Origin of the sequence: Rhodobacter capsulatus SB 1003 (assembly GCF_000021865.1) — a bacterium.
In the GTDB taxonomy this organism is placed as follows: Bacteria; Pseudomonadota; Alphaproteobacteria; order Rhodobacterales; family Rhodobacteraceae; genus Rhodobacter; species Rhodobacter capsulatus_B.
Map to the genome: position 1 here is coordinate 3,196,248 of NC_014034.1, position 111,443 is coordinate 3,307,690.

The window sequence follows — 111,443 nt, forward strand, 5'->3', positions numbered from 1 at the left end:
TCAACCCAGACATGTCCCGCCACGCGTCAGACGGCCCCCGGCACCGGGGTGCGGCGGTCGGCCGCGGTCAGGCAGATCAGCTCGGCGCCAAGGCGCGCCGCCAGCGCCCGGCCCCGGCTTTCGCCCAGCACCATGCAGGCGCTGGCCAGGGCATCGGCGCGGATGCAGCTTTCGGCCAGCACCGTGGCCGAGGCCGGACCGCCGATCAGCGGCGCCCCGCGCGCGGGGTCCATCGTATGCGCCAGATGGCGGTCGCCGACCCGGACCCAATGCCGGTAATCGCCCGAGGTGGCGATGGCGAGATCGGTCAGTTCGAACATCGCATGGATGGCGCGATGGCCGAAATCGGGGCGTTCAAGCGCCACCGCCCAGCCGCGGTCGTTTCCGTCCCGGTCTTTCGGAGGTTTTCCAATGGCGCGCAGCTCGCCATCAATCGCGGCCAGCGCGCAGGTGATCCCCGCCGCGCGGGCCGCCGCGATCAGCCGGTCAACCCCGTAACCCTTGGCGATGCCGCACAGATCGAGGCTCATTTCGGCGTGCTTGCGGGCGCGGCCCCGCGCGGGGTCCAGCTCCAGCACCTCGAAACTGGGGCGGCGCGGCTTTGCCATCGCGGCGCGGATCGCGGCTTCGTCGGCGGGCACCGGGCCGAAGCCCCAGGCGCGGACGGCATCGCCCATCGCGATCTCGAAGGCGCCGCCGCTTTCCCGACCGATGACCAGCGCTTCGACCAGCACCTCCATCAGCTCGGGCGGCAGATCCCGCCATTCCCCCAGCGGCGCCGCGTTGAAGCGCATCAAGTCGCTGTCGGGCTTCCAGGTCGACATCTGCGCGTCGATCCGGTCCACCTCGGCCTGACAGGCGGCGCGCAGCGGGGCCGGGTCGAAGCCCGGCTCCGGATGCAGCGTCAGCGCCCAGCGCGTGCCCATCGTCGCCCCGTTCAGCACCAGACGGGCGTTCTTAATAGACATCTTCGGCATAGCGTCCCTCGGCTTTCAAGCTGGCGGGCGTCTGCCCGATGGGAACCAGGATCTCGGCCAGCGCGTCGCGGACCGCGGCGGCCATGTCGCGCCCGCCGCAGACCATGATCTGCGCCCCCGCCCCGATCAGCCGCGCCAGTTCGGGCGCGTCGGCGCGCAGCGCGTCCTGCACATAGGTCTTCGGCCCGTGGCGGGAAAAGGCGGTGGTCAGGCGCGACAGCTGTCCCGCGGCCTGCCAGTCGCGCAGTTCGGCCTCGTAAAGCAGGTCGCTTTGAGGCGCGCGGGCGCCGAAATACAGGTGCATCGGCCGGTGGCGACGGTTGGCGCGCAGGAAGCCCGCCAGCGGCCCGACGCCGGTGCCCGCGCCGATCAGGATCACCGGCTTGCGGCCCTTTTGCGGCCGGAACGCGGGGTTGCGGCGGACAAAGCCCGCGACCGTCGCGCCGGGGGTCAGATCGGTCAGCTGCCCCGAACAGAGCCCGCCCGGATGACGGCGCACGCAGATTTCCAAAAACCCGTCCCGCGCCGAGGAGGCGAGCGAATAAAACCGCGGCAGGTCCGAGCCCTTGGGGAGGATGCCGATCAGATCGCCCGCTTCGAAACGCGCAAACCCCTGCCCGGTCAGCCGTTGCCAGAGCGTCGCTTGCGGCACCTCAAAGCGCAGGATCGAGGTCGGCGCCTGCACCTCGGCGCCATGATCGCGCCGCGAGATCAGGGTCAGCGCGGTGGTCTTCGGCCGTTCGGGCAGATGCGTCAGATCAAGCGGCAGACCAAGGACGGCGCCCAGATCGCGGCTCCAGCGGGCGAAATCCTGCGCCGATTGCCGGTCGACGGTGGCCATCGGCATCAGGCTTTCCCAGCCGATCGCGGCAGCCGCGGCGCGCAGGCTTTCGGCAAAGCCGCAGAACTGCGGAAAGGTGCGATCGCCAAAGCCGAGGATTGCCAAGGGCGCGGCGGGGGCGGATGTCAGCGCGGCGATGCGGTCCAGGACAGCTTTGGCGGCGGTCGGGGCCTCGCCTTCGCCATAGGTGGCGGCCAGGATCAGGAACCGGCGGGCCCGGGCGTAACGGGCGGGGTCGAAGGAGGCGAGCGGCGCGGTGTGCACCTTTTGCCCGGCGGCAGTCAGGCCATCGTGAAGCGTGCGGGCAAAGCCCCAGGTCGTGCCGCCCTCGGACGCGACAAGCACCACGGTTTCGGCCAGTTGGGCCCGGGCATTGCGGCGGATGCGCCGGTTGGACCGCAGACCGGCCCACCAGTGCTGCGCCCCGGTCAAGGCCAGCGCCGGCACCGACAGGGACATCAGCCCGAGCAGCAGACCCAGCGCCGAGGCCCCCTGCCCCGTGTGCAGCATCACCATGATTTCCGTGGCTTTTTCGAAAAAGCCGGGGGTGGCCGAGGACAGCATCGCCCCGGTGCCCGGATCGATCAGCGCCGCGCCGCCCTCTGTCACCAGCTTGAACGTGTCGGTCGGATCGTCGGGCGAGGGCAGCGAAAGTTCCCGCAGCGCCGCGGCGGGGGTGTTCGCCAGCGCCGGGATCTGGTCATAGGGAAGCCGCGGCAGGGTCGCCGTCGCCAGCGCAGGCGCCGGTTCCGCCGCACCATCGGGCAAAAGCGAGAACATCGAGGCGGTCATCCACAGCGCGGTGAGGGACGACAGGATCAGCCCGCCCACGGCAAAGCGGGCCAGCTCCACATGCAGCCGCCCGGCAAAGGGGCCACGCGTGCGGCCAAACCAGCGGCTCCAGCCGCCCATCCGCCGCGCCACGAGCCAGGCCCCCGAAATCGCCAGCGCCAGCATCAGCGCCGCCCCCGCCGCCGCGACCAGCCGCCCGGTGTCCCCGGCGAACAATTCGCGGTGCAGATCGGTCAGGAACCGCGATCCGGGCAGCGGATCGGGGCTGCCCAGATCGGCGCCGGTCGCGGGGTCGATCACCGCCGCGCCGGGCCTGCCGCCCTCGAACCACCAGGCCACCACGCGCCCCGAAGGCGCGCGGCGGATCTGTTCGAGACCGGGATGGGCCGAGGCCACCCGTGCCGCCAGATCGGCGACCGTCAGCGTGCTTTCCGCCTGCGGCACGGCAAGCCGTTCCAGCGCCGGGTAAAGCGACAGCGCGGATCCGGAAAGCGCCAGCACAAGAACAAGAAGCGCCGCCAGAAGGCCGGGCCAACGGTGCAGGAATCGCAGCACGGGAATGCCTCCTTTTTTCAGGGGTTTACTTGGAAACGGTCAGGCTCTGGACGAAGTATTTCCCCGCCACCGGTTTGCCCAGATTGTCCGAGGTGAGCGGGATCGTGACGTCATCGGGCACGTCCGACATCTTCTCGACCGAACTGTCGACATGCAGGACATAGCCCTGATCGAACAGCGTATCGGCCAGATCGAGGGTGATCGTCAGCTCACGCCCCGCGCCGACCGAGGCCCCGGTGATGCCATCGACCTGCGCGGTATTGCCGCCGGTCGCCGCATACCAGCCGCCGAGGTGGCTGTAATATTTCGCCTTGCCGCCCGCCATCCAGAGGCTGCCGACATAGCCGCCCGTCGCATCGGTGACGTAATAGGCCAGATAGGCGCCGTCGCCGCCGTAAGCGCTCATCTGCGTGGTGAAGGTGACCGGGGTGGCGAGCGCCATCCCCGGAACAAGCGCGGTCGTGACCGCAAGCGCGGTGTGAAGCGGTTTCATCGCGGTCTCCTCAGTTCGTTTGCACTTGCGGTTTCGAGCCCGGCGCGAAAAGCCCGTTCGAGGGCGGGGCAACGGTGCCCGCCGCCGCCGGGGCCGCGCCGCAGCCGGTCGCACCGGGCGGGCAGTTGCGGCGGCCGTGATCGTCGTCGTCGTCATCATCGTCGTGATGGCCGTGGTGGCCGTGATGGCCGAACCAGCCGAAGAAGCCGTCGTCATCATCGTCATCATCGTGGTCATTGTCGGCCAGCTGCACCGGCTGCGCGGGGCTGCCTTGCGCCGAGGCCGCGACCTTGGAGGTGGCCAGCGCCGCGGCGGTATTGCCCGCAAAGACCGGCGCGTCGATCGGCGCGGCCGAAAGCGCGCCGACCACGGTCGAGGACAAAAGCACCGCAAGCGCGATCAGGGGAAGAGAGGATTTCATCTGTGATTTCCTTTGGTTGCATCAGACATGAAGGCACCCGGCCCGGACCGGAGGTCCGGGGAAAAGGCGCTTTGGGAAGGGTGGGCGGCGGCTCCGACCAAGGAAAAACCGCCGCCCTGTCCGGGCGGACCCGGATCAGTCGTCGTGATGGGGGGAACGATCCTTGTCGTCGTGGTCATCGCCGCGACGGCGGTGATGGTCGTCGTCATCGTCGTCGTCGCCGCGGCGCAGGATCTGCAACGAGCCGGGGTCGAGCCGCATCCGCACCCGCAGCCCGGTCGCATCCCGCGCATCGACTTCGTAACAGCCGTCGTCGATCTTGATGCGCCGCACCGTCAGGCCCTGCTGTTCCACCAGCGCCTGCACCGCCTCGCGCGGTTGCCAGTCGGCCATCGGCACGATGCAGTCATTGTCATGCGCGGCGGCGGCGGGGGCCTGTGCCAGCACCACCAAAGCGGCGAAAGCGGGCAGGAAGCGGGAAGCGGTCATCGGGTCCTCCATCAGGATGAGGCCCTTTTGCCCCGCGTTTCTGACGACAAGCTGAAGCGTTCGAAAAACCTGCTTCAGCTTCCCGTCAGCTTGGCACAGGATAGGACAAGGGGGAACAAGGAGCCCGCCATGCGCATCCTCATCGTGGAAGACGACGCCATTCTGGGGGCCGCGGTGCGCGATCAGGTGGCCGCCGACGGCCATTCGGTCGATTGGGCGATGCGGCTGGATCAGGCCGCGGATGCGCTGGCGGTGGCGGCCTATGATCTGATCCTGCTCGATCTGATGCTGCCCGACGGCCGCGGCATTCCGTTTCTGAAAACCCTGCGCACACAGGGGGTTGCGACGCCGGTGATCATTCTGACCGCGCTTGATCAGGTCTCGGACCGGATCGAGGGGCTGAATGCCGGGGCCGATGATTATCTGGTCAAGCCCTTCGATCTGGCGGAGCTGACGGCGCGGATCGGCTCGGTGGCGCGGCGCTATGCGGGCAATCCCAATCCGGTCATCCGTCTGGGCGAGCTGACGATCGACCTTGCCGCGCGCGAGCTGCGCCGGGCGGGCAAGGCGGTCGCGCTGACGGCGCGGGAATGGGCGCTTTTCGAGCTGCTTCTGTCCCGCCCCGGGCAGATCTTTCCGAAACGCGACCTCGAGGACCGGCTTTATTCTTTCGACGACGAGATCGGCTCGAATACTTTGGAAGTGCATGTCTCAAGGCTGCGCAAGAAACTGGGCGCGCAAGTGATCGAGACCGAACGCGGCCTTGGCTACCGGCTGGCGCGGCCATGAGACCGGCGTCGCTGCAAGCGCGGCTGGCCATTGCGGTGGGGCTTCTGGTCACCGTCCTTTGGATCGCGGCGGCCAGTTTTACCGCCTGGCGGCAGCGGCTGCAGATGGATGCGATGTTCGATGCCTCGTTGCAGGAAACCGCGCATCGGGTCCTGCCGCTGGTCGTTTCCGACATCCTGAGCCGCGGCGATCTGGTGACGGGCACGCAAAGGGTGCCCGCGGTGCGGCCGCATGACGACAGCTTCAGCTATATCGTGCGCGACGACAAGGGCTCGATCCTGATGATCTCGCATGGGGCCGATCCGGGGCTGTTTCCGGCCTGGGACGGGATCGGCTTTCGTTCCACCCAGGCCTTGCGGCTTTACAATGACGCGGCGTTGCAGGGCACGGTGCGGATCTCGGTGGCCGAGCCGATGGTGCATCGCAAGCGCATGGCTTTCGAGGTGCGGATGGGGCTTCTGGCGCCGATCGCGCTGGTCTTGCCCCTGACGCTTGCCGGGATTGCCGGGCTGATCCGCTACGGTTTCGCGCCGCTGCGGCAGTTCCGGCTGCGGCTGGCCCGGCGCGGAGCCGCCGATCTGACGCCGGTGGACGCAAGTGCCCTGCCCGCCGAGGTGCAGCCGCTGGCCGAGACGCTGAACGCGCTGCTGACCCGGCTGGACGACGCCTTTCAGGCCGAGCGCAGCTTTGCCGCCAATGCCGCGCATGAGCTGCGCACGCCCTTGGCAGGGGCGATCGCGCAGGCGCAGCGGCTGCGCGCCGAGACGACCGACCCCGCGGTGATCGCCCGGGCAAGCGACATCGAAACCGTGCTGAAGCGGCTGACCCGGCTCTCGGAGGGGCTGATGAGCCTTGCCCGGGCCGAGGGCGGACGGCTGCGGCGGGATACGGTGCAGGATCTGCGCCCGGTGGTGCGGATCGTCACCGAGGATGCGATGCGGCTCGCGGGCGGGGCCGGGGTCACGATGGATCTGCCCGAGGGGCCGGTGCTCTCCGATCTTGACCCGGATCTGTTCGGGATTCTGGTGCGCAATCTGGTGTCGAACGCGCTGCGCTATGGCACGGAGGTGCGGCTCCGGCTGGAACCGGGGCTTGTGCGGGTCGAGAACGATTGCGAGCCGCTGCCGCCCGAGGTTCTGGCGCGGATCGGGGCGCGGTTCGAACGCGCGCCCAGCGCCCTGCGCGGCGGCGCGGGGCTTGGTCTGGCGATCGTGCAGACGATCCTGACCCGTGCCGGGGGGACGCTGCTTCTGAGCTCTCCCCTGCCCGGTCAAAGCCGCGGCTTTGCCGCCGAAGCCCGGTTCGCCGCCCGTCAGCAGGCCTGAAAAGCCCCGGTCCGCAACCGGGGCTTTCTGGATTTTCCGCGTGACGTCAGCCCTTGAGATCCAGGAAAAGCTGATAGGCCTCCTTGGCGGTGAAGTTTTCATGCACGACCTTGGCCACCGCCTGGATCATCGCCACCGGAGCCTCCGACTGGAAGATGTTGCGGCCCATGTCGACGCCCGCCGCGCCCTGATCGATGGCTTTATACGCCATGTCGAGCGCCTCGAGTTCCGGCAGTTTCTTGCCGCCCGCGATCACCAGCGGCACCGGGCAACCGGCGGCGACCTTCTCGAAGCCCTCTTCGACGAAATAGGTCTTGACGTATTGCGCACCCAGTTCCGCCGCGATCCGCGTCGCCAGACCGAAGTAGCGCGCGTCGCGGGCCATGTCCTTGCCGACCCCGGTCACGGCCAGCGTCGGAATGCCGTAGCGGGTGCCGGTGTCGATCAGTTTCAGGACGTTGGTGATCGATTTGTGCTCGTATTCCGAGCCGATATAGACCTGCGCCGCCATCGCGCAAACGCCCAGCCGGATCGCATCCTCGATCTCCACCGCGACGGTTTCGTTCGAAAGCTCGGTCAGGATCGAGTTCCCGCCCGAGCAGCGCAGCGCCACGGGCTTGGTGTTCGTCGGCGGCACGGTCGAGCGCAAGGCGCCGCGGGTGCACATCAGCACGTCGGCGTAGTCGCACAGCGGCAGGATGTTCAGGTCCATCCGTTCGAGCCCCGTCGCCGGACCCTGGAAATAGCCGTGGTCAAAGGCGAGCATGACCGTGCGGCCGGTCTTCGGGTTGAAGATCCGCGACAGGCGGTTCTTCATCCCCCAGTCGTAATGGGCCGCGCCCTTGAGGTAGAAGCCCTGCAGGTCGGCAGGCCGGTCGAGCCCGAAATCCTTGCCTTCCTTGATGTCGTCGAGATCGGCCATGGTCGTTCCTTTCATTTCAGGCCGGAGCCGGTTCCTGGCCCCGGAACGGGCAGAGGGGGGCCGCCCCCCGCCTGCGATCGGCGGCAAGATACCCTGCCCACCGCGAATGTCCCAGCGAAGCCGAGGCCCCGCCGCCGACATATTGCCGCATCTGCAAGCGCTTGGCGGCGTTTCCCGGGGCGCTGTTTACGTAATGTTTCCGCTTCTGTCCTAGGGTCCGGGCGACTTGGAAGGGAACAGGAACCGATGAAACACCCGTTGAAATCCGTCTCGGGCAAGCTTGGTCTCGCGGCAGGCCTTGCGATTTCGCTGATCGTTCTGGGCTACACGGCCTATAGCGGCTGGAAAACCTCGGCCCGGGTCGAGGCGCAGGTGATGGAGACGGCGACCGGCAAGGCCCGATTCGCCGCCGGTGAAGTGGCCCGGCAGATGACCGAGGCCGTCGCCACCGCGGAAGCCCTCAACGGCATGGTCACCGGCTACATGCGCCACGGCCAGGCCGAGACGCCCGAGATCATCGCGATGCTGAAACAGGTTCCGATGCGCTATGACAACCTGTTTTCGTCCTGGATGTCGGCGATCCCCGGCGGGGTGACCGACAGTTTCCTGACCGGCACCGACGGGCGAAACGCCGCGGGCGACTTTTCGCCCTACTGGACCAAGGACGGCAAGGGCGGGCTGACCTTCCAGACCTTCCCGATCGACCCGAAGGAAATGTGGTTCGACGTCCCCACGAAAACCGGCAAGAGCCTGACGACAGAGCCTTATCTGACCAAACAAGGCTATGTGGTCACCTCGATCTCGGTGCCGATGCAGATCGACGGCAAGATGGTCGGGCTGATCGGCGTCGACATCACGCTGGAAGAGATGTCGCAGATGATGGGGGAGATGGAGACCTTCGAGGGCGGGCGGATGATGCTGGTCGACGCGGCCGGCAAATGGATCGCCAACCCCGACCCGGCGCTGTTCACCAAACCCTACGAGGGGATCGGCGCCGATCTGGTCAAAGCCGCGCTGGCCGATGGCAAGCCCCGGGTGATCGAGGGCTTCGAGGATGGCACGCGCAGGCTGGTTTATCCGTTCAGCGCCAAGGGGATGAATGTCACCTGGGCGACCATTCTGGACGTTCCGGGGGCGGTCTTCACCACCCCGGTTCACCACGAGGTGCTTGCCACCACGCTGGGCGGGTTGGCGATTCTGGTGATGACGCTGGGGGCGATCTATCTTGCCGCCTCGGCGCTGGTGCAGCGGCCGCTCGGGCGGATGCTGGCGGCGGTGAACGGGCTGGCGGCGGGGGTCTATGACACCCCGGTTGCGGGCACCGAACGGCGCGACGAGATCGGCGCCATGGCCGCCTCGGTCGAGACCCTGCGGCATGTGCTGGCCGACCGCAAGCAGCTTGAGGCCGAACAGACCCGGCTGCGCGCCGAAGCCGAGACGCAGCGCCTGCAGCGCGAGGCCGAAGCGGCGCGGATGCGCGACGAACGCGAGGCGAGCCGTCTGGCCGAGATCGACCGCGACCGCCGCGAGGCCGCCGCGCTCGAAGAGGCCCGCCGCGCCGAGGAGGCGCAGCGCGAAGCCCATGCCAACGAACAGTCGCAGGTGGTCGAAAGCCTGGCCTCGGGCCTGCGCGATCTGGCGCGGGGCGATCTGTCGGTGGCGATCTCGACCCGGTTCCCGCCCGCCTATGAACAGCTGCGGATCGATTTCAACGAAACCGTGGCGCGGCTGTCGGATGTGATGGGATCGATCGATGCGGCGACGCGCTCGATCACCGGCGGCGTCGCCGAGATCACCGGCGCGACCACCGATCTGTCGCGGCAGGCCGAAACCGCGGCGGCGACGCTGGAGCAAACCGCGGCGGCGCTGAACGAGCTGACCGCCTCGGTGCAATCGGCGGCGCAAAGCGCGCGGCAGGTCGACACCATCGTGCGCGGCGCCACCGAAAAGGCGCGGACCACGACCCAGGTGGTCGAGGAAACCGTGACCGCCATGGGCGCGATCCAGACCTCGTCGGAACAGATCTCGCGGATCATCACCGTGATCGACGACATCGCCTTCCAGACCAACCTGCTGGCGCTGAACGCGGGCGTCGAGGCCGCCCGGGCGGGCGAGGCGGGCCGCGGCTTCGCCGTCGTCGCCTCGGAGGTGCGGGCGCTGGCGCAACGCGCCTCGGAAGCCGCCCGCGAGATCGGCGCGCTGATTTCCAGCTCGGGCGATCAGGTGACGACCGGGGTCGCCCTTGTCGGCCGCGCCGGAGAGGCGCTGCGGGTCATCGTCGAGGCGGTCGAAACGATTTCCAGCCATGTCGGCGAGATCGCGTCTTCGGCGCATGAACAGGCCTCGGGCATCGGCGAGATCAGTTCCGCGATGAACCAGCTCGACCGGACGCAGCAGCACAATGCCGCCGCCTACGAGGAAACCGCCGCCGCCTGCATGACATTGAGCGGGCAGACCCGCGGGCTCGAGGAACTGGTCAGCCAGTTCCGCATCGGCGCCCCGGCGCGCGACGCGCAAGACAGCGCCGCCGCCTGACCCGGCGCCCGCGCCTGACCGGGGGAACGTCTCTCTGCGGCGGGTCCGTCCGGTCGGACGCTCTGCCGCAGGGTGCATGTCGCCTCTGGCGTCGGCGGCGCGGGCGTGGTTGAACATCCCATGTCCATTGCATCCGAAATCGGCCTCTACCGCGAGGCGCTCGTGTTTCTCGGCACGGCCGGGGTCATCATTCCGCTGATGACCCGGTTCCGCATCAGCCCGGTGGTCGGATTTCTGGTCGCCGGCCTGCTGCTCGGCCCGCATGCCATCGGCCGGTTCGCCGACACTTTCCCGCCCCTCGGCTGGATCACCATCCGCTCGCAGGAGGCGGTCGATCAGCTGGCCGAGCTGGGCGTGGCCTTCCTTCTGTTCACCATCGGGCTTGAGCTTTCGCTCGACCGGCTCTGGACGATGCGCCGCTCGGTCTTCGGGCTGGGCATGGCGCAGGTCGCCCTGACCACCGCGGCGATCGCGGTCACCGCCTTTGCCTTCGGCAACCCGATCGACGCCAGCCTGGTGATCGGCGCCTGTCTGGCGCTGTCCTCGACCGCGATCGTGGTGCAGCTTCTGGCCGAACAGCACCGGCTGACCTCGGTCGCGGGGCGCAACATCTTTGGCGTGCTTCTGGCGCAGGATCTGGCGGTGGTGCCGATCCTGTTTCTGATCGTCGTCTTCGGCGAGGCGGGCAAGGGCGGCTCCGAGGCGATCACGCTGCAGACGGTGCTTTCGGGCCTCGGCATCGCGGTCATTCAGGCCGTTGCCGCCATCAGCCTGATCGTCGGCATCGGCCGGGTGATCCTGCGCCGCCTGTTCCGCTCGGTCGCGCGCACGCACAACCGGGAATTGTTCATGGCGGCGATCCTCTTCGTCGTCGTCGGCACCTCGCTGATCACCCTTGCCGCCGGGCTGTCGATGGCGCTTGGCGCCTTTCTGGCCGGGCTTCTGCTGGCCGAGACCGAGTTCCGCCGTCAGGTCGAGGTCGATATCGAACCCTTCAAGGGCCTGCTGCTCGGCCTGTTCTTCATCTCGGTGGGGATGCGGATCGACCCGGCCTCGGTGGCGCAGCATCCGGTGATGCTGGCGATGTCGGTGATCGGCATGACCGGGCTCAAGGCGGCGGTGATCGCGCTGCTGGCGCGGCTGTTCGGTCTGGCCTGGCCCGTGGCGCTGGAAGCCAGCCTGCTGCTGGCGGGCGGCGGCGAATTTGCCTTTCTCGTGCTCAGCCTGGCCGGTTCCTCGGGGCTGACCACGCCCGAGGTGGAACAGTTCATGCTGCTTGTCGCCTCGGGGACGATGCTGGCGACGCCGGTTCTGGCGCGGATGGGGCGCAGCCTTGGCCAGCGCAGCACCCGCGCCACCGCGCTGACCGATCTGCCCGCCGAGACCCCCGAGGCCATCGCCAGCCGTCCGCTGGTGATCGGCGGCGGCCGGGTCGGCAAGCTTGTCTGCGACGTGCTGGCGGGCGAGGGCTACAGCTGTCTGGTCATCGACCGCGATGCCGAGCTGGTGGCGCGCGGCCGGGCCGAGGGGCGCGACATCATCTTCGGCGATGCCCAGCGCCCCGGCATCTTGCGCAAATGCGGCATCGAAACCGCGCCGATCGTGGTGGTCACGCTGCATGACGCGGCGATCACCGAACAGGTGGTGACGATGCTGCACCGGCTGCGCCCCGACCTGCCGGTGATCGCGCGGGCCCGCGATGCGGACCATGCGGTGCGGCTGTTCTCGATGGGGGCAGTGCAGGTGATTCCCGAGGCTTTCGAAACCGGGCTGGATCTGGCGGGCGTCACGCTGCGTCGCCTTGGCGCCCCGGCCGAACATACCCATGCGCTGCTGGAAACCCGGCGCGAGGCGATGCTGCGGCTGTTGCGCAGCGAGCCGGGCCCGGGCTGAGCCGGGCAGGAAACGGGCCAGCCCGGGCCTGCGCGCAAACGTACCCTTCCCAGACCGGGGGCAAGACCGCATCATCCGGGCATGGATGACACCTTTTCTCCTTCCCGGCACGGCCTTGGCCATTCCACCAATCTGGTCGGGCGGCCCTCGGCCTGGATGGCGAGCCCCGGCTTCAACGATGCGCCCGTTGCGCTGCATATCTGGGGCGTGCGGGAAATGAACCCGGCGCTGTTCACCATGCTTGATCAGGCGGAAACGCTGGCCGAGGCGGGCGAGGCCTTTCTGGCCTATATGGTGGCGATGTTCGGCATCGACCCCGAGCAGCGCGACGCCGCCCCGGGCAGCCGCAAGCGGTTCCGCTCGTCCTTCCTGCGGCTCATTCAGGGCTGGGGTTTTGACAGCAACGGCCCCGAGGGCGCGGTGCTGAAGGGCTGGGTGGAAAGCCGCTTCGGCATCCTGCCCAGCTTTCACAAGGAGATCATCCCCGACACCCAGGGCCCGGTCTGGCAGGCCTATGTGGCCGAACGGATGCAAAGCCGCTTTCACGACAATGCGATCCTCGTGCAGCTCGATCTGCTGTTCGAATTCTGCCAATGGGCGGTGGCCCGTTTCGCCTATCCGGGGCAAAGCCATCTGACGCTCTATCGCGGCATCAATGCGGTCGACCGGCATGGCATTCTGGAACAGCAAAGCCGCCGCGCGGCGGTAATCCGGCTCAACAATCTTGTGTCGTTTTCCTCCGACCGCGAGGTGGCGGACTGCTTTGGCGACCGGATCATCACGACCCGGGTGCCGCTGGCCAAGGTGCTGTTCTTTCCCGGCCTGCTGCCCTCGCCCCTGTTGCGGGGCGAGCGCGAATTTCTGGTGCTTGGCGGCGCGTTTCGGGTCAGTATCGAGGATATCTAGGGGGATGCGCGATGGGCGATGTGCAGGATCGGGCGATGGCGGCCTTTCTCGGCTTTGCCCTGGGCGATGCGCTGGGGGCGACGGTCGAATTCCTGACCCCGCGCGAGATCGCGGCGCGGCACGGCCTGCACAGGGAGATCATCGGCGGCGGCTGGCTGAAGCTGAAGCCCGGCGCGGTGACCGATGACACGCAGATGGCGCTGGTGCTGGGGCGCTCGCTGATCGCGCGGCAGGGCTTTGATGCAAGGGACATCTGCGCCGGGTTTGCCGCCTGGCTGAAATCGGGTCCGGCCGATGTCGGCAACACCTGTCGGCGCGGCATCCGGCGGTTTTTGGAACAGGGCACGGTCGAGGGCCCCTATGCCGAGGATGACGCGGGCAATGGCGCGGCGATGCGGGTGCTGCCGGTGGCGCTGGCGACGCTGGGCCATCCCGAACGCGCCGCCGCCTGGACCGTGGCGCAGGCGCATGCGACGCATAACCACCCGCTCTCCGATGCCGCCTGTGTCGCGCTGGTGCGGATGGTGCAGGGGCTGGTGCTTGGCGGGGGGGCCGCGGTCATTGCCCGCGAGGCCGAGGCGCTGATCGCGCAACATCGCGATTTCCGTTTCGTGCCCTATCGCGGCCGGTCCTCGGCCTTCGTGGTCGAGACGCTGCAGACGGTGCTGCATTACACGCTCTCATCGGAGAGTTTCGAGGAGGTGCTGACCGGCACCGTCAATCAGGGCGGCGATGCCGATACGACGGGGGCGCTGGCGGGGATGCTGGCGGGGGCGCGCGGCGGGATGGCGGCGCTGCCGGAACGCTGGCTTGCGGCGCTTGACCCCGCGGTGACGGCCGAGATCCGCGCTCAGGTGCCGAAGCTGCTGGCGCTTTCGGGCATCTGAGTGAGCTGCCGGGCCAGATCGGCCTTGCGGGCAAGAAGCGTCTCGGCCAGCGCCGCGCGGCCGCCGAACCGGGCCACGACAATGCGGATTGCGGCCTCGGGCAGGCCGATCACCACCATCAGCGCCGCACGCAGGGCATCGGGCGGCATCGGCCCGAAGAGCGCGACCGCGAAAGGGTTGTCGGGATCGGTGCGCAGCCGGTCCACCTCGGGCACGGTGGGGCCGAAGGCGCGGCCCTTGGGGTCGCCCTGCGCCCGGAAGTCCAGCGCGCCGCCGACATCGAGCGTCGTCACCACGCCGCCGATCACGCCCTGATTGTCGCCCTGAAACCCGGCGGCGTCCCAGTTCGCCAGCCAAGCATGCACGCCGAACCAGCGCCAGGCCTGCGCCCGCTCGGCCGGGTCCAGCTGCGACAGGCGGGATTTTTCCAGATCGACGAAGACCGTCGCCACCTGATCGGGCGCGGCGCAGGGCAGGTAGGACAGCACCGGCGCCCCGGCCAGACGGTAAAGCGCCGCCGCCAGATATTCGTTCCGGGCATGGGCGGGGCTTTCCAGCTCCTTGACGTAAAGCCGCCCGCCCGCCGCATCGGCCCAGATCCCGCCGGGATTCGAGCCGAGCCGCCCGCCGACGCGTGTCAGCTGCGCCGGATCGACCCGCGCGGGCTCGGCCAGCGGCAGCGTCGCGCGGACAAGGGCCAGTTGCGCAGGCGTCTCGATCGCGCCGGGCCGGGCCGTCCGCACGGCGTTCACCGCCGCTTTCGGATCGGCGCCCAGTTCCACCAGCAGCCGCGCCGCGATCATCCCCGCCCGGCCAAGCCCGCCCTTGCAATGCACGACGACATCGGCGCCCGCACGCAGGGCGGCGCGGATCACCCGCCCCTCGGCCTGCCAGCGCGCTTCAAAGGCCGGGGTCGGCACGGAATAATCGGCAATCGGCAGGGGATGCCAGTCCATCCCCCGCGCGCGGACCTGCGTGCCAAGGTCCGGCACCTTGAGCATGCCCAGTTCCTGCGGCTCGACCAGCGTCAGCACATGGGCCGCGCCCCAATCCGCAATCGCATCGAGATCAAGGCCCAGATCGCGCGCCCAGGCGCCCGACATCGCGGCGCGGTCGTGCTTGCCGGGGCAAAAGGTGATGCCGATGCGACCCAGGCCGGGCCCGGCCGGAACCTCGGCGATCTGCAGCGGATGGTAAGGCTGGTGCGGCGCTGGCCATGATCCCCTCGTGGTCCGGGGCAGGATAGGGCGGCCAGGGGGGGCCCAAGGCCCGGTAACGTCGCAGGGCCGATGCCTCGCGTTCTTCAATTGCGTTTTGTAGGCTGTCAGGGATACTGTCCCACGAATGGTCCACCTGTAAGCTCCTCATGACCATTTTTGTTGATTCTCCACAACGAGTTAGTTCTTCTTTTCGGATCCGGCACTTCTGGGGGGGAAATCCAGCGATGGCTGGATTAAGTCGTCAATTAAAAATGCGGCGAGTATATTAGCAAATATCCACGCTTTCGCGAATTCAGGTTCCTTTGCACGCAAAGCATCCAAGTGCAGCAAACTTTTGAACCGCTTAAAAGCCAGTTCAATTTACCATCACAAACGGTAACAATCAGCCACTTGCTCTGCTGAATATTCATCTTCCGGTAATGATGTTAGCAATAGCACATGGCCCGCTGCTTCCATCGTTTCCGCCTGAACTACTCGTCCTTTTCAACGATTCTCGCTGAGCAGTCGGGTTTTACTGATTAATGCTTTTTCGGGAGGAAGTGATACGGCAATGAGACGTGCCGGAAAGGGAGCTCCGGCTTTTTTATTACCTGAATTGCCTATCATTACAGTGGTTTCACCGTTCTTACCGCAATCCAGCCCGCGCAGAAAACCCATCATGTCAAAGCGCATTCCTTCTGCAGTTAACCAGCGCAATCCTCGCCAGTGAACCCGGACGATATAATCAGCTTCTCCAAAAGCAAGTGAGCGGATACATTCGGGACGCGAACCGAATCCCCGGTCAGCAATGCGTATCTCGTCTGCCGTTTGCGCAAATCGGTCCAGCCGTTCAGCGTCTCTGCTGTCGGTTAGCTCAAAATCAGTGAACTGACAGGTATGAGGATCATATCCCATATGTAGTCGCCATTCAGCGCTGCCGCCCCCGGGCGCACTGATTGCTGTTCCATCGACAAGACGCAATCTCTTTCCGCTTGTACAACCCGTAACTGCGGCGCGTACAGCAAGTGTTTGTGCGGCAAGTATGCCAAACCAGTCGGCGGCATTCCGCAGCCGCTTCAGGAGAGCCACGTCAGATAATGTTGCAACGTCATGGAGCTGAGCCCATGCAGTGACTTCACGTAATGACATCCCCCCGGGGCCGTAAGCCAGCCCCAGACGTAGCAGAGTTGCAGCATCACGAATTTCGCGGCGGCGGGTTAGAGCCCCGGCATTACGTGCCGAAGTATCAAGTTCTTCGGGCCTACCAATATGGGCCAGAATTGCTGACCAGTTATCGTGAGAGTAATCCATCGGCACGTCAAATCATATCAGGCGTTATACCACAACCCTTAAGTTAGCGCTCATGGGGATCCCCCTCGTGGTCCGGGGCAGGATAGGGGCGGCGCATGGGGGGCCCAAGGCCCGGAACGTCGCATGGCCGGGAAACCCCGGCCCTGCGCGAAAGTTACATGCCAAGCAGATTGGGCAAGGCCAGACTGATCGCCGGGACATAGGTCACCAGCACGAGGAAGGCGAGCATGGTCAGAAGCCAGGGCCAGACCGCCACCGTCAGTTCGGTGATGCCCATCTTGGTGATCCCCGAGGCGACGTAAAGGTTCAGCCCCACCGGCGGGTGGCACATGCCGACTTCCATGTTGACGACGATCATGATGCCGAAATGCACCGGGTCGATGCCCAGCCGCACCGCGACCGGAAACAGGATCGGCGCCATGATCAAGACGATCGAGGAGGGCTCCATGAAGTTGCCCGCGGCCAGCAGCAGGATGTTGACGATGATCAGGAACATCCACCAGGACAGACCCGCGTTCACCATCCATTCGCCCAAGGCCTGCGGGATGCCCTCATGCGCCATCAGGAAGCTGAACAGCACCGCATTGGTGATGATGTAAAGCAGCATCGCCGACATGTTGGCGGACGACAGCAGCACCCGGGGCACGTCGCGCAGGGTCAGGTCCTTGTAGACGAAGACCGAGATGAAAAAGGCGTAGACGGCGCTCATCGCGGCGGCTTCGGTCGGCGTGAAGATGCCCGCATAGATCCCGCCGATGACGACGACGATCAGCATCAGCCCCCAGGCGGCCTCGCGGAAGGCGGTCCAGCGCTGGCGCAGGCTGGCCTTTTCCAGACGCGGATAGCCGAATTTGCGCGCCCGGTTCCAGGTGGTGAAGGCAAGGAAGCCCGCCAGCATCAGACCGGGCACGACCCCCGCCATGAAGAGTTCGCCCACCGAGGCCGAGGAAACCGGCTGGCCATCCGGCCCCGTCACCACCATCCCCGAGGTGGCGACGGCATACATCACCATCACGATGGACGGCGGAATGAGAATGCCCAAGGCGCCCGAGGTGGTGATGACGCCCGCGCCGAATTGCTTCGGAAAGCCCTGATTGACCATCGCGGGCAGGATCACCGAGCCGATGGCTACGACGGTGGCGGGCGAGGAGCCGGACACCGCGGCGAAAAGCGCGCAGGCGATCACGCCCGCAAGGCCAAGCCCGCCGTGCCAGTGACCGACCATCGCCGTGGCGAAGTTGATCATCCGCTTCGCCACCCCGCCATGGGTCAGGAAGTTCCCCGCCAGGATGAAGAACGGGATCGCCATGATCTCGAATTTCTCGATGCCGGTGAAGAGCTTGAGCGCCACCGTGTCGATCGGCACCTGGGTCATGGTGAACAGGAAGGTCAGCACCGTCAGGCCAAGCGAGATCGAGATCGGCATGCCGGTCAGCATCAGCGCGATGAGCAGACCAAAGATGATGAGGGCGCTCATGTCAGTTGTCCTTCGGTTTTTCGACAAGGTCGCGCGGCGTCAGCGGCGAATGCAGCAGCACGTCGCCCTCGGCATCGATGCCCTCGTTTTCGGTGTCGACGCCATCGACATGGCCGTGGTCGTGATGCGGCAGCTCGCCGGTGCGGGCAAAGCCGAAGGCCACCTGCAGGAAGCGGAAGCACATCAGCGACGACCCCATCGGGATCGCCAGATAAACCAGCCACATCGGCAGTTCGAGATCGGGCGAGGTCGAGGAGGCGTGATACATGTGCAGCACGAAATTCGCGCCCAGCGTCGCGATGATGCCGGTGAAGAGCGCCCCGGCCCCCAGACCCAGCAGGATGAAGAAGCGCCGCTTCGGCGCGTCAAGCCGGTTGATCAGCACGTCGATGCCGACATGGATCCCGGTGCGCACGCCGTAAGCCGCGCCGAATTTCGCCATCCAGACGAACAGGATGATGCACAGCTCCTGCGCCCAGACGAGGTTGATGCCGCGCAGCGTCGTGTAAAGGCTTTTCGCGGCGGCGGCGGCACCGGTCATGCCGTGGCCGCGGAAGAAGCCGACGAAATCGGCGACGAAGCCAAGGGTGAAACGATGGGTGACCGACACGAAGATCAGCACCGTCGCCGTCGCGATGAGCGCGGCAATCAGCACCTCTTCGGCCCGGTCGAGGATGCGCAGCATGGCGGCCCCCGCTTAGGTCGTGGAAGGAAAGGGAAAGGGCGGCGCCGCCCGCAGGTCTTATTCCGCCGTCGCGGCCTTGACGGCGGCGATGGTTTCGGCGCCGATCCGCTCGGCCATTTCGTCATGCACCGGGGTCAGAACCTCTTCCCAGGCGGCGCGTTCTTCCGCGGTCAGCTCGTGGAATTCGGTCGTGCCGGCGTCTTTCATCGCCTGCAGGGCCTTTTCGTTCTCTTCCTTGGCGATGCCGTTCGCGTAATCGGTCGATTCCGCCATCGCCTTTTCCAGACCGGTGCGGACATCGGCGGGCAGGCCGTCCCAGAACTGCTTGTTCACGATCACCGCATAGCCCAGATAGCCATGGTTCGAGACGGTGGCGTGTTTCTGCACCTCGTTCATCTTTTGCGTGAACATGTTCGAGGGCGGGTTTTCGGTGCCGTCGACAACGCCCGTCTGCAGCGCCTGATAGACTTCCGAGAAGGCCATGACCTGCGGCACGGCGCCGAGCGCGTTCATCTCGGCTTCCAGCACTTTCGAGGACTGGATGCGCATCTTCAGGCCGAGGAAATCATCGGGCATCGTCAGCGGCGTGTTCGCCGACATGATCTTGAAGCCGTTGTCCCAGAAGGCCAGCCCGGTGATGCCCTTGGCTTCCAGTTTCGACAGCAGCATCTTGCCCGCTTCGCCCTGGGTCACCTTGTGCAGGGCCTCGTAGTCCTTGAAGATGTAGGGCAGGTCGAAGACTTCGAAATCCTGCACGCCAAGCGGGCCGAATTTCGCCAAGGACGGCGCCAGCATCTGCACCGCGCCCAGTTGCAGCGCTTCAAGCTCTTCCTTGTCCTTGTAAAGCTGGCTGTTGGGATAGACTTCCACGTCCACCGCGCCGTTGGTGTATTTCTCGGCCAGTTCCTCGAATTTCGCGGCACCCTTGCCCTTGGGCGTGTCGGGGGCGACGACATGGCTGAACTTGATCACGATGGGCTCGGCAAGCGCCGGGACCGAAAGCGCAAGGCTGAGCGCGGTGGCGCCGACAAGGGCGCCAAGGATACGACGGGTCAACATGTGATTCTCCTCCGGTTCCCGCTCTCCACGGCGGGCCGCGGCTTTCATGCGCAAGAATCTTGCGCAACGCTATTGCGGCTTTCCGCAATCGGAAGACATGTTATGACCAAACGAACGGGAGGAATGTGCCATTTCAAAGCTGCGCGACACCACGGGCGGCCCTGCGGGGGCCGAGGTCTGGACGGTTCCGGGCCTTCTTGGGGCGCGCAAGCTTGACCTTCTGGCGCTGATCCCGCTGGTGGCGATCGTCGCGCTGATGACGCTGGTCGGCGCGCTGCTCTTCGCCGTCGCGCAATCCGATGCCAACCGCGCCCGGGCGAAACTGGCCACTGCTGCGCTTTGGGTCGAACAGACGCTGCGCTTTCAGATGGCGGTGGACGAGGATGTGCTGGTGCGTCTGGCGCTGGATGCCAGCGCCGGGGCCTCGCAACAGGCGCTCTCGGCCCGGGCCCGGCTGCATCTGGCGGCGAACCCGGAAACGCTGGGGCTGCGCTGGTATGATGCGACCGGCCGTCTGATTGCCGCCGTGCCCGAGGGCCCCGGCCCGGCCGAGGCGGCGCTGGTCAGGCAGCTGCTCGCCTCGGGGGCGCTGCCGCCGCGGCCGGTCTATGGGCCGGTGCGGGACGGCCGGGTGGTGCTGGCGGAACGGGTCTCGGCCTCGGGGGGGGTGGTGGTGGCGACGGTGTCGCTGCCGATGATGCTCGAACGCCATCTGCCCTGGTGGATCGCGGAACAATACGGGGTGCGGATTTCCGACACCTCGGGGGTGCTGGCCGAACGCGCCCGCCGCCCGATCGCCGCCGCCGCGCCGCGGCACGGCATCAGCTTCGATCCGCCGCTGGCGGGGACGACGCTGGAGATCATGGCCTATGACGCCCCCGATGCCTTTGGCAATGCCGCGCTTCTGGCGGCGATCGGGGCTTTGTCGGTCTTTGCGGTGCTGGCGATGGTGGTGCTGCACCGAAACGCCCTGCGCCGCCGCATGGCCGAGGACCGGCTGCGCGCCGAAATGGCCTTTCGCCGCGCGATGGAGGAAAGCCTGACCGTGGGGATGCGGGCGAAGGATCTGTCGGGGCGCATCCTTTACGTCAACGGCGCCTTTTGCAAGCTGGTCGGGCTGGCGGCCGAGGATCTGGTCGGCCGTGCCCAGCCGATGCCCTATTGGGCGCCCGACTTCCTGGAAGAGACCCTCGCCCGGCAGCGGCAATTGATCGAGGGGCAGCCGGTGCCGCAGGCCTTTGAAACCCGGTTCCGCCGCTCGGACGGGTCGGAAATCGAGGTGCAGGTCTTTGAAGCGCCGCTGATCGACGCGGGTGGCCGGCATCGCGGCTGGATGGGCTCGGTGATCGACATCACCCAGGCGAAACAGGCGGCACGGCTGGCGCGCGCGCAGGACGAAAGCCTGGCCCGCACCGGGCGGCTGGTGACTTTGGGCGAGATGGCCTCGACCCTTGCGCATGAGCTGAACCAGCCGCTGGCCGCCATCGCCTCCTATGCGGCCGGGGGGCTGAACCTGTTCGATCAGCCCGAGCCGAACCTGACGATGCTGCGGCAAGCCTTTGAAAAGATGGGGGCGCAGGCGCGGCGTGCCGGGCTGGTGATCCGCCGGGTGCAGGATTTCGTGAAGAAGCGCACGCCGCAGCTGGCGGCCCTCGATCTGTCCGAGGTGCTGGCCGAGGCGCTCTCGATCACCGCCCCCGTCGCGCGCGAGCATCGGGTGAAGCTCGCCTCGCTGATCGAGGGGCGCATCCCCGGGGTGCAGGCGGACCGCATCCTGATCGAACAGGTGCTGGTCAATCTGATCCGCAACGGTGTCGAGGCGATGGCCGAGGGGCCGCGCACCGGCGACGACCTGACGGTGCGGCTGGCCCGCGCGGGCGCCGCCGTCACCATCGAGGTGATGGACCGCGGCCCGGGCATTTCCGATGCCGTCGCGGCAAGCCTTTTTGACCCCTTCACCTCGACCAAATCCGAGGGCATGGGGATGGGGCTGAACATCTGCCGCTCGATCGTCGAGATGCATCACGGCAGCCTGTCGCACGGCCCCCGCGCGGGCGGCGGCACCGTCTTCACCGTCACCCTGCCCGTCCCGCAGGAGGGGGCCCCGGCATGAGTTTCACCGTTCATATCGTCGATGACGAGGAAAGCCTGCGCGACAGCCTGGGGTTTCTGTTCGCCTCGCGCGGGATTGCCACGCGGACCTGGGCCGCGGGCGCGGATCTGCTGGCGGAATGGCCGCTTGCCGATTGCGGCTGTCTGATTCTCGACGTGCGGATGGAGGGGATGTCGGGGCCGCAGCTTCTGGATGCGCTGCAGGCACGGCCCGAGGGGCTGGTGCCGCCGGTGATCTTTCTGACCGGCCATGCCGATGTGCCGCTCGCCGTGCAATCGCTGAAGGCGGGGGCCTTTGATTTCGTCGAAAAACCCTTCAACGACAACCACATCGTCGATATCGCCCTGTCTGCGATCGCGGCGCATGAGGGGCGTCTGGCCGAGGCGCAGGCGCGCGAGGCGGTGGCGGCGCGGCGGGCAAGCCTGTCGGCGCGCGAGGCCGAGGTGATGGCGCTGATGCTGGAAGGGCTGATGAACAAGCAGATCGCCGAGCGGCTGGGCATCGCCATGCGCACGGTCGAGGTGCATCGCTCGCGCGTCTTGGCGAAGATGGGGGCGCGCAACATCGCGGATCTGGCCCGGATGACCTGACTTGATTTCGGGCAAGCGTGAACATAATGTGAACACATGGTTCAACGCACCCTGCCCGAGAAATTGTCGATTCTGGCCGACGCCGCGAAATATGACGCCTCCTGCGCGTCTTCGGGCGGCGAGCGGCGCGGTTCGCGCGATGGCAAGGGGATCGGCTCCACCACCGGGGCGGGGATCTGCCACGCCTGGGCGCCCGACGGCCGCTGCATCTCATTGCTGAAAGTGCTGCTGACGAATTTCTGCATCTACGACTGCGCTTACTGCATCAACCGGGTGTCCAGCCGGGTCGAACGGGCGCGGTTCAGCGTCGAAGAGGTCGTCAGCCTGACGCTGGAATTCTACCGCCGCAATTATATCGAGGGGCTGTTTCTGTCCTCGGGCATCATCCGCTCGCCCGACGAGACGATGGCCGAGATGGTCCGCGTCGCCCGCACCCTGCGCGAGCGGGAACATTTCCGCGGTTACATCCATCTGAAAACCATCCCCGATGCCGCGCCCGAACTGATCGCCGAGGCGGGGAAATGGGCGGACCGGCTTTCGATCAACGTGGAACTGCCGACGGAAGCGGCGCTGACGCGGCTGGCGCCGGAGAAATCGGTCAAGACGATCCACGGCGCGATGGCCGAGGTGAAGGCGCGCGGCGAGGCCGCCAAGGATCGCACCGCGCGCGGCACGCGGGCGCCGCGCTTTGCGCCCGCCGGGCAATCGACGCAGATGATCGTCGGCGCCGATGCCGCGACCGATGGCGAGATCCTGCGCAGATCCTCGAGCCTTTACAACAGCTTCGCGCTGCGGCGGGTCTATTACTCGGCCTTCTCGCCGATCCCCGATGCGTCGCGGATGCTGCCCCTGATCCAGCCGCCCCTGGTGCGCGAACACCGGCTCTATCAGGCCGACTGGCTGATGCGGAATTACGGCTTTGACGCCAGCGAAATCGCCCCGCCCGCCGGCATGCTCGATCTGCAGATCGACCCGAAACTGGCCTGGGCGCTGGCGCATCGCGGGCTTTTCCCGGTCGATGTGAACCGCGCCCCGCGCGAGATGCTGTTGCGCATCCCCGGCATCGGTCCGCGCAGCGTGGACCGCATCCTGAAAGCCCGGCGCCACCGCACCCTGCGCTACGAGGACCTGCTCGCCATCGGCTGCGTTTTGAAACATGCCGAGCCCTTCATCACCCTGCCCGGCTGGTCGCCCCGCGCGCTGCCCGATGATGCGAACCTGCGCGCGCGGTTTGCCCCCGCGCCGGAACAGCTGAGCCTGTTCTGATGCAGATCGCCCTGCCCCGCATCGGCACCGTGGCCGCCTGGCGGCAGGAGGTGCGCCGTCTGGCCGCCGCGGGCATCGATCCGGCGGCGGTGATCTGGTCGGTGGGCGAAACCGCGCCCGACCTTTTCGCCGCCGCGCCCCCGCGGCCCGCTGCGCCGACGCAGCTCATGCTCTCGCGCGAGGCGGTGGAGGGGATCGAGATGGCGCTGCTGCACAACGACCCCGAGCGGTTCGCCCGGGCGCATGCGCTGGTGCTGCGGCTCTCGCGGCGGGAACTGCGCTGGGGGGATCGATCCGACCCGGCCTTGCGGCGGCTGCTCGATCAGCAAAAGGCGGTCGGGCGGGACATCCACAAGATGCATGGTTTCGTGCGCTTTCGCGAGGTGACGCCGCCCGGGGCGAACCGGCGCGCCTTTGCCGCCTGGTTCGAGCCCGACCATCACATTCTGGAAGCCGCCGCGCCGTTCTTTGCCCGCCGCTTTGGCGACATGGACTGGCTGATCGCCACGCCGACCCTGACCGCGCGCTGCGAGGCGGGCGTGCTGCAGATCGCGGAAACCGCGGCCCGTCAGCCGCCGCCCGCGGACGCGACCGAAGAGCTGTGGCGGGTCTATTTCGCCGCGATCTTCAACCCGGCGCGGCTGATGGTGACGGCGATGAAATCGCATATGCCGCAGAAATACTGGAAGAACCTGCCCGAGGCCGATCTGATCCCCGGGCTGATCCGGGCGGCGGAAACCCGGGTGCGGGCGATGCACGACCCAAACACGCCCGCCCCCCGGCTGCGCCGCAGGGCGCCCGCGGGCAGGGGCTAGCGGCCCCGGATCAGATCCGAGAAGGGTTTCGTGCCGTCGAACCGCTGCCCAAGCGGGGTGATCAGCGCCGCCGCGTCGCGTTCAGCGGCCGGGGCGGCGGCGATCACCCCCAGATCGGTCAGGTAATCGGGCAGACGGCCCGACAGCACCAGACGCCGGTCGATCGGCAGATCGGGTTTCAGACTGCGGGCAAGCCGCCAGACCGCCGTGGTGCAATTCGAGGTCAAGGTGTTGTAAAACCTGGGTTCCTGTTCCAGCTCCTGCGCCAGCGCAAGATAGGAGAGGAACATCCCCCGGATCTGCGCGGGCGTCAGATCGACCGGATACAGCCGCACCTGTTCCTTGCGGTAATTGGTGCGCAGCTTGACGATGTCCTCTTCGGTGGCGGCGATCAGCACCTGTTCGAACTGCCGGAAGAAGCCGCCGATCTCGTTGAACTTTTCGCCTTTCTCACGGCGGATCTCGACCGAAAAGACCACCTGCTGGCCATCGGAAAAGCCGAAACTGACCAGCAGATGCGCGATATCGGGACGCGACCAGACCGAGGTGATCATGTCGAGACGGTCCAGTTTCGACAGGTCGTACTCCCGGGTGATCCAGCGCGGTGTCGCCTCGGTCTCCGAGGTCCAGTCGAAATCGCGGATGTCCGACAGCGTCACCCGCTCGCCCGCGATCCGCGCGGTCACGCCGCGGGCGACGTCGATCTCCCAGTCGCGGTCCTGGCGCGGCGTGATCGTCTGATACCAGCCGCCGACCGTGACCGCCGCCAGCCCGACCAGCGCCAGCCCCAGCCCGCGGTGATCGCCAAACCAGAGGCCCAGCGCGGCCAGCGCCGTCAGCCCCAGAAGCGCCAGCGCGATCAGCCGCACCGGGCCGGAGAGCTGCAGCCAGACCGCCGTGGCAGCCCAGCCGGTGCCCGCCAAAATCAACGCCACAACAAGGACATGGCCCAGAACATGCAACAGACGGATCATCACGGTTCTCCCGGGGGGATGGGGCGGGGTCTTCCCCGCCCGGGTCGGTTACAGGGGGGCCTTGCCCGAAGCTTCGGCCAGCAGACGCTCGGTCCGGGCGTCTTCCAGCTTGTTGTAGATCCGCTCGGCCTCTTCCTTGTCGCGCAGGGCTTTCGACAGCGCGGCGGTGGTGTAGACAAGCATCAGCGCAGCCATCGCATAATATCCCTTGGCGGAAAAGCTGGCTTCAAGCGACCAGATCCCCCCGGCCATCATCACCGCGGCGATGGTGAACATGACATAGGTGAAAAGGTTCCAGGCGTTCGAGACTTTCGGGGCATAGGTGGTCATGGTGTCGGTCCTTGATTGAGTTTCCATGGTCGGGGTCAGGTTTCAAAGCGCTTTTTCGCGCAGCCGGGCCAGCACCTGCGCCGCTTCGGGGCGCAGCGCCGCGCCGCAGCCCGCCGCGGCAAGCCGGGTCACCGTCGCCTCGGCCGAGGTGGCAAGGCCAAGATCGGCCAGCGCGGTCTCGACCGCTTCGGCATGGGCCTGCCGCGCCTGCAACCGCGCCAGCGTCGCCTCGGCCTCGGTCAGCGAGGCGGTCACCCCGTCGGGCAAGGTGCCGCGCAGCTTTTGCGTGCGGCTGGCGGCGTCGGCGATCTGCTTGCCCCGTTGCAACGCCCTCAGCCGCTGTTCGGCCAGCGCCACCGTCTCGCGCAGGCGCCGGGTCTCGGTGTCATACTGCGCGAGGGCGCGGGCGGTGGCTTCGGCCTCGGCCTCCAGCCCGGCAATCGCCGCAGCCGCCTCGGTCGCCAGATCCTCGCGGCCTTGCCCCAGGGCCGCCACCGCGCGGCTTTCCAGATCCGCGATCTGGCCCGCAATCCGCGCCGCCGCCGCCCTTTCGCGCGCGGCATAGGCCATCACTACGGCCACGGCGCGTTTCGCCCCCTCCAGCCCCTCGGCCGCATCGCGCAGCTGCTGGCGCAGGAGCGTCAGCGCATGCGCATCGGTGAAAGCCTCTTCCGCATCGGCGGTTCCGGCCCGGATCAGGGTGGTGATCATCTTGAACATCTTCGCGCTCCTCGCTATGAACATCGTTCATAAGGACTGTATGCCAGAGTCGTGAACGCCGTTCAAGAAAATTCTGAACGCCGTTCACACAAATGATCGGATGCCGGATGGGACATAATCGCGACGAGAAGAAAGCCGATCTGAAAGCCCGGCTGATTGCGGCGGCCGAGGCGGAGATCGCCGATCACGGCCTGGCGGGGCTGAAGGCGCGGGCGGTGACGGCGCGGGCGGGCTGTGCCCTCGGGGCGCTTTACACCGCGGTCGAGGATCTCGACATGCTGGTGGTGGAGGTCAATTCGCGCACCCTGGCGCGGCTGGGCGCCACCTTGTCCGAGGCGATGGCGGGGGCTTCGGGGCCTGTGGCGGCGCTGCAGGCACTGGCCGCGCGCTACATCGATTTCGCCATGGAAAACCGGGCCTTGTGGCTCTGCCTCTTTGAGCATCGCCTGCCCGAGGGGCGCGACTTTCCCGACTGGCACCGGCAGGAATACGCGGTTTTGCTGGCCGTGATCGCGCCGCATCTGGCGGCGCTGCGCCCCGATCTGAGCCGCGAGGCCCTGGTGCTGCGCGGCCGCACCACCTTTGCCGCGGTGCATGGTGTCGTGCATCTGGCGCTGCAGGGCCGGTTCGTCGGCCTGCCGCCAGAGAGCCTGCGCGCCGAGGTCGCGGCCCTGGTGGAAACGATGACCGCCGGGGCGGCCGCGCTGGCGCGCTGAAGGCGCCGGGGCCTAGGCGGGCACCGGGCGGATCTGCGGCGCGGCGGCGATGACCAGCGGATCCAGCCCGGGGCTTTGCGCCGCGACATGCGCCAGCAGCGCCGCCCGCATCGGCGCGGACCAGTTTTCCGAAATATGCGCGGCGACCGGCCCGGCCCTGTCGCCCGGCTGCACCGCGAAAAAGGCGGCGATCTGATTCGCCATCCGGATGATCTTGTCGTCGCTCATTCTGCCTCCGTTTCCGTGTAGAGGGTCGGCCCGTCGGGGCCGCGGGCGATCAGCGCAAGGCCCGCGGCCTGCGCCTCGGCCACGGCCAGCGCGGTGGGCGCCGAGGGCGCGATCAGCACCCGCGCCCCGATCATCGCCGCCTTCTGCACCAGATCGACCGAGAGCCGCGAGGTCAGCACCAAGGCCCCCGCCGCCGCATCGATCCCCTGCCCCGCCAGCGCCCCCGCCAGCTTGTCAAGCGCATTGTGCCGCCCGACATCCTCGCGCAGCGCCCGCATCTGCGCGCCGTCCCAGAACCCCGCCGCATGCACGGACCGGACCGCATCCTGCAGGCTCTGCCCGGCCCGCAAGGCCGCAAGCGCACCATCGGCCAGGGGGGGGGGGGCCCCGCCCCGGGGCGCCCGCGGCAGCGGGCGCAACACAGCCGCCAGGCTGTCAAGGCCGCAAAGCCCGCAGCCGACCGGACCGGCCATCGCCCGCCGCCGCGCGGCAAACCTTTGCCCGGCGGGCGCCGCCAGCCACCCCCGCAGCTCGATCCCCTGCGGTTGCCGCACGACCTCATGGCGCAACAGCTCGGCGCGATCGGCAATCATCCCCTCGGTCAGGGCAAAGCCCAGCAGGAAATCCTCAAGATCCACCGGCGAGGCCATCATCACCGCCTGCGTAACCCCGTCAAAAACCAGCGCCACCGGCACTTCCTCGGCCAGCACCGCCCGGGCCCCGCCGGGCAGCGGGACCGTGACCGCACCGGCGGGCAGGCTCATTCGGCCGCCTCGATCCGCCGCGCGGCCGCCGCCTGCGCCGCATAATCCTGCTGCCAGTCCGAGGGCCCGTTCGACGCCGCCACCTGCACCGCCGTCACCTTGTATTCCGGGCAGTTCGTCGCCCAGTCGGAAGTGTCGGTGGTGACCACATTGGCCTGCGTGTCGGGGTGGTGGAAGGTGGTGTAGACGACGCCGGGGCTGACCCGGTCCGTCACCGTCGCCCGCAAGGTGGTTTCCCCCGCGCGGGACGCCAGCCGCACCCAGTCGCCGTCACGGATGCCCCGCGTCTCGGCATCGGTCGGGTGGATCTCCAGCCGGTCCTCGCCATGCCAGACGGTGTTTTCGGTCCGCCGCGTCTGCGCGCCGACGTTGTATTGGCTCAGAATCCGCCCCGTCGTCAGCAGAAGCGGGAACCGCGGCCCGGTCTTTTCGTCGGTCGGCAGGTAGGCCGTGCGGATGAACCGGCCCTTGCCGCGCACGAAGCCCTCGACATGCATGATCGGCGAGCCTTCGGGGGCTTTTTCGTTGCAGGGCCATTGCACCGAGCCGCGGGCGTCCAGCATTTCGTAGGTGACCGCGGCGAAACCCGGCGTCGTCGCGGCGATTTCGGCCATGATTTCAGACGGGTGCGTGTAATGCCAGCCCGCCCCCAGCGCATTGGCCAGCATCTGCGTCACCTCCCAATCGGCAAAGCCCGCCTTTGGCGCCATCACCCGGCGCACCCGGTTGATGCGGCGTTCCGCATTGGTGAAGGTGCCGTCCTTTTCCAGAAAGGTCGAACCGGGCAGGAAGACATGGGCGTAATTCGCGGTCTCGTTCAGGAAAAGATCATGGACGATCACCAGATCCATTGCCGCCAGCCCGGCCGAGACATGCCGCGTATCGGGGTCCGATTGCAGGATGTCCTCGCCCTGAACGTAAAGCGCCTTGAACCGGCCCTCGACGGCGGCATCGAGCATGTTCGGGATCCGCAGCCCGGGTTCGGACGACAGGGTGACGCCCCAGGTGCGTTCGAAAAGGCCCCGCGTCGCATCGTCGGAGACATGGCGATAGCCCGGGAATTCATGCGGGAAGCTGCCCATGTCGCAGCTGCCCTGCACGTTGTTCTGCCCCCGCAGCGGGTTCACGCCGACACCGGGCCGCCCGATATTGCCGGTCATCATCGCGAGGTTGGCAATCGCGATGACCGTGGTTGACCCTTGGCTGTGCTCGGTCACGCCAAGGCCATAGTAGATCGCGGCATTCGGCGCCGCCGCATAGGCCCGGGCGGCCTGACGCAGCAATCCCGCCGGAACCCCGGTCAGGCTTTCCACCGCCTCGGGCGCATACTCCGGGTTCGCGACGAATTCGGCGTAATCCGCCCATTCGTCCCAATCGCAGCGATCCCCGATGAAGCGCTTGTCAAAGATCTGCTCGGTCACGATCACATGCGCCATCGCCGTCATCACCGCGACATTGGTGCCGGGCTTCAGCTGCAGATGCCAGGCCTCGCCCCGGTGCGGCGTGTTCAGCAGATCGATCCGGCGCGGATCGACGACAATGAGTTTCGCCCCCGCCCGCAGCCGCTTGCGCAGGCGCGAGGCGAAAACCGGGTGCCCATCGGTCGGATTCGCGCCGATGACCAGCGCCAGATCGGTCTCCTCGACGCTGTCGAAATCCTGCGTTCCGGCCGAGGTGCCGAAGGTCTGTTTCAGCCCGTAGCCGGTGGGCGAATGGCAGACCCGCGCGCAAGTGTCGGTGTTGTTGGTGCCGAAAACCGCGCGGGCAAGCTTTTGCACGAGGTATGTTTCTTCGTTCGTGCAGCGCGAGGAGGTGATGACGCCCAGGGCATCCGCCCCGTGGCTGTCGCGCAGCGCCCGCAGCCTTGTTGCGGTGAAGTCCAGCGCCTCGGTCCAGTTCACCTCGCGCCAGGGGTCGGTGATCTTGTCGCGGATCATCGGCTTGAGGATGCGGTCCTGGTGCGTCGCATAGCCGTAAGCGAAGCGGCCCTTGACGCAGCTGTGGCCCCGGTTCGCCGCGCCGCCTTTCCAGGGCACCATGCGCACCAGCTGATCGCCCAGCATATGCGCCTCGAAGCTGCAACCGACGCCGCAATAGGCGCAGGTGGTGACCACCTTGCGTTCCGGCGTGCCGATCCTTTCGACCGACTTTTCGACCAAGGTCGCCGTCGGGCAGGCCTGCACGCAGGCGCCGCAGGACACGCAATCCGAGGACAGGAAATCGGGCGCCGCGGGCGAGATCCGGGCGTCAAAGCCGCGCCCCATCACCGTCAGCGCGAAAGTGCCCTGCACTTCCTCGCAGGCGCGCACACAGCGCATGCAGACGATGCATTTCGCCGGATCATAGCTGAAATAGGGGTTGGAATTGTCCTTGGGGATGTAACGCGGGTTCGGCCCCGTGGCATCGCGGCGCGCGAAATGGGTGTCCTTCGCCTGATAGCGGACCTCGCGCAGGCCGACGGCGCCCGCCATGTCCTGCAATTCGCAATCGCCATTCGCCGCGCAGGTCAGGCAATCGAGCGGATGGTCCGAGATATAAAGCTCCATCACGCCGCGGCGCAGTTTCTGCAGCTGCGGCGTCTGCGTATGCACCCGCATCCCGGGCGCAACCGGGGTGGTGCAGGAGGTCGGCGTGCCCCGCATCCCCTCGATTTCCACCATGCACAGACGGCACGACCCCACCGGCTCCACATTGTCAGTGGCGCAAAGTTTCGGAATGGAAATCCCGGCCTCGGCCGCGGCGCGCAGCACCGAGGTGCCCGCGGGCACGGTGACCTCGACGCCGTCGATGGTCAGATGCACCGGCGCGCCCTCGCGTTTCGGCGTGCCCATGTCCTGCGTCCAATCCAGCGGGGGAATGATCAGGTCTTTCATTCGGCGGCCTCGCGTGCGCAGGGGAAGTCGGCGGGGAAATGGCGGATCGCGCTTTGCACCGGATAGGGGGTGAAACCGCCCAAGGCGCAGAGCGAGCCGAGTTTCATCGTCTGGCAAAGGTCATCAAGCAGCGGCATCGCCGAAGCGTCACCCGCGGCGATGCGGTCGATCACCTCGACCCCGCGGACGGCGCCGATGCGACACGGCGTGCAGGTGCCGCAGCTTTCGATGGCGCAGAACTCCATCGCGAAGCGGGCGAGTTTCAGCATGTCGGCGGTGTCGTCATGCACGACCAGCCCGGCGTGACCGACCAACCCGCCCTGCCCCGCGAATTGTTCATAGCAGAAGGGAAGGTGATAATCGGAAACCGGGTGATAGGCGCCCAAGGGCCCGCCCACCTGCACCGCCTTGACCGGGCGGCCACTGGCGGTGCCGCCGCAGATGTCCTCGACCAGTTCGCCCAAGGTGATGCCGAACCCGGTCTCGAACAGCCCGCCGCGTTTGACATTGCCGCCGATCTGCAACGGGATCGTGCCGCGGGAGCGGTCCATGCCGAAGCTTTCGTAGGCCTTGGCCCCATGCGCGATGATCCACGGCACGGCGGCGAGCGACAGCAGGTTGTTCACCACCGTGGGCTTGCCGAAAAGCCCCTTCAGCGCGGGCAGCGGCGGTTTCGCGCGCACCGTGCCGCGCTTGCCTTCAAGCGAGTTCAGAAGCGAGGTTTCCTCGCCGCAGACATAGGCCCCCGCGCCGACGCGGACCTCCATCTCGAACCCGGCTTCCGCAAGGAACGGTTTCGCCATCGCGATCGCTGCGCGCATCACCGCGATCGCGTCGGGGTATTCCGAGCGGATATAGACATAGCCGCGGGTGGCGCCGACCGCGTGACCGGCAATCGCCATGCCCTCGACCAGGCAAAAGGGGTCGCCCTCGATCAGCATCCGGTCGGCAAAGGACCCGCTGTCGCCCTCGTCCACATTGCAGACGATGTATTTCTGATCGGCCTGCGCCGCGGCGACGGTGCGCCATTTGATCCCCGTGGGGAACCCCGCCCCGCCACGCCCGCGCAGACCCGAGGCAAGCACTTCTTCGACCACCTCGGCGGGGGTCATCTTCAACGCCTTGCGCAGACCGGCCCAGCCCTCGGCGGCGGCGAATTGCGCCAGCGACAGCGGCTCGATCCTTCCGCAGCGGGCAAAGGTCAACCTTGTCTGGCGCTTGAAGAAGGGGATCTCCTCGACCAGCCCGAGGGCTTTCGGGTGGCTTTCAAGCGCGTCAAACAGCGCGGGCACATCGGCGGGCGTCATCGGGCCAAAGCCGATCCGGCCCGCGGGGGTTTCCACCTCCAGCAGCGGTTCGAGCCAGATCATGCCCCGAGACCCGTTGCGGGCAATGTCAAGCGCACCCCCGCGCTTTTCGGCCTCAAGCCGCAGCGCGGCCAGAACCGCCTCGGCGCCACAGGCTTTTGCAGCGGCATCACAGGGCAACCAGATCTTCATGCGCCCAGCTCCGCCACGATGCCCGCGACCGCGGCCGCATCCAGCCGCCCGACCAGCCGGTCATCCACCATCGCCGCCGGGGCACAGGCGCAAAGGCCCAGACAATAAACCGCTTCCAGCGTCACCGCCTCCGAACTGTCGCCCAGCCGCAGCCCCAGCGCCGATTCGAGCCGCGCCTGCACCGCATCCATGCCCATCGCCTGACAGGCCTCGGCCCGACATAGCTTGATCACATGCCGCCCCGCGGGCGCCTTGCGGAAATCGTGATAAAAGCCCACGACCCCCGCCACCTCGGCCCGGGTCAGCCCCAGATCGGCGGCAATCGGCGCGTAAGCGTCTTCGGGAATGAAACCAAAGGCCGCCTGCACATCATGCAGGATCGGCAAAAGCGCCCCTTCCCGGCCGCGATGGGCCGCAAGGATGGCGCGCAGGCGCGCGGTATCGGTCATGTCGTCCTCCCGCCTTCAGCCTGCGACGAAGGGGCGCACAAGGCAATGCGGTTTCCGACAGGTGATGGCGGTTTTGCGAAGGATCAGCCCTGCCAGCGGCTCAGCGCATCCTCGTCGATGTCCTTGGCGGCGACCCAGGCGGTGCCGTCGCGGCTGACTTCCTTCTTCCAGAACGGCGCCCGGGATTTCAGATAATCCATCAGGAATTCCGCCGCTTCAAAAGCCGCCACCCGGTGCCGCGCCGCCGTCGCCACCATCATGATCTGCGCGCCGACCGCAAGCCGCCCGTGCCGGTGAATGACCAGCGCATCGGCAAGATCCCAGCGCCTGCGCGCCTCCTCGACCATCGCGGCAATCGCGCTTTCGCACATGCCGGGGTAATGCTCGATCTCCAGCGCCTCAAGATTGCCGGTATCGTCGCGCACAAGGCCCAGAAAACCCACGACCGCGCCGACGTTTTCGCGGTTTTCGGAAAAGGCGGAAAGTTCTGCGCCAAAGTCGAAACTGGCGTCCTGAACCCGAACCTGCATCTCAGCCCCCTGTCATCGGCGGAAAAAAGGCAACCTCGCGCACGCCCGCCAGCGGCGCATCGAACCCGGCCAGTTGCTGATCCAGCGCCACCCGCAGCGCCGAGGTATCGGCAAAGGCGGCCTCATAGCGCGGCTCGCGGGCGCGCAGTTCGGCCACAAGGTCAAGGACGGTGGCGGCCGAGGTCTCGACCCGCTCGCGCGGCAGGCCGATGCGCTCGCGCACCCAGGCGAAATAGACGATGTCGAGCATGTGTCCCCCGGTGGTGGTTCGGGGTGAGCCTAGCGAGGCCGGGGGGCAGAGGCAACGGGGGGAGACGGTGGGTCAGAGGGCAGCGCCCGACCCGAGGGTGGGCGAGAAGCGCCCGCCCGTGGGGGCGGGTCGGGCGCTGCCCGATGCAGGGCATCGGGCGGGAGCTACATAATGGAACTGAAGCGAGAACTTACCTTTTTAGCGGCATAGGCTGTCCGCGAGCACTCTTCAACAAACTGACAACTTCGGGCTGCAATTTCAAATCATCCAAGCTATGAATACACTTCAGGCCAACCCCAAGAATTCTTCCATTAACATCTGCAGCGAAGCGCTTTGACAGCTCGTCAAAATATCTTACTTCGGGAATCCCGAAGTTCTTGGGCGTGAGATTTGTAAGCTGAAACACTGCATGACTAACAAAATCCGCATATTCGAGCAAGGGATCCTCTCCCTTCGCGGCCGTTCCAATTGAAAAAACGTTCAGAATTTCAAGGGACTTCGAAGCCTCAAACAATGGCATGTCTTTCACTTTTTGAAGAAAGCGATACATAGCATCATAATCATGATTTCGACGCTCAAGAATCACCGAAATATCATCCGGCTTTGCTCCTAATCTCCTTAGGTAGCAGCAGACAATCTCCAGAAGATACTGGATACACTTGTTATAGAATTTCTGAGGATCCTCTTCGATTTTCTCTTTATAATCTCCAAGCGTTTGCTTCCTAGAGATAACTGCGAAATACCTCGCATTAACCTGGCTAAAAGTTCTTGCAAGATAGACCTTCTCCGGATGATCAAGATCTGTGGCGTGTTTCCATTTTTGCTTTCCAATTTGATCTCGAAAGAGCGAAAGCTTTTGTCTCGCGTCGATCGCTGAGGACGGCTGAAAAACAGCAGCCCCAACAACAAAATAAGGAGAAGCGCCAGGAGAAACATCGCTCCTGACTTTTGCAATACCGGTTTCGCCGCTTTCATCGATGTAGATACTAAACGGCAAACGACCCCCTTACCCTTTAGTTAACCCCACTCCTCCACAAACTCCCGCCACTCGCCCTTGCTCATGCCGGAGGTCTCCGCCGTCACCACCTCCCCCGCAAGACGACGTTTCAACACCTCTTTCGCCTTGGCCGAAACACTCACCGCGCCCAGGCGGTAATCCTCGAAGGCCTCGTAGGCCTGCGGCACCCAGTCCTTCACGATGTCGCCCATGATCTGCGCATAGACCCGGATTTCATATTGCGCATGCACATCCGCCCGCAGCCGCAGGAAGTGGAAGAGATTGTGCAGGTCGATCTTCCAATACCATTGCGTGTAGACATTCGCGGGCAGGTTCATCCGCGCCAGTTCCCGCGCCAGACCCAGCTTGCCCGCGTCGGCATCCGGCGTCAGCATGTCCTCGTAATGGTCATAGGCGCGCATCGCATCTTCGCGCAGAAGATCGAGCACCCGGGCCGCCTCGGCGCCTTCCAGAACCTGACCGCGGCCCTGATTGTTCACCGTCGATTGCGCCGCCAGATGCTCGGGCGCGGGGATGTAGAATTCGCGGTCCATCACCGAATAGCGCGCGGAATATTCGTTCACATTCGCGGTGCGGTGGCGGATCCATTGCCGGGCGACAAAGATCGGCAGCTTGACGTGGAATTTCACCTCGCACATCTCGAACGGGGTCGAGTGCCAGTGCCGCATCAGATAGCGGATCAGGCCGCGGTCATCCGAGACCGCCTTGGTGCCGCGGCCATAGCTGACCCGCGCCGCCTGACAGATCGCGGCATCGTCGCCCATGTAGTCGATGACCCGGATCAGCCCGTGGTCGAGCACCGGATGGGCCTGGTAAAGCCGCGCCTCCATCCCCGCCGAGGTGGCGCGCAGCGTGGTCTGGCGGCTGGCCCGCTGGGCGGCGATCTCGGCAAGCTGGTCTGGGGTAAGCGACATGGGGGTCTCCGGGTTAGAATCGCCGCGACTATATCTGGCAAAGACAGCCGCCGAAACCGCGAGATACGGTGGCGCGTCCGACAGCACTGTCGCAGCCGGGGCACGTTTGGCCAAGGCGCAGGCCGCGAGGCCGTTGGAAATTGACTTTTTTGCGATTTTTCGTCAACTTTGGGCCAACGAGCAGTCAACGAAAGACGAAATAATGATCAGACGGGTTTGGCCGCTTGCGGCCCTTTTGGCGGTTGCCGCCTGCAGTGGCGCCGCGATCGTCACCCCCAAGGATGACGATGGGGATGGCGGCGGTGGCGGCGAGACGACGGCGATCCCGGCGGCTTTGAGCAACAACCTGAAGGCGGTCCGCTATGACGGCACGACGATGAAGGTGACCATCGACCTGCTCGATTCCACCCCGGCCGAGGTGACTTATGACCGCGATGCCCGGCTGGATGTGCCCGGCTATACCGCCTACCGCATGCAGGAGGATTCGCTCGACCGGCTCTTTGTCGCGCTGGGGGCGATTTCGGATGACGGATCGGTGCAGGCGGTGACGGTGGGCGACGGCGGGCAGTTCAACCGCTATTTCGCCGGCGGCAGCTATGACCGCGCGGGCGGCTTCGACCGGCCCGAGATCGGCACCGGCCCGGGGCGGGGGCAGGTCTCCTATGCGGGCAGCTATGCCGCGGTGACGAACGTCGATGCCCCGCGCGACGGCGGGCCGGATGATGTGGCGCTGCCGATCAGCGGCACGGTCGATCCGATCAACGTTCCGGCGCAGCCGGGCCGGATCACCGGGGATATCTTCCTGAACGCGAACTTCAACGACAATACGGTGAACGGCGCGATTTCGAACCGGGTGCTGGTCGATACGAATTACGCGCTGGCCGATGTGATCCTGGTTCCGGGCACGATTGCCGAGGACGGCACCTTCACCGGCAGCGCCGAATACAGCGACCTGACCACGATCGGCAGCTATGGCGGCATCTTCGGCGGCACCGATGCGAATTCGGTGGCGGGGCTCGTGCATCTGACCGAGTTCGAGAGGAACTGGACCGGCGAACAGGAACATGGCGTCTTCGTGCTGACGCAATGCGGTCCGAACAACACCCTGCCGATCTGCGACAATGTGGCCCCCTGAAACGGGGCGCCGCGTCGCCGCGGGGCTGATGCTGGCGCTTGGCCTCGCGCTTCCGGCCGCGGCCGAGCCCCCGCGCCGCGTGCCGCTTTCCGCGGCAAGCGCGGAACAGATCGGCGCCGCGGCGGTGCAGGCGCTGGCCGGGCGGCAAGGCCCCGAGGCGGCGGCGCTGGCCACCGAGCTTCTGCGCCGGGATCCAAAGGACCCGCTTGGCCATTATATCTTCGCGCGGCTCTCGCTGGCCGAAGGCAATACCGCCACCGCCCGCAAGGCGGCGCGGCGCAGCTTTTTCGCCGCGCAATCGCCGCGCCAGCATTACGAGGCCGCCCGGGTCGCCGGACAGGCGGCAATGGCCGAGCGCCGCTTCGGCGCCGCCGCCTTCTGGGCCCGGCAGACGGTGCAATATGCCCCCGATGCCCGGGCCCGCGCCGTCGGCGTGCAGGACTATCGCCGCCTCGTGGCGCTCAATCCGCTGGCCTTCAGCCTGAAACTGGGTCTGCGCCCCTCGAACAACGTCAACGGTGGCGCCGACGACCGCACCAACGTGATCGACGGTTTCGATGCGGTCGGCGTGCTCAGCGACGAGGCGATGGCGCTTGCCGGGGTGGTCGGCACCGCCGATGCCTCGGCCAGCCTGCGGATCGCCGAAGGGGCGCGGTCGCAGACCCGGCTGGGCCTGAACGGCTATGTCCGGCTGGTCGATTTCTACGGCCGCCCGACCACGACCCCGCCTTTCTGGTGGGGCACCACCCCCCCCGCCCCGGTCGAGATCCGCAATGCGGATTATTCGACCGCCTCGCTCTCGACCCATCTGCAGCACAGCCGCAGCTTCGGCCCGGGGCTTTTCGGCATGGCGCAGATCGAGGCCGGGCGGCTGTGGCAGGGCGGTCAGCCCGCCTATGACTGGCAGGGGCTCGAGCTTTCGGGCAGCAAGCGGCTGAACGACCGGCTGCAGCTGACTTTCGGCGCCGCGCATGAGCGCCGCGACTGGGTCGCGCGCGCCCGGATCGACCGGCGCCAGCAGCTGGATTTCGGCCTGCGCGGGGCGGCGGCCAAGGGCACCTGGGGCCTTGGCGTTTCGGCCAGCACCCTGCTCAGCCCGGCGTCGCAGGCGCGGCTCTGGTCGCTTTCGGGCAGTGCCAGCTTTCAGCCCAAGGCGCAGCTGGGCCCGGTGGCGCTCAGCCTGGCCGCCGGGGTCTCGACCACGGTCTATCCCGATTACATGGTGGCGACGATGCACCCCGAAGGCGGGCGGCAGGATGACTCGGTCTTTGCCGAGCTGGGCATGACGGTGCCGAAGCTGGGCATCGCCGCCTTTGCGCCGGAACTGAAGCTGCAGGCGGTGAAGGTGGACAGCAATGTGTCGCGCTTCAGCCGGACCGAGCTGTCGGTGGCGGTGGGCTGGCGCTCGACGTTCTGAGCTTGTCCCCGCCCGTGGTTGCGCTATCGTTCGCGCCGGAAACGGAGACCTCCCATGCAGATACGCTATCTTCACACCATGCTGCGCGTGCTGGACCTGCAGCGCACGATGGATTTCTTTGCGCTTCTGGGCCTGCGCGAAACCCGCCGGATCGAGAATGAGCAGGGCCGCTTCACGCTGGTCTTCATGGCCGCGCCGGGGCAGGAAGACGCCCCGGTCGAGCTGACCTGGAACTGGGACGGCGACCCGGCCCTGCCGTCCGACAGCCGCCATTTCGGCCATCTCGCCTATGGGGTGGAAAACATCTACGACATCTGCGCGCATCTGCAGGCCAATGGCGTGACGATCAACCGCCCGCCGCGCGATGGCCGGATGGCTTTCATCCGCAGCCCCGACAATGCCTCGGTGGAGCTGTTGCAGATCGGCGAGGCCCTACCGCCCGCCGAGCCCTGGGCTTCGATGCCCAACACCGGGCATTGGTAAGCCTGCGCGATTATCACCCAGCCGCGGGGCGTTTCGCTCTGCGGCAACTTCGGCTAGAGCGGGGCGGCGGGATCAATCCCGCCCCAAGACCGAGGATGCCATGCCCGCCGAAGACCCTGTCACCGCCGATCTGATCCGCCGTCTGGACGCAACAGAGGCGCCCCTGCCGCTTGTGCAGGCGCTGGCGCAGGATTTCGCCTCCGGGCGCTTTCCCGACCCGGAACTGGCGCTGAACGGGCTGCGCGCGGCCTTGGCGGCGGCGGCGGAAACCGCGGCGCTGGCGGGTGAAAACGAGACCCTGAAACAGGTGGCGGCCCTGAACGCCGCGGGCGACCGCGCCGGGGCCGCCGTGCTTCTGGACGGCGCGACCGAGGAGCCCCTGCTCTCGGCCGCCTTCCGCCAGGACCGGATCTGCAACGCCCCCGAACGGGCGGCGGCGCGGCAGATCGAACGGCTCAAGGCCGCCGCCCCCGCGGGGGGCGTGTTCCGGGCCTCGGTCGATCTGCTTTATGAAAAGCTGGAGGCCGGGGAAAAGGCGGGCGATCCCTTTGACATGCTTGTGGCGCTGGAACTGGCCAAGGCGCTTTACAAGCGCGCCAAGGGCGGCGAGCTGGGGCAAGCGCAAACAAGCCTTGGCAATTGCCATCAGATCATCGGCCAGTTCCGCCCCGGTCGCAAGCATCTGGACCTTGCGGCCGAGCTGTTCGCCGCCGCCGCCAAGGCCGTGGCCCGCACGAAACAGCCGGAAAACTGGGCCTTTTCGCAGCACAATCTGGGCGGCATCCAGGAGCTGATCGGCCTGCGCCACCGCGACGGTGCGATGCTGAAAAAGGCGATCAAGGCCTATTCGGCGGTGCTGGAGGTGTTCAATGCGCAAGGCTCGCCGCTGGAATGGGCCAACAGCACGGCGGCGCGGGCGAATGTTCGCGCGGCTCTGGGCCGGATGACGGCCGAGGCCGCGCTGATCGAAACCGCGCTGGCCGACTTGGACGCCGTGCTCGAGCTGCTGAAACAGGACGAGCACCCGGCCGAATGGGCCTCGGCGCGGGCGACGCGGGCACTGGCCCGGCGGCATCTGGCCGAGGTGACGGGCGATGCGACGCCGCTGGCGACCGCGATCGCGGAATTCGAACAGGCCGATGCGGTTCTGGCCGGGCTCGACGCGCGCGCCGAGCGGGCACGGCTGCAGCACAATCTGGGCCTGACGGCGCTGGCTTTGCCCGGGGGCGCGGGGCTTGACCGGGCCGAGCAAGCCTTTGCGGCGGCGCTGGCCCTGGGCCGTCGCGATCACGCCGATTACCGCTGGGCGGAAAGCCTGACCGGGCTGGGCGAGGTGGCGCTTTTGCGCGGCGACACCGCCGCGGCCAGGGCGCATCTGACCGAGGCCAAAGCGGTTCTGGCGCTTGATCCGGCCAGCGCCGCGCTGGAACATTGCGCGGCGCTGCTGGAACAGATCGCGACCTGAGATCAGGCGTTGAACAGGAAGTGCAGCACGTCGCCGTCCTGCACTTCGTAAGTCTTGCCCTCGACGCGGAACTTGCCCGCCTCTTTCGCGCCGCTTTCGCCGCGGTATTGCACGTAGTCGTCATAGGCGACGGTTTCGGCGCGGATGAAGCCGCGCTCAAAGTCGCCATGGATCACGCCCGCGGCGGCAGGCGCCAAGGTGCCCTTGCGGATCGTCCAGGCGCGCGCCTCTTTAGGGCCGACGGTGAAATAGGTCTGCAGGCCCAGAAGGTCGTGACCGGCGCGGATCAGCCGATCCAGGCCCGCTTCGTGCAGGCCGAGTTCTTCCAGAAACATCGAGGCTTCATCGGCGGCAAGCTGGCTGATCTCTTCCTCGATCTTCGCCGAAATCACCACCGTCGCCGCGCCGCTTGCCCGCGCCATTTCGGCCACGCGCGCGGATTGCGCATTGCCCTTGGCGGCATTTTCTTCCTCGACGTTGCAGACGTACAGCACCGGTTTCGCGGTCAGCAGCTGCAGCATCCCCCAGGCCTTGCGGTCATCCTCCGCGACCTTCACCGTGCGCGCCGGACGGCCCGCCTCCAAAGCCTCTTTCGCGGCGAGCATCAGGCGGGCGTCTTCCTTGGCCTGCTTGTCGCCCGCATTGATCTTGCGCGCGATGTTGTTCAGCCGCTTTTCCAGACTTTCCAGATCGGCAATCATCAACTCGGTCTCGATCGTCTCGGCATCGGCCAAGGGATCGACGCGGCCCTCGACATGGGTCACGTCGCCGTCTTCGAAACAGCGCAGCACATGGGCGATGGCGTCGGTCTCGCGGATGTTGGCCAGAAACTGGTTCCCCAGCCCCTCGCCCTTCGAGGCGCCCTTCACCAGACCCGCGATATCGACAAAGGTCATCCGCGTCGGGATGATCTGCTTCGAGCCCGCAATCTCGGCCAGGGTGTCAAGGCGCGGATCGGGCACGGCCACCTCGCCGACATTCGGCTCGATCGTGCAAAAGGGGAAGTTCGCCGCCTGCGCCGCGGCGGTTTTCGTCAGCGCGTTGAACAGCGTCGATTTGCCGACGTTCGGCAAGCCCACGATCCCCATGCGAAAGCCCATGTCACTCTCCTTGATGATTGCGCGCCTCTTACGCGGCCCGCGCTTTGCGCGCAAGCTTGCAGGGGCCGCAAAGCAAGCCGCGGCCCTTTCGCCATTGATTTTCCGCGCCGCTTCCCGCAAACCCGCACGGACATTCGAAGGGGACCGCCATGACTCGCATCGACGCCAAATTCGCCGCCCTGAAGGCCGGGGGCAAGAAAGCCTTCGTCGCCTATATCATGGCGGGGGACCCGGATCTGGCGACCTCGGCCGAGATCCTGAAGGGACTGCCCGCGGCGGGGGTGGACATCATCGAGCTCGGCCTGCCCTTCACCGATCCGATGGCCGATGGCACGACGATCCAGCTCGCGGGGCAGCGCGCGCTGGAAGGCGGGCAGACGCTGCAGCGGACGCTCGACATGGTGGCGGCGTTCCGCAAGACCGATGACACGACGCCGATCGTGCTGATGGGCTATTACAACCCGATCTACAATCGCGGCGTTCCGAAGTTTCTGAAAGACGCGAAAGAGGCGGGGATCGACGGGCTGATCGTCGTCGACCTGCCGCCCGAAGAGGATTCTGAACTGTGCATCCCGGCGGCCGAGGCCGGAATCAACTTCATCCGTCTGGCGACGCCGACGACCGATGACAAGCGCCTGCCGAAGGTGCTGCAGAACACCAGCGGCTTTGTCTATTACGTCTCGGTGACCGGCATCACCGGCTCGCAGGCGGCGCAGGTGAGCGATGTCGCGCCGGAAGTGGCGCGGATCAAGGCGGCGACCGAGCTGCCGCTGATCGTCGGCTTCGGCATCTCGACCCCCGAGGCGGCGCGGACGATCGCCGCCGTGGCCGATGGCTGCGTCGTGGGATCGGCGATCGTCAAGGAGATCGGCGCGGGCAAAAGCCCGGCCGAGGTTCTGGCCACCGTCGCGGCGCTGGCCGCGGGCGCGCATTCGGCCTGAGCGCCCCTTCTGCAAGGGCGCAGGGGGCGCTGCCCCCCGTCCTGCGGACTCCCCCCGGGATATTTGCACCAAGGTGAAAGCGGCCGCTTTTCGCTGGGGGCTTTCGTTTGACCAGTCGCTTGCAATCCTCCCGAATATTGGTAAGTTCACTTGACCACTTGGGAGGGAGGGCTCCGTGACCGTCATCACCTGCATCGACGATCTGAAGACGCTGCACCGCAAACGCACGCCGAAGATGTTCTACGATTATTGCGAAAGCGGCTCTTATACCGAGCAGACCTTCCGCGAGAACACGACGGATTTCGCGCAGATCCGGCTGCGGCAGAAGGTGGCGGTGGACATGTCCGGCCGTTCGGTCGCGACCACGATGGCGGGGCAGAAGGTCGCGATGCCGGTGGCTTTGGCGCCGGTCGGGCTGTTGGGGATGCAGCGGGCGGATGGCGAGATCAAGGCGGCGCGGGCGGCGGCGAAATTCGGCGTGCCCTTCACCCTCTCCACCATGTCGATCTGTTCGATCGAGGATGTGGCGGCGCAGTCCCCCGATCCGTTCTGGTTCCAGCTTTACGTGATGCGCGACGAGGACTTCGTCGATGCAATCATCGAGCGGGCGAAGAAGGCGCGCTGTTCGGCGCTGGTTCTGACGCTGGATCTGCAAATTCTGGGCCAGCGCCACAAGGATCTGAAGAACGGCCTGACCGCACCGCCGAAGCTGACGCCGGCGAACCTGCTCGACATGGCGACGAAGCTGACCTGGGGCCGCGAGATGCTGGCGACGCCGCGCCGCTTCTTTGGCAATATCGTCGGCCATGCCAAGGGGGTGGGCGATGCGGCCTCCTTGATGAGCTGGACCTCGGAGCAGTTCGACCCCTGTCTGGATTGGAAAAAGATCGCCCGCATCCGCGACCAATGGGGCGGCAAATTCATCCTGAAGGGGATTCTGGATGCCGAGGACGCCCGCGCCGCCGCCGATTTCGGCGCCGATGCGATCATCGTCTCGAACCATGGCGGGCGGCAGCTGGATGGCGCGCTGAGTTCCATCCGCATGCTGCCCGAGATTGTCGCGGCGGTGGGCGACAAGACCGAGGTCTGGCTCGACAGCGGCATCCGTTCGGGTCAGGACATCCTGAAGGCGCTGGCGCTGGGGGCCAAGGGCACGATGATCGGCCGCGCCTATGTGCATGGCCTTGGCGCGATGGGCGAAGCGGGGGTGACCCGGGCGCTCGAAGTGATGCGCAAGGAGCTGGACATCTCGATGGCGCTGTGTGGCGAGAAGCGGGTGCAGGATCTCGGCCGCGACAACCTGCTGGTGCCCGAGGGCTTCTTCACCACTTACCGCTGAGCAGGCGGGCCCGGGACACCCCGGGCCGTCATCCCCTCAGGCGCGCCTGATCCGCTTCAGCGCCCAGAGGCCGGGCAGGATCGAGGCCATCACCAGCGCCACAGCGACAAAGGCCGCGCGCAGACCGAAGGCCTGCGCCAGCGCCCCCATCACCACCGGGCCGACAAAGAAGCCGGTGAAGCCGATCATCCAGGACCGCGAAATCGCCAGCGCCCGTTCCGAGGCCGCAACCCTCTGCCCCAAAAGCGAATTGGCCGAGGGCACGACGACCGCAACGCCCATGCCGATCAGGCCGATGCCGACCACCGCGACCGCCTGCACCGGGGCCACCGCGGTCACCAGCGCGCCCAGGCAGCCCAGAACGGCGGACAGGGCCACCAGACGCGCCTCGCCCAGACGGGCGGCCAGCAGCTGCCCGCCGAACCGCCCCGCCGCCATCGTCAGACCGAGCATCGCCGGGCCAAAGGCGCCCTCGCCCGGGGCCCCGCCCAGATTGCGCTCGATATGCAGCGCCGACCAGGTCTCGGTGGCATTTTCCGCAACGAAAGCGGCGAACAGGATCGCCGCCGCCGCCAGAGCCGCCGCCCAGGGCGTGCGCGCCGCCGCTTTCGCCTCGGTCTCCTCGGCGCTGGCGCCCGCCCGCCGCGCCTCGATCATCGCCGCGGCCATGGCGACAAGGACAAGCGCCAGCACCGGCTGCACCATCTCGGGGGCAAGGCCCGCCCGCCGCGCCATCCCGGCCAGAAGCGCCGAGACGGCAAAGCCCGCCGAAAACAGCGCATGGTTCCAGTTCATCAAGGGCAGGCCGGTGTCATGCTCCAGCTCGGAGATCCGCACATTCGCCGCCAGATCGAGGCTCGACATCGCCACGCCCATGACGACCAGCGCCAGCGCCAGCGTCGGGCCCGAGTGGATGAGCAGCGGCATCAGCGCCGCAACGGCCAGAAACGCCCCGGTCAGGGGCAGCACCCGGACCCCAAGCCAGCGCCCGACCTGCGGCGCCAAGGCCATCGCCGCCATCCCCCCCACCGCCGACCCCAGCAGGAGCACGCCGAAAAGCCCATCCTCGACCCCGGCGCGTGTCTTGAATTCCGGCATCTGCGCCGCGAAGGCGCCCCAGAACACCCCCAGCGCGCAAAGCCCGATCCCCGTCGCCCGGCTGACCCGCGCCACCCTCAGCAATGCCATTTCCGCCCCCTCAAACCGCTTTGAAACCGGGTACCACAGCCTGCCGCCCGCGCCCACTCCCCCGGGGGCCAGGATCGGCACGGTTTCGCCGGGGCTGTTACCAAAGCGTGATGAAACCCCTGCAAAACAAGGCGCGAATCTGGGCGCGAATCTTCTGGACAAGCGGGGGCTTCCTCTCTATCTCCCCCCGTTCATGGGCCCCACCCTTGGAGGGGGCCTCAATTTGCATTGGAGATACCAAATGGCGAAAGAGATCGAAACTCTCGTAGCCGAGGTGCGCACGGGGACGGGCAAGGGGGCCGCTCGCGCAGCACGTCGTGAGGGCAAAGTTCCCGGGATCGTTTATGGCGACGGCAAAGAGCCGCTGGCCATCAACCTCGACTACAACAAGCTGCTGACCCGCCTGCGCAAGGGCCGGTTCCTGTCGACGCTGTTCAACCTGCACATCGAAGGTCAGGACGACGTCCGCGTGATCTGCCGCGGCGTGCAGAAAGACGTGGTGAAGGATCTTCCGACCCACATCGACTTCATGCGCACCCACCGCGCCTCGCGCATCAACCTGTTCATCCACGTGAACTTCGACAACGCCGAAGCCAGCCCTGGCCTGAAGCGTGGCGGCACCCTGACCATCGTGCGTCCGGAAGTCGAACTCGAAGTGCTCGCCGGGGACATTCCGGATCACATCACCGTCGACCTGACCGGCCGCAACATCGGTGACGTCATCCACATCAACGACATCCCGCTGCCGGAAGGCTGCAAGCCCACGATCGACCGCAACTTCGTCGTTGCCAATATCGCGGCGCCCTCGGGTCTCGTCTCGGCCGATCACGCCGAAGAGTGATCCTTTCCGCAAGGAAACGGGAAACGCCGGGCCCAGTGCCCGGCGTTTCACATTCCGCCTCCGGCGGGGATATTTATGGCAAGATAAATCGGCCCCCCTTTATCTTGCCATAAATATCCCGGGGGTGCGGGGGCTGGCCCCCGCCCCTGTCGGGCTTGAGACAGACCACGGGAGAGTCGCGATGCAGCTTTGGGTCGGCCTTGGCAATCCGGGGACGAAATATGCCGCCAACCGGCACAATATCGGCTTCATGGCGGTCGATCGCATCGCCGCCGATCACGGTTTCGCCCCCTGGAAGAAGGCGTTTCAGGGCCATGTGAGCGAGGGCCGTTTCGGCTCGACCCGGGTGATCCTGCTCAAGCCCGAGACCTTCATGAACCTTTCGGGCCAGTCGGTGCGGGCGGCGGCGGATTTCTACAAGATCCCGGTCGAGGCGATCACCGTCTTTCACGATGAACTGGATCTGGCGCCGGGCAAGCTGCGGCTGAAACAGGGCGGCGGCCATGCCGGGCACAACGGGTTGCGCTCGATCCACCAGCATATGGGCGAGGCCTATGCGCGGGTGCGTCTGGGCATCGGCCATCCCGGCGACAAGGACCGGGTGGCCGGCTATGTGCTCTCCGATTTCGCCAAGGCCGAGGCGGCCTGGCTGGACGATCTGATGCGCGGCCTCTCCGACGGGGCGGCCGCGCTGGCGGCGGGCGACGGGGCCAAGTTCCTCAACGCCGTGGCGCTGCGCACGGCGCCGCCACGATCCTCGACCGGAACCCGACCGGCCGAGCCCCCGGCCCAGGGCGCAAAGACGGCGCCCGCCCCGGAAGACGACAGAAGATCGCCGCTGGAAAAGCTGGCCGACCGGTTCAAGCGCTGAGCCGCAGGCTCAGGCGGGGATCTGGCCCGTCACGCCTCTGCGCTGGCCCTTGCGCGCGGGGGCGGTGCCGGGGTGCGCCTCGGGATGGGTGCTTTCCGGGCCGGGCTGCGGCACAATCTCCGGCTCCTGCGCGCACATCGACCGGCGGATCGCCTCCATCCGGGCAAGATGCTTGGCGAAATGCGCCTCCAGCCCGCCATCCAGCGCGATTTCCCGGCGGATCAGATCGACCGCCGCATCAAAGGGCAGCGCCGCGACCTCGGGCAGATGCGCCAGCGTGTCATGCGGATCCAGATCGGCCCAATCGTCGAACATCGAGCCGATGTCGCACAGCATCACCGCGCCGCGGTCGGTCACCACAAGCTCGGGCCGCTCGAAGAGCAGCCGATACAGCACCGCCTTGGGTCCCGGGTTCACCGCCGTCACCTGCGGCAGCAGGCCCAGCACCTTGGCGGGCACCAGAAGCAGGGGCTTGCCCAGTTCCCGCGCGGCCAGATCGCTTTGCAGCAGCAGGCATTGCTCGGGCGCGACGAAGCGGTTGCGCGTATTGCCGAAAAGGCCCGCGGGCAGGCTGAGCGGCCAGAACCGATGCGGCATCGGATGGCGCAGCCGCGCCAGCGCGAACCGCTCGATGCTGAGCACCGGGGCCAGACCGCCGGTAAAGGTGCGCATCTTCTCGCCCTCGAGGATCGACGACACACGGCGCAACCCGCGTGCGGTCTGCAGCACGGTTTCGCCGTAAAACCCCTGCGCCAGATCGAGAAACTCGTCCGTGCGCCGCAGGTGCTGCCCCGTCGTCGCCATGCGGTCATCGAAATGGAACACATCGGCGAACGTATTCCGAAACATGGTCATCTTGCGCCCTCCATCTCCCACCGAGTCCAGTCTGCGATCAGAGTCTTAAGGCGCCGTTGACGAAATCCGAAAAAAGCGGTTCGAAATGCAGATTTGCAACCGGGACTTGCGCGGGCGCCGGAAAGGACGCCCAGAGCAAGAGACGGCATTGCAAAAGACATGCGCCCCGTTCGGGGCGCATCTTCAGGGCATCGGGGCCTTACTGGTCGAGGAAGCTGCGCAGCTTGCGCGAGCGCGACGGGTGTTTCAGCTTGCGCAGCGCCTTCGCCTCGATCTGCCGGATCCGTTCGCGGGTCACGCTGAACTGCTGGCCGACCTCTTCCAGCGTGTGATCGGTGTTCATGCCGATGCCGAAGCGCATCCGCAGCACGCGTTCCTCGCGCGGCGTGAGCGAGGCCAGAACCCGCGTCGTCGTTTCCTTGAGGTTTTCCTGAATCGCGCTGTCCAAGGGAAGGATCGCGTTCTTGTCCTCGATGAAATCGCCCAGCTGGCTGTCTTCCTCGTCGCCGATCGGCGTTTCAAGGCTGATCGGTTCCTTGGCGATCTTCATCACCTTGCGGACCTTTTCCAGCGGCATCTGCAGCTTTTCGGCCAGTTCTTCCGGCGTCGGCTCGCGGCCGATTTCATGCAGCATCTGCCGCCCGGTCCGCACCAGCTTGTTGATCGTCTCGATCATGTGCACCGGAATCCGGATCGTCCGCGCCTGATCGGCGATCGAGCGGGTGATCGCCTGCCGGATCCACCAGGTCGCGTAAGTGCTGAACTTGTAGCCGCGGCGGTATTCGAACTTGTCGACCGCCTTCATCAGGCCGATGTTGCCTTCCTGAATGAGATCCAGGAACTGCAGCCCGCGGTTGGTGTATTTCTTGGCGATCGAGATCACGAGACGCAGGTTCGCCTCGACCATTTCCTTTTTCGCCTGCCGGGCCTCTTTCTCGCCCTTTTGCACCTGGTTCACGATGCGGCGGAATTCCGAGATGTCGACGCCGACATATTGCCCCACCTGGGCCATTTCGTGGCGCAGGTCTTCCACCTTGTCGCGGCTTTTCTCGAACAGCGTCACCCAGGCGCGGGCGGGTTTCGCCGACATCCGGTCCATCCAGGTCGGGTCAAGTTCGTAGCCGCGATATTCGTCGATGAATTCGCGCCGGTTGATCCGCGCCGCATCGGCCAGCTTCACCATGCCGGAGTCGATCGACATGATCTTGCGGTTGATGCCGTAAAGCTGGTCGATCAGCGCCTCGATCCGGTTGTTGTGCAGATGCAGTTCGTTGACCAGCAGCACGATTTCCGAACGCAGCTTCTGATAGGCGGCCTCTTCGGCCACCGAGAAAGTGCCGTCCTCGTTCAAGGTCGCCGACATCCGCAGATCCTGCATCTCGGCAAGCTTGGCATAGTCGCGCGCGATCAGCTCCAGCGTCTCCAGCACCTTCGGCTTGAGCGCAGCCTCCATCGCGGCAAGGCTCATGTTGGAGCTGTCGTCGTCGTCCTCTTCCTCGTCGATGCGCGAGATCGGATTGCCGTCGGCGTCATATTCCGGCTCGTCCGAGGCCGGACGGCGGGCGGCGGGGGCGGCCCCTTCGGCGGTTTCCAGATCCAGCCCTTCGACGACCGGACCCTCGATCCCCTCCATGCCTTCCATGCCCTCGTCGCCGTCAAGCGAGCGGCCGAAAGTGGCCTCAAGGTCGATCACGTCGCGCAGCAGGATTTCTTCGGACAGAAGTTCGTCGCGCCAGATCGTGATCGCCTGGAAGGTCAGCGGGCTTTCGCACAGCCCGGCGATCATCGTGTTGCGGCCGGCCTCGATGCGCTTGGCGATGGCGATCTCGCCCTCGCGCGAGAGCAGCTCGACCGAGCCCATCTCGCGCAGATACATCCGCACCGGGTCGTCGGTGCGGTCAAGCGTCTCGCCCGCCGCGCCCGCCACCGCGATCTCGCGCGAGCCGGAGCCGGTCTCGACGACCTCGCCGCCTTCGCTTTCCTCGACCTCTTCGCCCTCGACGACGTTGATCCCCATTTCGGAGAGCATCGACATCACATCCTCGATCTGCTCGCCCGAGACCGTTTCGGGCGGCATCACCGCGTTGAGCTGGTCGATGGTGATGTAGCCGCGTTCCTTCGCCTCGCCGATCATCCGCTTGACGGCGGCCTGGCTCATGTCAAAGGAAGCGTCCTCGTCGGCGGCGGTGTCGGGCTTGGTGTCGTCGATGTCCTTGGCGGCCATGGGCGCTCCTCGTCGGGCTGCATCGGGGCTGCGCACGGGCTGGCGCGCAGCGGGTCGAATCGGTTCTCGCCGTTTTATCGAATCACGGCGGCGAATCACAGGGGCGAATCAAAGGGGGAAATTCTCATCCGCCGCCGTGCTTGTCGAGCAGGGACTGCAGGAAATCCGACATCGCGGCCCGGTCCTCGCCCAGATCTCCCGTGTCTTCAAGTTTCGACTTTCCGGCACGGTGAAAGGCTTTCGTCGCTTGGCTGATCCGCCAGGTCACGCCCTCGTCGGCCAGGCCTTCAAGAGCTTCCGCGGCTTCTTCGGTTTCTGCCCGCACCGCCCGCGTCGCCTGCAACTTGGCCAGTTCCTCGGCCAGACACATGCGGGCAAAGTCACTGTCGTCCCGGCGCAGCACCGGAGGGGCCGAGCGCACATGGGGATGGCGCATCAGGGTTTCAAGCACCCCCGGATTTTCGCGCGCCAAAGCCTCGGCCAGCGCCCCGGCGGGCCGGTCGGCCTGCATCAGCATCGTGTCGCGCAGCGCGCCAAGGCCGGGATCGGACAGCCGCAACCGCTCGATCTGGCTTTCGAATTCGGCGACCAGCACGGGATGGGCGCAAAGGATCGCCACGATCATCGTCTCGCGCAGCTGTTCGGCCACCGCTTCGCTGCCCGCCGAGGCCAGAAGCGAGGCCCTCGTGGCCGAGAGCGGCAGCGCCTGCGGCTTCGCGCCGCGCCCGCCCGCCCCCGGGCCGCGCGGCCCCGGGCTGAACGCCCCCTGCGGCATCGTCCAGCGCGGCGCCTGCCCGCCGCGGGACAGGCCGAACAGCTCTTCGCGCAGCCGCTTGATATCCTCGCCGTAATGCGTGCGGATCGAGGGATCGGCGATCTTCTTCAGCGCCGCGCGCAGGCTCTTGTCGAGCGCGGCCTTGCGTTCGGGGCTGTCAAAGACCTTGCCCTCGGTTTCGCGCTGCCAGAGCAGATCGACCATCGGCTTGGCGCTGGCCAGAACCCGCTCCATCGCCTCGCGGCCCTCGGCCTTGATCAGATCGTCGGGGTCCTGCCCGCCGGGCAGGATGGCAAAGCGCAGCGCCTTGCCCGCCTCCAGCAGCGGCAAGGCCAGATCGACGAGCCGCAGCCCCGCCCGCAGCCCGGCCGCATCGCCATCCAGCGCGATCACCGGCTCGTCGGCGATGCGCCACATCAGTTTCAGCTGATCCTCGGTGATCGCCGTGCCCAGAGGCGCGACGGCGCCGGTGAAGCCCGCCTCGACCAGCGCGATCACATCGACATAGCCCTCGGCCACGATCAGGGGCTTGCCCTTGCCACAGGCCTCGCGCGCGGGGCCAAGGTTGTAAAGATTGCGGCCCTTGTCGAACAGCTCGGTTTCCGGCCCGTTGAGGTATTTCGCCCGGGCATTCGGGTCCATCGCCCGCCCGCCCAAGGAAATCGCCCGCCCCCGCGCGTCGCGGATGGGAAAGATGATCCGGCCGCGAAAGCGGTCATAGGGGGTGCCGCCTTCGTCGGGGCGGATGCACAGCCCCGCATCGACGATCAGGTCGGGGGCGATGCCTTTGCCGGTCAGGGCCTGGAACAGGCCGTTGCGGCTGTCGGGGGCGAAACCGATCTCGAAGCGTTCGAGCGCCGAGGCCCCCAGCCGCCTGCGCGCCAGATAATCCCGCGCCGCCGCCCCCGCCTGGGTGTTCAGCTGCAGCCGGAAATACTTCACCGCCTCTTCCATCACCCGCACCAATTCGGTGCGCCGGTCCGCCTTTTGCGCCGCCTGCGGATCGCGGGCGGGCATCACCATGCCCGCTTCGCGCGCCAGGATCTCCACCGCCTCGACGAACCCGACATTCTCGGTTTCCTTGACGAAGCTCACCGCGTCGCCCTTGGCGTGACAGCCGAAGCAGTAATAGAACCCCTTGCGGTCATCGACATGGAACGAGGCCGACTTTTCGGTGTGAAACGGACAGGGCGCCCAGAAATCGCCCTTGGCGCGGTTCGACTTGCGCGGATCCCAGATCACCTTGCGCCCGACCACCTGCGACAGCGGCAGGCGGTTGCGCAACTCGTCAAGGAATCCGGGCGGCAGGGACATGGAACCTATATCGGGATTTGAAGCGCCGGAGTCGAGAGGCCCAAGGGCGAATCGCTACGCCGAAAAGATTAACATCCCTCTAACATCGCCGCGAAAAGCGAAGATTTCGCAAGCCATTGTCCCAAGGCGCCGAACACCCGCCCGCGCATTGGCAGAGTGTCGCAAATCCCTGCACAATCAACATCCTGCGCCACCGATGCGCCACATTTCCGCCCCGATCCGGCGCAAGAAGAAAGATGGAACAGTCCGGACCCCGGCGAGTCGGGGCCGGGCCGCGCACCGGATCGGAGACACGCGATGGAACTGGGCAGTCGGGACGGGAAGGCTCGGGGCGAGAAGGCCCGGGGCGGCGGGATGCTGCACCGGCTGCTGCGCAACGAGGATGGCGCCCTGATCATCCTGTCGCTGCAGGTCTTTCTGGTCATGCTGATCACCACCGGGATCGCGATCGATCTGGTCCGGGTCGAGGAACGCCGCACGCTGATCCAGAACACCATCGACCGCGCCGTGCTGGCCGCCGCCTCGCTGACGCAAAAACGCGACCCGACGCTGGTGGTGAAGGATTATCTGACCAAGGCCGGGCTGGGCTACATTGCCAGCGATTCCTCGTTCACGCCGAAGGTCGAGGGCAGCATCGCGCTGGGATGGCGGCGCGTCAGCGTCGAGGTGGACGACGACATGCCGACAATCTTCGGGCCGCTTCTGGGCGTGTCCAGCCTTGCCGCCACCGGCGACACCACGGCGATGCAGGCCGTCGGCAACGTCGAGATCTCGCTTGTGCTCGACCTCTCGGGGTCGATGACGGAATATGTCAAGGACAACCCGAGCTGCACCAAGAACTGCACGTCGTCGAAGACCCGGTTCCAGTATTTGCAGGTCGCGGCGAAAAGCTTCATCAACACGGTCTTCGCCTCGTCGGGCAGCGGCGTGGCCGCCGGGCGCACCAGTGTCAGCGTCGTGCCCTATTCCACGAACGTCTATCTGGGCTCGGAAATGCAGGAAGGCTACACTCTGTCGAGTGATTTCAGCGTCACCGGATCCAGCTTTGCGATGCCGCAATGCGCCGATTTCGTGGCCAACGACTACAACACGATGGTCATCGACGGCACCGGGCCGCTGACCCGGACGATGTATGGAAGTTCCTACAAATATTCCGACAGCCTGTCCGCGCTCGTCAGCGACGGTTCGACCTCGAACAATCCGGGACAGGACTGGCACAACTGCATGAACACCCCGCAGAACCGGGTGATCCCGCTCTCCAGCGACCCGACCTTCCTGGCCGCCGACAAAACCGGCTTCATCGACAAGCTGACTGCCGGCGGCTGGACCTCGATCGACGTCGGCGCGAAATGGGGCCTGGCGCTGCTCGACCCGTCGGCGCGCGACGAAGTGGCCAAGATGACCTCGGTCAGCAGCGCATTCCGGGAAACCAAGCCGCGCCCGATCAATTACGACGGCGACACGATGAAGGTGCTGGTGCTGATGACCGACGGCGCAAACACCACCAACTTCTCGACCTTGCCGGGCTATCGCACCGGGCCCTCGGGGATCATGTCGACCCTCGGGGTCGACAGCCTCGGCAGCTTCGGCCCCTCTGCCACGACGGCAAGCGGGATCTACTATTACGACGCCACGCGCAGCAGCACCCCCTATTACAAATACGAGACCGGCACCTGGGTCGCGCGCAGCGCGATCACCCAGACCACCCAGGAGCAGCAGGTCCAGACCGCGACCTGCACGCAGTACAAGAACTCCTGGGGGCAATGGAAATGGAACAGCTGTTCGGTCGGAACCAGCGACTGCACGCTGATCAGCTCCACCACCAGCCTGAAAACCTATACCTGCAAGAAGACCACCACCGTCAACGTCACCACCGAAGCGCCGCTTTATGACGTGAGCTATGATCATCTCTACAAGACGAAGAACTGGAACCTGAACACGGTGGCGGGGCTTCTTGGCAAACCCTATGGCCGCAGCGCCGGGACGCAATACGAGCTGATGGCGAATGCCGTCTACGACACCAGCGTCAAGGATGCGCGCACGAAGAAGCTTTGCGACCTGGCGAAGAGCAAGGGGATCTACATCTTTTCCGTCGCCGCCGACGCCCCGAGTGGGGGCAAGACGCTGCTCAAATACTGCTCGAGCGGCACCAGCTATTACTACGAGGTGCAGGGCAGCAATCTCTCGACCGCCTTCGCCTCGATCGCGGCCTCGATCTCCTCCTTGCGGCTGACGAACTGAGACCTGCGATGAAGCGGCTGCGCATCCCCTTTCGCCTCCTCCTCCGGCTCGGCCGCCGGCTGCGCTCCGAAGAGGGTGCGGCCTCGGTCCCGGCGGTGTTCTGGATGCCGTTCTTCGTGATGATGATGGTGGCCTCGGTCGAGATGTGCCTTCTGGGGATCAAGCAGACCCTGCTGGATCGCGGCGTCGACCTGACCACGCGCATCCTGCGGCTGGGCGTGGCCGAGATGCCCAGCCACGAAGAGCTCAAGCGGTCGATCTGCGGCAATATCGCCTTCCTGCCCGATTGCATGACCGATCTTGCCGTCGAGGTGTTCCAGGTCGACCGGGCCACCTGGTCCTCGGACATCAACGGCCGGGGCGTGCTCTGTTCCGATGCGATCACCGAAACCGAAACGCCGGTCATTCAGCCCGGCGTCTCGGGGCAGCTGATGATCCTGCGCGCCTGCCTGCGCGTCTCGCCGATGGAGAAGCTCAACCCGCTGTCACAGGCCATCGCCCACGAAAGCGGCGACAAATACGTCCTGATCACCACCACCGCCTTCGTCAATGAACCGGAGTAGCGCCACCATGACCGCAAGCTTCGGGGAGGGTCCGGCCATGCTGATGCGCCGTCTGCGCCGGATCCTGCGCGACGAGCGCGGCTCGGTTCCGATCGAGGGCATGCTGGGCGCGCTGCTCATCCTGGGCTGGTATGTCATCGCCTTTCAGTTCTTCGACGCCTTCCGCACCAAGGCGCAGGCCCTGAAGGCCAGCTACACCGTCGCCGACATGATCTCGCGCGAGGAAACGCCGATCGGCCCGACCTACATGACCGGGGCCAAGCGGATGTTCGACTTCATGATGAACAGCGACGCCAGCCGCAGCTGGATGCGGGTCGCGATCATCTATTGCCCGAGCGATGGCAACGCCAACACCACGATCGATTGCGACGGCGACACCCATGAATTCGCGCTCGACAAATCCTGGGCCACCGGCTCGATCGCGGTGCACACGGAAACCACGATCAACGCCGAGAAAGACCGCATCCCGCTGATGTCCGAGGGGGATTATGCGGTGATTCTGGAAACCTCGCTCAGCTACAACCCGATCTTCGACATCGGGCAGAAATCCCTGTCGCTCGATGGCGGCCAGACCTGGACAAGCCAGGGCCTGTCCGAACAGCTCCGGTTTTCGAATTTCATCATCACCCGCGCGCGCGGGGTGCGCAACACCTGGAGCGACGCCAGCTGATCCGGGGGGCCGGGCGCTCAGGCGCCGACCGCCTTGCGCACCATGTCCCAATAGATCGTCTCGACGGTTTCCCGGCTCAGCCGCCCGCCCTCGCGATACCAGGTGTTGACCCCGGTCAGCATCGCGATGATCGCCATCGCCGCCAGTTTCGGATCGGGCAGGGCCAGGACCCCCTCGGCCTGACCGGCCCGCAGGATCGTTTCCAGCTCGGTCTCATAGGCGCGGCGCAGCGCCTCGATCACGGCGAAATTGCTCTCCGACAGGTTGCGCAATTCCATGTAGCTCAGGAACACCGCCTCGGCCCGGGGCAGGTTGTGGCGGATGTGAAAGCGCACGAAAGCTTCCAGCGCCGTCAACGCCCCCGTCCCGCGCGGCACCTCGGCCCAGGCGGCCAGAAGCTCGTCCATATGCGTTTTCAGCAGGTCGAACAGCAACGCCTCCTTGTCGGGGGTGTAAAGATAAAGCGCCCCCGCCTGCACCCCCACCGCCGCCGCGATCTGCCGCATCGAGACCGCGGCAAAGCCGTGCCGGGCAAAGAGCCGGCTCGCCTCGGCGCGGATGCGCGGCCCGGTGATTTCGGAATGAGAGCCTGTCTTGCGTGCCATGCGCCCAGATTATCTGAACGCGCGTTCAATATCAAACCGGCTCTGGCGGCGGGCGGCGGGCGCCTTTATGCTGCGCCCAAGCCACCCGGAGCCCCCATGCTGCGCCCTGCCCTGCTTTTGCCGCTTGCCCTTGCCGCCTGTTCGGCCGCGCCCGGGGCGGATTTCCCGAACCTCGTCCCCGCCGAGACGCTTCTGGTCGAGGAACCGCTCTCGCCCTCGCCCGCGCCGGGGCTCGAGGCCCGGGCCGAGGCCCTGCGCGCCCGCGCCGAGGCCCTGCGCGCCGAGACCCCGTGACGCAAGCCGCGCGTTGCTTTGCGGCGCGCGAAAGGCTAACAGGGCGCATCTGATCGCCAAAACCATGAGGTTCCCATGACCGCCGCCGCCGCTCAACCGCTTCGCCTTGGCATCGCGGGGCTTGGCACCGTCGGCATTGGCGTGGTGAAGATCGTGCAACGCCATGCCGATCTTCTGGCCGCCCGCAGCGGCCGCCCGGTGGTGATCACCGCGGTTTCCGCCCGCGACCGCACGAAGAACCGCGATGCCGATCTGTCGGGCTATGCCTGGGAAACCGACCCGGTGGCGCTGGCTTTGCGCGACGATGTCGATGTGCTCGTCGAGGTGATGGGCGGCCATGAAGGCCCGGCCAAGGACGCGACCGAAGCCGCGCTGAAGGCGGGCAAGGATGTCGTCACCGCGAACAAGGCGCTTTTGGCCCATCACGGTCAGGCTCTGGCGGAACTGGCCGAGGGTCTGGGCCGGGTGATCCGTTATGAGGCCGCCGTGGCCGGGGGCATCCCCGTGATCAAGGCGCTGACCGAGGGGCTGGCGGGCAACCAGATCCGCCGCGTCATGGGGGTGATGAACGGCACCTGCAACTACATCCTGACCCGGATGGAAACCGCGGGCCTGCCCTATGAGACGGTCTTCGAGGAAGCCCGGCAGCTGGGCTATCTGGAGGCCGATCCGAACCTGGACGTCGGGGGGATCGACGCGGGCCACAAGCTCTCGATCCTGGCCTCCATCGCCTTCGGCACCAAGGTCAGCTTCGCCAATGTCGTGCTGGAAGGGATCGGCTGCATCTCGATCGACGATATCCGCCGCGCCGGGGACATGGGCTACAAGATCAAGCTTCTGGGCGTGGCGCAGATGACCGGCCGCGGGCTGGAACAGCGGATGATGCCCTGCCTTGTGCCCGCGGCCTCGCCCTTGGGGCAGCTGCAGGGCGGCACCAACATGGTGGTGATCGAGGGCGACTCGGTCGGCCAGATCGTCTTGCGCGGCGCGGGGGCGGGCGAAGGCCCGACGGCATCCGCGGTGATGGGCGACGTGCTTGACATCGCGCGCGGGCTGCGGCTGCCGACCTTCGGGCAACCGGCGGCAGGCCTCGCCGATCCGATCCCGGCCGCGGTCTCGGCGCCCGCGCCCTATTACCTGCGCCTCGAGCTGATGGACAAGCCGGGCGCGCTGGCCAAGGTCGCCGCAGTGCTGGGCGAAGCGGGCGTCTCGATTTCCCGCATGCGCCAATACGGCCACGAGGACACCTCGGCCCCGGTCCTGATCGTGACCCACAAGACCACCCGCGATGCGATCGACGTGGCGATCGCGGCCCTGCCCGCGACCGGCGTCGTGCTGGGCGCCCCGGTGGCGCTTCGGATCGAAGAAGTCTGACCGGACCCGCCCCGCTCCGGTGCATCTGCGCACCGGACCGGGCGGGGATCCGCCGCCGCTCTCGACAGATTGAACGCAGTTTCAGATCGTTAGCGCTGTCAGACTTGTCAAGGCGGCGCGTCTCTGGCCTAGCTGTGCCAACCCAAAAGCACAGGACATGCCATGACCACCCCCACCGATTTCAATGATCGCCTGCTGTCGCTCGGCCTTGCGCGCGTGTCGGAAGCCGCCGCCCATGCTTCGGCCCGGCTGATCGGCCACGGCGATGAAAAGGCCGCCGACCAGGCCGCCGTGAACGCGATGCGCGAGCAGCTCAACATCCTCGACATCCGCGGCGTCGTGGTGATCGGCGAGGGCGAGCGTGACGAGGCCCCGATGCTTTACATCGGCGAAGAGGTCGGCACCGGCGAAGGCCCGGCGGTGGATATCGCGCTGGATCCGCTCGAAGGCACGACGCTGACCGCGAAAGACATGCCGAACGCGCTGACGGTGATCGCGATGGCGCCGCGCGGCACGCTTCTGCACGCGCCCGACGTCTACATGGAAAAACTGGCGATCGGGCCGGGCTTCGAAAAGGACGTCGTCAGCCTCGACATGACCCCGTCGGAGCGGATCCACGCGCTGGCCAAGGCCAAGGGCTGCGAAGCCCATGACATCACCTGCTGCATTCTGGAACGTCCGCGCCACGAAGAGCTGATCGCCGAGGTCCGCGCGACCGGCGCCTCGATCCGGCTGATCACCGATGGCGACGTCGCGGGCATCATCCATTGCGCCGAGCCCGACGTGACCGGCATCGACATCTACATGGGCTCGGGCGGCGCGCCGGAAGGCGTTCTGGCGGCCTCGGCGCTCAAATGCATGGGCGGGCAGATGTGGGGCAAGCTTCTGTTCCGCAACGATGACGAGCGCGGCCGCGCGAAAAAGGCCGGGATCACCGATCTCGACAAGATCTATGCCCGCGACGACATGGTCCGCGCCGACGTGATCTTTGCCGCGACCGGGGTGACGAACGGCTCGATCCTGCACGGGGTGAAGCGCAACCCGAAATTCATCGAGACCGAAACGATCCTGATGCGCTCGAAAACCGGCTCGGTGCGCCGGGTGATCTATCGCAACCCGATCCGCTGAGGCAACGCTCCGGGGGGTATGCCGTCCCCCGCACCCCCTGCGCGTATTTTGCCAAGGAAAACGGGGCCGTTTCACCTTGGCCGAAATATCCCGGGGGGGAATTTGCCGACAGGCAAAGAGGGGGCGGCGCCCCCTTTCGCCCGCCACTGGCGGGCGTTTCGTTTTTTCGCTAGAGCTGCGCCATGACCAGCTTTCTGAATGTCGATACCTCCTTGACCGGGCGGCGCTGGGTCGGCCCCAGCCTTGAAGCCGATCGTCTGGCCGAAGCGATGGCGCAAGCCACCCACCTGCCCCTGCCGCTCGCCCGGGTTCTGGTCGCCCGCGGCGTGACGCCCGAAGCCGCGGCGGGATTTCTGGAACCGACCCTGCGCGACCTGCTGCCCGATCCGCACCGCCTGAAAGACATGGAAAAGGCGGCGGCGCGATTTCTGCGGGCGCTCCGAAGCCGCGAAAAGATCGCGATCTTCGCCGATTACGATGTCGACGGCGGCTCTTCGGCGGCGCTTCTCATCTGCTTTCTGCGCGCCTTCGGCGTCACCCCCACGCTCTACATCCCCGACCGCATCGACGAGGGCTACGGCCCCAATGTCCCCGCGATGCAGGCGCTTGGCCGCGAGCACGGGCTGATCGTCTGCGTCGATTGCGGCACGCTCAGCCACGCGCCGGTCGCCGCCGCCGCCCCCGCCGATGTCGTCATTCTCGACCACCATCTGGGCGGCGAGACCCTGCCCCCCGCGGTCGCCTGCGTGAACCCGAACCGGCAGGACGAACCGGGCGATCTGGGGCATCTTTGCGCCGCTTCGGTGGTCTTCCTGATGCTGGTCGAGGCGAACCGGCAGCTGCGCGCCGAGGGGGTCAAGGGCCCCGATCTGATGGCGATGCTCGATCTTGTCGCGCTGGCGACCGTCGCCGATGTGGCGCCGCTTCTGGGCGTGAACCGGGCGCTGGTGCGGCAGGGGCTCAAGGTCATGGCCCGGCGCGAGCGGCCGGGGCTGGTGGCGCTTTCCGACGTCGCCCGGCTCGACAAGGCGCCGACGGCCTATCATCTGGGCTTTCTGCTGGGACCGCGGGTCAATGCCGGGGGCCGGATCGGCGCCGCCGATCTGGGGGCGCGGTTGCTCTCCACCGACAGCGCCGCCGAGGCCGCGGCCTTGGCCGAGCGGCTCGACCGGCTGAACAGCGAACGGCGCGAGATCGAGAATCGCGTCCGCGATGCCGCGCTGACCCAGGCCGAGGCGCGCGGCCTCGACGGCCCGCTTGTCTGGGCGGCGGGCGAGGGCTGGCATCCGGGCGTCGTCGGCATCGTCGCGGCGCGGCTGAAGGAGGCGACGAACCGCCCCGCCGTGGTGATCGGGCTGGAAGGCGGCCTTGGCAAGGGCTCGGCGCGCTCGGTGGCGGGGGTCGATCTGGGCGCGGCGGTGCAGCGCGTCGCGGCCGAGGGGCTTTTGCTCAAGGGCGGCGGGCACCGCATGGCCGCGGGTCTGACCCTGCCGAGGGCAGTGGAACCGCGATGGAAGGCTGCCGAGTGTTCGCCCGGCAGGGCGCGGCACGGCGGCCCGGCCGATCTGCGGCTGGACGGGCTCCTGATGCCGGGCGCCGCGACGCCCGCGCTGATCGAGGATCTCGACCGCGCCGGCCCCTATGGCCAGGCGGCGCCCTCGCCGCGCTTTGCCTTTCCCGCGATGGCGATCCTGAACGCCCGGCGGATCGGCGAGAGCCACCTGCGGCTCAGCTTTGGCGACGGGCTTGGCGCGAAGCTCGACGCCATCGCCTTTGGCGCTTTCGACGGCCCGCTGGGCCCCGCGCTCTCGGCGGGAGGGGCAGGCCGGTTTCATCTGGCGGGCAAGCTTGAACTGGACAGCTGGGGCGGCCGCTCCAAGGTGCAATTGCGTCTTGACGATGCCGCACGGGCCTGACGACGGCGGCTCAACCCCCTGTTTTCCTGTTCTTTTTGAAGTTTTTTCGGGGCGAATGAAGAAAGTTTGGAAAAACTGCAAAATCCCTCTTGCGAGTCACCGGCGCCTGGCCTAAACACCCCTCACGCCGCGCAGCACAGCTGACAAAGCGAAAAGGTGGTCCGTTCGTCTATCGGTTAGGACACCAGGTTTTCAACCTGGGAAGAGGGGTTCGACTCCCCTACGGACTGCCAAACATATCCACAAGAACTGATGAGAACGCCGCTGCAAGCGGCTTTTGCGCCGTCGCCCCTCAGCCCTCGCGCAGTGTTTGCCGGGCCAGCGCCGCGATCAGATCGGTGCGGGTGACAATGCCGGTGATCGCCTGCCCCTGCAGCACCGGAACCGCATCGACCCGACCATCCGCCATCATCGGCAACAGCGCCGCGATCGGCGTTTGCGGGCTCACGCGCGGGATCGCCACCGCCATCAGATCCGCCGCCAGAACCCCGGGCGCCCGCTTCGGATCCATCAGCCGCCGCGCCGCCGCCGCAAAGCCGCGATCGCGCCGCGCCGCATCCGCCTGCGCGCGCAAGATCAGATGGATCTGAAAGATCACCCCCAGAAACCGACCCTCGGCGCCCACGACCGGCAGCGAGGTGAAACGATGGCGCCGAAACAGCGCCGCCACCTCGGCCAGCGGTGTTTCCGGCTGCACGGTGATCAGATCGCGCGACATGATCTCGGCTGCGGTCATCGGCCCGGTGCGATGCGTCGCCGCCTGCAGTTCCGCCGCGCCGACGAGCCGCGCCAGATCCTCGACCCCGAGGTTGAGCGCTTGCCGGGTCCGGGTCAGGATCCCGGTCAGCTCCGCCTCGGTCAGGCCCAGCCGCTCGGGGGGCGCGGCATCGGCGGTGCGATGCGGGTTCGGGGCCTCGAACTGCCGGGCCGGATAGTGCCGCCCGGTCAGCCGCGCATAGCCCGCCGCCAGCACCACCAGCGCCAGCGTGCCCAGCCCGACCGGCATCAGCACGACCCAGACCCCAAGCTGCCGCACCGGCTCGGGCGCCAGCGCCGTCATCATCGCCACCGCCCCCGCGGGCGGATGCACGGCCCGCGCCAGGATCATCGCGACCACCGCCAGCCCCACCGCCAGCGCGACGCGCAGCCCGGGATCCAGCGGCAGATGCGTGGCGGCAACGCCGATCAGCGCCGCCAGCATGTTGCCGACCAGCGCCGACCAGGGCTGCGCCAGCGGGCTGGACGGCACCGCGAACAGCAAGAGCGCCGTCGCCCCGAAGGGCGGCAGCAGCCAGGAGACCTGCCGCAGCTCCTGCGGCGCCAGCAGCGGAACGAGGCTCAGCCCCGCCAGCGCGGCAAGGACACCCAGACCGGCGCGCAGCGCCTCGCGCAGACCGGCCCGCGGCACCGCCGGCCCCAAGGATCGCAGGATCCGCATCGGCCCCTCCTGTTTGCGCCACCATTCCCCGTGGGCGGGCCGGGATCAAGCCCCAAGGCGACCGCCGCGGCGCAAACCGGCGCCACCGCAAAGATATATCTTGACTATTTTAATACATCTGAATATCCGACAAAATAAATAAGGATATGACATGTCATGCTTGCCCCGCTTCTGATCATGTTGCGCGAAGGGCTTGAAGCCGCCCTCGTCGTCGTCATCATCGCCGCCTATCTGCGCCGCACCGGCCGCGGCGCCTGGATCGGGGCGATCTGGGTCGGCGTGCTTTTCGCCGTCGCGCTGTCGCTTTTCGTCGGTGCGGCGCTGCAATTCCTGCAGGCGGGCTTCCCGCAAAAGACGCAGGAAGGCTTCGAGGCCGCCGTCGCCCTGATCGCCGTGGCCGTGCTGGTCTGGATGGTGTTCTGGATGCGCGCCGCCGCCCGCTCGATCCGCGCGACGCTGGAACAGGGGGTCGAGGCCGCTTTCGACACCGCCCCCGGTCAGGGCACGGTCTGGGCGCTGGTCGCGATGTCCTTCTTTGCCGTCGCGCGCGAGGGTCTCGAATCGGTCTTCTTCCTGCTGGCGATCTTCCAGCAAAGCCCGGGCCCGGCCGCCCCCCTCTCGGCGCTGGCGGGGATCGCGATCTCGGTCGCGCTCGGCTTCGGGATCTATTCCGGCGGCATGCGGCTCGATCTGCGCCGGTTCTTCCGGTTCTCGGGCCTTTTCATCCTGTTCGTCGCGGCCGGGCTGCTCTCGGGGGCGCTGCGCAGCCTGCACGAGGCCGGGCTTTGGAATGCGCTGCAGACCCCGGCCTGGGATCTGAGCCAGACCCTGCCCAATGCCTCGGTCGCGGGCACCGTGCTTTCGGCGCTCTTTGGCTATCACGACAGCCCGACCCAGGGCGAGGTCGCCCTCTGGGCCGCGTTCCTGGCCGTGACCTGCCGCTCTTCCTGCGCCCCGCGCCCGCCCCCCTTCCGCAAAAGGCCTGATCCGATGACCCCTTCCGCACAAGCGCCGTCCGGGCGCCTCCTTCCGCTGCTTCTGGGCACCGGCGGCCTTTTGGTGCTGGGCGGCGTCGCGCTGTTCTGGCTCGCCTCGGCGCGAAACCAGCCGCAGACCGAGGGGGCGATCCCGGTCACCGTCACCGCCACCGCCTGCGAGCCGATGGCGCTGGAAGTGCCCGCGGGCCCGGCCCGGTTCCTGATCCGCAACGCCTCGGACCGGCCGGTGGAATGGGAAATCCTGAACGGCGTCATGGTGGTGGCCGAGCGTGAAAACATCGCCCCCGGCTTTTCGTCGGTGCTGAGCGAGCGGCTGAAACCCGGCGTCTACGACATCACCTGCGGGCTGTTGTCGAACCCGCGCGGCAAGCTGACCGTGCTGGCGACGGCCGAAAGCGCCGCGGAAACCGCCGCGCCGCCGCTGCGCGAGCTGATCGGGCCGCTCTCGGAACGCAAGGTGCAGCTGATGAAGGCGGCGGGGAAATTCACCCGCGCGGCGCAGGCTTTGGAACAGGCGATCGCGGCGGGCGATCTGGCGGCGGCAAAGACCGCCTGGACGCAGGCCGCCGCGCATTGGGCCAGCCTGGGAACCGTCGCCCCGCAGGCGGCCGATCTGCAAAACCGCATCGCCCCGCAGGCCGCCTGGCTGGCCGCACGCGAGGAGGACCCGGCCTTCACCGGCCTCTCCCGGATCGAATACGGGCTTTTCGCCCGATCCTCGGTTGCGGACCTTGCCCCGGTGGCCGCGGCGCTGAGCCGGGATGCGACGGAATTTCAAAGCCGCGTCAAGGCCTTCGACGGCACGCCCGCAGGCATCGCCGCCGATGCCGCCCGTTATGCCCGCAGCCTGGCCGATGCGACCGCCGCCGGGACCCTGACGCCCTATGCGGCCGACGACACCGTGCTTTTGGGGGCCGCGCTGGACACGCTCGACCGCGCCCGCGCCGTGCTCGACCCGCTGCTCTCGGCCGCCGATCCGGCGCAATCGGCCCGGGTCAAGGACCGGCTTGCCGCCGCCCATGCCGCGGCAAGTGCGGTTCCGCAGGATCACAAGGCCACCGCCGCGGCGCTGACCGCCGCCGCCGAGGCCCTGGCCGGGATCAATCCCACCCTTGGACTGGAGCCCTGAGATGAGCCCTTCTCCCTCTCGCCGTGCCGTTCTGGGCGGGCTTGGCCTTGGCCTTGCCGCCTGCCCTTTCAGCCTGGGCCTGGCCCGGGCCGAGACCGCGCCGCAGGCCTCGGCGCTGACCGCCGCGCCGCAGGCGGGCGCCAGCTCGGCCTCTGACCGCATCGCGCCGCAGGGCCGGTTTCAGGCGGGCATCGTCACGCCCCGCCCGGCCTGGGGTCTGGTGGCCGCCTTCGACGTGATCGTCGACACCCCCGCCGATCTGGAACGGCTGTTCCGCCGCCTGACCGAACGCATCACCTTTCTGACCAGCGGCGGCACGGTTCCGGATCTGGACCCCGCCCTGCCGCCCGCCGACAGCGGCATCCTTGGCCCGGAGCTGCGCCCCGATGCGCTGACGGTGACACTGGCGCTGGGCGCCTCGCTTTTTGACGCCCATCCCTGGCTTGGCCCGCTGCGTCCGGCGCAGCTGACCCGGATGACCGGCTTTCCGAACGATGCGCTGAACCCCGATCTGTGCCATGGCGACCTTGCGATCCAGATCTGCGCGAACACGCAGGAAACCATCATCCATGCGCTGCGCGATCTGATCAAGAACCTGCCCGACCAGCTGGTGCTGCGCTGGAAACAGGAGGGGAACGTGCCCGTCATTGCGCCGCAAGCCCCGGGCGTGGTGGAAAGTGCGCGCAATTTCCTCGGCTTCCGCGACGGCTCGGCCAATCCCGACAGCGCCGATGCGGCGCTGATGGAGCGCGTCCTTTGGGTGCATGACGCCGCCGAGCCCGCCTGGGCGCGGGACGGCAGCTACATGGCGGTGCGGCTGATCCGCAATTTCGTCGAACGCTGGGACCGCACGCCGCTTGCGGAACAGGAGCGCATCTTCGGCCGCACCCGGATCACCGGCGCGCCGCTTGACAAGCGCGACGGCACCGAGGCGGACGTGCCCGATTACGCCGCCGATCCCGAGGGCGCCGCCACGCCGCTCGACAGCCACATTCGTCTTGCCAACCCCCGCGACGCGGGCGAGCGGCATCTGATGCTGCGCCGTCCCTTCAACTATTCGAACGGGGTGACGAAATCGGGCCAGCTGGATCAGGGGCTTCTGTTCATCGCCTGGCAGGCCAGCCTGACTGATGGATTCATCGCTGCGCAGACCCGGCTGAATGGCGAACCCCTTGAAGAATATATCAAACCCGTGGGCGGGGGCTATTTCTTCGCCCTGCCGGGCTTTGGCCCCGGGCCCGACGATTACCTCGGCCGTCAGCTGATCGACGCCATCGGCCACGCCCCGCAGAAGACCTGAGAAAGGACGAACCCGATGAAGATGCTGTCCCTGGCCGCCACTTTGGCCGTGCTGGCCACCCCCCTTGCCGCCGCCGATGCGACGCTGGATCTTGTGGCGCCGATTGCCGAATACAAGCTTTACGTGTCGGAAAACACCGAAGCTCTGGTGACCGACACCCAGGCTTTCGTCGCCGCAGTGAAGGCGGGCGAGATCGACAAGGCCAAGGCGCTGTTTGCGCCGACGCGGCTGTCCTATGAAAAGATCGAGCCGGTGGCCGAGCTTTTCGCCGATCTGGACGCGCCGATCGACGCCCGTGCCGATGACTACGAAAAAGCCGAGGCCGATCCGGCCTTTACCGGCTTTCACCGGCTCGAATACGCGCTTTGGGTCGAGGGCAAGACCGATCACGTCACCGCCGTTGCCGACAAGCTCGAAGCCGATGTGACCGAACTGGCCAAGCGCATCGACGGGCTGACCTTCCCGCCCGCGGTGGTGGTGGGCGGCGCTTCGGTGCTGATGGACGAGGTCGCGGCGACGAAGATCTCGGGCGAGGAAGACCGCTATTCCCGCACCGACCTGTGGGATTTTCAGGGCAATTTCGACGGCGCGAAGAAAATCGTCGATCTTTTCGGCCCGATGGTCGAGGACCGCGATTTCGTCGCCTCGGTCGAGGGCAATTTCGCCAAGGTCTACGAAACGCTCGACAAATACCGCGAGGGCGAGGGCTTCGTCAGCTATGAGAAGCTGACCGACGAGGATCGCAAGCGGCTCTCGGCGCTGGTCAACACGCTGGCCGAGGACCTGTCCACCCTGCGCGCCCGGCTCGGCCTGAGCTGAGATCGCCCAGGCAAGGCGCCCCCCGGCCCGGCCCGGGGGGCTTCATTGCGACGCAGGGGAAGGCTGTTCAGGGAATCGGAAACAGATCGGGCTATAACGGGACGAATCGACCGAACCGGGATGCCCGCGATGGCCCAGAGGACAGCACGAAAGGCGGACCGGAAAGGCCCGGCCGCAGGGGCGGTGCCGCTCAAGGCCTGGCTCTGGCGGTCTTATGTCAAGGCCGCGCTGATCCCGCTGCTGCTGATCGAATTCGGCTTCGTCGCGATCTACTGGGCCACAAGCCAGGTGGTCTATGACCGCTCCGCCGCCGCGATCACCCGGATTTCCACCGATTCCGTCCGCGACGCCGCCCTGCGCGAGGCGAATGTCATCGCGCATCGGCTGGACGCGATCACCGCGATGACCCGGATCTATGCCGCGGAAACCGGCCGCGCCCTGCAGACCCCGGCCACGGCCAGTCAGGCGGAGCAGGACAATCACGCGCTCAGCCCCGGCGGCGCCTTTCACACCTTGCGCGACACCGGCGGCGCGGCGGTCTTCTATTCCGGCATCGTCCCGGTGGGCGCGGCGGAACGGGAAAAGGTCTGGCGCACGGCGCGGCTTGATCCGCTGATGCGCGCGATCAAGGACAGCGACCCCTTGATCGCGCAGCTTTATCTGAACACCCGGGACAGCCTGAACCGGATCTATCCCTGGTTCGACGTGCTGAAGATCTATCCGCCAAAGATGGATATCCCGAGCTACAATTTCTATTACGAGGCCGATGCCGCCCACAACCCCGACCGCAAGCCGGTCTGGACCGACGCCTATGTCGATCCGGCGGGCGGCGGCTGGATGGTCTCCGCGATCGCGCCGGTCTATGGCCCCGACCGGCTTGAAGCGGTCGTGGGCATCGATGTCACCATCGGCACCATCTTGCAGCGCGTGCTCGACATCCGCATCCCCGGCGAGGGCTATGCCGTGCTCATCGGCCGCGACGGCACGATTCTTGCCCTGCCGCCAAAGGGCGAGGCCGATCTGGGCCTGAGCGAACTTCTGGCGCACAGCTACGAGGAGGCGATCCTCAAGGACACGTTCAAGCCCGCGGAATTCAACATCTTTCAAAAGCCGATGCTGACTGAACTGGCCGGGGCGATGCGCACCGCCCCCGAGGGGGTGCGGCGCGTCGACCTGGGACGGCCGATGATCGCCTCCTGGGCGCAGGTGGCGGGGCCGAACTGGTCGCTGCTCGTGCTGGCCAGCGAAGACAGCGTGCTGGCCGCCTCCAGCGATCTGCGCAGCCAGCTGGCCTTTGTCTCCAAGGGGATGGTCGGGATCCTGCTGGTCTTTTATGCCGGGTTCTTCGCCTTCCTGTGGCGGCGCTCCGCCACGATGAGCGACCGGGTGGCCCGGCCGCTGGGCGATCTTGAACGCCGGATGGCGGTGATTTCGGACGGCGGCACCCTGCCCCCCGCGCCGCCCTCCGCGATCGAGGAGCTGCAGAAGGTGGGCGAACATCTGGTGCGGATGGGCGACAAGATCGATGCCGCGAATCGGGCCAAGGCGGCGTTCCTGTCGGCGATGAGCCATGAGCTGCGCACGCCGCTGAATGCGATCATCGGCTATGCCGATCTGCTCGAAGGCTCGGAGGGCGAGCGGCTGGAGGGGGCGCGGCTTGATCAGCTGCGGGCGATCACGGCGGCGGGCTGGGATCTGGTGCGGCTGGTCGATGTGGTGCTGGATCTGAGCCGGATCGAGGGGCAGGATCTGGCCCTGGCCCACGAACCGCTGGCACTGCGGCCGCTGCTGGAAGAGGCGCTGGACAGCCAGCGCGCCGAGGCCGGAAAACACGGGATCACGCTGGATCTGGACTTTCCCGAAGGCCCGCTGCCGCCGCTGCGGGGCGATGCCAAGATCCTGCGCCGGATCCTCGACGAGCTGTTGTCGAATGCGGTGAAATACAACCTGCCCGGCGGCCGGGTGACGCTGCAGGTCGCCCCCGAGACGGCGGGTTTCCTGCCGCTGCGGATCATCGACACCGGCGTCGGCATCGGCGCCGAGCATCGCGACAGCGTGTTCAAGGCCTTCCACCGGCTGGGCCATGAAAACAGCACGATCAGCGGCGCGGGCATCGGCCTGGCGATCGCCAAGCGATTCGCCGATGTCTCGGGCTGCCAGCTTGATTTCGACAGCGTCGCGGGCGCGGGCTGCACCTTCACCCTGCGCCTGCCCTGCCGCCCGGAGTGACGGGCGCCGACGCGGCCAGGGCGCAACCGAAAACCGCAAGCGCGGCGGCAGTCGTGGATGATCTGGGGGGGAGTGGTACCGCCTCCCCGGCTCGAACGGGGGACCTCTGGATCCACAATCCAGCGCTCTAACCAACTGAGCTAAGGCGGCACTGAGGGGGCATTTAGCGGGCGGCGCGGGGGAATGCAAGGGGGGAAACGACCTCTTTGCGCGTCCGCCGCTTGCCCCGCCGTCGCAGTTTGGCTAGGCACGGGCAAAATGGAGGCTCCGATGGGCATCAACGACGAAAACGACATGGCCGGCGATCTGCAGATCGGCCCCACCGATCAGGGGATGGTGCGAATCTTCGTCTCGGGCGAGGGGTTCGAACTGCCCTTCGACTTCGACCCCGAAGAGGCCGAGGAAATCGCCCGCGAATTGATCGATGCGGCCGAGGCGGCGCGGGCCATCGCCGAGGGCGCGTCGAAGGGCGGCAAGCCCCGGGGCAGGCGCTAGGCCTGAAACGACAGACCGGGATCCGCCCGCCCCGCCAGCCGCAGCGCCGCGGTCCGGGCGAATCCCTGCGTCACCAGCTTGCGCCGCGGCGCGGCGAGCTTCGCTTCGGGCGCCATGCGCAGGATCTCGGCGCCGAAGCGGTCGGCCAGAATCAGCCCGGTGCCTTCGGGCAGGATTTCCCGGGGAAAGCCGGTGTCCACCGCCCAGAAAAACCGGTCGGCATAATCCAGATAGCCCTGCCATTTCCGGTCCGAGGTGAAATCCGCGCGCGAGGATTTGCACTCGACCACCCAGATTTCGCCCTTGCGGCCCAACGCCATCACGTCTACCCGCAGACCCGGACGGGGCACGACCTCGGGCAGACAGGCGAAGCCGTGATCCATCAGGCAGCGGCACACGCCGCGCGCCAGAAGCTGACCGGGGGAAAGATCGTTTGCCATGCGCAAGATATGAACGAAGCATGAACGCCTGTCGAGAGGGTTGACGCGCCGGTTCCGCAGGGCAAACATGAACCGCAAAACCATCAAAGGTTGCACCATGGAAGACTACCAACGCCGACTCGCCGCCGCCCGGGCCGAACTTGAAGCCCTTGGCCTGCGGGGACTGCCGCATCCGATCCAGGACCGGGTGATGCGGCTGTTCGGCGGTGAGGCGCGGCCCTGGCCTTATCTGCCGCTCGGCGTGCGGATGAGCGCCTATGCGATCCCCTATGCCTTCATCTGGACCACGGCGAATTTCTTCCTGCGCTGGAAGGACCGGCCGATCGAGCCGGGCGAGGCGGTGGTCTCGACGGTGATGACGGTGGCGCTGTTTTCGATGCTGATGCTGGGCTACGAGCTGCGGCGCTGGCAATCGGTGAAGCTGAGCCGCTGGGAAGATCTGTAACGCCCTTGCCGCGGCGCCCCCCTGCGCCTATCTTGGCCTTGGCGGTTACTGCTCTTCGCGTGAACGGGGCCTTTTTCCAGTGGCCGATAACCATTTCCGAGGGAGCTGGCTCTGCTTTGGCCCTGGCCTCTGTATCTGGCACCCACCTGACTTGTCAGGCTCTCGGGAAATCTCGCCCCCACGGTTGCTGCGGTTTCCGCCACCTCATCCCGGACAACCACGAAAACCGACGGAAATGGAAACCCCCCCGCCTTGCGGCAGGGGGATTTTCGTCGTCAGGAGGCCTTCGGGAAAACGGCGACAGCACGCTCAGCGCAGGGGGCGGCCCAACTGGCGGCGCACCCGGCTTTCGGCGCGCGCGGGCACCGGGATCGGGATCAGCTCGGCCGCCATGTCGGCGCGCAACAGCGCATCGCGCTTGCCGCCGCCGGGGGGGCCATCCTTTTCGGCCATGTTCATCACGGCGATGCCGAATTGCACCCCCGAGAAGACCACGGTGTTGAACAGGAACAGCAGCCCGACGGCGATATAGCCGATGTCGGAGCCAAGGATCAGATGCCGCAGATGCGCGACATCGAAGCCCAGCAGAAGCGCCACGAACAGCGCCGAGAGCCCGGCGCCTGCGACCACGTTGCGGATGTAAAGACGAACGAGTTCCGGCATGACGATTCCTCCGTCGTTGGAATCATTCTAGCGCAGTCTGGCGGAATTCAAACCGCAAATTTGCCGTTTTGCCGCAGTTCCGTCACAAAATCTTGGGGAAAGTGACGCAAGCGCGCCACAGGCCCGGCTCAGAAGGCCTCGGGGCGGACTTCGCGGGCCATGTGATCCAGCACGGCATTGACGAATTTCGTCTCTTTGCCCTCGGGGAAGAAGGCGCGGGCGACTTCGACGAATTCGTTGATCACCACCTTGATCGGCGTCGCCGGGTTGACCATTTCCGCCCCCGCGGCGCGGAAGAGCGCGCGCAGAACCGGGTCGATGCGCTCGATCGGCCAGGTCGCGACCAGCGCGCGGTCGGTGGTCTGGTCGATCTTCGCCTGCCACATCACCGCATCGTCCAGAAGACGGCGGAACAGGTCGTAATCGCCCTCGGCCAGTTCCTCGCCCTCGTCGGTGACCATGCCGAAGCGGAAGCTTTCGAATTCGCGGGCGACGCGGTCCACCCCCTGCCCCGCCGCTTCCATCTGGAACAGCGCCTGCACGGCATAAAGCCGGGCGGCCGAGCGCATCCGGCGTTTTTCTTCCGGGCTCGGCTTGCGGGGCTTGTCGGGGGTGGTGTCGGTCATGTCATGCGATCCTTGGGGCTGCCCGGTCAGTTGCTCTCGCCCTTGGGGCGGAAGCCGATTCCCTGCGTGCGGGTGGCCCATTTGCGCGAGAGCGCGACCAGATGCAAGGCCGCAGCCGCAGCACCTCCGCCCTTGTCCTGATCCTCGGGCTTCGCCCGGGCCTCGGCCTGGGCGCGGTTTTCCACCGTCAGGATGCCGTTGCCGATGCAAAGCCCCTGCAGGCCCAGCATCATCAGCCCGCGCGAGCTGTCGTTGCAGACCGTGTCGTAATGCGTGGTTTCGCCGCGGATCACGCAGCCCAGCGCGACATAGCCATCGTAATCGCCCATCCGCTCGGCCATGCCGATGGCGGTCGGCACTTCCAGCGCGCCGGGCACTTCGACGATCTCGACCTCGGCGCCCGCCTTGGCGGCCACCGCCCTCGCGCCCGCGATCATCCAATCGGCGATGTCACGATAATAGGGCGCGACGACGATCAGCAGTTTCACCGGCTTGTCGAAGACCGGCAGCGGCAGCGTGTAGTGGTTTTCATTCGCCGCCATCTCAATACCCCCGGGTTTCGTCGATGCTCAGCCCATAGCCCTCGATGCCGACGACCTTGGGTTTCGGCGAATTCGTCAAGAGTTTCAGATGGCTGATGCCCAACGCCAAAAGGATCTGCGCCCCCAGACCATATTGGCGCAGCGTCTGCGGCGAGGCCTCTCCCGGCATCGGCATCTTGGCCGAGGTCTCGCGCAAAAGCACGACGACGCCGCGGCCCTCAGCGGCAATCGCCTCCATCGCGCGGCCCAGATCGTTGCTCTTGCCCGGACGCAGCCCCAGCACATCCGAGAGCGGATCAAGCGCATGCATCCGCACCAGCACCGGCTCGGGCCCGGAAATATCGCCCTTGGTCAGCACGATATGCTCGGCGCCCTCGGTCTGGTCGGCAAAGATCCGCATCGACCAGTCACCGCCGAATTCCGACTGCACGGCGCGTTGCGCAGTTTCGCGCACCAAATGGTCATAGCGGCGGCGATAGGCGATCAGGTCGGAAATCGTGCCGATCTTCAGCCCGTGTTTCTGCGCAAAGGCGATCAGGTCCGGCAGACGCGCCATCGTGCCGTCTTCGTTCATCACCTCGCAGATCACGCCCGAGGGGTTCAGCCCCGCCAGACGCGAGATGTCGACCGCCGCTTCGGTATGCCCGGCGCGGACCAGCACGCCGCCATCGCGGGCGCGCAGCGGGAACAGATGCCCCGGCGTCGCGATGTCCTGACGGCCCTTGGTCGGGTCGATCGCCACGGCGACGGTGCGGGCGCGGTCATGCGCGGAAATCCCGGTCGAAATCCCCTCGCGCGCCTCGATCGAGACGGTGAAGGCGGTCTCGTGACGGCTGGAATTCGAGGACGCCATCAAGGGCAGCCCCAGCGCCTCGATCCGGTCGGCGGTCAGCGCCAGACAGACCAGACCCCGGCCATGCATCGCCATGAAGTTGATCGCATTCGGCGTCGCCATCTGCGCCGGAATGATCAGATCACCCTCGTTCTCGCGGTCCTCATGGTCCACCAGAATGAACATCTTGCCATTGCGGGCATCCTCGATGATCTCCTCGATCGAGGACATCGCATCGCGGTAGCTTTGCTCCACCGGGCCCGGGGTTTCGTGATTGCCAGCTTTGTCCACCGGGTTCGTCATGCCTTCCACTCCGTCAGCCGGGCCACGTAACGGGCCAGCGTGTCTATTTCCAGATTGACCTTGTCGCCCACCCGGGCGGTGCCAAAGGTGGTCACCGCCTTGGTATGCGGAATGATATTGATGCCGAACGTGCAGCCGTCCACCTCGTTCACCGTCAGCGAGGCCCCATCGAGCGCGACCGAGCCCTTGGGCGCGATGTATTTCGCCAGGGCCTCGGGGGCGCGGAAGCTGAACCGGGTGCTTTCGCCCTCGTCGCGCAGCGCGGTGATTTCCGCCACGCCATCGACATGGCCCGACACGATATGGCCGCCCAGCTCGTCGCCCACCTTCAGCGCGCGCTCGAGGTTGATGCGGCTGCCCACCGTCCAGCCGCCCAGATTGGTCTTCGAAACCGTCTCGGCCGAGATCTGCACGTCATACCAGTCGGCGCCCGTCGCGATGACGGTCAGGCAGACCCCCGCATGGGCGATCGAGGCGCCGATCTCGACCGTTTTCATGTCATAGCCGCAACGGATCCGCGCGCGCAGATCGCCGGTGTTTTCAAGGGCGAGGATCTCGCCCAGATCGGTGACGATTCCGGTGAACATGGCTTTCCCTACCGTGATTTCTTCCTGCCTAGCTTGCACGGGCCCGCTACGCAAGGCTGCCCCCGACGCTTGGGCGCACAGCCGCGGCGCGAAAATGCGTCGCGCCGTCGCGGTGCCGCGGTTTTGCCGCCAAAACGCCGGGGCGGCACGCAATTTGTCGTGACACGCCGCAAGTCCGGGGCCAAAAGGAGGCGTTTTCACCGTGAGCCCGATGACCAGCCTTCGCCCCCGCACCTTCCTTCTGCTGCAAGGTCCGCACGGGCCGTTCTTTCGCCAGCTCGGCGCCATGCTGCGCGCCGCCGGGGCCGGGGTCTGGCGGGTGGGCTTCAACCGCGGCGACGAGGTGTTCTGGGCCGATCCCGCCAGCTACATCCGCTTTGACGCCCCCCCCGCGGATTGGCCCGCCCGGATCGAGGCGCTGATCGGGGAAAAATCCGTCACCGATCTGGTGCTTTACGGCGACACAAGGCCCGTTCATGCACAGGCCATCGCCGCCGCGCGGGCGGCGGGCGTCACCGTGCATGTCTTCGAGGAAGGCTATCTGCGCCCCTATTGGGTCACCTATGAACGCGGCGGCGCCAATGGCCATTCGCGGCTGATGACACTTTCGGTCGCGCAGATGCGCGCCGCGCTGGCGCAAAGCGAAATCGACTTCCCCGAGGCGCCGCCGCGCTGGGGCGACATGCGCCAGCATGTGTTCTACGGCGCGCTTTATCATTTCCTCGTCATGGCGCAGAACGGGCGCTATCGCAATTTCACCCCGCACCGGGGCGTCCCGGTCTTTGACGAATTCCGGCTGTACCTGCGCCGGTTGCTGCTGATGCCGGTGCAGGCGCTGGAACGGATGCTGGCGACGCGGCGGGTGCGGCGCTCGGGCCATCCGATCCATCTGGTGCTGCTGCAGCTGGAACATGACGCCTCGTTCCGCATGCATTCGCCCTTCGCCAGCCAGACCGAGTTCATCGATCTGGTGATGACCGGCTTTGCCGCGGGGGCGGCCCGGCATCATCACCTTGTCTTCAAGGCGCATCCGCTGGAAGACGGCCGCGCCCCGATCGCGCAGACGATCCGCGCCGCCACCGTCCGGCACGGGCTGGCGGGCCGGGTGCATTTCATCCGCGGCGGCAAGCTGGCGGAACTTCTGGCGCAGGCGCGCTCGGCCGTCACGGTGAATTCGACCGCGGCGCAGCAGGTGCTCTGGCGCGGGCTGCCGCTCAAGGCCTTTGGCCGGGCGGTCTTCGACAAGCCGGAATTCGTCTCCACCCAGCCGCTGCCCGAATTCTTTGCCAGCCCGAAACGGCCGGACACGCGGCTTTATCGCGATTATCGCCATTACCTGCTGGAAACCTCGCAAATTCCGGGCGGTTTCTATTCGGCGCGGGGGCGGCGGATCCTGCTGCGGCAGGTGGTCGACATGATGCTCTCGCCCGAAGATCCCTATGACGCGCTGAGCGCAGGCAGAGCGGCACCAAGGCAACAGTTGCGCGTGGTGACGTGATCGCGCTGGAAATTGCGGCGCCACATCGCTATTCTACCGGAAAAACAAGGCAATCCCCAGAGGAGCCCGAGCAGTGAGCGTGACTTTTCCCCGCAGGACCCTTTTGCTGGGTCTTTCGGCGGTGCTTCTTGGCACTGCCTCCTGTGGCCTGCCCCGGCCCGGCCCGAACAAGCGCGAGATCTTCGCCGGATCGGTGATGCGCCGCGGCGATGCCTTTGTCGTCACCGTCGATGACCATGTGGCGCGGGCGACCGCGGTGCAACCGGCGCTTGGCTTTTCCTCCAGCTTCCAGACTGCGGGCGTCGTCGGCTCGGACACGATCAACCCCGGGGACACGCTGCAGCTGACGATCTGGGAAAACGTCGATGACGGGCTTCTGGCGCAGGAAGGCACGACCGCGACGCAGCTGACCGAGGTGCAGGTCGATGGCGCGGGCTACATTTTCGTGCCCTATGCGGGCAAGATCAAGGCGGCGGGCAATTCCCCCGATGCGCTGCGCAAGATCATCACCGAAAAGCTCGATGCGCAGACCCCCGATCCGCAGGTGCTGATCGCGCGTACGGCGGGCGATGGCGCCACCGTTTCGGTCATGGGCTCGGTCGGCGGGCAGGGCGTCTATGCGATCGAACGGCCGACGCGGACGCTGTCGTCGATGATCGCGCGGGCGGGCGGCGTGACGATCAAGCCCGAGATCACCAAGATCACCGTCAAGCGCGGCGGCAAGCAGGGCACGGTCTGGTTGACCGATCTTTACAAGAACCCGAAGATGGACATCGCCCTGCGTCCGGGCGACGTGATCCTGGTCGAGGAAGACACCCGCGCCTTCACCTCGCTTGGCGCCACCGGCGCGCAGGCGCGCGTGCCCTTCGAAACGCAGACGCTCTCCGCGCTCGAGGCCATCGCCACCGTGGGCGGGCTGTCGTCCAGCACCGCCGATCCGAAGGGGGTCTTCGTCTTCCGCAACGAACCGGCGGAAATCGCCCGGGTGGTGCTGGGCCGCAACGATCTCGTCGGCGATCAGCGCATGGTCTATGTGCTCAACCTGACCGAGCCGAACGGCATGTTCCTTGCCCGCGATTTCGTGATCCGCGACGGCGACACCGTCTATGTCACCGAAGCGCCCTTCGTGCAGTGGCAAAAATCGCTCTCGGCACTTACCGGATCGGCCACGGCGGCGAATTCGATCAACAACGTCGCCTCCGGGAACTGATGCCCGAAGCGGCCCACTCCCGGCGGCTTTTTCCCTATGCGGCCGGGTTTGTGTGGCAACCGCAGCTGCGCGCGATGCTGCGCGCGGCGGGCTACAGCCTGCATCTCGGCCTGCCCGGGCCCGAAGATCGCGTCGTCGTCTGGGGCCGGTCCCCCTATGCCGCGCGCGGCGAGGCGGTGGCGGCACGGCGGGGCGTCGGTCTCGTCCGGCTCGAAGATGCGTTTTTGCGCTCGGTCCGTCCGGGGCGGGCGCGCGGGGCGGGCGGCCCGCTTGGGCTTTTCATCGACCCGTTCGGCGTGCATTTCGACGCGGCAACCCCCTCGTTGCTGGAGCGTCTGCTGGCACGGGAACCGCTTGACGACACCGCGCTTCTGGATCGCGCCCGCGACGGCATCGCCCGGCTGAAGGCGCTTCAGCTCTCGAAATACAATGACTTCGACGAAACCCTGCCGCCGCCTGCCCCGGGCTATGTGCTGGTGATCGACCAGATCCGGGGCGATGCCTCGATCGCGCATGGCGGGGCGACGGCCGCGAGCTTCCGCGAGATGCTGGCCGTGGCGCAGATCGAAAACCCCGGCGCGCGGATCGTGATCAAGACCCATCCCGAGACCCGGGCGGGCCTGCGCCCGGGCCATTACGGCCCCGCGCAGGAAGACGCCCGGACCACGCTTCTGACCGATCCGGTCGCGCCCTGGGCGCTGCTGGACGGCGCCATCGCGGTCTACACCGTGTCGTCGCTTCTGGGCTACGAGGCGATCCTGGCCGGGCACAGGCCGCGCGTCTTCGGCCAGCCCTTCTATGCGGGCTGGGGGCTGAGCGTCGATGAAAATCCGGTCCCGCGGCGGCACAGGCGGCTGACGCGGGCGCAGATCTTCGCCGTCAGCCACATTTTGGCGCCGACCTGGGTCGACCCCTGCCGCGGCCGGATCTGCCGCTTCGAGGAAGCCGTCGATCAGCTTGAGGCCGAGGTCCGCGCCTTTCGCGCCGACCGGGCGGGCCATGTCGCCACCGGCATGCGGCTGTGGAAACGCCGTCCGCTGCAGCAGTTTTTCGGCCGCGAAAAGCCCTTGCGCTTCGTCGATCCGCCCGACCGCGCCGCCGCCGTGGCGCAGGCCTCCGGTCGCAGCCTGCTGCTCTGGGCGGGCAAGGAACCCCCGGGCTTCGGCCCTCCCGCGCTGCGGGTTGAAGATGGGTTCCTGCGCTCGAAAGGGCTTGGCGCCGATCTGGTGCCGCCCTTGTCGCTGGTCACCGATGCGCGGGGGATCTATTTCGATCCGACCCGGCCCTCGGATCTGGAAGATCTGATTTCGCGCCCCCCTCCCCCCGGCGGCCTGGCCCGGGCCGAACGCCTGATCGCGGCCCTGCGCAGGGACAAAGTTTCAAAATACAACCTTGACGGGCGTACCCCCGATCTGCCGCAGGGCTATCGCATCCTGGTTCCGGGGCAGGTGGAAGACGATGCCTCGATCCGCTTGGGCGCAGGCAAGACTTGCACAAATCTGGCCTTGCTGGCGCAAACACGGGCACTCAACCCAAAGGCGATTATCCTTTTCAAACCTCACCCGGATGTCGAGGCCGGTCTGCGTCCGGGCGCCCTGCCCGAGGCCGAAGCCCTGCGCCACGCCGATCTTGTCTTGCACAAATCGAACCCGGTGGCGCTGATCGAGGCGGTGGATGAAGTCTGGACGATGACCTCGCTTCTGGGCTTCGAGGCGCTGCTTCGCGGCAAGAAGGTCACGGTGACCGGAGCGCCCTTTTATGCGGGCTGGGGGCTGACCCGCGACCTTGGCCCGGTGCCCGACCGGCGCAAGGCGCGTCCCACGCTGGCGCAGATGGTGCATGCCGCGCTGATCGCCTATCCGCGCTATCTTGACCCCGTGACCCGCCGCCCCTGCCCGCCCGAAGTGGTGATTGACCGGCTGGCCCATGGCCCCCTGCCCCGCCCCGGCCCGCTGAACCGGAGCCTTGCGAAGCTGCAGGGGCTGTTCGCGGGCGTGGCTTTCCTGTGGCGCTAGGCGCGCAGCCAGCGCGCCAGAACATCGGGGCCGATCGGCTGCAGGCTGTCCAGCCGATAGCGCGGGGCCTCTGCCAGCCGCGTCAGGCCCAGATCGCCGATCCCGGGCCGCGCATCGCCGCCCAGCACCACGCCCGCGGTGAAGCCGATCAGCTCGTCAACCAGGCCCGCCGCCATCAGACTGGCCGCGAACTGCCCGCCGCCCTCGCAAAAGACCCGGGTCAGGCCGCGGGCCCCCAGCGCCGCCAGCAGCGCCACCGGATCAAGCCCCGTGTCACGCCCCGTGTCACGCCCGGCAACCTCGATCAATTCGGCGCCGAGCCCGGCCCAGAACGCCCGCGCCTCCCCGGGCGCCTCGGCGCCGTGCAAAAGCCACAAGGGCGCCTGCCCGAGCGATCCCGCCAGCCGCCCGCGCGGCAGATCCAGACGGCGCGAGGCCACGACCCGCACCGGCGCCCGCAAGGGCTTGAAATGACGCAAGGTCAGCAGCGGATCATCGGCCCGCGCCGTGCCACCGCCGACCAGAACCGCATCGAACCGCGCCCGCAGCGCCTGCACCTGCGCGCGCGCCTGCGGCCCGGTGATCCACTGGCTTTCCCCATTCGCCAGCGCGATCCGGCCGTCGAAACTGGCCCCCAGCTTCAGCGCCAGCCAAGGCCGCCCGCGCTCGATCCGGCTCAAAAACCCCGCCTGCGCCGCCCGCGCCTCGGCCGCCAGAACCCCGGTTTCGACCGCAATCCCCGCCGCGCGCAGCATCGCATGGCCGCGCCCCGAGACCCGCGGATCGGGATCTTCCAGCGCCGAGACCACCCGCACCACCCCGGCCGCGATCAGCGCCTCGGCACAGGGCGGGGTCTTGCCATGATGGGCGCAGGGCTCGAGCGTGACATAGGCGGTGGCCCCGCGCGCGGCCGGGCCCGCCTGATCCAGCGCCCGGCGTTCCGCATGCGGCCGCCCGCCCGGCTGGGTCCAGCCCCGCCCGACGATGCGCCCGCCATTGACGATCACGCAGCCCACCGCGGGATTGGGCCAGACATTGCCCAACCCGCGCCCGGCCAGCCCCAGCGCCAGCCGCATAAAGCGGCCGTCGGCCTCGCTCACTCGGCGTCTCCGGGATGGGGGCGCAGTTCCGAGACGAATTTGTCGAAATCGTCGGCCGCCTGGAAGTTCTTGTAAACGCTGGCGAAACGCACATAGGCCACGGTGTCGATCCGGGCCAGCGTCTCCATCACGATCTCGCCGATCGCGCGCGAGGGAATGTCGGTCTCGCCCAGGCTTTCCAGCCGCCGCACGATCCCCGAGATCATCTGGTCGATCCGCTCCGGCTCGATCGGGCGTTTCTGCATCGCGATGCGGATCGAGCGCTCCAGCTTGTCACGGTCGAAATCCTCGCGCCGCCCCGAGGTCTTGATCACCACCAGATCGCGCAATTGCACGCGCTCATAGGTGGTGAAACGACCGCCGCAGGCCGGACAGAACCGCCGCCGCCGGATCGCCACATGATCCTCGGCCGGACGGCTGTCCTTCACTTGCGTATCGACATTTCCGCAAAACGGGCAGCGCATGGCATCCCCCCTCTCATGTTACCGCCTCATTTGGGGTCTGTCGCCCCGGTTATCCACAGGACTATAGGGGGGGGGCGAGGGATCGGGTAGCACAAATTGGCGGCCCCCAGATACGGGGCCGGAACTGTGGCGGCGCGGACTCAGCCGCGACCGGCTCAGGCTTTGGGCGCAACAGGGGCCGGGGCGGTCGTCAGCGCGGCCGGCTGCGCGGCGGCGCGATCCCGGGCGTAGACGGCCAGACATTCGGGCATGATGCCCAGCACCTGCACCTCCTTCGCGAAGGCGGCATCGACGGCCTCGGCCGACATCGGCTTCGACTTCTGCCCCACCGGCGCCAGCGTGCCATCGCCCTTGCCGCTCACCAGCGCGAAAAGCCCCCCGGGCTCGGCGGTGACATAGGCGAAACAGGTGCCCTTTTGCGACATCCGCGGCGCCTTCGGATCGGCGGGCAGACCCTCGACACAGGCACTCAGAACAAGCGGCAGAACCAGAAGGCAGACAGGGCGGAGGGAAGCAAAGGACATGGCGACCTCGTGAAAATCCTGCCCCACGGTAGCAGCCTGCACGACGGGGGCAAGGGGCAATGCGGCGCAAGGCCCCCCGGGCAACCGGCCCCCGTTTCTTCTTGGCCCAAATACGCCGGGGGTCCGGGGGCGGAGCCCCCGGCGGGTCGCCGCGCGGCCGCGCGGCGAAACAAAGGACCGACCGGGCAGCCCCCCGGTCGGCCAGTGAACCCGAAACGCGAAGGGACGCGGGATCGGGGATCCCTCGTTCAGACCTCTCCGTCGCGGCGCCGGTCCTCCTGCATCTCGAACCACATCGCGTTCAGCACGCCGAACATCACCGCCACCGGCAGGCCCAGAAGCCAGGCGAAATACCACATGTTGCGTCTCCTTCAGTAGGCGTTCGGATTGCGGCTGATGTCCTCGGGGCGCACCTTGCCCCAAAGCACCTTGTAGACCCAAGACGTGTAGGCCAGGATGATCGGCATGAAGATCACCGTCGAGACCAGCATGATGAACAGCGTCATCTGCGACGAGGAACTGTCCCAGACCGTCAGCGAGGCCGAGGGGTTCAGCGACGAGGGCAGGATGAAGGGAAACATGCTCAGCCCCACCGTCGAGATCACGCCGAAGATGCCGATCATCGAGGCCGTCACCGCCCAGCCGCTCCAGAGCCGCATCAGCACCACCGCCCCGCCCAGACCCAGCACCGCCAGCGCGGGCGCAACCGCGATCCAGGGCCGGGTCTGATAGGCGTCGATCCAGGAGCCGCCGCGCACCACCTCGGACAGAAGCGGGTTCGACGGGCCCAAGGGGTCGGGCGCGGTGACAAACTGATAGGCCGGGATGCCGAAGGCCAGCCAGACCCCCGCCAGGGCAAAGGTGACGATGGTCAAGACCCCCGCCCAGCTGCCGATCCGCCGCGCCCGCGCCTGCACCGCGCCCTCGGTCTTCAGAACCAGCCAGGCCGCGCCATGGGCGATATGCATCGACAGCGACACGACGCCGACGAACAGCGCAAACGGGTTCAGAAGCCCCAGCAGCTTCGTCAGCGGATTGCCCGGATAGACCGGCAACAGCGTCTCGTCGAGCGTGAAGGGCACGCCCTGCAGCACATTGCCGACCGCGACGCCAAAGATCAGCGCGGGCACCGCGCCGCCCACCACCAAGGCCCAGTCCCAGCGCGTCCGCCAGACCGCACTTTCGCGCTTGTTGCGGTATTTGAACCCCACCGGCCGCAGGATCAGCGCCGCCAGCACCAGAAACATCGCCAGATAAAAGCCCGAGAAACTGACCGCATAAAGCGGCGGCCAGGCGGCAAAGATCGCCCCGCCGCCGAGGATCAGCCAGACCTGGTTGCCCTCCCAGACCGGGCCGATGGTGTTGATGACCACCCGCCGCTCGGCGTCGGATTTGGCGACAAAGGGGTTCAGCGCCGCCACCCCCATGTCAAACCCGTCCGTCGCGGCCAGCCCGATCAAAAGGACGCCCAGAAGCACCCACCAGATCACGCGCAGCAGGTCATAGCTCAGAAGTTCATGCAGGATCATGGTCTTACTCCGCAGGTTGGGTCAGGGGACGGCGCTTGGCGGCCCAGGCTTCGACCACCTCGATGTCATGCGTCGGCCCCTTGCGGATCGCCGCCAGCATCAGCCGGATCTCGATCACCAGAAGCACGGTGTAAAGCGTCACGAAGCCCGCCAGCGTCAGCACCACATCCCAGATCGACAGGTTCGACACCGAAAGCGCGGTGGGCAGCAAGCCATCCACCGTCCAGGGCTGACGGCCGAATTCGGCGACGAACCAGCCGGTTTCGGCGGCAATCCACGGCACCGGGATCGCGAAGACCGCGACCCGCAGCGCCCAGGTCGGGAAGCGCCCGCCGCGGAAGTTCGAGGTGAAGAACATGTAGCCGATCAGGGCCAGCATGAAGAAGCCAGCCCCCACCATGATCCGGAAGCTCCAGAACAGCGGCGCCACCTGCGGCACCGTCTTCCAGGCCGCTTCGCTGATCTGCGCGTCGGTGGCCAGTTTCGGATCCTCGACCACCGTCGTCAGCAGCATCGCATAGCCCAGATCGGCCGAATGCGCCTCGAAGGTGTCCTTGACCTCGGGGGCGACATCGCCTTTCGCGGCGCGGATCTGCAACAGCGCGTCATAGGCGATCACGCCCGAACGGATCCGCCCCTCGGCCTGGGCCACCAGATCCTTGATGCCGGGCATTTCGGTGGTCAGCGAGCGGGTGCCGATCAGCCCCATCACATAGGGGATCTTGATCGCATATTTGGTTTCCCGCGCCTCCTGATCGGGGATGCCGAACAGGTTGAACGAGGCGGGCGCCTCCTCGGTGTCCCACATGCCTTCGATCGCGGCCAGTTTCATGCGCTGGTTATGCGTCGCCTCATAGCCGGACTCGTCGCCCAGCACGATCACCGAGAGGCTCGCCGCCAGACCGAAGGCCGAGGCGACGGCGATCGAGCGCCGCGCAAGGTCGATGTGACGGCCGCGCAGCAGATACCAGGCCGAGACGCCGATCACGAAGATCGAGGCGGTCACATAGCCCGCCGAAACGGTATGGACGAATTTCGCCTGCGCCACCGGGTTGAACAGAACGGCGAAGAAATCGACCAGCTCCATCCGCATCGTCATCGGGTTGAAGACGGCGCCGACCGGGTTCTGCATCCAGCCATTCGCGATCAGGATCCACAAGGCCGAGAAGTTCGAGCCGATGGCGACGCCCCAGGCCACCAGCATATGCGCCCGCGCCGTCAGCTTCTCCCAGCCGAAGAACCAGATCCCGACCAGCGTGGCTTCCAGAAAGAACGCCATCAGCCCCTCGATGGCGAGCGGCGCCCCGAAGATGTCGCCGACGTAATGGCTGTAATAGGCCCAGTTCATGCCGAACTGGAACTCCATCGTGATCCCGGTCGAGACGCCCAGCACGAAGTTGATCCCGAAGAGCGTGCCCCAGAATTTCGTCATCTGCCGCCAGATCGGCCGGCCGGTCATCACGAAGACCGTCTCCATCGTCGCGACAAGGATCGACAGACCCAATGTCAGCGGCACGAACAGGAAGTGATACATCGCTGTCGAGGCAAATTGCAGCCGTGACAGCTCGACTAATCCGAACTCCATCTCTCTCTCCAAGGTGCTCGCCCGCAGCGTCCCTTGCGGGCATGATGGTTCAGCTATGGCCAAACCCGGCGCGGACCACCCCTGCGCGGCCTGTCGCAGGGGGACAAATTGTCACAGCGGCATTCCGGCAAGGCAGCCGACCGGGGTCTCGGTCGGCGCCACCTTGGCACCGCCACATGTGCAGTTCAATGAATATGTTGCCGGGATTGCGGAAGGCGCCTCAGCGCCGGGTGATCCGCATCACCAGTTCCTCGCGCAAAAGGCCCTCGTCCTCGCCGCTGTCGCGGGCCAGCCGCTTGAGGCCGAAATGCACCCGGGCGATGTCCTGATAATAGCTGGTGAAGGCGTAATTCACCGCCGCCCCCGCCACCGCGCCCAGAACCGGCACCGCCTGGGTGGCCAGTTTCTGGCCCAGCACGGCCGCCAGCCGCGGCGCCACCTTGGCGATCAGGCTGTTCAGCCCCGGCCCGGTGATCGTCAGCCGCGCCGCCAGAAAGCCCATGTCGGCGCCGTCATCGCGCGCAAGCGGCCCCGCGGCGGCAAAGACGCGCAGACATTCAAGCCGCACGTCGTCGCTTTCGGGGTCAAAGCCATGTTCGGCGGCGATGCCCTGAATCGCGCGCAACAGCATCGTCACGGTGAAGGGCAGTTCGGCGAGCGCCCCGGGCAGACCGCCGACGCCGCCCGCCGCCCCCATCGCCGTCGTCAGCGCGGTGTTGATCCAGTCGGGCCGGTCCGCCACCACCTCGCGCGAGCGGGTGGCGACGGTGAAGGCGGTTTCCAGCGCCCGTTCGGTGGCGCCCTCCAGCCGGTCGCGGACCGGGCTGGCCAGCTTGCCCAGAACCGTCTCGGCGCCGGTGCCAACGAGCGTGATCACCTGCATCATCGGCCCCGAGGCGGCGCGATGCCGCCGCGCCAGCAGGTCCAGTTCCGCCGTCAGGCGCTTGTCGGTGACCGGATACAGGATTTCAGGTTGCATGGCTCCCCCTTGGCTGCCCCGGATATGGGAAGGCCGGGCCGGGGGCGAAAGATCAGGGCAGGAACTTTTCCACCGGGCCGCGCACGCCCTCCCACGCCCCGGGGATCAGCTCCAGCGCCAGAACCCGGTCGGGGTTGGTGGGGGGCGGCATCTCCACCCCCTCGATCTTTTCGAAGCCGAAGCGGTTGTAATAGGGCGCGTCGCCCACCAGCAGCACCCGTTCCCAGCCCAGACGCCGCGCCTCGGCCAGGCTTTCATGCATCAAAAGACCGCCCAGCCCCTCGCCCTGCCGCGTCGGGTGGACCGCCACGGGGCCCAGAAGCAGCACGCGCTGCCCGCCGACCCTGACCGGCCAGTAGCGGATCACCGCCGCCAGAACGCCATCTTCGCGCAACACAAGGCACAGCGGCGCCACCTTTTCGACGCCATCGCGCAGCCGGTAGGACGAGAGCGCGGTTCGGCCCGGGGCGAAACACAGGTCATAAAGTGCCTCGACCTCCCACCAGTCGGCTTCGGTCTCTTCCTCGAGCTGATACATGCCCCGACCCTTTGCGATTCGCCCTCGAAAGGCGCCTAACACGCGGTTATGTCAGGTTCAAATCAAAGGAGCCGCGCATGTTCTACCGCCCCGACAAGGGTCACGACCTGCCCCATGATCCGTTCCACGCCATCGTCGCGCCGCGCCCCATCGGCTGGATCTCGACGCGCGGGCAGATGGGCGACAATCTGGCGCCCTATTCGTTTTTCACCGCCGTTTCGGCCAGCCCGGCGCAGGTGGTCTTTGCCTCGACCGCGACAAAGCCCGACCGTGGCGACACGAAGGATACGGTGACGCAGATCCGCGAAAGCGGGGTGTTTTGCGTGAACCTTGTCAGCTCGGCGCTGGCGGCGCAGATGAACGCGACCTCGGCGATGCTGGCGGCGGGCGAGGATGAGTTTCTGGCCGCGGGGCTGGAAAAGGCACCCTGCGAGGTGATCGATTGCGCGCGGGTGGCGGCAGCGCCTGCGGCGCTGGAATGCCGTCTGGTGCAGATCGTGCCGCTGCTGGGGCAAAGCAACTTTCTGGTGCATGGCGCGGTGGTCGGCGTGCATATCCGCCCCGATTGCCTGATCGACGGCCGTTACCTGCCGCCCGACCGGCTGAGCCGTCTGGGCTACATGGATTACGCGACGGTGACCGAGACCTTCGAGATGGCGCGGCCCTGAAGCGTCGGGCAGGTCTGGCCGAGGCCATTGCCGAGGCCCCGCGAAACAGCGGTCCCGTGACCGCCGGGGCGCCAAAGCGTCCCGGCCAGCGCCCGCCCCGCCCATGGCGGGCGCTTCTCGCCCGCCGGGACGGGCGCCGGCCTCTGGTCCGCTTGCGGCAAACGGTCTTGGCCCGGCCCGGGCGCGACGGGCGGGGAAAGGCGGTGCCTTTCCTGATCCGCCCGAACCGGCCCCGGCCGGATCAGCCCCCGGCCCTCCGGCGCTTGCCCGCTTCGATCGCCTGTTCGAACAGCGCCATGTAGCGCGGCGCGACCTGATCCAGATGATAGGCCCGGCCGCGTTCCGCCGCCGCCGCGCCCAGCCGCGCGCGCAGGGCCGGATCGCCCGCCAGCCGCTCGATCGCGGCGATCCACTGATCATCCTCGCCGTTTTCGCCCACCGGCAGCAGCACGCCGTTCACCCCGTCCTCGATCATCTCGGGGGCAAAGGTCGCGTTCGAGGCGATCACCGGCTTGCCGCGGGCCAGGATCTCCATCAGCCCCCAGTTCCCCACCCCGAAGCGCAGCGGGTAAAGGAACAGATCGACCTGCGCCAGCGCCTCGACAAAGGTGTCATAGGGCAGCTTGCCCGGAAACAGGATGCGCTCGCCCCCGGCCGGATAGGTCCGCACCAGATATTCGGCGAAACTCGCCCCCTTGCGGAAATGGCGCTCGACCCATTGCTGTTCATAGCCATAGGTCGTGGCCTTGGGATCGCCGATCGCGGCGAAGCGGATGCCCAGCCGATCCGCCGTGCCCTCGCGCACCAGCCGGTCGACCAGCCGCACGAAAATGTCGAAGCCCTTGCAATTCGACAGATCGCGGGCGGAAAAGCCGATGGTGAAGGGGCCCGGCGGCGCGGGCGGCAGCGGCTTGATCTCGAAGCCCTCGAACTGCACCGCCACGCGCGGCTGCAATTCGGCAGGCAACAGGCTGCGCGCATAGGCCGAGGGCATGATCGTCAGATCCGATTTCAGGATCTGATGATAGCTCAGCATCTCCATGTTGCGGTCGGAAAGCCGCTGGCTGAGATCGGGCGGATAGCGCGGATCCCAGCCATGCGCGGCATAACTGGGAAATTCGACATAGGAGGCGATGGCGGCGTCGATCTCGTCATAAAGAAACAGCGGCGCCCCCCACATGCCATGGGCAAAGACCAGATCGATGCGGGTCTTGCGGCGCAGCTCGGTCAGCGCGGTCAGCACGCCGCGCGAAATCCGCGCCGAGCGTTCCGCCCGGTCGGAATAATAGTAGCCTTGCGCGCCGGTGATCTGCCCGTCGGCGGTGAAGGGCAGCAGGCGGCTGTATTTGCCGCCGTGGGTTTTCACATGGCCCCTGGAGGTCAGATACCAGGTCTCGGCCAGACCGGCCGCGTGCAGATATTCGGCAAGGCCGTTGAACTGGCCCGGGGTGACGGCGGAAACAAAGACGATCACAGGTTTCATGCGCGCAGGTTAGGCGCGGGGAAATGGCCGTGCAAGCGGGGCTCTGCCCCGCACCCCGGGATATTTCGGGCAAGATAAAGGGTCAGGGTTTCAGACGCCTTGCGCCCGCCAGAAGCGTGTAGACGCCCGAGGCGACGACAAGGGCCGCGCCTGCCAGCGTCGCACCATCCAGGCTTTCGCGGAAGACGAGGATGCCAAGGACCAGCGCGAAAAGCAGCCTTGTGTAGCGGAAGGGGGTGACGACGGCGACTTCGCCCGTCCGCATCGCCTTGGTCAGCGCCCAATAGGCGGTGACGCCAAAAAGCACCGCGCCCAGCACCGGCAGCAGGGTCGCGGGGGCGGGAACGCCCGCGCCGCCGGTGACGGCCAGGATGAGGCCGCCCGCAGGAATGAGCGCGGCAAAGCCGTAAAAGCCGAGCTGGAAATTCGTCAGCACCTTGGGCGCGGCACGGGTGGCCAGATCGCGCCCGGCAAAGCCCAGAAGGCCCAGCACGGTCCAGAGTGCGGCGGGCACGAAGCCGTCCAGCCCCGGGCGCAGGATCACCAGCACGCCCAGAAAGCCGATGCCGACCGCCACCCAGCGCGCTGCCCCCACCCGTTCGCGAAAGATCAGCGCCGCCCCCGCGACAACCACAAGCGGCGTCGCCTGCAAAATCGCCGAGGCATTCGACAGGGGCGTCAGCGCGATGCCGAGCGTGTAGCCCAGCCGCCCGGTGATCTCGAACCCGGCCTTGACCCCCATCAGCCGGCTGGCCACCGCCGGATGCCAGAGCCCCTGCCCCGAGGCCAGCGCCAGCGCCGCAAAGCAGATCATCCCGCCCAGCCCGAACAGCATCAGCACCTCGCCCACCGGCAGCGCCTTTGCCGCCTGTTTGACGAACATGTCCTCGAGCGCGAAAAGCGCCATCGCCAGCGTCATCAGCCCCGCGCCGCGGATATTCTCGGCGCCCAGTTCGCTGCGGTGATCCATGCTCTCTCCCTGCTCTGAGGTGTAAATATGACGCGGAGCGGCAGAGTTCTATGGTCTTTTCCGATCCGCCCCGCCCGCCTAAGCTGCGCGCGGCCGCGAAGGGCCAGGGCGAGGACTTTGGAATGACTGCAGACCGGATGATCGGGGTGATGGGGGGCTCGGGTGTCTATGACATCGACGGGCTCGAAGATGCGACATGGCAGCCGGTGGAGACCCCCTTTGGCGCGCCCTCGGACGAGATCCTGACCGGGCGGCTCCATGGCGTGCGGATGGCCTTTCTGCCGCGGCACGGGCGGGGGCACCGCTTCACCCCCTCGACGGTGAATTACCGCGCCAATATCGCGGCGATGAAGATGATGGGCGTGACCGATCTGGTCGCCGTTTCGGCCGTGGGCAGCCTGAAAGAGGAATACGCGCCCGGCGATTTCGTCATCGTCGATCAATATATCGACCGCACCTTTGCCCGGGTGAAGAGCTTTTTCGAGACCGGGCTTGTGGGCCATGTCTCGGTCGCGCATCCGGTTTGCGGCAGGCTTTCCGCCCATTGCGCCGAGGCCGCGCGGGCGACGGGCGTCAAGGTCCACGAGGGCGGCACCTATGTCGCGATGGAGGGGCCGCAATTCTCGACCCTGGCCGAAAGCCGTCTTTACCGCAGCTGGGGCGCCGATGTGATCGGCATGACCGGCATGCCCGAGGCGAAATTGGCGCGCGAGGCCGAGCTGTGCTATGCCTGCGTCGCGATGGTGACCGATTACGATTGCTGGCACCCGGACCACGATGCGGTCGATGTGGCGCAGGTGGTGGCCACGGCGATTGCCAATGCAGACAAGGCACGGTCGCTTGTGGCCGCCCTGCCCGCGCTCCTCAAGGGCCCGGCCGTTCCTTGCGAAAAGGGCTGCACCCATGTGCTTGATGGTGCGATCATGACCGCCCCCGCCAAACGCGACCCCGAAGTGATTGCCCGACTGATGCCCGTGATGGGCCGCGTCCTGAAAGGCTGACCGATGAAGACCGTCAAGGATTACATCCGCACCATCGCCGATTTCCCGCATGAGGGGATCATGTTCCGCGATGTCACCACGCTCTTTGCCGATCCGCGCGGCTTCCGCATGGCGATCGACCAGCTTCTGCACCCCTGGGCGGGCGAGCAGATCGACAAGGTCGTCGGCCTTGAGGCGCGCGGCTTCATTCTGGGCGGCGCCATCGCGCACCAGCTGTCCAAGGGCTTCGTGCCGATCCGGAAAAAGGGCAAGCTGCCCGGGCAGACGATTTCGCAATCCTACAAGCTCGAATATGGCGAAGCGATCATGGAGCTGCATGACGACGCGATCCAGCCGGGCGAAAAGGTGCTGGTGGTCGATGATCTGCTGGCGACGGGCGGCACCTGCGAGGCGGCGATCAAGCTGGTCGAGCGTCTGGGCGGCGAGATTGTCGGCTGTTCCTTCATCGTCGATCTGCCGGAACTGGGCGGGCGCAACCTGCTGCGCGATCTGGGCATGCAGGTGCATGTGCTGTGCGAATTCGACGGCGCGTAAGGCGCTGACACATCCTGCAGAGGTGCCCTTCGGGGCGCCTTTTCCTTGCCCCGACAAGCGGTCTTTCGGCAGGATTTTCCCGGGTGCAGAGAAGATAAATCTCCAGGGTTAATCCGGTTAACCTTTTGAAAACCCGAATCGCGCTACTCAGAACGGGCCTGATGGTTCGGCTGCTTGCAACACGTGAACCAAAAGTGCAGCGCCCTGCCTACCCCGGCAGGGCGCATTCCTTTCCGGCTCCGCTCAGCTTGCGGCGGGCAGGATCACCCCGGGATTGAGGATGCCGCGCGGATCCAGCGCCGATTTGATCGCCCGCATCATCTCCATCTTCGCCGGGTCCGCGCTGCGCGCCAGCTCGCCCACCTTCAGCCGCCCGATGCCGTGTTCGGCCGAAATCGAGCCGTCGAAACTGTCCACGACCAGCCGATGCACCGCCGCCATCACCGCGCTGCGGATCGGCTCGTAATCGTCGCGCCGCCGCCCCCCGGCCGGGAAGACGTTGAAATGCAGGTTGCCGTCGCCGACATGGCCGAAACAGTTGATGCGAAAATCGCCCATATCGGCCAGCCGCTCGGTCGCGGCGGCGATGAAGGCGGGAATGTCGGCCACCGGCACGGCGATGTCATGGCTGGAAATCGCGCCGATGCGCCGGTTGGCCAGCGGGATCGATTCGCGCATCGCCCAAAGCGCTGCCGCCTGCGCCCCCGATTGCGCCACGACCGCATCCGTCACCAGATCGCCCGCGGCCTCGTACAGATCGGCGAAGGCCGCCTCGGCCGCCATCCCGGCGGGCAGGCCCAGCTCGATCAGCACCGACCAGTCGGGATCGGCGGCAAAGGGCAGCGCCACCTCGGGGCCGACTTCGCGCAAGAACGCCAGCCCCTGCCCCGAGATCAGTTCAAAGGCCGAGACACAGCCCGCAAACCGCGCCTGTGCGAGGCCGAGAAGCTGCACCGCCGCCGCGGGGGACGGCACGGCCATGAGCGCCACCCCCTCGACCGCGGGGGGCTCGTGCAGCCGCAGACTGGCCGCGGTGATGATCCCCAAAGACCCTTCCGAGCCGATGATCAGATCGCGCAGATCATAGCCGGTGTTGTCCTTGGCCAGCCGCTTCAGCCCGTGCCAGATCGTGCCATCGGCCAGCACGACCTCCAGCCCCAGACACAAAGCCCGCGCCGAGCCATAGCGCAGCACGTTCACCCCGCCCGCATTGGTCGCCAGACAGCCGCCGATCTGCGCGGAACCTTGCGAGGCCAGCGTCAGCGGAAAGCGCTTGCCCGCCGCCGCCGCCGCGTCCTGCACCGCCTGCAGCGTCGCCCCCGCCTCGATCACCAGCGCCTGCGGCGTGACCTGTCGCACCGCCCGCATCCGCTCCAGGCTGAGAAGCACCGGCGCCGGCCCCTCGGGCGCCACCTGCCCGCCGACCAGCCCGGTGCCGCCGCCAAAGGGCACGACCCCCACGGCTTCGGCATGACAAAAGGCCAGAAGCGCCGAGACCTGCGCCACGCTTTCCGGCCGCGCCAGCACCCCCGCCTGACCGCGCCAACGTCCGCGCGGCTCTTCCAGATAGCGCGGCTCGGCCTCCCCCAGCCACAGCCCCGGCACCGCCACGGCCAGTCGTTTCACAAAAGCAGCATCCGCCGGGTTCAGCACGGCTTTCCCCTTTATCTTGCCTCAAATATCCCGCGGGGGGTCGCCGGTCGGGCGCCACCGGTTCAAGCCCGGCCGGCGACGGGCCGCGAAGCCCCCCGGCTTCCTCAGCCGATATCGGTGCGCCCGCGCCGGTCCGGGCGCAGGTTGGCGTAAAGCACATGGTTGCGCCAGCGCCCGTTGATCTGCAGATAGGCCTGCGAGACGCCCTCGTATTTGAAGCCGGATTTCTCCAGCACCCCACGCGAGGCGGCGTTTTCCGGCAGGCAGGCGGCCTCGATCCGGCTCAGATCCATCGGCCCGAAGGCATGATCCACCACCGCCGCGATCGCCTCGCGCATGAAACCCTGCCGGGCATAGCGGGCGCCGACCCAATAGCCCAAAGTGCCCGCCTGCGCCGGTCCGCGGCGGATGTTGTCGAGCGTGATCGCCCCCAGCACCCGCCCCGTCGCCCGCTCGATCAGAAAGAACGGCAGCGCCGTGCCCGCGGCTTCCGCCCGGGCCGCCCAATAGACGCGGTTGGCAAAGGCCTTGCGGCCCAGATGCTCGGCCGACCACGAGGGCTCCCAGGGCGTCAGGAAATCGCGGCTTTCGGCGCGCAGGCTGGCCCAGTCGCGGAAATCGGAATGCAGGGGCAGACGCAGCGTCATCCGCTCGGTCTCGACCTGGGGTTTCCGACGCCGCAGGAACATCAGGCCGCAAGCCTCCGCCGCAGCCCCGCCAGATCCGGCGCCGCTTCGGCGGGCCCGTAAAGCGCCAGCGCCGTGCGATCCTGCGCGATCATCCGCCCGGCATAGGACCGCACCGCCTCGACCGTCACGCCATCGATCAGCGTCGAGACCTCGTCCAGCCCCGGCACCCGGCCCCAGATCGCCAGATTGCGCGCCATCCGCTCGGCGCGGCTTGACGGGCTTTCCAGCCCCATCAGCATTCCCGCCTTCATCTGCGCCCGCGCCCGCGCCACTTCGGCCTCGGTCATGTCCTCGGCCGCGCGTTTCAGCTCGTCGATGGTCAGACCGCAGAGATCCGCCACTTCCTCGCCCGAGGTGCCCGCGTAAATCGTGATCATCCCGGTGTCGTCATAGGCCCCGGCCTGCGCGAAGATCGAATAGCAGAGCCCCCGTTCCTCGCGGATCTTCTGGAACAGCCGCGAAGACATGCCGCCGCCCAGCGCCGTCGCATAGACCTGCGCGGTGTAAAGATCGGCGTCGCGATAGCCCGGCCCCTCGAAGGCGAGCGCGAAATGCACCTGTTCCAGGTCTTTCAGCTCGCGCCGTTCATTGCCCGACCAGCGCGCCAGCTGCACCGCGGGGGCGCCGATCGGGCGCAGATGGCCGAAAAGCCGCTCGGCCTGTTTCACGATCGCGGCGTGATCGACGGCGCCTGCCGCCGAGAGGATCATCTGATCCGGCCCGTAATGTTCCGCCACGAACCGCTCGAAATCCTCGCGGCCGAAGCGTTCGATGTTCTCCGACGGCCCGAGGATCGTGCGCCCCATCGCCTGATCGGGATAGGCGGCCTCCTGCAGCCAGTCGAAGATGATGTCGTCGGGCGTATCGAGCGCCTGACCGATTTCCTGCAAGATCACATGACGCTCGACCTCGATTTCGCGCGGATCGAAGACCGAGTTCAGCACGATGTCGGAAATCACATCGAGCGCCAAACCGACATCGGCCTTCAGCACGCGGGCGTAATAGGCCGTCGCCTCGCGCGAGGTATAGGCGTTGATATAGCCGCCCACATCCTCGATCGCCTCGGCGATCTGCAGCGCCGTGCGGGTCTTCGTGCCCTTGAAGGCCATGTGCTCCAGAAAATGCGCGATGCCGTTCTGTTCCAGCCGTTCATGGCGGCCGCCCGCCAGCACCCAGACGCCGACCGAGGCCGAGGCAAGGCCCGGCATGCGCTCGGTGACGATGCGCAGGCCGTTGGGCAGCGTGGTCAGCTCGATCATGCGCGGGGCTCCCCAAGCGTCCGGGCCTTGCGGATCAAGGCTTCCAGCGCGGCCAGATCATTGGGCACCCGGGTGACGCGCTCGGGCCGCTCGAACAGATCGGCCATGCGGGCGGGCAGGCCGGGGCGCAGGCCGGTGGCAGCCTCGACCGCATCGGGGAATTTCGCCGGATGCGCGGTGGCCAGCGTCACCATCGGGGTCTCGGGGCGGGCATGGGCATGACCGACGCGGACCCCCACGGCCGAATGCGGGCACAAAAGCTCGCCCGAACGCGTCCGTTCCTCGGTGATCGTCTGCGCGGTCTCGGCCTCCGATACGCGGCCCGAGGCATAGGTTTCGCGCAGGGCCTCCAGCGCGCCTTGGGACACGGTGAAGCCGCCCTTGGTCTTCAGCTCCTCCATCAGCTGCGCCACGGCGGCGCCGTCCTTGCCATAGGCCCAGAACAGCGCGCGCTCGAAGTTCGAGGAAATCTGAATGTCCATCGACGGGCTGATCGAGGGTTTCACCCCGTCCATCCGGTATTCGCCCGTGCTCAGGCAGCGGTGCAGGATGTCGTTCTGGTTCGTGGCAATCACCAGCTGCTCGATCGGCAGGCCCATTTCGCGCGCGATGAAGCCCGCGAAAATGTCGCCAAAGTTCCCGGTCGGCACGGTGAAGCTGATCTTGCGGCCGGGCGCCCCAAGGCTGACCGCGGCGGTGAAATAATAAACCACCTGCGCCAGCACCCGCGCCCAGTTGATCGAGTTCACACCGGCCAGCCCCACCTCATCGCGGAAGGCGAAGTCGTTGAACATGTCTTTCAGCCGGTTCTGGCAATCGTCGAACGTGCCCGACAGCGCCAGCGCATGCACGTTGCTTTCCGCCGGCGTCGTCATCTGACGGCGCTGCACGTCCGAAACACGCCCGTGCGGGAACAGGATGAAGACATCGACATTCTCAAGGCCCTTGAAGGCCTCGATCGCGGCCGATCCGGTGTCGCCGCTGGTGGCGCCGACGATGGTGATGCGCTTGCCCTGTTTTGCCAAGGCGATCTGGAACAGCTGCCCGATGATCTGCATGGCGAAATCCTTGAACGCCAGCGTCGGGCCGTGGAACAGCTCGAGCAGGAAATGCCCCGGCGCAAGCTGCACCAGCGGCGCGCGGGCGACATGGCCGAAGCCCGCATAGGCCTTGGCGATGGCGCCTTTCAGCTCTGCCTCGGTGAAGGTGTCGCCGACGAAAGGCGCCATGACGCGATAGGCCACCTCCTCGTAGCTTTGCCCGGCCATCGCGGCGATCTCGTCCTTGCTCAGGCTCGGCACCGTTTCGGGGACGTAAAGTCCGCCGTCGCGGGCAAGCCCGGTCAGCATGGCTTCGGCAAAGCTCAGGACCGGGGCCTGCCCCCGGGTGGAGATATAACGCATCATTCGCCCTTCGATTTCGGTAACGCCTGATACGCGAGAACGGAAACCTTGTCAGCCCCAAGCATCAAGGCCGGGGCCTTGCCGCCTTCGCTTTTGCGCGATTGCCTTTCCTTTCACCCGGGGCGGCTATATCTGCAAGGGATCACCCAAAGGAGCCGCAGATGAGCCAGGACCGCTTCGCCCCCTTCGAGACGCAGATCGACGAGGCTTCCGCGCTGGCGATCCTGCGCGCGGCAACGGCGGGGGCCGATGATGGCGAGCTGTTTCTGGAACGGATGCGTTCGGAGAGCCTCGTCTTCGACGATGGCCGGGTGAAGACGGCCTCTTATGATGCGTCGGAGGGGTTCGGCCTGCGCGCCGTGCGCGGCGAGGTGACGGGCTATGCCCATGCGACCGAGATTTCGGAAGCCGCGCTGAAACGGGCGGCGGAAACCGCGCGGCTGGCCGTGGGCGATGGCGGCGGGGTGATGGCGGCGCCACCCGCGCGCACCAACCGGCATCTTTACGGCGCCGCCGATCCGATGGCCGATGCCGCTTTCGGCGCGAAGATCGAGATCCTGCGCGAGATCGACGCTTTCACCCGCGATCTCGACCCGCGCGTGGTGCAGGTGACGGCGACGGTGGCGGCGAGCCTGCAGGAAGTGTTCATCCTGCGCCCCGAAGGCGGGGTGCTGTCCGACATCCGGCCGATGGCGCGGGTGAATGTCTCGGTGATCGTCGAGGAAAACGGCCGTCGCGAAAGCGGCACGAATGGCGGCGGCGGGCGGATCGGTCTGGCGGGGCTGATCGTGCCCGGCCATTGGCAACCGATTGCGCGCGAGGCTTTGCGGATCGCGCTGGTGAACCTGTCGGCCGAACCGGCGCCCGCGGGGGCCTTTGATGTCGTGCTGGGTCCGGGCTGGCCGGGCGTGATGCTGCATGAAGCCGTGGGCCACGGGCTTGAGGGCGATTTCAACCGCAAGAAATCCTCGGCCTTTTCCGGCCGGATCGGGCAGCAGGTCGCGGCGAGGGGGGTCACCGTGCTTGATGACGGCACGATCCCGGACCGGCGCGGCTCGATCAGCATCGACGACGAGGGCACGCCCTCGCACCGCACCGTGCTGATCGAGGACGGCGTGCTGGTGGGTTACATGCAGGACCGGCAGAACGCCCGGCTGATGGGCGTCGCGCCCACCGGCAATGGTCGGCGCGAGGGCCATGCCCATCCGCCGATGCCGCGGATGACGAACACCTACATGCTGGCGGGCACGGCCGATCCCGCCGCCATCCTCGCCGATCTGAAGGACGGGATCTATGCCGTCGGTTTCGGCGGCGGGCAGGTCGACATCACCAACGGCAAGTTCGTCTTCAACTGCACCGAGGCTTACCGGGTGAAGAATGGCCGGGTGGGCGCGGCCTTGCGCGGGGCGACGCTGATCGGCGACGGCCCGGCGGCGATGAAGCAGATCCGCGCCATCGGCAACGATCTGGCGCTGGATCCCGGCATCGGCAATTGCGGCAAGGCCGGGCAATGGGTGCCGGTGGGCGTGGGCCAGCCGACGCTCCTGATCGGCGGGCTGACCGTGGGCGGTTCGGCCGCCTGATTCGCCGCGCCCCGGACCCGGTTCGGACCCGCCCGGACCCTCTTGCGCATTGATGCACGGAAAGGACGGGCTCCCCGGGGCCCTCTGCGCAATTTAAACATGTTATTTGAAAATTTTCTTCAACTTTGAGACGAATCGCACTCTTGGTAACTCTTTGTTAAGATTAATGCGGCAGATTGATCTTGCGACGAGGCGGAGGGACGGATGAAAACAAGTTTGTTTTCTTACCCCACCCCCTTCACCCCACCCACCACGGAAGAAGACGAGCTCTCGTTTCTCCGTCTCGCTCGCTCCCGTCGTGTCGGGGCCACGACCTTCCACCGATTGCTGAAAGACCATGGCAGCGCCGCCGCCGCGCTGGACGCGCTTCCGGGCATTGCCCGGGCCGCCGGATCTGCCGATTACAGCCCCTGCCCGCCCGGCGTGGCCAAGGCGGAGCTGAGCGCCGGCCGGCGCCTTGGCGCAAGGCTGCTTTTGCCCGGGGGGCCGGGCTATCCCGCCGATCTGCTGGAGCTGCCCGATGCGCCGCCCGTGCTTTGGGCGCTGGGCCGGGTCGATCTGCTGGCCGCGCCGCGGGTCGCGGTTATCGGCGCCCGCAATGCCTCGTCGCTGGGGCAAAGGATGGCGCGCAAACTGGCCGAAGAGATGGGCCGGGCGGGATTCGCCGTCGTCTCGGGGCTGGCGCGCGGCATCGACGCCGCCGCGCACGAAGCCGCCCTGCCCTTCGGCACGATCGCGGTGATGGCGGGCGGCCTCGACGTGATCTATCCGCCCGAGAATCGCGATCTGGCCAGCCGCATCGCCACCGGGGGGCTGCTTCTGGCCGAACTTCCCCCGGGGACCGAACCGCAGGCCCGGCATTTTCCGCAGCGCAACCGGATCATCGCGGCGCTGGCGCGCGCGACGCTGGTGGTCGAGGCCGCCGCGCGCTCGGGCAGCTTGCTGACCGCGCGGATGGCGCTGGATTACGGGCGCGAGGTGATGGCGGTGCCCGGTCACCCGATGGATGCCCGCGCCGCGGGCTGCAACATGCTGATCCGCGACGGCGCGGTGCTGATCCGCGGCGCCGAGGATGTGATCGAAGCGATGGGCCTTGAAGCCGCGCCCCGGGCGGAGCCGCGCCCCGATCCGCGACCGTCGCCCCAGCCCGCCGCCGCAGCGAAAGCCGGTCCGATGGCCGCCGTCACCGGCCTGCGGGCGCGGCTGCTGGCGCTTCTTGGCCCGGCGCCGACGCCCGAGGATACGGTGATCCGCGATCTGGGCATCGATGCCGCCACCCTGTCACGCGAAGTGATCGGCCTTGAAATCGAAGGCGAAATCACCCGCCATCCGGGCGGGCTGCTCAGCCGCGGCTGATCCGGGCGCGGTTGATCCCGGGCGCGGCCTCACATGCCGCCGCAGGCCTCGGGGATCACGTCGCGGAAGGTGGCGCAGATCGGCTCCCAGGAATACCAGACATCGGTGGCGCCCACCGCATGATGCACCGCCACCCATTGCCGCCCGGATTTCACCCAAAGCGCCTCGACGTGATCGCCCCCCTCGGCCAGTTCCGGGTCGAATTCCTCACGCAGCACCATCGGCGTCCGCGCCATGTCGATCTTGCCCCCGCCCGGGCGCTGCGGCACCAGCGTGGCGAAGGCGTGATCGCCCTTCACCCGCATCTCGGTCACCACGAATTCGACCGGCGCACCCAGCTGCCACTCTACCAGCGGGCGCAGCGCATCGAGCAGATCCCCCCGCAGTTGCGAGCCCCGCGCCGGGCTTTCCCAATCGCCCGCCACCGCGGCCCCCGCCCAGAAAACCAGCCCCAGAACGGCAATTCCCCGCATCTTTCCCCCTTTCGGCCCGCGCAGGCTGCGACGGAAGCCGGATTGACATTTGCCCCAAACCCCCCGCATGGTCCGCCGCTGAACCGGTTTGCGAGAGTGATCAAGAGGAAGTCATGGCCGTTGTCGTTGTCGAATCCCCCGCCAAGGCCAAGACGATCAACAAGTATCTGGGCTCCGACTATACCGTGCTGGCCTCCTTCGGTCACGTCCGCGATCTGCCGCCCAAGGATGGCTCGGTCGATCCCGACGCCGATTTCGAGATGAAATGGGAAGTCGCGGCGGACAGCAAGAAGCATATCAAGGCGATCACCGACGCGCTGGCCAATGACGACGAACTGATCCTCGCAACCGACCCCGACCGCGAGGGCGAGGCGATTTCCTGGCACCTGCAGCAGGCTTTGGCCTCGAAGCTGAAGAAGAAAAAGGTCAGCCGCGTCACCTTCAACGCGATCACCAAATCCGCGATCACCGAGGCGATGAAAGCGCCCCGAGAGGTCGATCAGGCCCTCGTCGATGCCTATCTGGCGCGGCGGGCGCTCGATTATCTGGTGGGGTTCAACCTGTCCCCGGTGCTGTGGCGCAAGCTTCCGGGCGCGAAATCGGCCGGGCGGGTGCAGTCGGTCTGCCTGCGGCTGATCGTCGAGCGCGAAATGGAGATCGAGGCCTTCCGGGCGCGGGAATACTGGACGGTGACGGCGGAACTGACGACGCCGCGCGGCCAGACTTTCACCGCGCGGCTGACGGTGCTGGGGGGCAAGAAGCTCGACAAGTTCGATCTGACGACGGCGACCGATGCGGAACTGGCGGTGCAGGCGGTGACGAGCCGCGATCTCACCGTGAAATCGGTCGAGGCGAAACCGGCCACCCGCAACCCCTATCCGCCCTTCATGACCTCGACCCTGCAACAGGAAGCCAGCCGCAAGTTCGGCATGGGCGCCAAGGCCTGCATGTCGGCGGCGCAACGGCTTTATGAAGCAGGCCACATCACCTACATGCGGACCGACGGGATCGACATGGCCCCCGAGGCGGTGATGGCCGCGCGTGACGAGATCAAGCGGCGGTTTGGCGACAAATACGTCCCCTCCAGCCCGCGGATGTACAAGAACAAGGCGAAGAACGCGCAGGAAGCGCATGAATGCATTCGCCCCACCGACATGAGCCAGAGCCCGGACAAGCTGAAACTGGCGGATGACCAGTGGAAGCTTTACGACCTGATCTGGAAACGCACGCTTGCCAGCCAGATGTCGGCGGCGGTGATGGAACGGACCACGGTCGATGTCGGCTCGAAAGACAACGAGGTCGAGCTGCGCGCCACCGGCCAGGTGGTGACCTTTGACGGGTTTCTCAAGATCTACGATCAGGGCCGCGACGATGACGAGGGCGAAGATGGCGCCCGTCTGCCGCAGATCATGCAGGGCGAGCCCGCGCAGAAAGGGGCGATCACGCCCGAGCAGCATTTCACCCAGCCGCCGCCGCGCTACACCGAGGCGACCCTGGTGAAGCGGATGGAGGAATTGGGCATCGGGCGGCCCTCCACCTATGCCTCGATCCTGACGACGATCGTCGACCGCGGCTATGTGCGCAAGGACAAGAACCGGCTGATCCCCGAGGACACCGGGCGGCTGGTGACGGCCTTCCTGTCGAATTATTTCCGCCGCTATGTCGAATATGATTTCACCGCCGATCTGGAAACGGAACTGGATGACATTTCCGCGGGCGACCGTCCCTACAGGGACGTGCTGGCCCGGTTCTGGCGCGATTTCTCGGCCGCTTTGGCCGAGACCGCCGATCTGCGCATCGGCGAGGTGCTCTCGAAGATCGACGAGGTTCTGGGCCCGCATCTTTACCCGGCGCGTGCGGATGGGTCCGATCCGCGCTCCTGCCCGGTCTGTTCGGCCGGCCGGCTGCATCTGAAAACCGCGCGCTCGGGCGGGGCCTTCATCGGCTGCGGCAATTACCCGGACTGCCGCTACACGCGGCCGCTTTCGGCCCCTGCGGACGGCGAGGCGGGCGTGCTGGATGGCAAGGTTCTGGGCGAGGACGAGGGCGCGCAGATCACGCTGCGCGTCGGCCGTTTCGGCCCCTATGTGCAAAAGGGCGAGGCAAGCGAAGAGATTCCGAAACCGCCGCGGGCGAGCCTGCCCAAGGGCTGGTCGCCCGAAAGCATCGATCTTGAGCGCGCCCTGCAACTGCTGAACCTGCCGCGCCCGATCGGCAATCACCCCGAGGATGGCGCCCTGGTCGAGGCGGGCATCGGGCGCTTCGGCCCCTATGTGAAGCACAACAGCACCTACGCGAACCTGCCCGATGTCGAAGAGGTCTTCACCATCGGCATGAACCGCGCCGTCGAAGTGCTGGCGCAGAAACTGGCCCGCGGTGGCGCCCGTGGCTCGGCCGCGGCGGCGCAACCGCTGAAGGATCTGGGCGAACACCCGGAGGGCGGCGTGGTGCAGGTGATGCCCGGCCGCTACGGGCCCTATGTGAAATGGGGCAAGGTCAATGCGACGCTGCCCAAGGGCACGGAGCCCGAGGCGATGACGCTGGAAGAAGCCCTGCCGCTGCTGGAGGCCAAGGCCTCGAAAGGCGGCAAGAAGGCGGCGCCGAAAAAGGCCGCCAAGCCCGCCGCCGAGAAGAAACCGGCGGCAAAGAAGGCCGCGACCAAGACGGCGACCAAGACCGCCGCCAAGAAGCCCGCGGCGAAGAAGGCCGCCCCGAAAAAAGCCGCGCCCGAAGCGGACGTGGTCGAGGACTGACCCCTCGCCGCAACGCGGCAATTGACTTGGACCCGTTGCCTTGCCAAGCTTTGCGCAAGGTAACGGGAGGGTTTCATGAACAAGATCTACGGCTCGGCGCGAGAGGCCCTTGACGGGCTTCTCTCCGACGGGATGACGCTGGCGGCGGGGGGGTTCGGCCTTTGCGGCATCCCCGAAATGCTGATCGATGCGCTGGTCGAAAGCGGCATCAAGGATATCACCATCGCCTCGAACAACTGCGGCGTGGACGGGTTCGGTCTGGGCAAGCTCTTGGATACCCGGCAGATCAAGAAGATGATCTCCTCCTATGTCGGCGAGAATGCCGAATTCATGCGCCAGTATCTGTCGGGCGAGCTGGAACTTGAATTCAACCCGCAGGGCACCCTGGCGGAGCGGATGCGGGCGGGCGGCTGCGGCATCCCCGGGTTCTACACCAAGACCGGCGTCGGCACCGTGGTGGCCGAGGGCAAGGAGCACAAGGACTTCGACGGCGAGACCTATATCCTTGAACGCGCCATCATCGCCGATGTGTCGATCGTCAAGGCCTGGAAGGCCGATCCCTCGGGCAATGCGGTGTTCCGCAAGACCGCGCGCAACTTCAACCCGCCCGCCGCGATGTGCGGGAAAGTCTGCGTGATGGAGGTCGAGGAGATCGTGCCCTTGGGCGCGCTGGACCCCGACCATATCCACCTGCCCGGGATCTATGTGCACCGGCTGATTCAGGGCCAACACGAGAAGCGGATCGAGCAACGCACCACGCGCAAACGCGAAGTTGCGCAGGCGGAAGTGGGAACCGGTTCCGCCGCCCGCGCGACCGCGCACGAAAAACGGGAGGTGTGATCATGGCCTGGGATCGCAACCAGATGGCGGCGCGGGCCGCCAAGGAACTGAAAGACGGGACTTATGTGAACCTCGGCATCGGGATTCCGACGCTGGTGCCGAACTTCATCCCCGAGGGGGTGTCGGTGACGCTGCAATCGGAAAACGGCATGCTCGGCATGGGGCCCTTTCCCTATGAGGGCGAGGAAGACCCCGATCTGATCAACGCGGGCAAGCAGACGATCACCGAATTGCCGCAGACCGCCTATTTCGACAGTGCGACCAGTTTCGGGATGATCCGCGGCGGCAAGATCGCGATGGCGATTCTGGGCGCGATGGAAGTGTCGGAAACCGGCGATCTGGCGAACTGGATGATCCCGGGCAAGCTGGTCAAGGGCATGGGCGGCGCCATGGACCTTGTGGCCGGGGTCAAGCGCGTCGTCGTGGTGATGGATCACACCAACAAGGCGGGCGAATCGAAGGTGCTGCACGCCTGCACTCTGCCTTTGACCGGCAAGGCGGTGGTGAACCGGATCATCTCGAACCTCGGCGTGCTGGATGTGGTGCCCGGCGGCCTCAAGATCGTCGAACTGGCGGACGGCGTGACCGAGGCGGAGCTGCGCGCCGCCACCGAGGCGACGATCGTCGATTGACTGTCAAGGCAGGGCCCCGCCTGCGGCGGGGCTTTGCGCCTGCGGCGCGAAGGGCGTACTTGCACCAAGAAAAAGACCCGCTGCTTTTTCTTGGTGTAAATACGCCGGGGTGAGCGGCAAAGCCGCGAGGGGCAGCGCCCCTTCCTGCCGGCAAACAGGGTTTGCGCATGCGTAACAGCGTCATCTTGCTGCCCAAGTTGGCCCGTAGAGGACGGGGCATGATGAACCACGGTCCCGACATCTCCGCCCCCAATCCTGCGCGCCCCGGGCGCGACCAGGGGCTGATGTTCGGTCTGATCGCCCTTGTCGGGCTTGGGCTCTGGAGCCTTGGCACCGCCACCGGCTGGGCCGAGATCGGCGCGCAGCTGGCCCGGTTGCAGCCCTGGCAGGTGGCGATCCTGTTGGCGCTCTCGGCGGGGAATTATCTGCTGCGCGGCCTGCGCTGGCACGGGCTGGCGCGACGGCTGGGCCTGCCGACGGGGCTTTGGCAGAACCTGCGCCATTATCTGGGCGGCTTTGCGATGTCGGTCACGCCCGGGCGGCTGGGGGAACTCGTGCGGATGCGCTGGCTGCGGCGCGAGACCGGCTGGACGCTGGAACGCACGGCGCCGCTGGCCCTGATGGACCGGGCAGGCGATCTGGCCGTGATGGCGCTGTTGCTTGCGCTGGCGCTGACCCTGGCCGCGGACCGGATCGCCGGGGCGGTGCCGGTGGCCGCGCTGGCGCTGGCCGCCGCCGTCACCGCGACGCGGCCGCGGCTTCTGTCCGCGCTGGTCACCCGGCTTTACCGCGCCCTTGGCCGCTTTCCGCGCGCCTTTGCCCGCGCCCGCGGCGCCGCGCGGCGGCTGACGCGCTTCTGCCACGGGCCGACGCTGGCGCTGGCGCTGGGGCTCGGCTTCCTCGGCTGGCTGGCCGAGGGCTATGCCTTTCATCTGCTTCTGGGCTTCCTTGGCGCCGAGATCGCCCTGTGGAAAGCCGTCTCGATCTTCGTCTTCGCCACGCTGGCGGGCGGTCTGACCGGCGCCCCCGGCGGGCTTGGCGGCGCCGAGGCGGCGATGGTGGCGCTACTGTCACTCGATGGCGTGCCGCTCGAAATCTCGGTTCCGGCGACGGCGGTGATCCGGCTCACCACGCTCTGGTTTGCCATCGCCCTTGGCCTGGCGGTCTTTCCGATCGCCGAGCGCGCCGCCGCCCGGGCGACGGCATAGGGGGCGGCGATGGCCTTCCGCCCCAAGGATTATTCGGGCTGGGGACGGGCGCTGCGGGCCTCGGGCACGGTGGCGCGGCCCGACCGCGCGAGCGACCTTGCCCGCCTTGACCCCGCCCCCGCCTTCGGCATGCGCCGGTCCTATGGCGATGCCGCGCTGAACCATGGCGGCCGCGCCATCGACATGAGCGGGCTGGACCGCTTCCTGGCCTTTGACGCCGAGACCGGGATCCTCGAGCTGGAAGCCGGGGTCCGCATCGGCGAGGTGGCCGCGGCCTTCGCGCCGCGCGGCTTTCTGCCCGCGGTGATGCCCGGCACCGGCTTTGCCACGCTGGGCGGCTGCATCGCGCAGGATGTGCATGGCAAGAACCACCACCATGCGGGGAGTTTCGGCGCCCATGTGGCCGAGATCACGCTCTGGCAGGATGGCGCCGAAGTGACAGTGACCCCGGGCACCGGCCTGTTTCGCGCCACCGTCGGCGGGCTGGGCCAGACCGGGACGATCCTGCGCGCGAAGCTGCGGCTGGCGCCCTGCGCGGGCACGGTGATGCTGGTCACCGAGCGGCGCGCGCGGGATTGGGACCGGCACCTGACCCTGCTCGACCAATCGACCGCGACCTATACCGTGGGCTGGATCGATGCCACCGCCACCGGCGCCAGCCTTGGCCGCGGCATCTTCGAAGAGGGCGAGGTCGCCCGCGGTCTGGTCAGGACACGCGGAAAACCGGCGAAAGTGCCGCTGGATGCGCCGCATTTCGCGCTCTCGGCGCCTGTCGTGCGGGCCTTCAACGCGGCTTACTATGCCCGTGTGCCTGCAGCCGGGAGGACGGTGGTGCGGACAATGGCGGAGTTCTTCTTTCCGCTCGACAGGATCCTCGACTGGAACCGGCTTTACGGCAGGCGCGGCTTTCATCAGTTTCAATGCGTCGTGCCGCTGGCGGCGGCGGAGGCGCTGCGGGCCATGCTCGACCGGATCGCCACTTCGGGCCTGGCCTCGCCCTTGGCCGTGCTCAAGCGGATGGGGCCGGGGCGGGCCGGGTATCTGTCCTTCCCGATGGAGGGCTATACCTTGGCCGTCGATTTCCCGAACCGTTCCGCCGCCCGCGATCTGATCCGCACGCTGGAGGAAGACACCGTCGCGGCGGGCGGGCGGCTTTATTTCGCCAAGGATGCCCTGGCCGGGGGGACGCATATCCCCGCCATGTATCCCGAACTGGACGCCTGGCGGCAGGAGGTGGCGCAAGCCGATCCCGCCCGGGCCTATGAGACCGACCTTGTCCGTCGGCTGAAGCTGAGGAGCCCCTGAGATGCAGAGCTGGATCATTTTGGGGGCCGGATCGGAGATGGCCCGCCCCTTCCTGCGCCGTCTGGCGGGCGACGGCGCAAGCCTGTTTCTGGCCGGTCGCAATCTGGCCGATCTTGAAACGCTGGCGCAGGATCTGCGGCTGCGGGGCGCGGCGGCGGCCGAGGTCGTGGCCTTTGATGCCCGCGACAGCGCCGGTTATCCCGCGCTGGTGGCCCGGCTGGCCGCTTGCGAGGGCGTGCTGAATGCGGCCTCTTTCGTCGGCGCGATGCCGGATCAGGCGGCGATCGACGCCGATCCCGGGCTGATCGCCGGGGTGATCGCTGACAATTTCACCGGCCCCGCGACGTTTCTGAGCCTGCTGGCCCCGGTGCTGGAAGCCCGCGGCGCGGGTGTCGTCGTCGGCATCGGCTCGGTCGCGGGCGACCGGGGGCGGATCGGCAACTATGTTTACGGCGCGGCAAAGGCGGGGTTTGCCACCTATCTGTCGGGGCTGCGCAACCGGCTGGGCCGCCGCGGCGTGCAGGTGATGACGGTGAAGCCCGGCCCCGTGGCCACCCGGATGACCGCGGGAATGACGCTGCCTTTCATGACGACGCCCGAGGCCGTGGCCGAGGATATCGCGCAGGGCATCGCCAAACGCCGCAACGTGATCTACACGGCCAGGATCTGGGGGCCGGTGATGCGGGTGATCCGCGCCATCCCGGAACCGATCTTCAAGAAACTCTCGATCTGATCAGCCGAATTTCGGCGCCCGTCCGGCCATGTTGGCGGCGATGACCGCCATCTGGTCGGGCTTGCCGATCAGCGCGATCTGTTCGCGGCTTTCCAGCTGCAAGACCTCGGCCGCGGGCGCGGCATAGGCCGCCGTGACCAGCCGCTTCGCCGCCCGGATCGCGCTGGGCGAGCGCCCGGCAATCGCGCGGGCCAGATCCAGCGCCCGCATCAGCGGATCTTCGGCCAGTTCGGTGACCAGACCCAGCCGCAGCGCCTCTTCCCCCGGGACTTCCTCGGCGGTGTAGGTCATCCGCCGCAGCACGTCGGCGCGCAAAAGCTCGGGCAGGGTCACCATGCCGCCCATGTCGGGGATCAGCCCCCATTTCATCTCCATCACCGCAAGCCGCGTGCCCGGCGCGGCAATGCGGATATCGGCCCCGGCGGCCAGCTGCAGCCCGGCGCCGAAGACGACGCCGTGCAGCGCCGCGATCACCGGCACCGGCAGCGCGCGCCAGCACAGCGAAAACTGCTGGAACCGGTTCGCATCGCCGTGGCTGCGGGGCGCGATCAGCGCCTCGGGGTCGCCCAGGGCCAAAGCGGAGAAATTCGCGACATCCAACCCGGCGCAAAAGGCCCGGCCCTCGCCGCGCAGCACCACCGCCCGCAGGCCCGGTTCGGCGGCCAATTGCCCGGCCAGCGCGATCATCTCGTCGATCATCGCGAAATCGACCGCATTCATCTTGTCGGGGCGGTTCAGCGTCACCACCGCCACCCCCTCGACCCGTTGCAACGTCAGCCTGTCCATCGCCTCCCCCCGCTTCGCGTTCCGTTTGCGTCATCAAAGCACATCGCGCCCGCCCGCGCGCGCATGACGCTGCGAAACCGGCTTTACGCAGGGCGCCAAAGCCCCTAGCCATGGCGCATGACCCAGATCCGTCTCACGCCGCTTGTCGCCAGCCTGCCCGCCACCGTGCCCTTTGTCGGCCCCGAAACGCAGGAACGCCTGCGCGGCCGCCCGTTTCGGGCGCGGCTTGGCGCGAATGAAAACGGCTTCGGACCCTCCCCCCGCGCGATCGCCGCGATGGCGGCGGCGGCGGGCGAGGCCTGGATGTATGGCGACCCGGAAAACCACGATCTGAAGGTGGCGCTGGCCCACGCGCATGGCTGCGGCGTCGAAAATGTGGTCGTGGGCGAGGGGATCGACGGGCTTCTGGGCACGCTCTGCCGGATGGTTCTGAAACCGGGCGATGCGGTGGTGACCTCGGAGGGCGCCTATCCGACCTTCAATTTCCATGTCGCGGGCTTTGGCGGGGTCCTGCACAAGGCGCCCTACCGCAACGATGCCGAAGACCCCGAGGCGCTTTTGGCGCTGGCGCAGCAGGTCCGGCCGAAGCTCCTTTACATCGCCAATCCGGACAATCCGATGGCCAGCCATCACCCGGGCGCGGTGATCGCCGCGATGCTGGATCACCTGCCCGAAGGCACACTGATGGTGCTTGACGAGGCCTATGTCGAACTCGCCCCCGAGGGCACGGCGGCGCCGGTTGCGGCCGATGACCCCCGGGTGATCCGGATGCGCACCTTTTCGAAGGCGCATGGGCTGGCAGGCGCCCGGGTGGGCTATGCGCTCGGCGCGGCGCCGCTGATTGCCGCCTTCGACAAGATCCGCAACCATTTCGGCATCAGCCGGATCAGCCAGGCCGGTACCCTTGCGGCGCTGTCGGACACCACCTGGCAGGTCTACATGCGCCGTCTGGTGGCGGCCTCGCGCGATCGGATTGCGGCGATTGCGGCAGATAACGGGCTGAGCGCCCTGCCCTCGGCGACGAATTTCGTCGCCGTCGATTGCGGCGGGGACGGCGCCTTTGCCCGCGCCGTGCTGGAGGAGCTGACCGCCGCCGACATCTTCGTGCGCAAGCCCGCCGTCGCGCCGATGGACCGCTGCATCCGCATCTCCTGCGGGCCGGAGGCCGAGATGGCGGCGCTGGCAAAGGCCCTGCCCGGCGCGCTCGACCGGGCCAGAGAACGGTCCCGTTAACGCTCACGCAAATGCGCGCAGCCTTGAATTGCGCGGGGCGGGATTCTGCCCGACAGTAGGGCATTCCCGTTTCAGGAGGCGCCCATGACCCCGCACCGCAGTCCCCGTTTCCTTGCCGTCACCGCGCTTGGCCTTGCGCTGGCGCTGCCCGTTGCCGCGACGGCCCGTGCCGAACAGGCGATGGAGGGCCATTCCGGCCATGCCATGAGCGCCACCGCCGATGCCGCCCCCTCGACCACCGCCTATATCGACGCCAATGCGAAGATGCATCAGGCGATGGCGATCGACTTCACCGGCAATGCCGATGTGGATTTCGTCCGCGGCATGATCGGCCACCATCAGGGCGCCATCGACATGGCAAAGATCGTGCTGGAAAACGGCGCCGATCCCGAGGTGCGAAAGCTGGCGCAGAACGTGATCGCGGCGCAGACGGCCGAGATCGACTGGATGCGGAAATGGCTTGAGACCCACGCGCCGAACTGAGGCTCAGCCCGCGGCGATCACCGCGGCGGCAGATTGAATGCCGCCACCGCCATGGGCAAGGCCCAAAGCTTGCAGACCGGCCTCCATCGTCGCCAGAACGCCCAGCACCATATGGGCGTTCACATGGCCCATGTGGCCGATGCGCAGGAAATCCCCCGCCTCGGGCGTGCCGGGCGCCGCCATGCCAAGGCCGATGCCGAGCGTGACCCCCGCCTCTGTCTCGCACCAGGCGCGCAGCCGCGCCGCGCCGCCCTGCCCGATCCGCGCCGCCGTCACCGCGCCCGAACGATGCGCCGCCACCGGCACATTGAGCGCGATATCCCCGCCCTGCCCCCAGGCCTCGAAAGCCGCGGCGACGCTGCGGGACAGGGTGCGATGCCGCGCCCAGACCTGTGGCAGGCCTTCCTCGTCGAGGATCATCTGCAGCGCCTCGGCCAGACCGAAGAGGTGATGCGTCGGCGCCGTGCCGCCGAATTGCTGCCAGTATTCCTGCGCGAAGATCCGCGGCCCCCAGTCCCAATAGGGCGTGACGAGACCGGCGCCCTTGCAGGCCGCCACCGCCTTGTCGGAAACCCAGACGAGGCCCAGACCCGGCGGCACCATCAGCCCCTTTTGGCTCGCCGCCACCATCACATCGACGCCCCAGTCGTCAAAGCGGAACTCATCGCAGCCCAGCGAGGCGATGCAATCGACCGCCAGCAGCGCCGGATGGCCCGCGGCATCGATTGCCGCCCGCACCGCCGCGACATCGTTGAGAACCGACGAGGCGGTATCGACATGGGTCAGCAGCACGACCTTGATCTTGCGGGCGGTATCGGCGCGCAGCGCGGCCTCGACCCGGGCCGGATCGACCGGCGCCTTGATGCCGAAATCAAGCGTCTCGACCGTCACCCCCAGCGACCGGGCATGCTGCGCCCAGCCCAGCCCGAACCGCCCGGTGATCAGCGAAAGCGCGGTATCGCCGCGCGAAAACAGGTTCGAGATCGCGGCTTCCCAGGCGCCGTGGCCATTGGCCAGATAGATCGCCACATGGCCGGAACAGAGCGCGACGCGGCGCAGATCGGTCATCACCCGCGCGGTCAGATCGATCAGATCGCCCTCGTAGATGTTCGGCGCGGCGCGGTGCATCGCGCGCAGCACCCGGTCGGGCATCACCGAGGGGCCGGGAATGGCAAGATAGGAACGTCCCTGGGCAAGGCTCATGCGGTCTCTCCGATTGATCCGTCAGCGGTAGCGAAGCGCCCCGGGCCGGTCAACGACCGCGCTTGTATCCGTCACAAACCGGGCCCCGCTTGTGACATCCGGGCTTTCCGGCTATCGATCCGCCATGCCACAGGCAAAGACCGAGGACCGCGCGACCAGTTCTTCCCCCTCCGCCCCCTCCTCGTCGCGGATCTTCGCGCGGATCTGGCGCGACTACCTGCGGCAGCAATGGCTGCTGATGGCGGTGGCCATGCTGCTTCTGATGATCGAGGGATCGACGCTTGGCCTGCTCAGCTGGATGATCGAGCCGCTCTTCGACCGGGTCTTCGCGCAGGGCCAGACCGGCGCGGTGATGTGGGTCGGCGCGGCGATCTTCGGGCTGTTCCTGATCCGGGCGATCACCTCGGTCGCGTCCAAGACGCTGCTGACCGCGGTGGCGCAGGCCTCCTCGACGGCGATGCAGATCGACATCGTCCGCCACATCCTGCGGCTGGATCAAAGCTTCTTCCAGACCAACCCGCCCGGCGCGCTGATCGACCGGGTGCAGGGCGACACCCAGGCGGTGCAGGGGGTCTGGAGCGTCTTCGTCTCCGGGGCGGGGCGCGATGCGGTGTCGCTGGTGTCGCTCTTTGTTGTCGCGCTGGCGATCGACTGGCGCTGGACGCTGGCGGCGCTGATCGGGGCGCCGCTGCTGATCGCGCCGACCGCGATGGCGCAGCGCTACATCCGCCGCAAGACCCGGCAGATGCGCGACGAATCCGGCCAGCGCGCGACGCGGCTCGACGAGGTGTTTCACGGCATCGCCGCGGTGAAGCTTTACCAGATGGAGGACTATCAGCTGGGCCGCTTCACCGCGCTGGTGCAGCGGATCCGCCGGGCGCTGGTGAAGATGAGCTTCTCGCAGTCGATCGTGCCCGCGCTGATCGACGTGATGACCGGGCTTGGCTTCTTTGCCGTGCTCTTGATGGCCGCCCCCGAAATCACCTCGGGCGAACGCACGGTGGGCGAGTTCATGTCCTTCTTCACCGCGATGACCCTGACCTTTCAGCCGCTGCGGCGTCTGGGCGGGCTGGCGGGCACCTGGCAATCGGCCCGCGCCAGCCTCGAGCGGCTTTACGAGGTGCTTGACATCGCGCCCGGCGTCTTTGCCCCCGCCCGTCCCGCCGCGGCGCCGGCGACGACGCTGATCCGCTTCGATCAGGTCGACCTTTCCTATGGGCAAAAGCCGGTCCTGCGCGGGCTTTCCTTCACCGCCGAGGCGGGCAAGACCACCGCGCTTGTCGGCCCCTCGGGCGCCGGGAAATCGAGCGTCTTCAACCTGCTGACCCGTCTGGTCGAGGCGCAGTCGGGGGCGATCACCTTGGGCGGCGTGCCGATCACCGCGCTCGATCCGGCGGTGTTGCGCGGGCTTTTCGCGATGGTGACGCAGGATGCCGCGCTCTTTGACGAGACGATCAGGGAAAACATCCTGCTGGGCCGGACCGATGTCGCGCCCGAGGTGCTGGCCCGCGCCATCGAGGTGGCGCATGTGCGCGAATTCACCGAGGCGATGCCGCTTGGCCTCGACACCCCCGCCGGTCCGCGCGGCTCGGCGCTCTCGGGCGGGCAGCGCCAGCGCGTCGCCATCGCCCGGGCCGTGCTGCGCGATGCGCCGATCCTGCTTCTGGACGAGGCGACCTCGGCGCTTGACACCGCCTCCGAGGCGAAGGTGGCCGAGGCGCTGACGACCCTGTCGCAGGGCCGCACCACGCTGGTGATCGCGCACCGGCTCTCGACGGTGCGGCATGCCGACAAGATCGTGGTGATCGTCGAGGGGCAGGTGGTGGAAGAGGGCACGCACGAGGATCTGCTGGCCCGCGGCGGCGCCTATGCCACCCTGTGCCGGATGCAGCTTGTGGAATGAGCCCGCCGCCCCATAATGGGGAAAAAGGGGGGCGCCATGCGCAAGATCTTCGACATCACCGGCCAGGACCGCGAGCATTTCCTGCAGGGCCTTGTCTCCAATGACCTGCGGCGGCTGGCCGAGGGGCCGCTTTACGCCGCGCTGCTGACGCCGCAGGGCAAGTATCTGGCGGATTTCTTCCTGATCGCGCGGGGCGAGGCGATCCTGCTCGATATCGAGGCCGCGATTGCCGAGGCCACCGTGGCACGGCTGAACATGTATCGTCTGCGCGCCGATGTGGCGATCGCGCCCTCGGCGCTGTCGGTCTTTTGCGGCACCGGCCCCGCGCCCGAAGGCGCCCTCTCCGATCCGCGCCATCCGGAACTGGGCTGGCGGCTTTACGGCGACCGGGATGGCGACGATGGCAGCGACTGGGATGCGCTGCGCGTGGCGCATCTGATCCCCGCCACCGGCATCGAGCTGACGCCCGAGACCTATATCCTGGAAGCCGGGTTCGAACGGCTTCACGGCGTCGATTTCCGCAAGGGCTGCTATGTCGGGCAGGAGGTCACGGCGCGGATGAAGCACAAGACAGAGCTACGCAAGGGGCTGGTGCAGCTGGCGATTTCGGGCGCGGCGCCGGTGGGCACGCCGATCGGGGCGGGCGGCAAGACCGTCGGC

102 protein-coding genes, 2 tRNA genes and 1 pseudogene (1 of these 105 only partly in view) are annotated in these 111,443 nt (G+C 67.2%); 51 read left to right on the top strand and 54 right to left on the bottom strand.

Features of this window, described 5'->3' with window-relative positions; translation table 11 throughout:
• Nucleotides 1-26: 26 nt before the first annotated feature.
• The 5 genes from RCAP_RS14865 to RCAP_RS14885 all read right to left on the bottom strand — a co-directional run bounded on the left by RCAP_RS14865 (nt 27) and on the right by RCAP_RS14885 (nt 4,568).
• Nucleotides 27-968: an FAD:protein FMN transferase gene (locus RCAP_RS14865; RefSeq protein WP_238530205.1), complete on the bottom strand. Its 942-nt coding sequence runs from the start codon at nt 966-968 to the stop codon at nt 27-29.
• Nucleotides 958-3,165, bottom strand: coding sequence for a PepSY domain-containing protein (locus RCAP_RS14870; RefSeq protein WP_013068707.1), 2,208 nt, complete (start codon nt 3,163-3,165; stop codon nt 958-960). The genes RCAP_RS14865 and RCAP_RS14870 overlap by 11 nt, the downstream gene beginning before the upstream one ends.
• Before the next feature lie 25 nt (nt 3,166-3,190).
• Nucleotides 3,191-3,658 carry a DUF2271 domain-containing protein gene (locus RCAP_RS14875; protein ID WP_013068708.1) on the bottom strand — a complete coding sequence of 156 codons (468 nt, stop codon included), beginning with the start codon at nt 3,656-3,658 and terminating at the stop codon, nt 3,191-3,193.
• 10 nt (nt 3,659-3,668) lie between these two features.
• Nucleotides 3,669-4,079 (bottom strand): hypothetical protein, encoded by a 411-nt coding sequence (locus RCAP_RS14880; RefSeq protein ID WP_013068709.1) that lies wholly within the window; start codon nt 4,077-4,079, stop codon nt 3,669-3,671.
• Between the two features lie 135 nt (nt 4,080-4,214).
• The gene (locus RCAP_RS14885) at nt 4,215-4,568 is read right to left on the bottom strand and encodes a PepSY domain-containing protein (protein WP_013068710.1); all 354 of its coding nucleotides are present in this window, start codon (nt 4,566-4,568) and stop codon (nt 4,215-4,217) included.
• A 129-nt stretch (nt 4,569-4,697) separates the two neighbouring features.
• Between RCAP_RS14885 and RCAP_RS14890 the strand changes: the two genes are divergently transcribed.
• Together RCAP_RS14890 and RCAP_RS14895 are read left to right on the top strand one after the other, a co-directional pair.
• Nucleotides 4,698-5,357, top strand: coding sequence for a response regulator transcription factor (locus tag RCAP_RS14890; protein ID WP_013068711.1), 660 nt, complete (start codon nt 4,698-4,700; stop codon nt 5,355-5,357).
• Nucleotides 5,354-6,682 carry an ATP-binding protein gene (locus tag RCAP_RS14895; protein WP_013068712.1) on the top strand — a complete coding sequence of 443 codons (1,329 nt, stop codon included), beginning with the start codon at nt 5,354-5,356 and terminating at the stop codon, nt 6,680-6,682. The genes RCAP_RS14890 and RCAP_RS14895 overlap by 4 nt, the downstream gene beginning before the upstream one ends.
• A gap of 46 nt (nt 6,683-6,728) precedes the next feature.
• On the opposite strand, the gene lsrF is transcribed toward RCAP_RS14895, so the two are convergent.
• Complete coding sequence (gene lsrF, locus RCAP_RS14900; RefSeq protein ID WP_238530206.1) at nt 6,729-7,619, bottom strand: 3-hydroxy-5-phosphonooxypentane-2,4-dione thiolase; 891 nt, start codon at nt 7,617-7,619, stop codon at nt 6,729-6,731.
• Between the two features lie 231 nt (nt 7,620-7,850).
• Between lsrF and RCAP_RS14905 the strand changes: the two genes are divergently transcribed.
• The 4 genes from RCAP_RS14905 to draG all read left to right on the top strand — a co-directional run bounded on the left by RCAP_RS14905 (nt 7,851) and on the right by draG (nt 13,825).
• The gene (locus RCAP_RS14905) at nt 7,851-10,139 is read left to right on the top strand and encodes a methyl-accepting chemotaxis protein (RefSeq protein WP_013068714.1); all 2,289 of its coding nucleotides are present in this window, start codon (nt 7,851-7,853) and stop codon (nt 10,137-10,139) included.
• A gap of 120 nt (nt 10,140-10,259) precedes the next feature.
• Entirely contained in the window at nt 10,260-12,032 is a 1,773-nt protein-coding gene (locus RCAP_RS14910; RefSeq protein ID WP_013068715.1) for a cation:proton antiporter domain-containing protein, read from the top strand.
• 81 nt (nt 12,033-12,113) lie between these two features.
• The gene (locus RCAP_RS14915) at nt 12,114-12,938 is read left to right on the top strand and encodes an NAD(+)--dinitrogen-reductase ADP-D-ribosyltransferase (protein WP_013068716.1); all 825 of its coding nucleotides are present in this window, start codon (nt 12,114-12,116) and stop codon (nt 12,936-12,938) included.
• A gap of 11 nt (nt 12,939-12,949) precedes the next feature.
• On the top strand, nt 12,950-13,825 hold the full coding sequence (draG, locus tag RCAP_RS14920; RefSeq protein WP_013068717.1) for an ADP-ribosyl-[dinitrogen reductase] hydrolase: 876 nt from the start codon (nt 12,950-12,952) through the stop codon (nt 13,823-13,825).
• On the opposite strand, the gene RCAP_RS19955 is transcribed toward draG, so the two are convergent.
• From RCAP_RS19955 to RCAP_RS14945, 5 genes and pseudogenes are all read right to left on the bottom strand, one after another.
• Nucleotides 13,789-14,928: a cyclin-dependent kinase inhibitor 3 family protein gene (locus RCAP_RS19955; RefSeq protein WP_238530207.1), complete on the bottom strand. Its 1,140-nt coding sequence runs from the start codon at nt 14,926-14,928 to the stop codon at nt 13,789-13,791. The two genes, draG and RCAP_RS19955, sit on opposite strands and share 37 nt — an antisense overlap.
• Before the next feature lie 294 nt (nt 14,929-15,222).
• Nucleotides 15,223-16,335: pseudogene (locus tag RCAP_RS19035) on the bottom strand (IS4 family transposase).
• Nucleotides 16,336-16,489: 154 nt separating this feature from the next.
• On the bottom strand, nt 16,490-17,812 hold the full coding sequence (locus RCAP_RS14935) for a TRAP transporter large permease (RefSeq protein WP_013068719.1): 1,323 nt from the start codon (nt 17,810-17,812) through the stop codon (nt 16,490-16,492).
• Nucleotide 17,813: 1 nt separating this feature from the next.
• Nucleotides 17,814-18,497 (bottom strand): TRAP transporter small permease, encoded by a 684-nt coding sequence (locus RCAP_RS14940; protein WP_013068720.1) that lies wholly within the window; start codon nt 18,495-18,497, stop codon nt 17,814-17,816.
• Between the two features lie 57 nt (nt 18,498-18,554).
• A complete protein-coding gene (locus tag RCAP_RS14945) occupies nt 18,555-19,556 on the bottom strand; it encodes a TRAP transporter substrate-binding protein (protein ID WP_013068721.1) in 1,002 nt (333 codons plus the stop codon).
• A 139-nt stretch (nt 19,557-19,695) separates the two neighbouring features.
• Between RCAP_RS14945 and RCAP_RS14950 the strand changes: the two genes are divergently transcribed.
• The 4 genes from RCAP_RS14950 to RCAP_RS14965 are packed head-to-tail and all read left to right on the top strand — an operon-like array spanning nt 19,696 to nt 24,340.
• Nucleotides 19,696-21,669 (top strand): sensor histidine kinase, encoded by a 1,974-nt coding sequence (locus RCAP_RS14950; RefSeq protein ID WP_013068722.1) that lies wholly within the window; start codon nt 19,696-19,698, stop codon nt 21,667-21,669.
• A complete protein-coding gene (locus RCAP_RS14955) occupies nt 21,666-22,259 on the top strand; it encodes a response regulator transcription factor (protein WP_013068723.1) in 594 nt (197 codons plus the stop codon). Before RCAP_RS14950 ends, RCAP_RS14955 begins: the two co-directional genes overlap by 4 nt.
• A gap of 36 nt (nt 22,260-22,295) precedes the next feature.
• Complete coding sequence (locus RCAP_RS14960) at nt 22,296-23,525, top strand: putative DNA modification/repair radical SAM protein (protein WP_013068724.1); 1,230 nt, start codon at nt 22,296-22,298, stop codon at nt 23,523-23,525.
• Entirely contained in the window at nt 23,525-24,340 is an 816-nt protein-coding gene (locus RCAP_RS14965; RefSeq protein ID WP_013068725.1) for a TIGR03915 family putative DNA repair protein, read from the top strand. Before RCAP_RS14960 ends, RCAP_RS14965 begins: the two co-directional genes overlap by 1 nt.
• Here RCAP_RS14965 and RCAP_RS14970 read toward each other — a convergent pair.
• Genes RCAP_RS14970 through RCAP_RS14980 form a run of 3 tightly spaced genes read right to left on the bottom strand, consistent with a single transcriptional unit; the run spans nt 24,337 to nt 26,364 of the window.
• Nucleotides 24,337-25,314, bottom strand: a complete 978-nt coding sequence (locus RCAP_RS14970) for an Lnb N-terminal periplasmic domain-containing protein (RefSeq protein WP_013068726.1) — start codon at nt 25,312-25,314, stop codon at nt 24,337-24,339. The two genes, RCAP_RS14965 and RCAP_RS14970, sit on opposite strands and share 4 nt — an antisense overlap.
• 48 nt (nt 25,315-25,362) lie before the next feature.
• The gene (locus RCAP_RS14975) at nt 25,363-25,644 is read right to left on the bottom strand and encodes a YiaA/YiaB family inner membrane protein (RefSeq protein WP_013068727.1); all 282 of its coding nucleotides are present in this window, start codon (nt 25,642-25,644) and stop codon (nt 25,363-25,365) included.
• Between the two features lie 42 nt (nt 25,645-25,686).
• Nucleotides 25,687-26,364, bottom strand: coding sequence for a PspA/IM30 family protein (locus tag RCAP_RS14980; RefSeq protein WP_013068728.1), 678 nt, complete (start codon nt 26,362-26,364; stop codon nt 25,687-25,689).
• 107 nt (nt 26,365-26,471) lie between these two features.
• On the opposite strand from RCAP_RS14980, the gene RCAP_RS14985 reads away from it, so the two are divergent.
• Nucleotides 26,472-27,080, top strand: coding sequence for a TetR/AcrR family transcriptional regulator (locus RCAP_RS14985; protein ID WP_013068729.1), 609 nt, complete (start codon nt 26,472-26,474; stop codon nt 27,078-27,080).
• Between the two features lie 12 nt (nt 27,081-27,092).
• Here the strand turns inward: RCAP_RS14985 and RCAP_RS14990 are convergent, their stop codons facing one another.
• From RCAP_RS14990 to thyX, 9 genes are all read right to left on the bottom strand, one after another.
• Nucleotides 27,093-27,308, bottom strand: a complete 216-nt coding sequence (locus RCAP_RS14990) for a formate dehydrogenase subunit delta (protein ID WP_013068730.1) — start codon at nt 27,306-27,308, stop codon at nt 27,093-27,095.
• The gene (locus RCAP_RS14995) at nt 27,305-28,072 is read right to left on the bottom strand and encodes a formate dehydrogenase accessory sulfurtransferase FdhD (RefSeq protein WP_013068731.1); all 768 of its coding nucleotides are present in this window, start codon (nt 28,070-28,072) and stop codon (nt 27,305-27,307) included. Before RCAP_RS14995 ends, RCAP_RS14990 begins: the two co-directional genes overlap by 4 nt.
• Nucleotides 28,069-30,945, bottom strand: coding sequence for a formate dehydrogenase subunit alpha (gene fdhF / locus RCAP_RS15000; RefSeq protein ID WP_013068732.1), 2,877 nt, complete (start codon nt 30,943-30,945; stop codon nt 28,069-28,071). The genes RCAP_RS14995 and fdhF overlap by 4 nt, the downstream gene beginning before the upstream one ends.
• Nucleotides 30,942-32,444, bottom strand: a complete 1,503-nt coding sequence (locus tag RCAP_RS15005) for a formate dehydrogenase beta subunit (protein ID WP_013068733.1) — start codon at nt 32,442-32,444, stop codon at nt 30,942-30,944. The genes fdhF and RCAP_RS15005 overlap by 4 nt, the downstream gene beginning before the upstream one ends.
• Entirely contained in the window at nt 32,441-32,893 is a 453-nt protein-coding gene (locus tag RCAP_RS15010; RefSeq protein WP_013068734.1) for a formate dehydrogenase subunit gamma, read from the bottom strand. Before RCAP_RS15010 ends, RCAP_RS15005 begins: the two co-directional genes overlap by 4 nt.
• An 83-nt stretch (nt 32,894-32,976) precedes the next feature.
• A complete protein-coding gene (locus tag RCAP_RS15015; RefSeq protein WP_013068735.1) occupies nt 32,977-33,423 on the bottom strand; it encodes a molybdenum cofactor biosynthesis protein MoaE in 447 nt (148 codons plus the stop codon).
• Nucleotide 33,424: 1 nt separating this feature from the next.
• Nucleotides 33,425-33,673 (bottom strand): molybdopterin converting factor subunit 1, encoded by a 249-nt coding sequence (gene moaD / locus RCAP_RS15020; protein ID WP_013068736.1) that lies wholly within the window; start codon nt 33,671-33,673, stop codon nt 33,425-33,427.
• A 190-nt stretch (nt 33,674-33,863) separates the two neighbouring features.
• Nucleotides 33,864-34,670, bottom strand: a complete 807-nt coding sequence (locus RCAP_RS19040; RefSeq protein WP_013068737.1) for a DUF3800 domain-containing protein — start codon at nt 34,668-34,670, stop codon at nt 33,864-33,866.
• Nucleotides 34,671-34,690: 20 nt separating this feature from the next.
• Nucleotides 34,691-35,605, bottom strand: coding sequence for an FAD-dependent thymidylate synthase (gene thyX, locus RCAP_RS15025; protein WP_013068738.1), 915 nt, complete (start codon nt 35,603-35,605; stop codon nt 34,691-34,693).
• A 202-nt stretch (nt 35,606-35,807) separates the two neighbouring features.
• On the opposite strand from thyX, the gene RCAP_RS15030 reads away from it, so the two are divergent.
• The 4 genes from RCAP_RS15030 to RCAP_RS19695 all read left to right on the top strand — a co-directional run bounded on the left by RCAP_RS15030 (nt 35,808) and on the right by RCAP_RS19695 (nt 40,105).
• Nucleotides 35,808-36,740, top strand: a complete 933-nt coding sequence (locus tag RCAP_RS15030; protein ID WP_013068739.1) for a hypothetical protein — start codon at nt 35,808-35,810, stop codon at nt 36,738-36,740.
• The gene (locus tag RCAP_RS15035) at nt 36,727-38,157 is read left to right on the top strand and encodes a porin family protein (RefSeq protein ID WP_013068740.1); all 1,431 of its coding nucleotides are present in this window, start codon (nt 36,727-36,729) and stop codon (nt 38,155-38,157) included. Before RCAP_RS15030 ends, RCAP_RS15035 begins: the two co-directional genes overlap by 14 nt.
• Nucleotides 38,158-38,211: 54 nt before the next feature.
• Complete coding sequence (locus RCAP_RS15040; RefSeq protein WP_013068741.1) at nt 38,212-38,640, top strand: VOC family protein; 429 nt, start codon at nt 38,212-38,214, stop codon at nt 38,638-38,640.
• A gap of 100 nt (nt 38,641-38,740) precedes the next feature.
• Nucleotides 38,741-40,105, top strand: coding sequence for a hypothetical protein (locus RCAP_RS19695; protein WP_013068742.1), 1,365 nt, complete (start codon nt 38,741-38,743; stop codon nt 40,103-40,105).
• 2 nt (nt 40,106-40,107) lie between these two features.
• Here the strand turns inward: RCAP_RS19695 and ychF are convergent, their stop codons facing one another.
• Complete coding sequence (ychF, locus tag RCAP_RS15050) at nt 40,108-41,205, bottom strand: redox-regulated ATPase YchF (RefSeq protein WP_013068743.1); 1,098 nt, start codon at nt 41,203-41,205, stop codon at nt 40,108-40,110.
• A 149-nt stretch (nt 41,206-41,354) separates the two neighbouring features.
• On the opposite strand from ychF, the gene trpA reads away from it, so the two are divergent.
• Together trpA and RCAP_RS15060 are read left to right on the top strand one after the other, a co-directional pair.
• Nucleotides 41,355-42,146 carry a tryptophan synthase subunit alpha gene (trpA, locus tag RCAP_RS15055; protein ID WP_013068744.1) on the top strand — a complete coding sequence of 264 codons (792 nt, stop codon included), beginning with the start codon at nt 41,355-41,357 and terminating at the stop codon, nt 42,144-42,146.
• A gap of 175 nt (nt 42,147-42,321) precedes the next feature.
• Nucleotides 42,322-43,485: an alpha-hydroxy acid oxidase gene (locus RCAP_RS15060; protein WP_013068745.1), complete on the top strand. Its 1,164-nt coding sequence runs from the start codon at nt 42,322-42,324 to the stop codon at nt 43,483-43,485.
• 36 nt (nt 43,486-43,521) lie between these two features.
• Here the strand turns inward: RCAP_RS15060 and RCAP_RS15065 are convergent, their stop codons facing one another.
• On the bottom strand, nt 43,522-44,673 hold the full coding sequence (locus RCAP_RS15065; protein WP_013068746.1) for an MFS transporter: 1,152 nt from the start codon (nt 44,671-44,673) through the stop codon (nt 43,522-43,524).
• Between the two features lie 241 nt (nt 44,674-44,914).
• Between RCAP_RS15065 and RCAP_RS15070 the strand changes: the two genes are divergently transcribed.
• On the top strand, nt 44,915-45,514 hold the full coding sequence (locus tag RCAP_RS15070) for a 50S ribosomal protein L25/general stress protein Ctc (protein WP_013068747.1): 600 nt from the start codon (nt 44,915-44,917) through the stop codon (nt 45,512-45,514).
• A 181-nt stretch (nt 45,515-45,695) separates the two neighbouring features.
• Nucleotides 45,696-46,385 (top strand): aminoacyl-tRNA hydrolase, encoded by a 690-nt coding sequence (gene pth / locus RCAP_RS15075; protein WP_013068748.1) that lies wholly within the window; start codon nt 45,696-45,698, stop codon nt 46,383-46,385.
• Between the two features lie 9 nt (nt 46,386-46,394).
• On the opposite strand, the gene RCAP_RS15080 is transcribed toward pth, so the two are convergent.
• The 3 genes from RCAP_RS15080 to dnaG form a co-directional block, all read right to left on the bottom strand.
• On the bottom strand, nt 46,395-47,240 hold the full coding sequence (locus RCAP_RS15080; protein WP_013068749.1) for a Hint domain-containing protein: 846 nt from the start codon (nt 47,238-47,240) through the stop codon (nt 46,395-46,397).
• Nucleotides 47,241-47,439: 199 nt separating this feature from the next.
• A complete protein-coding gene (gene rpoD, locus RCAP_RS15085; RefSeq protein WP_013068751.1) occupies nt 47,440-49,464 on the bottom strand; it encodes an RNA polymerase sigma factor RpoD in 2,025 nt (674 codons plus the stop codon).
• A 124-nt stretch (nt 49,465-49,588) separates the two neighbouring features.
• On the bottom strand, nt 49,589-51,553 hold the full coding sequence (gene dnaG / locus RCAP_RS15090; RefSeq protein WP_013068752.1) for a DNA primase: 1,965 nt from the start codon (nt 51,551-51,553) through the stop codon (nt 49,589-49,591).
• 297 nt (nt 51,554-51,850) lie between these two features.
• Between dnaG and RCAP_RS15095 the strand changes: the two genes are divergently transcribed.
• Genes RCAP_RS15095 through RCAP_RS15105 form a run of 3 tightly spaced genes read left to right on the top strand, consistent with a single transcriptional unit; the run spans nt 51,851 to nt 55,027 of the window.
• A complete protein-coding gene (locus RCAP_RS15095) occupies nt 51,851-53,794 on the top strand; it encodes a TadE/TadG family type IV pilus assembly protein (RefSeq protein ID WP_013068753.1) in 1,944 nt (647 codons plus the stop codon).
• An 8-nt stretch (nt 53,795-53,802) separates the two neighbouring features.
• Entirely contained in the window at nt 53,803-54,357 is a 555-nt protein-coding gene (locus RCAP_RS15100) for a TadE/TadG family type IV pilus assembly protein (RefSeq protein WP_013068754.1), read from the top strand.
• 7 nt (nt 54,358-54,364) lie between these two features.
• A complete protein-coding gene (locus tag RCAP_RS15105; RefSeq protein WP_023911869.1) occupies nt 54,365-55,027 on the top strand; it encodes a TadE/TadG family type IV pilus assembly protein in 663 nt (220 codons plus the stop codon).
• A gap of 17 nt (nt 55,028-55,044) precedes the next feature.
• Here the strand turns inward: RCAP_RS15105 and RCAP_RS15110 are convergent, their stop codons facing one another.
• Nucleotides 55,045-55,632, bottom strand: coding sequence for a TetR family transcriptional regulator (locus RCAP_RS15110; RefSeq protein ID WP_013068756.1), 588 nt, complete (start codon nt 55,630-55,632; stop codon nt 55,045-55,047).
• 96 nt (nt 55,633-55,728) lie between these two features.
• Between RCAP_RS15110 and RCAP_RS15115 the strand changes: the two genes are divergently transcribed.
• The 5 genes from RCAP_RS15115 to RCAP_RS15135 all read left to right on the top strand — a co-directional run bounded on the left by RCAP_RS15115 (nt 55,729) and on the right by RCAP_RS15135 (nt 60,577).
• On the top strand, nt 55,729-55,926 hold the full coding sequence (locus tag RCAP_RS15115) for a hypothetical protein (protein ID WP_013068757.1): 198 nt from the start codon (nt 55,729-55,731) through the stop codon (nt 55,924-55,926).
• A gap of 75 nt (nt 55,927-56,001) precedes the next feature.
• Nucleotides 56,002-57,300, top strand: a complete 1,299-nt coding sequence (locus RCAP_RS15120; protein ID WP_013068758.1) for a homoserine dehydrogenase — start codon at nt 56,002-56,004, stop codon at nt 57,298-57,300.
• Between the two features lie 162 nt (nt 57,301-57,462).
• Nucleotides 57,463-58,428, top strand: a complete 966-nt coding sequence (gene glpX / locus RCAP_RS15125; protein WP_013068759.1) for a class II fructose-bisphosphatase — start codon at nt 57,463-57,465, stop codon at nt 58,426-58,428.
• A 182-nt stretch (nt 58,429-58,610) separates the two neighbouring features.
• Nucleotides 58,611-60,344: a single-stranded-DNA-specific exonuclease RecJ gene (recJ, locus tag RCAP_RS15130; protein WP_013068760.1), complete on the top strand. Its 1,734-nt coding sequence runs from the start codon at nt 58,611-58,613 to the stop codon at nt 60,342-60,344.
• A 158-nt stretch (nt 60,345-60,502) separates the two neighbouring features.
• A tRNA-Glu gene (locus RCAP_RS15135) sits at nt 60,503-60,577 on the top strand.
• A 59-nt stretch (nt 60,578-60,636) separates the two neighbouring features.
• Here the strand turns inward: RCAP_RS15135 and RCAP_RS15140 are convergent.
• Nucleotides 60,637-61,782, bottom strand: coding sequence for an HPP family protein (locus RCAP_RS15140; protein WP_013068761.1), 1,146 nt, complete (start codon nt 61,780-61,782; stop codon nt 60,637-60,639).
• A gap of 156 nt (nt 61,783-61,938) precedes the next feature.
• Between RCAP_RS15140 and efeU the strand changes: the two genes are divergently transcribed.
• The 4 genes from efeU (at nt 61,939) to RCAP_RS15160 (ending at nt 68,257) form a co-directional block, all read left to right on the top strand.
• Nucleotides 61,939-63,909 (top strand): iron uptake transporter permease EfeU, encoded by a 1,971-nt coding sequence (efeU, locus tag RCAP_RS19045; protein ID WP_013068762.1) that lies wholly within the window; start codon nt 61,939-61,941, stop codon nt 63,907-63,909.
• 1 nt (nt 63,910) lies between these two features.
• On the top strand, nt 63,911-65,209 hold the full coding sequence (gene efeB / locus RCAP_RS15150; protein WP_013068763.1) for an iron uptake transporter deferrochelatase/peroxidase subunit: 1,299 nt from the start codon (nt 63,911-63,913) through the stop codon (nt 65,207-65,209).
• Nucleotides 65,210-65,224: 15 nt separating this feature from the next.
• Complete coding sequence (gene efeO, locus RCAP_RS15155) at nt 65,225-66,028, top strand: iron uptake system protein EfeO (protein ID WP_013068764.1); 804 nt, start codon at nt 65,225-65,227, stop codon at nt 66,026-66,028.
• 129 nt (nt 66,029-66,157) lie between these two features.
• Nucleotides 66,158-68,257, top strand: coding sequence for a sensor histidine kinase (locus tag RCAP_RS15160; protein WP_013068765.1), 2,100 nt, complete (start codon nt 66,158-66,160; stop codon nt 68,255-68,257).
• Nucleotides 68,258-68,330: 73 nt separating this feature from the next.
• On the opposite strand, the gene RCAP_RS15165 is transcribed toward RCAP_RS15160, so the two are convergent.
• Nucleotides 68,331-68,407 (bottom strand) — tRNA-His (locus RCAP_RS15165).
• Nucleotides 68,408-68,527: 120 nt separating this feature from the next.
• Here RCAP_RS15165 and RCAP_RS15170 point away from each other — a divergent pair.
• The gene (locus RCAP_RS15170) at nt 68,528-68,752 is read left to right on the top strand and encodes a DUF6324 family protein (protein WP_013068766.1); all 225 of its coding nucleotides are present in this window, start codon (nt 68,528-68,530) and stop codon (nt 68,750-68,752) included.
• Here the strand turns inward: RCAP_RS15170 and RCAP_RS15175 are convergent.
• Entirely contained in the window at nt 68,749-69,192 is a 444-nt protein-coding gene (locus RCAP_RS15175; protein WP_013068767.1) for an MmcB family DNA repair protein, read from the bottom strand. The genes RCAP_RS15170 and RCAP_RS15175 overlap by 4 nt on opposite strands.
• 97 nt (nt 69,193-69,289) lie before the next feature.
• On the opposite strand from RCAP_RS15175, the gene RCAP_RS15180 reads away from it, so the two are divergent.
• On the top strand, nt 69,290-69,637 hold the full coding sequence (locus RCAP_RS15180) for a DUF6404 family protein (protein WP_013068768.1): 348 nt from the start codon (nt 69,290-69,292) through the stop codon (nt 69,635-69,637).
• Between the two features lie 309 nt (nt 69,638-69,946).
• Here RCAP_RS15180 and RCAP_RS15185 read toward each other — a convergent pair whose 3' ends face one another.
• From RCAP_RS15185 to RCAP_RS15205, 5 genes are all read right to left on the bottom strand, one after another.
• Nucleotides 69,947-70,300 carry a hypothetical protein gene (locus tag RCAP_RS15185; RefSeq protein ID WP_013068769.1) on the bottom strand — a complete coding sequence of 118 codons (354 nt, stop codon included), beginning with the start codon at nt 70,298-70,300 and terminating at the stop codon, nt 69,947-69,949.
• A gap of 128 nt (nt 70,301-70,428) precedes the next feature.
• Nucleotides 70,429-70,926, bottom strand: coding sequence for a transcription antitermination factor NusB (gene nusB / locus RCAP_RS15190; RefSeq protein ID WP_013068770.1), 498 nt, complete (start codon nt 70,924-70,926; stop codon nt 70,429-70,431).
• A gap of 26 nt (nt 70,927-70,952) precedes the next feature.
• Nucleotides 70,953-71,468, bottom strand: coding sequence for a 6,7-dimethyl-8-ribityllumazine synthase (locus tag RCAP_RS15195; protein ID WP_013068771.1), 516 nt, complete (start codon nt 71,466-71,468; stop codon nt 70,953-70,955).
• 1 nt (nt 71,469) lies between these two features.
• The gene (gene ribB / locus RCAP_RS15200) at nt 71,470-72,603 is read right to left on the bottom strand and encodes a 3,4-dihydroxy-2-butanone-4-phosphate synthase (protein WP_013068772.1); all 1,134 of its coding nucleotides are present in this window, start codon (nt 72,601-72,603) and stop codon (nt 71,470-71,472) included.
• Nucleotides 72,600-73,190: a riboflavin synthase gene (locus RCAP_RS15205; RefSeq protein WP_013068773.1), complete on the bottom strand. Its 591-nt coding sequence runs from the start codon at nt 73,188-73,190 to the stop codon at nt 72,600-72,602. The genes ribB and RCAP_RS15205 overlap by 4 nt, the downstream gene beginning before the upstream one ends.
• A 211-nt stretch (nt 73,191-73,401) precedes the next feature.
• Here RCAP_RS15205 and RCAP_RS15210 point away from each other — a divergent pair, with 211 nt between their 5' ends.
• From RCAP_RS15210 to RCAP_RS15220, 3 genes are all read left to right on the top strand, one after another.
• Nucleotides 73,402-74,688 carry a capsule biosynthesis protein gene (locus RCAP_RS15210; RefSeq protein WP_013068774.1) on the top strand — a complete coding sequence of 429 codons (1,287 nt, stop codon included), beginning with the start codon at nt 73,402-73,404 and terminating at the stop codon, nt 74,686-74,688.
• A gap of 79 nt (nt 74,689-74,767) precedes the next feature.
• Nucleotides 74,768-75,898: a polysaccharide biosynthesis/export family protein gene (locus RCAP_RS15215; protein ID WP_238530263.1), complete on the top strand. Its 1,131-nt coding sequence runs from the start codon at nt 74,768-74,770 to the stop codon at nt 75,896-75,898.
• Entirely contained in the window at nt 75,898-77,913 is a 2,016-nt protein-coding gene (locus RCAP_RS15220) for a capsular polysaccharide biosynthesis protein (RefSeq protein WP_013068776.1), read from the top strand. Before RCAP_RS15215 ends, RCAP_RS15220 begins: the two co-directional genes overlap by 1 nt.
• Here the strand turns inward: RCAP_RS15220 and ribD are convergent.
• From ribD to RCAP_RS15260, 8 genes are all read right to left on the bottom strand, one after another.
• Nucleotides 77,910-79,013, bottom strand: coding sequence for a bifunctional diaminohydroxyphosphoribosylaminopyrimidine deaminase/5-amino-6-(5-phosphoribosylamino)uracil reductase RibD (gene ribD / locus RCAP_RS15225; protein WP_013068777.1), 1,104 nt, complete (start codon nt 79,011-79,013; stop codon nt 77,910-77,912). The two genes, RCAP_RS15220 and ribD, sit on opposite strands and share 4 nt — an antisense overlap.
• A complete protein-coding gene (gene nrdR, locus RCAP_RS15230; protein WP_013068778.1) occupies nt 79,010-79,477 on the bottom strand; it encodes a transcriptional regulator NrdR in 468 nt (155 codons plus the stop codon). The genes ribD and nrdR overlap by 4 nt, the downstream gene beginning before the upstream one ends.
• Nucleotides 79,478-79,632: 155 nt before the next feature.
• A complete protein-coding gene (locus tag RCAP_RS15235) occupies nt 79,633-80,001 on the bottom strand; it encodes a hypothetical protein (protein WP_013068779.1) in 369 nt (122 codons plus the stop codon).
• 248 nt (nt 80,002-80,249) lie between these two features.
• On the bottom strand, nt 80,250-80,360 hold the full coding sequence (gene cydX / locus RCAP_RS19050; protein WP_013068780.1) for a cytochrome bd-I oxidase subunit CydX: 111 nt from the start codon (nt 80,358-80,360) through the stop codon (nt 80,250-80,252).
• 12 nt (nt 80,361-80,372) lie between these two features.
• Nucleotides 80,373-81,530: a cytochrome d ubiquinol oxidase subunit II gene (cydB, locus tag RCAP_RS15245; protein ID WP_013068781.1), complete on the bottom strand. Its 1,158-nt coding sequence runs from the start codon at nt 81,528-81,530 to the stop codon at nt 80,373-80,375.
• Between the two features lie 4 nt (nt 81,531-81,534).
• The gene (locus RCAP_RS15250) at nt 81,535-83,115 is read right to left on the bottom strand and encodes a cytochrome ubiquinol oxidase subunit I (RefSeq protein ID WP_013068782.1); all 1,581 of its coding nucleotides are present in this window, start codon (nt 83,113-83,115) and stop codon (nt 81,535-81,537) included.
• Between the two features lie 220 nt (nt 83,116-83,335).
• Entirely contained in the window at nt 83,336-84,094 is a 759-nt protein-coding gene (locus RCAP_RS15255; protein ID WP_013068783.1) for an EcsC family protein, read from the bottom strand.
• A gap of 52 nt (nt 84,095-84,146) precedes the next feature.
• Entirely contained in the window at nt 84,147-84,632 is a 486-nt protein-coding gene (locus RCAP_RS15260; protein WP_013068784.1) for a GNAT family N-acetyltransferase, read from the bottom strand.
• A 77-nt stretch (nt 84,633-84,709) separates the two neighbouring features.
• On the opposite strand from RCAP_RS15260, the gene RCAP_RS15265 reads away from it, so the two are divergent.
• Entirely contained in the window at nt 84,710-85,300 is a 591-nt protein-coding gene (locus RCAP_RS15265; protein ID WP_013068785.1) for a flavin reductase family protein, read from the top strand.
• A 241-nt stretch (nt 85,301-85,541) separates the two neighbouring features.
• On the opposite strand, the gene RCAP_RS15270 is transcribed toward RCAP_RS15265, so the two are convergent.
• A complete protein-coding gene (locus tag RCAP_RS15270; protein WP_013068786.1) occupies nt 85,542-86,783 on the bottom strand; it encodes a glycosyltransferase in 1,242 nt (413 codons plus the stop codon).
• 82 nt (nt 86,784-86,865) lie between these two features.
• Nucleotides 86,866-87,753 carry a DMT family transporter gene (locus RCAP_RS15275; RefSeq protein WP_013068787.1) on the bottom strand — a complete coding sequence of 296 codons (888 nt, stop codon included), beginning with the start codon at nt 87,751-87,753 and terminating at the stop codon, nt 86,866-86,868.
• Nucleotides 87,754-87,875: 122 nt separating this feature from the next.
• On the opposite strand from RCAP_RS15275, the gene RCAP_RS15280 reads away from it, so the two are divergent.
• The gene (locus RCAP_RS15280; protein WP_013068788.1) at nt 87,876-88,754 is read left to right on the top strand and encodes an S-methyl-5'-thioadenosine phosphorylase; all 879 of its coding nucleotides are present in this window, start codon (nt 87,876-87,878) and stop codon (nt 88,752-88,754) included.
• 3 nt (nt 88,755-88,757) lie between these two features.
• Nucleotides 88,758-89,288 carry an adenine phosphoribosyltransferase gene (locus RCAP_RS15285; RefSeq protein WP_013068789.1) on the top strand — a complete coding sequence of 177 codons (531 nt, stop codon included), beginning with the start codon at nt 88,758-88,760 and terminating at the stop codon, nt 89,286-89,288.
• Nucleotides 89,289-89,531: 243 nt separating this feature from the next.
• Here RCAP_RS15285 and RCAP_RS15290 read toward each other — a convergent pair whose 3' ends face one another.
• The 4 genes from RCAP_RS15290 to thrC all read right to left on the bottom strand — a co-directional run bounded on the left by RCAP_RS15290 (nt 89,532) and on the right by thrC (nt 94,292).
• Nucleotides 89,532-90,941, bottom strand: a complete 1,410-nt coding sequence (locus RCAP_RS15290; RefSeq protein ID WP_013068790.1) for an FAD-binding oxidoreductase — start codon at nt 90,939-90,941, stop codon at nt 89,532-89,534.
• Nucleotides 90,942-91,045: 104 nt separating this feature from the next.
• Nucleotides 91,046-91,630 carry a GNAT family N-acetyltransferase gene (locus tag RCAP_RS15295; RefSeq protein ID WP_013068791.1) on the bottom strand — a complete coding sequence of 195 codons (585 nt, stop codon included), beginning with the start codon at nt 91,628-91,630 and terminating at the stop codon, nt 91,046-91,048.
• Nucleotides 91,630-92,889 (bottom strand): M16 family metallopeptidase, encoded by a 1,260-nt coding sequence (locus tag RCAP_RS15300; protein ID WP_013068792.1) that lies wholly within the window; start codon nt 92,887-92,889, stop codon nt 91,630-91,632. Before RCAP_RS15300 ends, RCAP_RS15295 begins: the two co-directional genes overlap by 1 nt.
• Nucleotides 92,886-94,292 carry a threonine synthase gene (gene thrC, locus RCAP_RS15305; protein WP_013068793.1) on the bottom strand — a complete coding sequence of 469 codons (1,407 nt, stop codon included), beginning with the start codon at nt 94,290-94,292 and terminating at the stop codon, nt 92,886-92,888. Before thrC ends, RCAP_RS15300 begins: the two co-directional genes overlap by 4 nt.
• A gap of 161 nt (nt 94,293-94,453) precedes the next feature.
• Here thrC and tldD point away from each other — a divergent pair, with 161 nt between their 5' ends.
• Together tldD and dprA are read left to right on the top strand one after the other, a co-directional pair.
• On the top strand, nt 94,454-95,875 hold the full coding sequence (gene tldD, locus RCAP_RS15310) for a metalloprotease TldD (protein WP_013068794.1): 1,422 nt from the start codon (nt 94,454-94,456) through the stop codon (nt 95,873-95,875).
• Nucleotides 95,876-96,079: 204 nt separating this feature from the next.
• Nucleotides 96,080-97,231, top strand: a complete 1,152-nt coding sequence (gene dprA / locus RCAP_RS15315) for a DNA-processing protein DprA (RefSeq protein ID WP_013068795.1) — start codon at nt 96,080-96,082, stop codon at nt 97,229-97,231.
• A gap of 29 nt (nt 97,232-97,260) precedes the next feature.
• Here the strand turns inward: dprA and RCAP_RS15320 are convergent, their stop codons facing one another.
• Entirely contained in the window at nt 97,261-97,704 is a 444-nt protein-coding gene (locus tag RCAP_RS15320; RefSeq protein WP_013068796.1) for a hypothetical protein, read from the bottom strand.
• 113 nt (nt 97,705-97,817) lie between these two features.
• Here RCAP_RS15320 and topA point away from each other — a divergent pair, with 113 nt between their 5' ends.
• The 6 genes from topA (at nt 97,818) to RCAP_RS15350 (ending at nt 105,175) form a co-directional block, all read left to right on the top strand.
• Nucleotides 97,818-100,457 (top strand): type I DNA topoisomerase, encoded by a 2,640-nt coding sequence (topA, locus tag RCAP_RS15325; RefSeq protein WP_013068797.1) that lies wholly within the window; start codon nt 97,818-97,820, stop codon nt 100,455-100,457.
• Nucleotides 100,458-100,532: 75 nt separating this feature from the next.
• The gene (locus tag RCAP_RS15330; RefSeq protein WP_013068798.1) at nt 100,533-101,297 is read left to right on the top strand and encodes a CoA transferase subunit A; all 765 of its coding nucleotides are present in this window, start codon (nt 100,533-100,535) and stop codon (nt 101,295-101,297) included.
• Between the two features lie 2 nt (nt 101,298-101,299).
• Nucleotides 101,300-101,929, top strand: a complete 630-nt coding sequence (locus RCAP_RS15335) for a 3-oxoacid CoA-transferase subunit B (protein ID WP_013068799.1) — start codon at nt 101,300-101,302, stop codon at nt 101,927-101,929.
• Nucleotides 101,930-102,147: 218 nt separating this feature from the next.
• A complete protein-coding gene (locus tag RCAP_RS15340) occupies nt 102,148-103,137 on the top strand; it encodes a lysylphosphatidylglycerol synthase transmembrane domain-containing protein (RefSeq protein ID WP_013068800.1) in 990 nt (329 codons plus the stop codon).
• Between the two features lie 9 nt (nt 103,138-103,146).
• Nucleotides 103,147-104,442, top strand: coding sequence for an FAD-binding oxidoreductase (locus RCAP_RS15345; RefSeq protein ID WP_013068801.1), 1,296 nt, complete (start codon nt 103,147-103,149; stop codon nt 104,440-104,442).
• Between the two features lies 1 nt (nt 104,443).
• On the top strand, nt 104,444-105,175 hold the full coding sequence (locus RCAP_RS15350; RefSeq protein WP_013068802.1) for an SDR family NAD(P)-dependent oxidoreductase: 732 nt from the start codon (nt 104,444-104,446) through the stop codon (nt 105,173-105,175).
• Here the strand turns inward: RCAP_RS15350 and RCAP_RS15355 are convergent, their stop codons facing one another.
• On the bottom strand, nt 105,176-105,961 hold the full coding sequence (locus RCAP_RS15355; RefSeq protein WP_013068803.1) for a crotonase/enoyl-CoA hydratase family protein: 786 nt from the start codon (nt 105,959-105,961) through the stop codon (nt 105,176-105,178). It lies immediately after the preceding gene.
• A 117-nt stretch (nt 105,962-106,078) separates the two neighbouring features.
• Here RCAP_RS15355 and RCAP_RS15360 point away from each other — a divergent pair, with 117 nt between their 5' ends.
• Nucleotides 106,079-107,194, top strand: a complete 1,116-nt coding sequence (locus tag RCAP_RS15360; RefSeq protein WP_013068804.1) for a pyridoxal phosphate-dependent aminotransferase — start codon at nt 106,079-106,081, stop codon at nt 107,192-107,194.
• Nucleotides 107,195-107,278: 84 nt separating this feature from the next.
• Nucleotides 107,279-107,677, top strand: a complete 399-nt coding sequence (copM, locus tag RCAP_RS15365; RefSeq protein WP_013068805.1) for a CopM family metallochaperone — start codon at nt 107,279-107,281, stop codon at nt 107,675-107,677.
• Between the two features lie 3 nt (nt 107,678-107,680).
• On the opposite strand, the gene RCAP_RS15370 is transcribed toward copM, so the two are convergent.
• The gene (locus RCAP_RS15370; protein WP_013068806.1) at nt 107,681-108,880 is read right to left on the bottom strand and encodes a pyridoxal-phosphate-dependent aminotransferase family protein; all 1,200 of its coding nucleotides are present in this window, start codon (nt 108,878-108,880) and stop codon (nt 107,681-107,683) included.
• A 124-nt stretch (nt 108,881-109,004) separates the two neighbouring features.
• On the opposite strand from RCAP_RS15370, the gene RCAP_RS15375 reads away from it, so the two are divergent.
• Nucleotides 109,005-110,783, top strand: a complete 1,779-nt coding sequence (locus RCAP_RS15375) for an ABC transporter ATP-binding protein (RefSeq protein WP_013068807.1) — start codon at nt 109,005-109,007, stop codon at nt 110,781-110,783.
• A gap of 36 nt (nt 110,784-110,819) precedes the next feature.
• Nucleotides 110,820-111,443, top strand: partial view of a CAF17-like 4Fe-4S cluster assembly/insertion protein YgfZ gene (gene ygfZ / locus RCAP_RS15380; protein ID WP_013068808.1) — the 5' portion only. The gene runs 120 nt beyond the window's last position; only the first 624 of its 744 coding nucleotides appear in the window; the start codon lies at nt 110,820-110,822; its stop codon lies beyond the right edge, outside the window.

Bases quoted from the DNA above. Each gene is read 5' to 3' on its own strand.
- RCAP_RS15220 (WP_013068776.1), top strand. From the start codon at position 75,898: ATGCCCGAAGCGGCCCACTCCCGGCGGCTTTTTCCCTATGCGGCCGGG.
- RCAP_RS19955 (WP_238530207.1), bottom strand. From the start codon at position 14,928: ATGTCGGGCGCCTGGGCGCGCGATCTGGGCCTTGATCTCGATGCGATT.
- RCAP_RS15065 (WP_013068746.1), bottom strand. From the start codon at position 44,673: ATGGCATTGCTGAGGGTGGCGCGGGTCAGCCGGGCGACGGGGATCGGG.
- RCAP_RS15185 (WP_013068769.1), bottom strand. From the start codon at position 70,300: ATGCCGGAACTCGTTCGTCTTTACATCCGCAACGTGGTCGCAGGCGCC.
- RCAP_RS15035 (WP_013068740.1), top strand. From the start codon at position 36,727: ATGTGGCCCCCTGAAACGGGGCGCCGCGTCGCCGCGGGGCTGATGCTG.
- thrC (WP_013068793.1), bottom strand. From the start codon at position 94,292: ATGCGTTATATCTCCACCCGGGGGCAGGCCCCGGTCCTGAGCTTTGCC.
- RCAP_RS14910 (WP_013068715.1), top strand. From the start codon at position 10,260: ATGTCCATTGCATCCGAAATCGGCCTCTACCGCGAGGCGCTCGTGTTT.
- glpX (WP_013068759.1), top strand. From the start codon at position 57,463: ATGACCACCCCCACCGATTTCAATGATCGCCTGCTGTCGCTCGGCCTT.
- RCAP_RS14970 (WP_013068726.1), bottom strand. From the start codon at position 25,314: ATGATCCGTCTGTTGCATGTTCTGGGCCATGTCCTTGTTGTGGCGTTG.
- RCAP_RS14945 (WP_013068721.1), bottom strand. From the start codon at position 19,556: ATGTTGACCCGTCGTATCCTTGGCGCCCTTGTCGGCGCCACCGCGCTC.
- RCAP_RS15330 (WP_013068798.1), top strand. From the start codon at position 100,533: ATGAACAAGATCTACGGCTCGGCGCGAGAGGCCCTTGACGGGCTTCTC.
- RCAP_RS15195 (WP_013068771.1), bottom strand. From the start codon at position 71,468: ATGGCGGCGAATGAAAACCACTACACGCTGCCGCTGCCGGTCTTCGAC.
- RCAP_RS15285 (WP_013068789.1), top strand. From the start codon at position 88,758: ATGAAGACCGTCAAGGATTACATCCGCACCATCGCCGATTTCCCGCAT.
- RCAP_RS15265 (WP_013068785.1), top strand. From the start codon at position 84,710: ATGTTCTACCGCCCCGACAAGGGTCACGACCTGCCCCATGATCCGTTC.
- nusB (WP_013068770.1), bottom strand. From the start codon at position 70,926: ATGACCGACACCACCCCCGACAAGCCCCGCAAGCCGAGCCCGGAAGAA.
- RCAP_RS15370 (WP_013068806.1), bottom strand. From the start codon at position 108,880: ATGAGCCTTGCCCAGGGACGTTCCTATCTTGCCATTCCCGGCCCCTCG.
- RCAP_RS14890 (WP_013068711.1), top strand. From the start codon at position 4,698: ATGCGCATCCTCATCGTGGAAGACGACGCCATTCTGGGGGCCGCGGTG.
- RCAP_RS14875 (WP_013068708.1), bottom strand. From the start codon at position 3,658: ATGAAACCGCTTCACACCGCGCTTGCGGTCACGACCGCGCTTGTTCCG.
- RCAP_RS15115 (WP_013068757.1), top strand. From the start codon at position 55,729: ATGCTGCGCCCTGCCCTGCTTTTGCCGCTTGCCCTTGCCGCCTGTTCG.
- RCAP_RS14985 (WP_013068729.1), top strand. From the start codon at position 26,472: ATGGGACATAATCGCGACGAGAAGAAAGCCGATCTGAAAGCCCGGCTG.
- RCAP_RS14960 (WP_013068724.1), top strand. From the start codon at position 22,296: ATGGTTCAACGCACCCTGCCCGAGAAATTGTCGATTCTGGCCGACGCC.
- RCAP_RS15015 (WP_013068735.1), bottom strand. From the start codon at position 33,423: ATGCAGGTTCGGGTTCAGGACGCCAGTTTCGACTTTGGCGCAGAACTT.
- dprA (WP_013068795.1), top strand. From the start codon at position 96,080: ATGAAAACAAGTTTGTTTTCTTACCCCACCCCCTTCACCCCACCCACC.
- copM (WP_013068805.1), top strand. From the start codon at position 107,279: ATGACCCCGCACCGCAGTCCCCGTTTCCTTGCCGTCACCGCGCTTGGC.
- RCAP_RS15235 (WP_013068779.1), bottom strand. From the start codon at position 80,001: ATGTCCTTTGCTTCCCTCCGCCCTGTCTGCCTTCTGGTTCTGCCGCTT.
- recJ (WP_013068760.1), top strand. From the start codon at position 58,611: ATGACCAGCTTTCTGAATGTCGATACCTCCTTGACCGGGCGGCGCTGG.
- RCAP_RS15320 (WP_013068796.1), bottom strand. From the start codon at position 97,704: ATGCGGGGAATTGCCGTTCTGGGGCTGGTTTTCTGGGCGGGGGCCGCG.
- fdhF (WP_013068732.1), bottom strand. From the start codon at position 30,945: ATGAAAGACCTGATCATTCCCCCGCTGGATTGGACGCAGGACATGGGC.
- RCAP_RS15100 (WP_013068754.1), top strand. From the start codon at position 53,803: ATGAAGCGGCTGCGCATCCCCTTTCGCCTCCTCCTCCGGCTCGGCCGC.
- RCAP_RS15160 (WP_013068765.1), top strand. From the start codon at position 66,158: ATGGCCCAGAGGACAGCACGAAAGGCGGACCGGAAAGGCCCGGCCGCA.
- RCAP_RS15280 (WP_013068788.1), top strand. From the start codon at position 87,876: ATGACTGCAGACCGGATGATCGGGGTGATGGGGGGCTCGGGTGTCTAT.
- pth (WP_013068748.1), top strand. From the start codon at position 45,696: ATGCAGCTTTGGGTCGGCCTTGGCAATCCGGGGACGAAATATGCCGCC.
- cydX (WP_013068780.1), bottom strand. From the start codon at position 80,360: ATGTGGTATTTCGCCTGGCTTCTGGGCCTGCCGGTGGCGGTGATGTTC.
- RCAP_RS15340 (WP_013068800.1), top strand. From the start codon at position 102,148: ATGATGAACCACGGTCCCGACATCTCCGCCCCCAATCCTGCGCGCCCC.
- RCAP_RS14975 (WP_013068727.1), bottom strand. From the start codon at position 25,644: ATGACCACCTATGCCCCGAAAGTCTCGAACGCCTGGAACCTTTTCACC.
- efeU (WP_013068762.1), top strand. From the start codon at position 61,939: ATGCTTGCCCCGCTTCTGATCATGTTGCGCGAAGGGCTTGAAGCCGCC.
- topA (WP_013068797.1), top strand. From the start codon at position 97,818: ATGGCCGTTGTCGTTGTCGAATCCCCCGCCAAGGCCAAGACGATCAAC.
- RCAP_RS15335 (WP_013068799.1), top strand. From the start codon at position 101,300: ATGGCCTGGGATCGCAACCAGATGGCGGCGCGGGCCGCCAAGGAACTG.
- lsrF (WP_238530206.1), bottom strand. From the start codon at position 7,619: ATGAAAGGAACGACCATGGCCGATCTCGACGACATCAAGGAAGGCAAG.
- RCAP_RS15205 (WP_013068773.1), bottom strand. From the start codon at position 73,190: ATGTTCACCGGAATCGTCACCGATCTGGGCGAGATCCTCGCCCTTGAA.
- RCAP_RS15005 (WP_013068733.1), bottom strand. From the start codon at position 32,444: ATGAAGATCTGGTTGCCCTGTGATGCCGCTGCAAAAGCCTGTGGCGCC.
- dnaG (WP_013068752.1), bottom strand. From the start codon at position 51,553: ATGTCCCTGCCGCCCGGATTCCTTGACGAGTTGCGCAACCGCCTGCCG.
- trpA (WP_013068744.1), top strand. From the start codon at position 41,355: ATGACTCGCATCGACGCCAAATTCGCCGCCCTGAAGGCCGGGGGCAAG.
- RCAP_RS15350 (WP_013068802.1), top strand. From the start codon at position 104,444: ATGCAGAGCTGGATCATTTTGGGGGCCGGATCGGAGATGGCCCGCCCC.
- draG (WP_013068717.1), top strand. From the start codon at position 12,950: ATGGGCGATGTGCAGGATCGGGCGATGGCGGCCTTTCTCGGCTTTGCC.
- RCAP_RS15255 (WP_013068783.1), bottom strand. From the start codon at position 84,094: ATGCAACCTGAAATCCTGTATCCGGTCACCGACAAGCGCCTGACGGCG.
- thyX (WP_013068738.1), bottom strand. From the start codon at position 35,605: ATGTCGCTTACCCCAGACCAGCTTGCCGAGATCGCCGCCCAGCGGGCC.
- RCAP_RS15180 (WP_013068768.1), top strand. From the start codon at position 69,290: ATGGAAGACTACCAACGCCGACTCGCCGCCGCCCGGGCCGAACTTGAA.
- RCAP_RS14915 (WP_013068716.1), top strand. From the start codon at position 12,114: ATGGATGACACCTTTTCTCCTTCCCGGCACGGCCTTGGCCATTCCACC.
- RCAP_RS15095 (WP_013068753.1), top strand. From the start codon at position 51,851: ATGGAACTGGGCAGTCGGGACGGGAAGGCTCGGGGCGAGAAGGCCCGG.
- RCAP_RS14955 (WP_013068723.1), top strand. From the start codon at position 21,666: ATGAGTTTCACCGTTCATATCGTCGATGACGAGGAAAGCCTGCGCGAC.
- RCAP_RS15260 (WP_013068784.1), bottom strand. From the start codon at position 84,632: ATGTATCAGCTCGAGGAAGAGACCGAAGCCGACTGGTGGGAGGTCGAG.
- RCAP_RS15080 (WP_013068749.1), bottom strand. From the start codon at position 47,240: ATGACCATGTTTCGGAATACGTTCGCCGATGTGTTCCATTTCGATGAC.
- RCAP_RS14935 (WP_013068719.1), bottom strand. From the start codon at position 17,812: ATGAGCGCCCTCATCATCTTTGGTCTGCTCATCGCGCTGATGCTGACC.
- RCAP_RS15010 (WP_013068734.1), bottom strand. From the start codon at position 32,893: ATGACCGATACCGCGCGCCTGCGCGCCATCCTTGCGGCCCATCGCGGC.
- RCAP_RS14885 (WP_013068710.1), bottom strand. From the start codon at position 4,568: ATGACCGCTTCCCGCTTCCTGCCCGCTTTCGCCGCTTTGGTGGTGCTG.
- RCAP_RS15140 (WP_013068761.1), bottom strand. From the start codon at position 61,782: ATGCGGATCCTGCGATCCTTGGGGCCGGCGGTGCCGCGGGCCGGTCTG.
- RCAP_RS14940 (WP_013068720.1), bottom strand. From the start codon at position 18,497: ATGCTGCGCATCCTCGACCGGGCCGAAGAGGTGCTGATTGCCGCGCTC.
- rpoD (WP_013068751.1), bottom strand. From the start codon at position 49,464: ATGGCCGCCAAGGACATCGACGACACCAAGCCCGACACCGCCGCCGAC.
- RCAP_RS15275 (WP_013068787.1), bottom strand. From the start codon at position 87,753: ATGGATCACCGCAGCGAACTGGGCGCCGAGAATATCCGCGGCGCGGGG.
- RCAP_RS14995 (WP_013068731.1), bottom strand. From the start codon at position 28,072: ATGAGCCTGCCCGCCGGTGCGGTCACGGTCCCGCTGCCCGGCGGGGCC.
- RCAP_RS15040 (WP_013068741.1), top strand. From the start codon at position 38,212: ATGCAGATACGCTATCTTCACACCATGCTGCGCGTGCTGGACCTGCAG.
- RCAP_RS15170 (WP_013068766.1), top strand. From the start codon at position 68,528: ATGGGCATCAACGACGAAAACGACATGGCCGGCGATCTGCAGATCGGC.
- ribB (WP_013068772.1), bottom strand. From the start codon at position 72,603: ATGACGAACCCGGTGGACAAAGCTGGCAATCACGAAACCCCGGGCCCG.
- RCAP_RS14990 (WP_013068730.1), bottom strand. From the start codon at position 27,308: ATGAGCGACGACAAGATCATCCGGATGGCGAATCAGATCGCCGCCTTT.
- RCAP_RS14865 (WP_238530205.1), bottom strand. From the start codon at position 968: ATGTCTATTAAGAACGCCCGTCTGGTGCTGAACGGGGCGACGATGGGC.
- RCAP_RS15070 (WP_013068747.1), top strand. From the start codon at position 44,915: ATGGCGAAAGAGATCGAAACTCTCGTAGCCGAGGTGCGCACGGGGACG.
- efeO (WP_013068764.1), top strand. From the start codon at position 65,225: ATGAAGATGCTGTCCCTGGCCGCCACTTTGGCCGTGCTGGCCACCCCC.
- RCAP_RS14895 (WP_013068712.1), top strand. From the start codon at position 5,354: ATGAGACCGGCGTCGCTGCAAGCGCGGCTGGCCATTGCGGTGGGGCTT.
- RCAP_RS19695 (WP_013068742.1), top strand. From the start codon at position 38,741: ATGCCCGCCGAAGACCCTGTCACCGCCGATCTGATCCGCCGTCTGGAC.
- efeB (WP_013068763.1), top strand. From the start codon at position 63,911: ATGAGCCCTTCTCCCTCTCGCCGTGCCGTTCTGGGCGGGCTTGGCCTT.
- cydB (WP_013068781.1), bottom strand. From the start codon at position 81,530: ATGATCCTGCATGAACTTCTGAGCTATGACCTGCTGCGCGTGATCTGG.
- nrdR (WP_013068778.1), bottom strand. From the start codon at position 79,477: ATGCGCTGCCCGTTTTGCGGAAATGTCGATACGCAAGTGAAGGACAGC.
- RCAP_RS15105 (WP_023911869.1), top strand. From the start codon at position 54,365: ATGACCGCAAGCTTCGGGGAGGGTCCGGCCATGCTGATGCGCCGTCTG.
- RCAP_RS14980 (WP_013068728.1), bottom strand. From the start codon at position 26,364: ATGTTCAAGATGATCACCACCCTGATCCGGGCCGGAACCGCCGATGCG.
- RCAP_RS15355 (WP_013068803.1), bottom strand. From the start codon at position 105,961: ATGGACAGGCTGACGTTGCAACGGGTCGAGGGGGTGGCGGTGGTGACG.
- RCAP_RS15345 (WP_013068801.1), top strand. From the start codon at position 103,147: ATGGCCTTCCGCCCCAAGGATTATTCGGGCTGGGGACGGGCGCTGCGG.
- RCAP_RS15360 (WP_013068804.1), top strand. From the start codon at position 106,079: ATGACCCAGATCCGTCTCACGCCGCTTGTCGCCAGCCTGCCCGCCACC.
- RCAP_RS15250 (WP_013068782.1), bottom strand. From the start codon at position 83,115: ATGGAGTTCGGATTAGTCGAGCTGTCACGGCTGCAATTTGCCTCGACA.
- moaD (WP_013068736.1), bottom strand. From the start codon at position 33,673: ATGCTCGACATCGTCTATTTCGCCTGGGTGCGCGAGCGCATCGGCCTG.
- RCAP_RS14905 (WP_013068714.1), top strand. From the start codon at position 7,851: ATGAAACACCCGTTGAAATCCGTCTCGGGCAAGCTTGGTCTCGCGGCA.
- RCAP_RS15295 (WP_013068791.1), bottom strand. From the start codon at position 91,630: ATGTTCCTGCGGCGTCGGAAACCCCAGGTCGAGACCGAGCGGATGACG.
- RCAP_RS14880 (WP_013068709.1), bottom strand. From the start codon at position 4,079: ATGAAATCCTCTCTTCCCCTGATCGCGCTTGCGGTGCTTTTGTCCTCG.
- RCAP_RS15030 (WP_013068739.1), top strand. From the start codon at position 35,808: ATGATCAGACGGGTTTGGCCGCTTGCGGCCCTTTTGGCGGTTGCCGCC.
- RCAP_RS15120 (WP_013068758.1), top strand. From the start codon at position 56,002: ATGACCGCCGCCGCCGCTCAACCGCTTCGCCTTGGCATCGCGGGGCTT.
- ychF (WP_013068743.1), bottom strand. From the start codon at position 41,205: ATGGGCTTTCGCATGGGGATCGTGGGCTTGCCGAACGTCGGCAAATCG.
- RCAP_RS15270 (WP_013068786.1), bottom strand. From the start codon at position 86,783: ATGAAACCTGTGATCGTCTTTGTTTCCGCCGTCACCCCGGGCCAGTTC.
- RCAP_RS14965 (WP_013068725.1), top strand. From the start codon at position 23,525: ATGCAGATCGCCCTGCCCCGCATCGGCACCGTGGCCGCCTGGCGGCAG.
- RCAP_RS15300 (WP_013068792.1), bottom strand. From the start codon at position 92,889: ATGATCGAGCTGACCACGCTGCCCAACGGCCTGCGCATCGTCACCGAG.
- RCAP_RS15175 (WP_013068767.1), bottom strand. From the start codon at position 69,192: ATGGCAAACGATCTTTCCCCCGGTCAGCTTCTGGCGCGCGGCGTGTGC.
- RCAP_RS15210 (WP_013068774.1), top strand. From the start codon at position 73,402: ATGACCAGCCTTCGCCCCCGCACCTTCCTTCTGCTGCAAGGTCCGCAC.
- tldD (WP_013068794.1), top strand. From the start codon at position 94,454: ATGAGCCAGGACCGCTTCGCCCCCTTCGAGACGCAGATCGACGAGGCT.
- RCAP_RS15110 (WP_013068756.1), bottom strand. From the start codon at position 55,632: ATGGCACGCAAGACAGGCTCTCATTCCGAAATCACCGGGCCGCGCATC.
- RCAP_RS15375 (WP_013068807.1), top strand. From the start codon at position 109,005: ATGCCACAGGCAAAGACCGAGGACCGCGCGACCAGTTCTTCCCCCTCC.